Origin of the sequence: Jannaschia faecimaris (genome assembly GCF_900107415.1) — a bacterium.
In the GTDB taxonomy this organism is placed as follows: Bacteria; Pseudomonadota; Alphaproteobacteria; order Rhodobacterales; family Rhodobacteraceae; genus Jannaschia; species Jannaschia faecimaris.
Window position 1 is genome coordinate 168040 of the sequence record NZ_FNPX01000001.1, and the last position, 115343, is coordinate 283382.

Below are 115343 nucleotides of genomic sequence, written 5' to 3' on the forward strand. Positions count from 1 at the left end.
CCGCTGATCCTCCGCGCAATCAGGGCCTTGCCCGGCGTTACCTCCGTCGACATAACCCGTGACGATCCGCGGCTTGGCATGGCGCGGGTGCAGACGACCTTCGCGCACCCGATCCACTTCGGTCTGTTCTGTTCGATTGCCTTCTCTCTCGCTTTCGTAGGCCTGCACAACGTCTATGGAAATACGCGGCGCTTCATCTCCGCCGCGCTGGTCGCTCTAGCAGGATTCACCGCGCTGTCCTCAGGGGCGCTTTTGGCAATCGCGTTGCAGGTCGCGCTGATCGGCTGGGCCTTCACTTTCCGCAAGACCGAGAAGCGCTGGTGGCTGCTGATCGGCCTGTTCGTTCTGATGTGGGTGGCGATCGACATCGTGTCGAACCGCGGGCCATTCCAGGTTTTCATGTCCTACGCAACGTTCTCGGCCCACAACGCCTATTGGCGGTCGATCATCTTCGAATGGGGCATCATGAACATCTTCGGCAGCGTGGAAAACAACGTCCCCGCCAGCCCCTGGTTCGGTATTGGCCTGAATGACTGGGCCCGGCCCGATTACATGTTCTCGGGATCGATGGATAATTTCTGGTTGGTGATGGGTGTGCGTTACGGCTTTCCGGGCTTCCTTCTGATCGCGCTCGGCTTCGTAATGCAGGTGAAGTCGCTGATGCAGTTGAAACTACCCCACGGTCATCCGTCGCTGTTTATCCGGCGGGCCTGTGTGTTCACGTTCCTGGGCCTGTCGTTCACACTGGCGACGGTGCATGTCTGGGGCAACGTTTATTCCTTCGTGATGTTCTTCGTGGGCGCGACCGGATGGATGGTGCAGACTAGCGCGATGGATGACGCGGGCGGTGGGGTTCCACTGCCCGCCACATCCGAACGGAAAGGTGCGAACTACAGCCGGTTCGCCCCCAGGACCGGGCCAGCCGCACGCCCCTATGCGAGACAACCGAGATGAGCGACCTGCCCCGACTTGGTGTGGTGATCGTGACACATCGCTCGGGCGACGTGGTGGGCGACTGTCTGGACAGCCTGCTGTCGTCCAAAGGCGTCGCGCTGTCTGTGGTGGTGGTCGACAACGCGTCGCCGGATGACACCGCAGCAGTTGTAGCGACGCGCCGCGCCACCAGGCCGCATGACATGACTTGGCTTCCGACCGGACAGAACGGCGGATTCGCCGCCGGGGTGAATATCGGCCTTGATCACCTGATGCAGGATCCGCAGATCACGCGCTTCTGGGTGTTGAACCCAGACACCATTGTTCTGCCCGGTACGGCGCGCGCCTTTGCAACCCATGCCCCCGCGCAGGACTTTGCGATGATCGGCGGACGCGTGACCTATGCCGACACGCCCGATGCAATCCAGATCGACGGAGGCACAATCGACTGGCGCACCGGCCAGACACGCAATCTCAACCAAGGCAAACCGGCCGACACGCCCCCGCCCGACCCCGACGACGTGGATTTCGTAACCGGGGCCAGCATGGTGGTCAGTCGGCAGTTCCTGGCGCAGGCTGGCAAGATGCCCGAGGCGTACTTCCTGTACTACGAGGAGGTCGACTGGGCGCTGCAGGCGCGCGATCTGCCTTTGCTGTACTGCGCGCAGGCCGTGGTGCAGCATCAGGCCGGAACCGCCATCGGGTCGCCCAAGCCCGGCCAAAGTGCCTCGCCGTTTTCTGAGTGGTTCAAACACCGCGCCCGGATGAAGTTCGTTCGGCGGCACCGCCGGGTCAGCTATTACGGGGCGGTCGCTTTCACCTTCGGCAAGGCGATCCAAATGCTGCTCAAACGCGACGCCAGGGCCGCCGAAGCGATCTTGCGGGGCGGTTTGGGTATGGCCCCGCCCCGCGCCGTGGCGGACCGGTTGGCCGAGGGTGGCGTCAAACTTTGACTTCAGGTCAGCACCAGATCGACTGGCGCACAGCCCGCAATCTCGCCGTGCAGCACGTCCCCTGCAAAAACTGGCCCGACCCCGGCCGGCGTTCCCGTTAAGATCACATCGCCGGGGGCGAGGTGATAGTATTTCGACAAGTCCGCGACGACGGCCGCGCAATCGTGAATCATCTCTCCCAGGGTCGCGTCCTGCCGCGTCTCTCCGTTGACCATGAGGTGAATGCGCTGGTCCGCCACGGCACCGAACTTCGCCGCGCGGGTCAGCGGGCCCAGCACGGCAGACCCCTCGACATCCTTGCCCAGGTCCCACGGGCGGCGCTTTTCCTTGGCCTGCCCCTGCAAATCGCGGCGGGTCATGTCGAGGCCCGCACCATAGCCGAAGATGGCCGCCTGCGCGGCGTCACGGCTACCCTGGAAGATCGGTGTGGCGATGGCGACGACGAACTCCATCTCGTGGTGATAGTCCTGCGTGCCCGGCGGATAGGACAGCGTCGCCCCGGCATGGACGACGTGCAGAGGGTTCTTGGTAAAATAGAACGGCGCTTCGCGATCGACCTCGTTCCCCATCTCGGCGGCATGGGCGGCATAGTTGCGCCCGACGCAGAAGACGCGCGTGACCGGGTACAGATCGTCACCCCCGGTCACGGGCAAGCGCGGGAAATCGGGAACAGGGAAGAGATCGGGCATGGGCTGTCCTTGATGTGGAATGGTCGCAGTAGAAGGCAAAGACGAGCCGCAGGCAATTGCCCGGCACAAAAGGCTCAGGCATCGTCAACACAGGAGGATCAGTGATGGCTGCTTGCCGGCAATGCGGGGGTTTTGGCACTAGGTTAACGCGTCAGCGCTGCGGAGGCTGTCGCGGCGACGGACAGGCGGTCGGCGGCGGCGATTGCGGCGTCTGTCAAGGTGCGGGTATCCGCGAAATTCAAGGCACCTGCACGATGTGCCGGGGGCACGGGGTGACCCCGGATCCGGCGGGCAGCAGCCCGGTGGCCCAGGCTGGGCGGACGGCACCCCCGGGCCCATCCGGTGACAGGCTTTGGGACTCCTCCGCGTTCCTGATGGGATGGATGGCGCGGTTACCGCGCTGGCTGGTCTGGTCGCTGTCGGTCATCTGCGGCCTGTCCACCGCGATCTGGACGGCGCGACAGCCCGACGTTCTGAACGGTATTATCGTGCTGGCCGGGTTTGCCGGGCTGTTCTTGCCAGTGCTGGCTTACGGTGCACTGCGTTATGCTCTAGGGCTCAGCATCCGGCTCACCATTGGGGCGCTGCAACTCGCCGTGCTTCTGTTCATCGGATACGTCGCGTTGGTTGCAATGGGCGTGGTGGAGCCCTAGCCGCCGTATTCCGACCGGTACCAGTCGACGAATGCCTGCACCCCATCCTCGACCCGCGTGCGCGCAAGAGGATAGCCCAGAAGATCGGTCAGCAGCGTCGTGTCCGCCCAGGTCGCGGGGACATCGCCGGGCTGCATGTCCATCAGGTTGCGGATCGCGGGCTTGCCGGTCGCCGTTTCGATGGCATCGATGAATCGACTGAGTTCGATCGCCTCACCGTTGCCGATGTTGACGATCCGGTGGGGGGCCACCGGGGACAGGCTGTCATGGGCACTCACGGGCGTGTTGCCGGGGGGGATGTCGATCAGGTCGGCGATGCCTTGGACAAGATCGGTGACATACGTGAAATCGCGGCGCATGCGTCCGTGATTGTAGACGTCGATTGGATCGCCCTTGAGGATCGAGCGGGTGAATTTGAACAGCGCCATGTCCGGTCTGCCCCACGGACCATAGACGGTGAAGAAGCGGAACATCGTCGTCGGCAGCTGGTAGAGGTGCGCATAGCTGTGGGCCATGACCTCGTTCGCCTTTTTCGTGGCGGCGTAGAAAGACATCTGCGTGTCAGCCTTCATCGTCTCGCGGTAGGGCATCTCGGTGTTTGCCCCGTAAGTCGAGGACGTGGACGCCAGAAGCAAATGCGCCGGCGGATGCGCCCGCGCCGCCTCCAGCACCTCGAATGTGCCAAGGAGGTTTGCCTGAACATAGTCGCGCGGCGCGTCGATGGAATGGCGCACCCCGGCCTGTGCCGCGAGATGGATCACCGCATCCGGTCGATGCTCCGCCGTCAGCGATTTGATCAGATCAGGTTCCGAAACGTCACCGATAACGGCGGTGAAATCGCCCGCCTCGGATAGCATGGCGTGACGGCGGCGCTTGAGCTCGGGATCGTAGTAGTCCGACAGGCAATCCAGTCCTACGACGCGCCAGCCGCGCGACAGGAGCAGGGAAGACAGGTGATACCCGATGAACCCGGCCGAGCCGGTGACGAATGCGCATCTCATGGTGCCCCTCGTGACCGAGAGACGGGGCGTCTGTCAAACGACGATTTCAGGGTTGGATCGAAACCGGCGATGCCCTTAGAGGACCCGAATGGCCGGACCCGCATTATCGGCAACATCCGGAATGGATGCCCCGAATCCCGGCACGTGCCGCGCCATCGCATCCAGCGCGCCTTCGGGTGCCCCACTTGCCATGGCATGCCGCAGCGATCGCAGAATGTCCGCCACCTCGAACTCGCTAAGTCCGGCTTCCCGCAGGCGAAAGATTTTCTTCTCGACGGTTGGTCGCTCCGACCCGTCGAAAAACAGCTCTTCATGCAGTTTCTCACCGTCGCGCAGCCCGATGAATTCAATCGCGATATCCCCTTGCGGGCTTGCGTCGCTCTGCACGGTATATCCCGCCTGTTCGATCATCTGGGTGGCCAGATCCACGATTTTCACCGGATTTCCCATATCCAGAAGTAAGACCTCGCCCCCTTCGGCCATGGACCCCGCGCGCAGGACAAGACGGGCCGCCTCGGCGATGGTCATGAAGTAGCGGGTTACATGCGGGTGGGTGACGGTGATCGGCCCGCCGCGGCGAATTTGATCCTGAAAGACCGGAACAACCGAACCGGACGACCCGAGAACGTTGCCGAACCGGACCACCGACAGCACCGGTCCACCTTCGGAAGTACGGCTTGCAATGTCTTGGACAACCAGTTCCGCTAGGCGCTTGGACGCGCCCATCACGCCGCGCGGGCGCACCGCCTTATCTGAGGAAATAAGGATGAACCGTTCAACCCCGGCACGGACGGCGGCGTTGGCCAAGGTCTGGGTACCAAGTACGTTGTTGGCCAGACCGGCGAGTGGGTTTTGCTGCACCAGCATGACGTGCTTGTAGGCGGCGGCATGGAGAACGATCTCGACGTCATGGTCGTTTAGAACCTGCCGAACCTGCCGCGGGTCGGTGACCGAGCCCAGAACAGGCACCAACTCCACCTTCTGGTCGCGGGCGGTGTTCTGCAGTTCCTGGTGCACCGTGAAGAGCGCGATTTCAGACAACTCAAACAAAATCAGTCGTTTGGGCGAATTGTCAATCAGCTGGCGGCACAACTCCGATCCGATGGACCCGCCTGCGCCGGAAACCAATATAGTCTTGCCCCGATAACTCTCCGCACCGTCGAGCAACTGGGTGTCCACCTCGTCGCGCCCAAGGAGCATCTTTGGCTTCAGCGGTTCAAACCGGTCAAGAAGCGGCTTCCGACCAATCAATTGCGAGAACGATGGCAGGGTCTGCACCTCAAGGCCCAGCCGTTGCAGGCGTCGTGCGATACGTGCCTGCTTGGGAGGGCTCAGCGAGGGTATGGCAAGCAGGACCCGGTCGATCCGCTTGCTCTGCGCGATCTCCGAAACGCGGACCGGCGTGTAGACTGGCAGACCCGAAACGCTGAGGCCCTGAAGCACGGGATTGTCGTCGACGAATGCGATCGGCTCGATTTCGTTGTGTCCGCGCAGCGCGCGGACGAGTTGCGTCCCGGTTGCACCGGCCCCGTAGATCAGGACCCGCATCACCGCTTTGCTGCGGCGGTAAATGGCCAGCACCAGTTGCAACAACACGACACGTGAAGTCGTTATCATCAGGAACAAGCTGGTCGCAAAGACCAGCGGCACCGACATCGGCATGCTCAAGCCAAAAACCCGCGCGAGGACAGCCCCGGCAATCGCCAGGAACAGTGACAAAGCGGCAGCCTGGAGCGTCGCATGACCATCGAACTCCGACAGGTTCACCGACGGAATTCCCAAGGTAACGAGCGCCCCTCCGGACAGGATCAACAGGTATGGGGTCGCCACCGAAAGTGTCACCCCCACGGAGGGCATCAGCCCCGGTTGGGGATTGAGAGCCAACGCAACCACCAGGGCAGCCACCACAAGCATCAGATCAAGCACAAAGAAGAACACGTACTTATGACGTCGTGTCAACGACTTGAGGAAAGCGTCCAGCTTCACGCCTCTGCGAATGATCATCGGTATCCCAATCAGAGCCCAAGGTGAGCAACAAACAGGTCCGGGTTAAGATTTCGTTACCAAAATACAAACGGCACCGTCGCTTGTTTCTGCGTGCCACTTCCGCCACGGCAAAAGTTGAAAAACGGCGGATACACGCAGAATATCACGGTAGCGCTGCCAGGCTGCACGCTGATTTTACGTCGAACGATTTGACGCGGCCGGTCCATCGTCTAGTGTGCCGCCACGGGCTGTATTTTGCTCGCCGACAATGAATTTTTCGTGGATTTCAGGCCAAGAATGCTGATTTTAGTGCGCCGTTTCACGGCCGTATTTTTCTGTCTTGCCGCAATCACGGGGTGCTCGCTGCCCCGCGGCGCGGCGCTCCAATCAGAGGTTCTGAGCGCGCGGGAGGATGCAAACGCCGAGTTTGCGCTATACCCGGTGACGCGCGCCCTTCTGCCATCCATCAGCCAGTGGCCGCATGTCGGTGCGCCCGGCCTGGAATGGATCGCAGCCAGCCAAGGAGCCAATGGTCAGGTCATCCGCTCCGGCGATGCTGTGACGCTGACCATCTGGGACAGTGATCCGAACTCTCTGATCGTGCCAGTCGAAGGCCGTCAGACCGTTCTCCAGAACCTTCTGGTGTCACCGGCAGGATCGATATTCGTCCCCTACATCGGGACCGTCCGCATCGCGGGGCACTCTCCCCAGCGCGCACGTGAGATCGTACAGGACGCCATGGGTGCAGTTGCGGGTTCGGCGCAGGTGCAACTCGCCCTGGCGCAAGGTCGCGCAAACTCTGTCGAGTTGGTGGGGGGCGTGCGGAATGCCGGAGCGTTCCCGATGCCAGACCGAAACTACACCGTGCTCAGCCTGATTGCCGCCGGTGGCGGCGTGGAAGGCAGCCTCGCCAACCCCCAAATTCGCCTGCAGCGCGGGTCGCGCGTCTTTGGCACGTCGATAAGCCGGCTCTATGCCGAGCCTAACCTGGACACGTTGCTGCAAAGCGGCGACCAAGTGATCGTCAAGGAAGACGACCGATATTTTCTCTCGGTCGGGGCGGCCGGCCGCGAAGCCCTGCATCCCTTCACCAAGGACGTCCTGAGCGCGATGGACGCCGTATCGATCATCGGCGGCATTCAGGACGGCCGCGCGGACCCAAAGGGTATCCTGATCCTGCGAGACTACCCGACAGATGCCTTGGCGGCAGGAATGCGCGGGCCGCGCAAGCAGCAGGTCATCTTCGCCATCGACCTGACGTCGGCCGATGGCCTTTTCTCGGCTCGGAAGTTCCAGATGATGCCCGGAGATCTGGTCTATGTGACCGAAAGCCCGGTCACTAGTACGCAGACGATCTTCGGCCTTGTCGGATCGGCCTTTGGCCTCGCGAACAGGGTGATCAACTGACGCGGCCCTTTGGCAAAGACCGGCGGGACGTGTCGCTCAGAACCGAAGCGATTCGATGTTCAACCGGCCCACACTGTCGGTCGCCGCGACCAGACGCTCGGTGATGCCCGCTTCAGACAGGGCGTGACCGGCGAAGGGCGCGAAGTCGAGCGACGCCCCGGACCAGCCCTGAGCCAGCAGGTGCGCCGACAGCGGGGGGCAAATCATGTCGTACCGTCCCTGTACAATGTGACCACGGATATCCTTGAGCCGCGCCAGGTTCGCACGAATCCAGCCGTCCCCTTCAAGAAATCCCCTGTTCGAGAAGTAGTGGTTTTCGAGTCGCGCAAACGCCCGTGCGTATTCGCCCCCCGGCTCGCCCGAACGGCCCTGCGAGTGGACCGACGCCAGCGCGTTTTCCCAAGACGCCCAGGCGCGGGCGTATTTCACCTGCTCATGCGGTGGCGTGTCGAACAGGCGGCGGTTGTACGCTTCGATAAGGTCGCCCTGCTCGTCGTCGGGGATCATCGCGCGAAAGCGGGCCCATTGATCGGGCCAGAACGACCCTGCGCCGCCACCGTAAAACCAGTTCAACTCCCGCTGCTCCATCAGGAATACGCCGCGCAGAATCAAGTGTGCCGCGCGGCCGGGATGCGTGATCGCGTAGATTAGCGAAAGCGTCGCTCCCCAGCTCCCGCCGAAGACGGCCCAGGCGTCAACGCCCAGCGCGGTCCGAATACGCTCGATATCCGCGACGAGGTGCCAAGTCGTATTATCGGCAACGCTGGCGTGAGGCCGGGACCGGCCGCACCCACGTTGGTCGAAGAGGATGACACGCCAGATCGCAGGGTCGAAGAACCGCCGCATCATCGGGCTGCAACCACCACCCGGCCCCCCGTGCAGAACGACAACCGGCAGGCCATCCGGGTTGCCACACTGCTCTACATAGACCTTATGACCATCGCCCACGTCCAGCATCTGCTGGTCGAAGGGGTCGATCGGCGGGTAAAGCGCTGTTGCGCTGGTCTGACGCGTGTTCTGATCCATCTCTGGCTCTATATAACGCGATGAAGCGTCTCCACCACCGGTGGAATCATGAAACCAATGCACACGACAGAGAATGCCATGAACACCACGATCGACGCCGCAGAAATCGAGAAATTCCAGGCTATGGCCGCAGAATGGTGGGACCCCAATGGCAAGTTCAAACCGCTGCACATGCTCAACCCGTGCCGTCTGGACTACATAACAACCCAGATCGCGGCGGAGTTCGACCGTGATCTGCAAACCGAACGCCCGTTCGAGGGCCTCCGTATTCTGGATATCGGCTGCGGCGGTGGCCTGCTATCGGAACCTATGGCCCGCTTGGGCGCGACCGTTGTTGGTGTCGATGCCGCGGAGCGCAACATCCCTGTCGCACAAGCCCATGCCGAACAGTCCGGGCTGGAAATCGATTATCGCCACACCTCGGCAGAGGATTTGCTCAGGACCGACGAGGCACCCTTTGACGCGATCCTAAACATGGAAGTGGTCGAACACGTCTCGGACCCGCTGGCCTACCTTACCGCCTGTCGCGATCTTCTGCGTCCGGGCGGGATCATGATCTGCTCGACCATCAGCCGAAACCCGAAATCCTATGTGATGGCGATCATCGGGGCCGAGCACGTCATGCGCTGGCTGCCCAAAGGCACGCACGAATGGTCGAAGTTCATTACCCCGGACGAGTTGTTCGCCCTGCTGGAGCAATCCGGGATGCGCCCCGAGGACCGGATGGGGTTCGTGTTCAACCCGATCACCTGGAGCTGGCGTCTGTCGGATCGAGACTTATCAGTGAACTACGTCACGGCCAGTGTCAGACCAGGCTGACGACTACTGGCTGCCATAACGCGCCATGAAGGTATCGACCGCACCATCGACAATGCGGCTGATCTCCTCCTCGGTCGCTGTCTCACGAATACCGAACACCATCTGCGTAAACAATTGTGCGTGGCACAACTCGATGAACTGGTCGGTCGCCAGCTTCAGGTCGTCGATCACAAGGTCGCCCTTGGCCACCGCCTGTTCGAAATAGGCGCACATCGTGCCATGGAAGACTTCCGGCCCGGTGCGATAAAACTCGCGGCCCAATTCGGGAAATCGATCCCGTTCAGCGACGCACATGCGAAATATGGCCTGGCCGAAGGGTGACAAGACCAGCCGCATCATTCGTCGACCGGATTGACCCAGAACGGTACGGGGATGGTCGTACGCGGCAAGGATTCGGCCTGCTTCCTCGATCTGGGTCAGACACTCTGTCTTTGCGACCTCCATAAACAGAAGGCTCTTGTCTGCGAAATAGCTGTAGAGCGTCGCCTTCGACACCCCCGCCGCCCTGGCGATGGCATCGACGCTTGCCCCTTCATAGCCGTCCGCCATGAACACTTCGCGCGCGCCCTCCAGAACCTGGTCGAACTTTCGGCCCCTTTTGATCGGCGTGGCTTCGTTCATGATATTCCCGCTATTGTTGTAGCGAGATATAAAGGGTGACGGCCTGTGCACAAGCTTCACCAGATCCGCGATGTTATGCGCCGCCCGTCAATTCCCTGCTTGACGGGTCGAGGCAGTTACCGGGGAAGGCGGCGTGGGGACCGGGTCCACCGTGGCGGTGAAGGTCAACGCGGGCAGGACAAATCCCCAGCCACCGGCATGGGCTGGAAACGCCAACAGCATAATTGCGACGATTGCGGTCGATGCGAAACGGGTCATGTGTCTTATCCTTTGAAAAACCGGGCCGGGCCCTCAGGTGAAGGGCGACGCCCCGAGAGGATGGCCCCAACGGGAATTGGCGGGACGCGGGCGAAATGGTGAGAGACTGTCAATCGATTGAACACGGCGGTTATCGTTGGCCCGGTCTCCGCACTATAAATATACTGAACGGTATAGTTCATATTTTGTTTGCCAGAGAATCTTACGCCCGTCAATGCGATTATGGACTGAACCGTTTAGTTTTTAACCGGTGCGGACAGGCCCCTCGCTCGAAGCCCGTCCGCTGGGTCGCTGGTCTGTAGGGAGACCGCGAACGCCCCGGCATATTGCGGCGCCGGCTTGGGTGTCCGATCATTGTCCGCGCATGTCATGAAAAACCTAATTTCCGACCGGGCGCAATTCGCGATAAATGGCCGTCAGCCAAACCTCGCCATGTCTTGCGCGGCCTTCTGCCGAAGGTAAGATGATTCCATGCCTGCAGTCTCGCGCAAAAACTTTCGTCGACACGCGCAATGCCGCACGTACGGCGCCCCATCGTGATCCGCCGTCTGGCTCTGCGCGCGGTGGTTGCCGTTGCCCTGGGCGTGTCGCTCTGGCTTGTCGCGGACCGCGTGGTCGAGCGGACCAGAACCGACCAACCCGCGCAGGCACCCGTGTCAGACGGTTGAACTGACTGCCCGTCTCACGCCCTTGCTGGACATGTCCGAACCCGCCCGATAGCCATCATTCATGTTGGCGATCTTCCTCAAAACAATTCCGTTCTTTGCGCTGATCGCACTTGGTTATTTCGCGGGCCGTACCCGGTTCTTCACGGCCGAGGCGACCGCCTACCTTACAAAGTTCGTCTTCTGGTTCGCGCTCTCGGCGATGCTGTTCAACTTCGCTGCCAATCTGTCACTTTCGGATATTCTCGACTGGCAGTTCATCACTGCGTATCTTTGGGGCTGCATCACGGTCTATCTGATTGCCACCGCCGTCGGCATGGTGCGCGGCCTGTCGATCGCCGAATCGGCGGTCGAGGCGCAGGTCGCCATTATCGGCAACGTCGGCTTTCTTGGCATTCCCATGTTCATCCTGCTTCTGGGCCCCGAGTCGGCGGGCCCGATGCTGATGGTTCTTGCGACCGACCTGATCGTCTTCTCGTCGCTCATCGTGATCCTGATCACCGGGTCGCGCGAGGGTCGGGTATCAGTCGCAACGCTTAAGACCGTGGGGCTGGGCCTGGCGAGAAACCCGATGATCGTGTCGATCATCCTAGGCATCGCCTGGTCTTCGACGGGGCGGGAGCTGTGGCAGCCAGTGAACGAATTTCTGTCGATCCTCGGGGCCGCCGCCACGCCAGGCGCGCTGTTCGCCATCGGGGCGTCGCTGGCAGGCAAAACAGCGGAGCGGATTTCCGTCGCGGGCTGGCTGACGTTCTGCAAGCTGGTTTTACACCCCGCCGCCGTGGCTCTTGCCGCGCTCGTCATCTTCCCGGTTGCCGATCCGTTCGCCGCCACCGTCATGATCTCTGCTGCGGCTTTGCCGGTGGCCGGTAATGTCTACATGCTCGCCCAACACTACGGCGTGGCCCCCCAACGTGTAAGCGCCGCCATACTCGTATCGACTGCCGTATCGATCGTCACCGTGTCGGTCATCATCGGCTTACTGACTGGAGGAACCTGAATGAAGACCGTTTCCGAGAACCGCTGCTTCGGCGGCACCCAGGGCGTTTATACCCATGCCTCCGATGCAACTGGCACCGACATGACCTTCGCCGTTTTCAAACCGGAACACGCCACGGGCGCGGTACTCTGGTATTTGTCGGGCCTCACCTGCACCCATGAAAACGCGATGACGAAGGCCGGGTTGCAGGCCTGGGCGAGCGATGCCGGCCTCACTGTAATATTCCCCGACACCTCGCCACGTGGCGAAGGCGTGGCGGATGACGACGCCTACGACATGGGTCAGGGCGCGGGTTTCTACGTCGATGCGACCGAGGGCGACTGGGCCAGGCACTTCCGTATGGAACGCTACATCACCGCAGATCTGCCCGAGACGGTCTTCGCCGCTTTCGACCTGGACGATACCCGCCAGTCGCTCACGGGTCATTCCATGGGCGGCCACGGCGCGCTGACGCTGGCCCTCAAACGACCCGATCGGTTCAAGTCCGTCTCGGCCTTTGCTCCCATCTGCAACCCGTCGGACAGCGAGTGGGGCATTCCGCAATTGACGGCCTACACCGGCGACCCCGCGGCGCATGATGCAACAGTCCTGTTGACGGCGGGCGCGAAACTGCCGCCCACGCTGATCGACACGGGCACATCGGACCAGTTCTACGACAAACTGGGCACCGCCGCCTTTGCCGGGGCCCTGACCGAAACGAAATCCGAAGCCACGCTCAATCTGCGGCGCGGCTACGACCACAGCTATTTCTTCGTCGCGTCTTTCGCAGCCGAACACATAGCCTTCCACGCGGAGCATCTGGCATGACGATCCGGGCCGTCATTTTCGACATCGGCAACGTCCTCATCGAGTGGCAGCCAGAGCGGTTTTACGATCGCGCCATCGGACAGGACCGCCGCAAGGCCATGTTCGCGCAAGTCGACCTGCACGGCATGAACGACCGGGTCGATCTGGGTCAGGGGTTCCGCGACATCATCTACGACACGGCCGAGACCTACCCAGAATGGCGCGCCGAAATTCGCATGTGGCACGACCACTGGCTGGAACTGGCGCGTCCAGCGATCGACCAATCCGTCAGGCTGCAACGGGCGCTTCGGGCCAAGGGCACTCCTGTCCACGCACTCACGAATTTTGGGATCGAAAGCTTCGAGTTGGCCAAGGGGCATTTCGACTTCCTGGCAGAATTCGACCGCGCATTCGTTTCGGGGCACATGGGCGTGATAAAACCTGACGAAGCGATCTACGAAATGGTCGAAGCCGACCTCGGATTATCCGGCGAGGCTTTGTTGTTCGCGGACGACCGCGACGCCAATATCGAAATGGCCCGCGCGCGCGGCTGGAACGCGCACCTGTTCGAGCATCCGCAGGGCTGGGCCGACCGGTTGGTGGCCGAGGGATTGCTGACGGTAGAGGAGGCCCGATGACCCCGCTGTTCATCGGTCCCGAAGCCGAGGCGAAACTCGACTGGATGAAGCTGGGCCAGGCCTTTGAGGCGGGACACCGGTTGGCCCGCGCGGACGTGAAGGACAGCTTTCTATACCGCGGCGAAGACACCATCCTCAGCCGCGCCGCATGGATCGACGGGTTGGGCGCGCTGGTAAAGACGGCGACCATCTTTCCGGGCAACAAGGCCTTGGGCAAACCGACGATCGGGGGTGCCGTTTCCTTGCTGTCCGATGCTGATGGCACTCTGGCCGCGACGCTGGACTTCGCGCTGGTCACAAAGTGGAAGACCGCCGGCGACTCAGTCCACGCAGCGACCCGCCTGGCCCGCCCCGAGAGCAAACATATCCTGATCGTCGGCTCCGGCACGGTCGCACGGTCGCTTCATCAAGCCTATTCCGCCGCGTTTCCCGACGCGGTTTTCACGGTCTGGTCACGCACCGCCGCCACCGCTGCCACCTTTGCCAGGGCGCATGATATCGCCCATGCGACCGATCTGGCTCAAGCCGTGAGCCAGGCCGACATCGTCACCTGCGCCACGATGGCGGCCGAACCGGTGCTGCGCGGCGAATGGTTGCGCCCGGGTCAGCACATCGACCTGATCGGGGCCTACCGTCCTGACATGCGGGAGGCGGACGACGAAGCCCTGCGCCGCGCCACCCTTTTTGTCGACTCCCGCGCCACGACGCTCGATCACATCGGGGAGCTGAAGATTCCATTGGCGGACGGTGTCATCACCAGCGACGACGTGCGGGCGGACTACTATGACGGTGACGCGATGCGGCGCACCTCGGACGAGGAGATCACGCTGTTCAAGAACGGCGGCGGGGCCCATCTGGACCTGATGACCGCGCGCTACATCCTGGACGCAGTCGCCTGAAACCCGCGCGTCGGGTCAGATCAAACCTTCTGCCCGGAACGACACCTCCGCGCCCTTTCCGATCACCAGATGATCGTGCAGCATGATTCCCAGCAGGGCCGCCGCATCCCGGATGGCGATGGTCATCGCGATATCGGCCTCTGACGGGGTGGGGTCGCCTGACGGGTGATTATGTACCAGGATCAGAGCTGAAGCGTTCAATGCAAGAGCACGCTTGACCACTTCGCGCGGGTATACAGGGACGTGATCAACTGTCCCTTCGGCCAATTCCTGATCCGCGATCAGCACGTTCTTGCGGTCGAGATAGAGCACGCGGAACCGCTCTGTTCCCTGATGCGCCAGCGCGGTCTTGAGATAGTCCAGCAAGGCATCCCAGGACGACAGGATGGGGCGCTCGATCACCTTGGCGCGTGCCATGCGATGTCCAAGCGCCTCCAGAATCTTCAACTGCTCGACGACGGCCTGCCCCGCGCCCTTCACCTCGGCCAGTCGATCGGCCGGGGCGGCCATTACACTGTTGAGGTCCCCAAACGTGCACAGCAACCGTTTGGCCAACGGCTTGACGTCGCCGCGCGGCAAAGCACGGAACAGCAGCAGTTCGAGAAGTTCATAATCAGGCATCGCCGCGGCCCCACCCTGCATGAATCGCTGCCGCAGGCGGGCGCGATGCGCCAGCCGCGAGTCGAGTTCGTTGCCGGTGCCTGCGCTTGGGGGGACAGCGCGCGCAGGCACCGGAGTGACCGAACCGAACAGATCGATAGGAGAGGCTTCGCTGAAACTGCCGGCGATGCCATGGGTCGCGTCTGATGTGGGTCGGGTCATGTGCCGACATTGACCCCGAACAGGTTAAAAAGGCGTTAAACCGTTTTTAGCGCAGAATCGCGACTTCAGTTCAGGAGGGTCGGATGAAACAAGCCCGCCGGTGAGAGCGTGAATATCTCCGCCCCCGTTGCCGTCACGCCCACCGAATGCTCGAACTGCGCCGACAGCGACTTGTCGCGGGTCACGGCGGTCCAGTCGTCGGCCAGAACCTTCGTCTCAGGGCGGCCAAGGTTGATCATCGGCTCGATCGTGAAGAACATTCCTTCCTCCAGCATCGGCCCCGTTCCGGGCTTGCCATAGTGCAGCACGTTGGGCGGCGCGTGGAACACGCGGCCAAGTCCGTGCCCGCAGAAATCGCGCACGACGCCCATGCGCTGCGCTTCGGCGTAGGTCTGGATCGCGTGGCCGATATCGCCGAAGGTATTGCCGGGGCGCACGGCCTCAATCCCCTTCATCAACGCATCGTGCGTCACCTGAACCAGGCGCTCGGCCTTCCGCGACAGTTTGCCTGCGACATACATGCGCGACGTGTCGCCGAACCAGCCATCGACGATGACCGTCACGTCGATATTCAGTATGTCACCGTCCTTGAGGATCTTGTCGCCAGGAATGCCGTGGCAAACGACGTGGTTAACGCTGATGCAACTGGCATGCTGATAGCCCTTGTAGCCGATCGTGGCCGAGGTCGCACCCGCGTCCTCCACCCAATCGGTGATCAACTGGTCGATCGCGCCGGTGGTTGCACCCGGCACGACATGCTCAGCGATCCGGTCCAAAATTTCCGCCGCCAGCTTGCCAGCCTTGTGCATACCGGCGAAATCCGCGTCCTCGTGAATGCGGATGCCGTCCCGGGTCAATCTGCCGCGATGTTCGTCCAAGTGTCTGCTCCTGATCCTTTGCGCCCCATTTAAGATGGCGTGATGGAATTATCCACCACTGACCGGCAGGGGCGGCCCCGACTCGACCCCGTCCACGGTGATCCGTGACGACAGGGCAATCACCTCCACGCCTGCCGTGCGCGCCGCGTCGAAGGCGCGGGCATATCCCGGATCGATATCGTCAGCCACGGCAACCGACGTGCAATCAGTACGCTGAACAAGGAAGATCAGGACGGCCCGATGTCCCTGCCGCGCCACCTCGGCCAGTTCCTCCATGTGTTTCGCGCCGCGCAACGTCACGCAATCGGGGAACTCGGCCAGGGTGCCGCTGCGCCTCAGGTGGCAGTTCTTCACCTCGACATATGTCGTGACCCCGGAATCGCTGAGCAGGAAATCAACCCGCGAATTGGTGCCGTACTTCACCTCCGCCCGCACATCGCCGGACAGACCCGGCACCAGACCGGCGCGCAACGCCTCGCCCACCACGCGGTTGGGTACGCCTGTATCGATCCCGGCCATGTGCCCGTCCGGCAGTTCGGTCAATCGCCAACCGTACTTCAGCTTCTTCTTCGGGTTGTCGTTGGGCTCCAACCAGATGCGGGTCCCCGGCTCCGCCAGCCCGGTCATCGCACCGGGGTTCGGACAATGGGCCACGACCTCGGTCCCGTCCTCCAGCACCACATCGGACAGGAACCGTTTGTAACGGCGGATCAGCGTGGCGGGGACAAGCGGAGTGGCGAAGCGCATGGGCGCGACCTATACCCATCTGTGACACAGGAGACCACAATGCCAGATCAGACGGGACCCAACCCCACCGCTGCCATGCTTGTCATCGGGGACGAGATCCTCTCGGGACGCACCCGCGACGCCAACATGCACTATCTTGCCGGACAACTGACCGAAGCGGGAATCGACCTCAAGGAGGTTCGTATCGTCTCGGACGACCACGACGGTATCGTAGAGGCGCTGAACGGGTTGCGTGGCACCTGGGATACGGTTTTCACAAGCGGAGGCATCGGGCCGACCCACGACGATATAACGGCCGATGCCGTGGCCGCCGCCTTTGCCGTGAACGTCGACGTGCGCGACGATGCCCGCACCCTGCTGGCCGCCCATTACGCCAAGACCGGGTCGAAATTGAACGCAGCGCGGCTGCGCATGGCCCGTATCCCTGACGGGGCCACCCTGATCGACAACCCGGTGTCGGTGGCCCCCGGCTTCACTATCGGCAATGTGCACGTCATGGCCGGCGTACCCAAGGTGTTTCAAGCCATGGTCGCGACCGTACTGCCGACCTTGACAGGGGGGGCACCTCTGCTGTCGACCTCCACCCGGATCGACCGGGGCGAGGGTGACATCGCCGAACCGCTGGGCGCGCTGGCGAAGGAATATACCGACCTCTCGGTCGGGTCATACCCATTCCAGAAGGACGGCAAATTCGGCACCAACATCGTCATTCGGGGGCAGGATCGCACCCGTCTGGATATGGCGACCGCCAAGCTGGCGACCCTGTTCGAATGACCGAGCGTTCCCACTGGCAGACGATCATCGATGCCTGCTGGCCCGCTGAGCGCATTGTGACGCAGGGGCCATGGACCCTGCGGATCACCCCGGGTGCGGGGGGGCGTGTCAACGCCATGTCGGGCAACGCAGTGGACCATATCGATGCGGCCGAGGCACTGGCTCGCGACAACGGGTTATGCCCCAGTTTCATAATCCATCCGGAGCAGGCCGCGCTGGACCGTGCCCTTGCCCGGCGCGGATACGGGATCGAGGATGCGGTGACGATCTGGACGATCGATATCGCGTCCCTGACGACGACGCCGATGCCCTACGCCACGGCCTTTTCAATCTGGCCACCACTCCAGATCATGCGCGATATCTGGGCCGAGGGCGGACACGTCGGACCCGAACGTCAGGCCGTGATGGCCCGGGCGGCGAAACCCGGCGGCATCCTCGGGCGGGTCGATGACAGGGCTGCCGGTGTCGGTTTTGTCGCCGCCGATGGCGACATGGCGATGCTCTCGGCGGTCGAAGTCCTGACCCGGCATCGCCGCAAGGGCGTAGCGGGCAACATCCTGCGCGCGGCTGCCCATTGGGCCAGAGACCACGGGTGCACGCGCCTGTCACTTGTCGCGGCAAGCGACAACGCGCCCGCCAACGCGACATACGCTAGTCATGGAATGAAAGCTGCGGCAGCATACCATTATCGTCGCGCGCCTTCGGAGTAAGCACATGCAGCCCACCGCCCTGAACCTGCCCCAGATGAAACCGTTGCCCGAGGCGACGCAGCGCTATTTCGACATATGCGTGGAAAAGCTCGGGTTCGTGCCGAACGTCCTGCGGGCCTATGCCTTCGACGTGGACAAGCTCAACGCCTTCACCGCGATGTACAACGACCTGATGCTAGCCCCTTCGGGCCTGTCCAAGCTGGAGCGCGAGATGATCGCCGTCGCCGTCTCCGCCGAAAACCGGTGCTTCTATTGCCTCGTCGCTCATGGAGCGGCGGTTCGGCAGCTGTCGAACGATCCGCACCTCGGCGAGATGATAGCGATGAATTACCGGGTCGCGCTGATTGATGCGCGGGTGCGTGCCATGCTCGACTTTGCGGTCAAGATGACCAAGGCCTCGGCCACGATTGAGGAAGCCGACCGCGCCACGCTGCGCGAGCATGGCCTGACGGACCGCGATATCTTCGACCTGGCCGGTGTCGCCGGGTTCTTCAACATGACCAATCGGGTCGCCTCGGCCATCGCGATGGCCCCGAACCCTGAATATCACGGGCAATACCGTTGAAAACACTGGTGGTCTTTCTTGCCCTGGGACTCCCCGCGCAGGCGGCCAATCTGACGATGCCCTTCCCCGCGAACCAGACCTTTGCCGAGACGCGCCCCCTCTCCAGCCACCGGATCGCCACCGAACCATTCGATGGCACCTTACCCTCAATCACCGCCGAAGGGGCCGTCACGCGTCGGATCTGGCAGTTGACGGGGGCCGAAACCACACTGCAAATCCTTGCCCCCCTGCGCGCCCAACTGATTGAGCAGGGATGGGAGGAAGTGTTCGAATGCGCCACACGCGCCTGTGGCGGCTTCGATTTTCGGTTCGAAATCGACGTGACGCCAGCGCCACAGATGTTCGTGGACCTTGCCGACTACCGCTATCTTGCGGCGCAACGTGGCGCGGCTTGGACGACGCTCCTCGTCAGCCGCTCGGGGGAGTTGAGCTTCGTGCAGACCACCACGGTCGATCCGGACGCCGAGATCGCACCGCTCGACCCTGCGTCTGACCCCGTCGCCCCGTCCGACTTGCCAACCCCGCCCAACACTTCCGATGTCGTACAGACATTGCTCGAAATGGGCCGCGCGGTTCTGCCCGATCTCGACTTCCGGACCGGCTCGACCGAATTGGCGCAGGACAGCTATGCTTCCCTGGCTGACTTATCTGATTTCATGAAAGAAAACAAAACAATACGGATTGCTCTTGTCGGTCACACCGACGCCGAAGGCAGCGCCGAGGGGAATATGGCCATCTCCCGGCGGCGCGCCGAGAGCGCGCGAACCTTGCTCACGGTGAAATACGGCGTCGCTCCGGGGCGTGTAGAAATTCAAGGCGTCGGCTTCTTCGCGCCCCTGACCCGCAATGACACCGAGGCCGGTCGCCAGACGAACCGACGGGTCGAGGCCGTCATCATCTCGACCCCTTAGCCGGGCTAGAGGTTCCAAAACCACAAACGGGTCGCCCGATAGAACGATCCGTCAAAAGGTCGGAACCGTCAGGGCCGAGGTTTTACCACTCGCCGGGGCCACGATCGCGAAAGCTCTCCACCAGGAAATCGATGAAGGCGCGCACCTTGGGCTGAGTATAGCGGCCCGGCGGGTAGACGGCATAAATGCCCTGAGTTTCGGGGGCCAGGCCCTCGATCGCGGGGACCAGTTTCCCCTCCTTCATGGCGTCGGCGTAGAGGAAGTCCGGCAGGAATGCGATACCAAGGCCGCCCATCGCAGCATTCAGCAGGCTTTGCCCGTCGTTCACCGTCAGCCACCCGGCCGAGCGTACCTGGCGCTTCTCGCCAGAGGGGGCCGTCAGCTTCCACACGGAGCCATTCGATTGGTTCGAATAGTGCAGCAGCTTGTGCTCGTTCAGATCATCAATCCGCTGAGGACGACCGTACTCCTCCAGGTAGGCTGGCGAAGCGATCATCTGGCGGTGGGTCTCGGCAAGTTTGCGGGCGCGAAGCGAGCTGTCTTCAAGATCGCCGATGCGCACCGACAGGTCGAACCCTTCGGAGATCAGCTCCACGTAACGATTGTCGAGGACCATGTTGACCGTGATGTCGGGATATTCGTGCAGAAACCCGCCCAGAATAGGCGACAGGTGGTTCACACCGAAGTCAGTTGCAACCGATACGCGCAACATCCCCGATGGTGCCGATTGCATTGAAGTGACCAGCGCATCTGCTTCGCCGGCATCGTTGAGCACACGACGCGCACGGTCGTAGTAGGCCAGGCCGATTTCGGTCGGCGACACGCGGCGTGTGGTCCGATTCAGAAGCCGAGCGCCAAGGCGCGATTCCAGCGACGACACATGTTTGGACACAGCGGATTTGGATATCCCCAGCTTCTTGGCGGCATCGGTAAATCCGCCTTGGTCCACAACCGTGGCGAAGGCTTCCATTTCAGACAGACGATCCATTTGGCAGACCCTTGGCAAATAATTACGCTTGGGCCAATGAATGCCGTTCGAATACGGCAGGATCGTGCCACTGTTGGGTCAATGCCGGTATGGTTTCGGGATTAAACCGGGGCAGGAAACGTGGGGGTTTGTTCGTTAAGCATTTGTTAATGTTATCTAAAGCTAGGTCATATTTGGTTCACATGGCGACGGAACGCCTTTTTTAGGAGCGTAACTTCGTCGCGCAGGGTTGCCAGTTCGGCGCGCAGGTCCTCGGGCGCGCTCAGGCCCGTGATCACCGTGACCGAGTCCAGCGCCGTACCATCCGGCAGGCGCACGAAAACCGTCTGCGCGCCGTCCGTCAACGGGGCAAGGCCCATCTCGCCCTCGACCTGCCAGCCGCCGTCCACGGCCTCCATCGTCATCTCGCCAAGCGTCTCCCCTCCCAGCACCAGAGTGAGGGGCGGCGGGGTTTCATCCGACTCGTCTGTCGCCGTCAGAAGCCCGCGATAGGTGCCGCCAGTGACACCGGTGCGGTGCAGGATCCAGGAACTTGGCTCGGGCATCGGTCAGGCCTCTCAGATATCGGCGCGCGGACGGCGGGTCAGTGTCAGGTCCTCGATCAGGACCAGGTTCATCTCGGGCCGCTCGAAAATCAGGTCGATCCACGCCCCTTCCAGCTTGGCAGGATTGATTTCGTCGAAGCCCAGATCGAATTCGGCAGTGACCGGGCTGTCCGGGCGATCACCTGGGTGAAGCTCGCTTACCATCTGGTCGGTGTTCGGTCCTTGCTTGATGTTGAGCCGTACGAACATCTCCCCCGCGCGCTCCATCCTGAGACGCGTCGAGATACCGATAATATGCGACCGCCGCAGGCCAAACGCGGCAGCTTTCGGAAGGTCCAACGCCAGCGACAGGAACGATCCCGCGAATCCCAGCGCGTCGACCGAGAGCGTGAATGGTGCCGCGGCGTCCGCGCGCGTCGCCCGCTTCTGCCTGATCGTGATCTCCGACAGGGGGCAGTCATGAAACAGCCGGACCCCTTCCGTCAGTTGCATGCCCCCCACCGCACCGGCCACTGCGCGGGGCGTCATTTCGGCGGCCCAGGGGGCGGGCCGCCAAGCCCAGTCGCACATCGCCGGACGGTCGATCCCGTCAGACCCGGATCGCGTGTCGTACAGCACACGGTCCGCCGCCTCGGCCAATTGCCGGGCGTGGCATGCAACCTGTCGGGCACGCGGCCCCAATCGGGCAAGCGTCGCCGCATCCAGCGATCCCGCCGACTGCGCAGCCCGTTGCCAGCGCCGCACCGCAAGACGCGAGCGCAGGCTTTCCACCAGGCTGGGCAGGCGGGACGGCATCCGCGTCTAAAGATCCATGTAGATGTGGCTCTCGTCCTTGGCACCGGGGTGCGTGCAGGCCCCCAACTGCGCCGAGCCGACAAGCTGGGCATACTTCCACAGAGCGCCGGAAGAATAGATCGTCTTCTTCGGACCGGCCCAGTCGGCGCGCCGCTGCTCCATCTCCTCGTCGGTAATGTCAACGCTGATGGTGCCGTCGATCGCGTTCAGCGTGATGACGTCCCCGTTGTTGAGCAAGGCGATCGGGCCGCCATGAGCCGCCTCGGGCCCGACGTGCCCCACGCAGAACCCCCGCGTGGCACCCGAAAAGCGCCCATCGGTGATCAGCGCGACCTTCTTGCCCATGCCCTGTCCGGACAGGGCCGCGGTGGTGGCCAGCATCTCGCGCATGCCGGGGCCACCGGCGGGGCCTTCGTTGCGGATGACGATGACTTCACCTTCCTCGTACTTACGGGCCTTCACGGCTTCAAATGCCTCTTCCTCGGATTCGAAGACACGGGCCGGGCCCATGAAAATCTGATGCTGCGCCTCCATGCCCGCGACCTTCACGATGGCACCCTCGGGGGCCAGGTTCCCCATCAGACCGACAACGCCACCGGTCTTGGTGATCGGCGTTTCCACCGGGTAGACGACGCGGCCATCCGCCTCCAGCGAAACCATGTCCAGCTCCTCACCCATGCTGCGGCCGGTGCAGGTCATGCAATCTTCGTGGATCAGGCCAGCCTTGCGCAGCTCCTTCATCACCACGGGAACGCCGCCCGCTTCGTACAGGTCCTTGGCGACATAGGCCCCGCCGGGCTTCAGGTCGACGAAGTACGGCGTGTCGCGGAAAATGTCGCAGACGTCCTGCAGGTTGAAATCGATCCCCGCCTCGTGGGCGATGGCCGGCAGGTGAAGGCCCGCATTGGTGGATCCGCCGGTGCACGCCACGATGCGTGCCGCATTCTCCAGCGATTTGCGCGTGACGATATCGCGGGCACGGATGTTCTTCGCGATCAGGTTCATCACCGCCTCGCCCGAGGCGATGCAATACTGGTCACGCGATTCATACGGGGCAGGCGCGCCCGACGAATTGGGCAAGGCCAGACCAATGGCTTCAGACACGCAGGCCATCGTATTGGCGGTAAACTGACCGCCGCAGGCCCCGGCCGACGGGCAGGCGACCCGCTCCAGGATTTCAAGCTCCGCATCGGACATGTTCCCCGCCTGATGCTGACCAACGGCTTCGAATACGTCCTGAACGGTCACGTCCTTGCCATGCAGACGCCCCGGCAGGATCGATCCGCCGTAGATGAATACCGATGGCGTGTTCAGACGCACCATCGCCATCATCATCCCCGGAAGCGACTTGTCGCACCCCGCAAGCCCCACGATCGCGTCATAGCAGTGGCCGCGCATCGTCAGCTCCACCGTGTCGGCAATCGCCTCGCGCGACGCCAGAGAGGAGCGCATTCCCTCGTGCCCCATGGCGATGCCGTCCGTCACGGTGATCGTCGTAAACTCCCGCGGGGTGCCCCCTTCCTGCTTGACGCCCAACTTCACGGCCTGCGCCTGGCGGTTCAGGGCGATGTTGCAGGGTGCCGCCTCGTTCCAGCACGTCGCGACGCCAACCCAAGGCTGATGAATCGCCTCCTCATCTAGTCCCATCGCATAGAAATAGCTGCGATGCGGGGCGCGCGACGGGCCTTCCGTCACGTGGCGGCTGGGCAGGTTCGTCTTGTCGGTGGGGGCCTTCGCCATTGCGGTATTCCTTCATGTGCCTTTGCCCCAAGTGGATAGACGCGGGGACAAGGCGCGACAAGCATGATTGCCCGACCCGGCAAGCGTCTCTAAGAAGAAGAAAACAACTACAAGGGCAGGCCGAGCATGTGGACCGCCGAATTCGACCGTTTCGTCGCGCCGGCACGCGACAAGCCACAGCTGTGGCGAACCTTTGTAGGAATGGCCCTGATCGCACTGGGTTATGTGCTGGGGTTCGTCCTCGTGATCATCGCGCTCTTTCTCACTCTCGGCCCAGGGGAGTCGCAGGCCTACCTCGCCACCTTCGCGACGGGCGGCACGCCGACACTAGTGGTACTGTTCCTGTCGATGTTCACACTGCCTTTCATCTCGGCAATGGTGGCGGTCAGGCTATTGCACAAACGGGCATCGCGCAGCCTGTTCGGCCCGCACCTGATACGGGACTTCATCACGGCCATCGCCATCGCCGCCTCCATTTACGCCGTGCTCAGCCTGATTCTACCGCTGCCGTTCACGCCGGTGCCGAACGCACCGCTTAGCCTTTTTCTCAGCTTCCTGCCCATCGCATTGGTTGCCATCCTCATCCAGACCGGGGCCGAAGAGCTGGCCTTCCGGGGCTACCTTCAACAGCAACTTGCCGCGCGCTTCCAGTCCCCGCTCGTCTGGATGCTGATCCCGTCGCTGGCATTCGGCGCATTGCACCTTGATCCGACAGCCGGCGTGGACAAGGCCTGGATCATCTTGCCCCCCACGTTGTTCGGCTTGATCGCCGCCGACCTGACCCGCGTCACCGGGTCGATTGGCCTGGCCTGGGGTCTTCATTTCCTCAACAACTGCTCGGCCATCCTGCTGATGTCTTTGAAGGGCAACCTGTCGGGCCTTGCACTTTACACGACGCCCTTTGGCGCGGAGGATCTGTCGCTCTGGGATCCTCTTGTCTGGCAGGAAATGGCCATCACCGTCATCGTTTGGGCCTGCGTGCGCCTGTGGGTGGTACGACGGACCAAACGAGCTGCCTGACGCAAACGGCAAGTCAGGGAACGATGCGCAGGCATTTGCAATCCCCCTCACCCGTGGCTATCCCGGCGTCAGCATTGGCGAGGAACCTACATGAACTGGATCTCGAACTACGTCCGGCCTAAAATCAACTCGCTGTTCTCGCGCCGCGAAGTGCCAGAGAACCTTTGGACCAAGTGCGACGAATGCGGCACGATGCTTTTCCATCGAGAACTGGCCGATAACCTGCGGGTCTGCACCAATTGCGGTCACCACATGCACATCACCCCGCGCGACCGGTTCGCCGCGCTGTTCGATGGGGGCATCTTCACCGAGGTTTCGGTCCCCAAGCCAATCGACGACCCCCTCAAGTTTCGGGATCAGAAGAAATACCCCGACCGTCTGAAAGCCGCCCAGAAAGCCGCGAACGAAGCCGAGGCGATGCTGGTCGCCGAAGGGGAAATCCACCGCACCCCTGTGGTGGCCGCCTGCCAGGATTTCGGCTTCATGGCCGGATCTATGGGCATGTATGTCGGCAATGCGATCATCGCCGCGGCTGAACGCGCTGTCGCCCTGAAGCGCCCGCTGATCCTGTTTTCCGCCGCCGGGGGCGCGCGTATGCAGGAAGGCATCCTGTCGCTGATGCAGATGCCGCGCACCACGGTCGCCGTGGAAATGCTCAAGGATGCGGGCCTGCCTTACGTCGTGGTGCTGACGCATCCGACGACCGGCGGCGTTACGGCATCCTATGCGATGCTGGGCGATGTCCACATCGCCGAACCCAACGCCCTGATCTGTTTCGCCGGCCCCCGCGTCATCGAACAGACCATCCGCGAAACCCTGCCGGAGGGTTTCCAGCGGGCCGAATACCTGCTGGACCACGGCATGCTCGATCGCGTCACGCCACGCGGTGAGCAGAGGGACGAACTGGCCACGATCCTGCGGATGCTCACGGGCGAAGGCCCCATCGTTCACGGGGACCTTCCCGCCCCCGAAGCCGCCGAGGCCGAGGCCCTGTCCGAAGCGATCCAGGCCATCAGCGACGAAGCCGAAGGCACCTCGCCGACAGAAGACGACGAGAAGAAGAAGCCCTCCGAGTGAACGACGGGTCCGATGTCGTCCTCGGGCGGTTGATGGCCCTGCACCCCAAGGTCATCGACCTTGTGCTGGACCGTGTGCATCACCTTCTGGACGCCCTTGACCATCCAGAACGGCGCATCCCGCCGGTCATCCATATCGCCGGCACGAACGGCAAGGGCTCGACCCAGGCGATGATCCGCGCCGGGCTGGATAGCGGCGGCGAGACTGTCCATGCCTACACCTCCCCGCATCTCGCGCGGTTCCACGAACGCATCCGCGTGGCGGGCGACCTGATTGCCGAAGACGACCTCGCCAAGCTTCTGGCCGAATGCGAGGCATTGAACGGCGGCGCGCCGATCACCTTCTTTGAGATCACGACCTGCGCCGCCTTTCTGGCCTTTGCGCGCGCACCCGCCGACTGGACCCTTCTGGAAGTGGGCCTTGGCGGACGGCTGGACGCGACCAACGTAATCGACCCCGTCCTCACGATCATCACGCCCGTTTCGATGGATCACGAGGCATTTCTGGGCAACACCCTCGCCGCCATCGCGGGCGAGAAGGCCGGGATCATCAAACGCGGCGTGCCCTGCATCGTCGGCCCGCAGGACGAAGCTGCACTGGAGGTCATCGAAGCCCGCGCCGCGCGTCTGGGTGCCCCGCTACAGGTCTTCGGCCAGCATTGGCACGTGACCGAGGAAGCCGGTCGCCTGATCTTTCAGGACGAGAATGGGTTGATGGACCTGCCCCTGCCCCGCCTGATCGGCGCGCACCAGGTGCAGAACGCGGGCATGGCCATTGCCGCCTTGCGCGCGCTGGACCGGGCCGCCGGGGCCGAGGCCGCGATGACAGGGGCCACATGGCCCGCCCGGATGCAGCGACTGAAGTCAGGCCCCTTGGTCGAGGCCGCCAGATCTGCTGAACTCTGGCTCGACGGGGGGCACAATCCCGCCGCCGGGATCGCCCTGGCCGAGGCGTTGGGCCGTTTGCCACCCCGCCCTCTCCACCTGATCTGCGGGATGCTGAACACCAAGGACGCGACGGGCTACATGAGGCCACTGGCGGACGCGACGCAGCACCTCCACGCCATCTCCATCCCGGACGAAGTGAACACGCTCTCCGCCGCCGAAACCTGCGCCGCCGCGACGCGCGCCGGGATCGCCGCGTCCGAAGCGGACAGCGTCGCAACGGCCATCACCGGAATCACCGCGCAGACACCGAATGCCCGCGTCCTGATCTGCGGATCGCTTTACCTTGCAGGCCATATCTTGCGGGAGAACGCATGATCCGGATCGCGCTCCTTCTCGCCCTCGCCAGCCCAGTTCAGGCCGCGACCCATGCCTTCTGCTGGGAGGGGGCGAACGGATACCGCGTGGAAGGCTTCATCACCTATCCCGACAGCGAGGCGGGCACCATCGTGACCGAAGACACGGTCACCGGCTTCGGGATCACCGGATGGCGCGGAAGCGATTATCTGGGCAAGTGGTCATTGGTGGAGCTTGCGCCCGAAACCTCCTTCACCCTGCAGTTCGACACCCGCACGCTGTCCTTTCCCATGGGTGGCTACCCGGAAAATGGTACCTATCAGGAATGGAATGCCGACGGCACGGCGACCGATTGCGGGAACCCCGGTTTCGGCTTCAACGGCGGCAACCGGGCGCAGGATATCTGTGTAAACGGGCAGTTTATCGATGAGTCCGGCATAGCACCGGACACCCCGCTCGCCATTTCACCGGACGTGGGCAATCCCTGCGGCCCCTTGCCGATGTCATCTCTGGCGATTCCGCGTCGCCGCGCATGACGCCTTGGTCGCGCACGCTTGCAACCGCCTCACCTGGTTGACCGCGATCAGGGATGTCGTCGCTGCGCCGATCATCGCGGAGGATGCGCGGGGCAGACTTAGCCCGGCGCGTCCACGTCCGCGCCCCAATCCGCCGCCTGCATTTCGCGCAGGCGCGACGCGGTGCGGTCGAATTCGAACCGGCCTTCGCCAGCCTCATAAAGCTCTTCGGGTTCGGCCGCCGCCGAGATAATCAACTGCACCTTTGCCTCGTAGAGTGCATCGATCAGCGTTACGAAACGCTTGGCCTCGTTGTTCTGCGCCCGGCTCAGGCGTGGCACGTCGGTCAGGATCAGAGCACGCACCGCCCGCGCCAAGGCAAGGTAATCGCCCGCGCCCAGCGGGCGGCCGCACAGCTGATCGAAGGACGCGCGCGCCACGCCGGATACATAGTCGTCCAGCCGCACATCGCGGCCCTTCACCTTCAGCGTAAGACCGTCATTGCGCCCGTTGGACAGCCGCCGCCAGATGTCGTCCAACGGCCCGCCACCGACGAAATAGACCTGCTCGTCGCCTAACCGGTCCTGTCGGTAATCGCGCGCTGCGGCCAGTTCGTGAACGATCATGCGTTCCTTGATCAGGTCGATGAACGGCAAGAACAGCGCCCGGTTCAAACCGTCCTTGTAAAGGTCGTCTGGCACTCGGTTCGATGTGGTCACGACGCGCACGCCAGCGGCAAACAGCTTTTCGAACAGGCGTCCCACGATCATCGCGTCGGTGATGTCGGTGACCTGCATCTCGTCGAAGCAGAGTACACGAACCTCGGCAATGATAGCGTCGGCCACGGGGGTCAACGCGTCATCGACGCCGCGTTTGCGGGCGGCGTGCATCCCCTCGTGCACCTCCTGCATGAACGCGTGGAAATGGACACGGCGTGACGGCACGGGCGAGGCTTCGTGGAACAGGTCCATAAGCATCGACTTGCCGCGCCCCACGCCTCCCCAGAGGTAGCAACCCATTGGCCCCCCCGGTTCCTTCTTCCGCGAAAAGAAGCCGCGCTTTGGCGGGGTTGCGGTCAGCGCCTGCCGGACTTTTTCCAGCGGTTCCAGCGCCGCCCTCTGCGCGGCATCACCGCTGAGGGAGCCGTCGGCCACGTGCGTTTCGTAAAGTTCGTACAAATCCATGGGCCGCAGGTAGCCCGGTGTGCGGGGACACATCAACGTATGTAATGAAAAATGCACGATTTCTGTTTTTACGCCGAAACCTCCGCACGGCAAATGCTTCGGCCTGAACCGGAGTGCCAAGATGAAAACTGACCGACTGCTGACACCCGTCCTGATATCGGGCTGTATCGTCTTGATGATCGGCTTTGCCATCCGCGCCAGTTTCGGGGTGTTCCAATTGCCCATCGCGACGGAATTTGGCTGGGCGCGCGCCGAATTTTCGCTGGCTATTGCGATCCAGAATCTGGCCTAGGGTATCGGACAGCCGATCTTCGGGGCCATCGCGGACCGGTTCGGCGACCGCAAGGCAATCATACTGGGCGTGATATGCTATGCTGCCGGCCTGGTGTTGTCGTCGTTCGCGACCACCCCCGGCGAGCATCAGTTGCTGGAAATCCTGGTCGGCTTCGGAGTCGCGGGCATGGGATTTGGCGTAATCCTTGCCGTGGTCGGTCGCGCCGCCTCGGATGAGAACCGGTGGATGACACTTGGTATCGCCAACGCAGCCGGACCGCTGGGGCAGGTTTTCGGCGTACCGGCGGCGGAGTTCCTGCTGGCCTTCTATTCCTGGCAGGAGGTGTTCATCATCTTCGCAGCCGTGGTTGGGCTTTCGTTGCTGGCATTGCCGATGATGCGCGCGCCCGTCGTCTCCAAGGCCGACCTCGAGGAGACATTCTCGGAAATCCTGGGCAAGGCCTTTCGTGATCCCTCCTATGCGCTGATCTTCATCGGGTTCTTTTCCTGCGGCTATCAGCTGGCGTTCATCACGGCGCATTTCCCGGCGCTGGTGACCGAGATGTGCGGCCCGATCGACCCGAATGGCACCCTCTATTCGATGGGCATCACCTCGACGTCGGTGCTTGGCGCGGTCTCGATCTCGCTCATCGGGCTCGCCAATATCGCGGGCACGCTCTACGCGGGTTATCTGGGAAAACGGTATTCGCGCAAATACCTGCTGGCGGGCATCTACGTTGGGCGGACCGTTGTGGCCGCTGCCTTCATCGCGTTCCCAATCACGCCGCTGAGTGTGATCCTGTTCTCGGTTGCGATGGGGTCGCTGTGGCTGGCGACGGTTCCGCTCACCAGTGGTCTGGTCGCGCATATTTACGGCATGCGGTACATGGGCACGCTTTATGGGCTGGTGTTCTTTTCCCATCAGTTGGGAAGTTTTCTCGGCGTCTGGCTGGGTGGCACACTCTACGATTCCACCGGGAGTTATGTTGCCGTCTGGTGGGTTGGCGTCGGCGTGGGTCTGCTGTCGGCAATTGTACATTTGCCGGTGAAGGAAGTGCCTCTGCGCCTGCGCACCACCTGAGGGCTTGCCCAAGATCCATTTCCCGTCATCCTGTTCGCGATATCAATCGGGAGAGACATGATGCGTATTCAACTTGGTCAGAGCCTGATCCTTTCGCTGCTGCTGGCGTCGCCCGCCTTGGCACAGCAGGCCGCAGATGCAGTCGCACCAGAAGCAGGCAGTAGCCTCGCCGTCGAGACCAACGCGCCGGTCACGGCGAACGACTGGATGGTGGCCGCCGCGAACCCACTGGCCGCCGCCGCGGGTGCCAACATCCTGCGCCAGGGCGGTAGTGCCGCCGACGCGATGGTCGCGGTACAGGCCGTGCTGGGGCTGGTAGAGCCGCAATCCTCCGGCTTGGGCGGAGGGGCATTTCTTGTTTACTACGACGCGACCACAGGCGCGGTGACGACGCTGGACGGGCGCGAAACCGCGCCCATGGCCGCAACACCGACCCTGTTTCAGAAAGACGGAGAGCCCATGGGGTTTTTCGATGCCGTCGTCGGCGGCCTTTCGGTCGGCACGCCGGGCACCCCCATGCTTATGGAAGAAGCGCACCGCCGCTGGGGCAACATGAACTGGCGCAGCCTGTTCACCGAGGCCATCGGCCACGCCGAGGGCGGCTTCACGGTCTCGCCCCGGCTGGCCATGCTGGTTGCAAGCGATGCCGAGCGGCTGTCCACGTCGGAAGCCACGGCAGCGTATTTCCTCCCCGGTGGGACGCCGATCACCGAGGGGACGACGCTGACCAACCCAGCCTACGGCACGACATTGCGGACAATCGCGGCCGAGGGAGCCGATGCCTTCTATGACGGCGAAATCGCCGAAGGTATCGTTGCCACCGTCCGCGGCGCGGCACAGCCGGGTGTTCTGTCGATGGACGACCTTCAGGCTTATGACGTGGTACAGCGCGATGCCGTCTGCGCGCCCTATCGCGGGGCGGAGATCTGCGGCATGGGGCCGCCATCATCCGGTGCGCTGACCGTGGGGCAAATCCTGGGCCTGCTGGAGCCGTTCGACCTGGCCGCCATGGGGCCCGACTCGGCTGATGCCTGGCGGCTGATCGGCGATGCCTCGCGCCTCGCCTTCGCCGACCGGGGCCGCTACATGGCAGACAGCGACTTCGTCCCGGTCCCGACGGCGGGCCTTGTCGATCCGGTCTACCTGGCCGAACGCGCGGAGTTGCTGCGCGGCGATGACGCCCTGCCCGAAGTCGCCCCCGGCACGCCGCCCTTCGATCATGCGGCCCTGACCTGGGCCGACGATGCCAGCATCGAATTGCCCTCCACGTCCCACATCTCGATCGTGGATGCGGACGGCAACGCGCTTTCGATGACCACCACAATCGAGAACGGCTTCGGATCGCGGCTCATGGCACCGGGCGGGTTCCTGTTGAACAACGAACTGACCGACTTCAGCTTCCGCACCCACGTCGATGGCGTGCCCATCGCCAACCGGGTTGAGCCGGGCAAGCGTCCCCGTTCGTCCATGGCACCAACCATCGTGATGCAGGACGGCGACCCGGTTCTGGTCGTGGGATCGCCGGGCGGCAGCCGGATCATCGGCTACGTCGCCAAGACGATCATCGCGCACATGGACTGGGGCATGGACGTACAGGAGGCCGTCGCCCTGCCGCACCTGGTTAACCGCTTCGGCACCTATGACGTGGAGGCCGGAACAAGCGCCGAGGGGCTGAGCGCTGCGCTGACCGAAATGGGCTTCGAGGTAAACGCCCGTGACCTGACGTCCGGCCTGCACGTGATCGCCGTAGGCGAGACGTTGCAGGGGGGTGCCGATCCCCGCCGCGAAGGCGTGGCCATCGGGGAATAACGGGAGGTCCGTCGCGCGGGCAGAAACGCCCGGCGTAGCTGTTCTCAGTAAGGACGGGCTTCAAAGGCGGGCTTCCATCAAATGTGTCGCCGATTGCGCCCTACGCGGGCGCAGTCGGCAGCACTGCTGGGGGCGGCAACATGCCGTGTCTATCGCAGCCCCATTTCATTTTCGTGAGGGGCAGGCGGTCACATTTGAGCGATGACAACATGTACCGCGTCTGGATACCGGATCCGTCCGGCAACGACATAGGGCTGCAGCATGGTTGATATCTGATCGATCAACATTCGCTTTCTCTTCTCCGAAAGAGCCGCGAAAGCACCGGCGATCGGCATGGAACCCAAGTGCAGTGGAACAAATTCCTCCGCCAAAGGTACGTCGATCAACTGCTCCTGCCTCAGGAGAGTGACTCTCGAAAAACCCGCGGCGCGCACCTGTCTCTCCAGATCTTCGGCAGTCGGTGTTTCCCTCTGGGAGCGTTGCTGGCTCGCAATCTGGGGTGAGACGTGCTGCTCCAGCGCTTTGCAAATCGCCTCGGTGTACGGACAGTGCCCATCCCAGATCGAGAATGCCAGGCGACCACCGGGTGCGAGAAGCCGACCCATTTCGATCAGCGCTGCGGGTTTGTCGGGGAAATAATGATAGCCGTGCTGCGAAATGACCGCGTCGAAGCTTCCATCAGGGAAGCCGCTTTCGACCACGTCGCTCTCGACCCAGCCGATATCGCGCCCCGCAGCCAACTTCATCGCTTTTGCAAGCATCGCGGCATTTACATCGAGCCCTTTCACGAGGCCTTGATGGCCAACCCTGTCCTTCGCCAATCGTGTGGTGACGCCCGTCCCGCAAGCGACGTCCAGCACGCGGTCGCCGGGTTCAAGCGAAATGGAGTCGAGAAGTGATTTGGCCCACTTGCCGAACCACAGCGGAACCATCACCCGCTCATAGATTTCCGGGCCGCTGCCAGCCAACTGAAATGTCATGATCCCGTCCTTCCCACACTCGCGAACCTACAGAAAATACGCGAACTGGACGAGGCTAGCCGATTGCCGACTGGCTGCATACGTTCTTGCTTGCGACCTTACCGGCGCACTCACGGGTTGAACGTCCATCACGTAAGGATGCGCCCGGCGTTGGCCTTGGGGCGGCGGAGGTGCCGCGGGGCGTGCCTGACGATGCAATGTGCCCCGCAAGGGCTCCACCGGTATGGCGAAGCCCCGGCCCTTTATTGGCTTGCGGGCTCGCAGGGGCCGCCCGCAAGGCAGGTCTCGGCTTGGGCCAAGAATTCCGGCGTCGCCGTCAGCATGAAAACAGGGCAGGGACTGGACACCAAAACGTTCTCGCTCTCGCGTCGTTCAATGAAAGCCAACACCCGACCAATCGGCACGCCCCCGCACCAGGGACCGGAGCAGTCCACCTGAACCGTGACCGGGAAGACAGCGTCCTGCGTGAAACCGTCCTCGGCGGCCAAACGCCCGCTGAACTGCGCCTCGACGGAGTAGCCAGGCCTGTTGTTCGGATCGGCAGGTTCAGGGAGGGTCTGCCCCGGCAGAACCTGCACACGACCCACGGCCAGCACGTATTCCTCCTCGGCGGCGCTTGCTGCCTGGAAACTGGCCGCGACCGACGCGGGTGTGCAAGACAGGGCGGCGGCCTGTCCTGCGATGCAGGTCGACAGGAAGCTGGCGAGAATGGCTCTCTTCATTTGACTCTCCGCTGGATGAGTTTGTGGGCACGATTGGGGCCGTAATTGGCCCCCTGGCAATACCATGGAAAAAATCGTCGCCATCCGGCGGGATGTTGCCCGTTAAAGCAGGCCGAATTTCGTCAGAACCGTCTGGTAAATGTCGCGCTTGAACGGAACGATGGAGGCCAGAACCGCATCGGCGGGCATCCAGGCCCACCGGGCAAATTCGCGTTCGTGGTAGTCCAGATCCACCGCATCATCCGGCCCATCATAGGCAAAGCGGAACCAATGTTGTTTCTGACCCCGGTACTTCCCCTTCCAGAGCTTTGCGACCAGATCCTCCGGCAGATCATATGGCAACGGATCGCCCAGGACATCTACCATCTGAACGGCGGCGGGGGAAATTCCCGTCTCCTCCTGCAACTCACGCAGGGCGGCGGCGCGCGGAGCCTCACCTTTGTCGATCCCACCTTGAGGCATTTGCCATGCACCGGGAAAATTCAGTCTTTCTCCAACCCAGATCAGGCCCTCCGGGTTGGTCAGACATACGCCCGCACAGGGGCGATAGGGCAACTTGGCGATGTCGTCGGGCATCAGGGCGGCCTTTCACACAGAAGGGGCGACCGACCGGCCGCCCCCGAATTGAGACATCTTGCGGATCAGCGCTCGATTGCTGTCAGGCCCTTCAGAATATCGATGGCATAGGCCATCTGGTAATCTTCCTCGCGCAGCTTGGCGGCCTCCTCGGCGGCCTCCTGCTCCTGGCGGATCTGCTCCTGCTGATCTTCGGACAGGCTGTCGTTCGAGAGCGAGCCGCGCAGACCGGCCTCGGACCGACGGGGACGGGTCTGCGTCTCCTCATCCTCGGAGGCGGCGGGATCGCGCCGCGGCTGCACCACGACGATATCGGGCGAGATGCCCAACGCCTGGATCGACCGGCCCGACGGCGTGTAATACCGCGCCGTCGTCAGACGGATGGCTCCATCCCCGCGCACAGGCATGATCGTCTGGACCGACCCCTTGCCAAAGGACTTGGTGCCCACGACCACAGCACGGCGGTGGTCCTGCAGCGCGCCGGCGACGATTTCAGATGCCGAAGCAGAGCCGCCGTTGATCAGAACGACCATCGGCAGCCCCTCGATCAGGTCGCCGTCCCTGGCATTGAAGCGGTCGCCGCCTTCGCTTTCGCGCGACCGGGTAGAGACGATTTCCCCTTGGTTCAGGAAGGCATCGGCCAGGTCCACGCCCGCCGTCAAAAGGCCACCGGGGTTATTGCGCAGATCCAGGACAACGCCATTCACGCCCTCCAGCCCACCCATCTCCGCGACCACTTCGTCGAAGCCGTCACGTACATTCGGCAGGGTTTGGTCGTTGAAGGTAGAGGCCCGGATGACGATGCTGTCGCCCTCACGACGGACGCGGGCCGCAGTCAGTTTGATCGTATCGCGGGTGATCGTGATGTCGATCGGTTCTTCCAGCCCATCACGTACGATGGTGACAACGATGTCGCTGCCGACCGGACCGCGCATCAACTCCACCGCTTCTTCCAACGTGAACCCGAGGATGTTCTCTCCGTCGACGGCCGTGATGAAGTCGCCGGCCTCGACGCCCGCTTCGAACGCGGGCGTGCCGTCCATGGGAGTGATGACCTTGACGTAACCCTCTTCCTGCGTGACCTCGATGCCAAGGCCGCCAAATTCGCCGCGCGTGTCGGTCTGCATATCCTCGAAGTCGCGGGGTGGCAGGTAGGACGAATGCGGATCGAGCGAAGTCAGCATGCCGTTGATCGCCGCCTCGATGAGGTCGCCCTCGTCGACTTCTTCGACGTATTGGTTGCGGATACGTTCGAACACGATGCCGAACAGGTCCAATTGTTCGTATACCGTGGCTTCCTCAGCTTCCTGCGCGAACAGCGGGCCGGCGACCTGAGTCGTCGTCAGAATGCCAGCAAGGATGCCGCAAGTTGCAGCCATCGCCATCTTTTTCATCTTCATCCCCTACTCGGTGGCGAACCAGTTCGCCGGATCCTCGGGCGTGCCGCCCTGTCTGACTTCAATATAAAGCGTCTCGGGGCGCAAAGCGCCACCGCCCATGACGGATTCACGCAGGTTTTCCGTCCCATCCGGCAAACGCCCGCCCATCAAACCCAGTGGCGCGCCCAGTCGCAGAATTTCCGTCTGGCGAGCGTACACTTCCGACAGGCCGGCGAACACCAGAAGGGTGTCCGGACGTGGCTCCAGGATGATCACATTGCCGTAATCGAGAAGCGGGCCGGAATACCGGACGGTGCCGGCGACCGGTGCCGTCACGACGGCCGCGGCGGACGTGGCAAGCACCAGACCCGGACGCCTGATTTCCGCCGCATCAGGTTCGTTAAACCGCCGCAGGACGCGCCCCGCCACCGGCAAGGGCAACGGCAAGTCCATCTCGTTCGATTCTTTCGGTGGCAGTGCCCCAAGACCCAGCGCGAAGGCCTCCAGCGTATCGACGCGGCCCAGCAGGGCCGCGATGCGTGCGCTGTCTTCCGACAGGCGGGGTGGCAAGTCCGTCCGTTCCGCGATTGCCTCGGACAGGGCGACACGAGCCTCCTGCACCCCGGTCAAACCAAGCGCCAGGCTATCGGCGGCGGATTGCTCCAGCACGCGCAGGTCGCGCAGAGCGGCCAGATCGTCGCGCAACACTTTCGCGCGCGCGTTCAACGCTGGGGCCACATCGCTCAGCATCATTGACGACCGTGCAGTTCCCAGCGGCCCTGAAGGGTGCATCAGAAGCAGCGGTACCGGCGCGCGCTCCATGGCTTGCAGCGCGGCCACCAGGCGACCGGTATCGGCCTCGCGCGCGGTCAGATCGGCCGTCAGCGCCCGCTCGCGGATCGCCAGTTGCCGAAGTCCGTCGCGCAGCGCCGACAGGCCGCCTTCGTAGGCTTGCACGATTTCGGTCAACGCATCCACGCGGTCGCCTGCCCCCTGTGCCTGCTCCAGCTGCCGGGCCGCGCGCGACAATTGCTCCGCCGCGGCCTGCGCCGTCTCGGCGGCGCTCTGCGCCTGCGCCGGCATGGCCAGCATCAACAGAAGAGCAGCAAGGCGGATCATCCCAGTAGGGACTTTCCGGTCATTTCTTCCGGCTTTTCCAAACCCATCAACTGCAGCAGGGTTGGAGCAAGATCGCCCAACTTCCCGTCGCGCAGGGTAGCCCCCTCGGGTCCCCCCCACATGATCACGGGCACAGGATTCAGCGTATGCGCGGTGTGGGCCTTGCCGGTAACCGGATCGACCATGGTTTCGCAATTGCCGTGGTCGGCGCAGACAATCATCGCGCCGTCAGTCCCCTCCAGCGCATCAAGTACCCGGCCAAGCGCGCGATCCACCGCCTCGCAGGCCGCCACAGCGGCCTTCAGATCCCCGGTATGCCCCACCATATCCGGGTTGGCATAGTTCACCACGATCAGGTCATAGCCCTTCTCGATGGCCGTCACGAAGTGATCCGTAACTTCCACGGATGACATCTCGGGTTGCAGGTCATAGGTCGCCACGTCGGGCGACTTGGGCATGAAGCGATCCTCCCCCTCCTCCGGCGTCTCGACACCGCCATTCAGGAAAAACGTCACGTGGGGGTATTTCTCGGTCTCGGCCAGGTGGAACTGCGTCAGGCCTTTGGTCGCCACCCAGTGCCCCAGCGTGTTGGGCACGGTCTGCTTGGGGAAAACCGTAGTCATGAAAGCGTCATGGGCCTCGGAGTAGTCGACCATGCCCAACATGTGCAGCCCCGGACGGCTTTGCGTCTCGAACTTGTCGAAATCGGGGGCCGCCAGCGCCGACAGGATTTCCCGCGCCCGGTCGGCCCGGAAGTTCAGGCAAAAGACGCCGTCACCGTCCTTCATGCCCTCGTAATCCCCCAGGATAGTGGGCTGGATAAACTCATCGCTTTCATCCCGGTCGCGGGCGGCCTTCACGGCGGCGCGGGCATCGTCCACGCGTTCCCCCTCGCCCCAGACCATCGCGGCCCAGGCGCGTTGCACCCGGTCCCAGCGGTCGTCGCGGTCCATCCCGAAATAGCGTCCGATCAAGGTGCCCACCTTGGCACCCTCCGGCAGGTTGTCGAGCAGCGTATCGATGAACCCCTCGGCCGAACGGGGCGGCACATCGCGCCCGTCGGTTATCGCATGGATCATAACCTTGACGCCCGCGTCCGTGACGGCCCGGGCCGCCGCAAGCAGGTGGTCAAGATGCCCATGCACACCCCCGTCCGAGACGACGCCCATCAGGTGCGCAGTGCCACCCGTCTCCTTAAGTTTCGCGATCCAGTCCGTCAGCGCGGGTTCCTCGGCAAAGGCACCGTCGCTGATCGACTTGTTGATCAGGCCCAGGTCCATCCATACGACGCGGCCCGCCCCGATGTTCATATGACCGACTTCGGAATTGCCCATCTGTCCCTCGGGCAGGCCGACTGCCGGGCCGAACGTGGTCAGCGTCGCATGCGGGCAGGTCGCCATCAGCCGGTCGAAATTCGGGGTGTCGGCACAATCGGGGGCCGATTGTTCGGGCCGGTCGGAAATTCCCCAACCGTCCAGGATGCACAAGATGACCGGTTTGCGTCGCATGATGTCACTCCGAAAATGATGCCTGCGTTAGACCCGATGATAGGGGCTGCCCGCAAGGATGGAGGCTGCCCGGTACAGCTGTTCGGCGACCATTACCCGGACGAGCATGTGCGGCCAGACCATCGCGCCGAGACTGATGGCCAGATCGGCACGATCACGGACGCAGGGGGAAAGTCCGTCGGCACCGCCGATAACCAGTGCGACATCTCGCGCTTCGTCGCGCCAAGAGCCCAGATCTGCGGCAAACTCCGGTGAAGTCGGATGCCGTCCACGTTCGTCAAATACCACAAGCGCGGCACCGGAGGGGATCGCCTTGGCAATCAGCTCCCTTTCCGCTTCCATTCCGCCTCCGCGCGCGTCGAGCTCGTTGACCATAACCGGCGGCAGGCCCAGACCCCGCCCCGCCTTGGCGAAACGGTCCAGGTAGTCCTCCACCATCACCTTTTCGGGGCCCTTGCGCAGGCGCCCGACGCAGATGAGGTGGATCTTCACGTCAGGTGCTGCGCGCCGGTTCGGCAGCCGGGTCCAACCACATCTTTTCTAGCTGGTAGAATTCGCGCACTTCCGGACGGAAGATGTGGACGATCGCGTCGCCCGCATCCAGCAGGACCCAGTCGCCCTGGCCCTTGCCTTCGGTCCGCGCATTGCGGCCGAGACTGGCCTTCAACCGCTCCGAGAGTTTCTCGGCAAGCGCGCCGACCTGACGGGTGGAACGCCCCGAACATACGACCATATGGTCCGCGATCGAGGATTTTCCGGCAAGGTCAATCGTAACGATATCCTCCGCCTTTTCCTCTTCGAGAGTTTTAAGGATAAGTGCCAGGATCTCGTCGCTGGCGGCTTTGTCCGCGCCGGGGCGGCTCTGGGTGTCGGAAGGCAGGGTCCGATCCTCCGGGTATGGGTGCGCCATGTGGACGCCAAGTATGGGGAATAAGTTAGCACCGGGACCATCGTCCGGCAACGCTGACCGCCTATGCACTGCCCGCAGGCAGAGTTCAATCCATCGGACACAAGGCGGCAAAAACGGGCGCGGCGTCGGTTTTGCCGATGCGAGGCTTGGGGAACGGATCGATCGAGCGCCGCAACCCCGGGCGATTCGCGGCAGGCAGACGCGCCACACCATGAAGGGTCAGCCGAAGGGCATATTCAAGATACCCGGAGGCCGTTGCTCCGTCCAAGGCTGAGCCCTGTGCATCTGCCGTGCAAGGTGGATCAGATCGCTGTCGCGGCCCCGTTTGCCGATTAATTGCACGCCCATCGGCAACCCACCGTGGAACCCAACGGGCACCGAAATCGCCGGCACACCGATCAGCGATGCGGGAATCACCGCTTCCATCCAGCGATGGTAGGTGTCCATGGATCGCCCCGCGATGGACTTCGGCCAATCGAGCCTCGCGTCGAAGGGGAAGCACTGCGCCGCCGGCAGGGCGATGACGTCCACCGGCACCGACTCCATCCGCCGGGCCCATCTGGCACGAATCGCGCTGGCTTGCGTCACGTCGTCGAGGGTCAGGGTGCGGCCCCGCTCCACTTCCCAATGCATCTCGGGTTTGGATCCGGCGGCAAAGGCGTCGGTCCAAAGCGGCTTGATTTTCTGCCAGATCGAGAAGCTGCGCAGCGTGGTCCAACTGTGCCAGATGTCCGGCGCACGCATCGGCGGGGCCAGCGGACCGGCCAGACCGTCGAGCGCGGTTTCACACAAGGCCAGCACACCGTCTTCCATCGGATAAGCCCCGCCCCAGTCACCGACCCATCCGACCTTCAATGGGCGAGCGTCTTGCTTGCGGTAGCCGGGTGCGAGCACCCCGAGAAGCAGTTCCAGGTCGTCCGGTGTGCGCGCCATCGGGCCATCGGTCGACAGCGGATGCAGGATCGGATCGCCCGCTGGTGCGGCAGGGACCATGCCGTGCGTGGGGCGCATGCCGAAGACGTTGTTCCAAGCCGAAGGATTGCGCAGGCTGCCCATCATGTCGGACCCGTCCGCCAGCGCCAGAAGACGCGCGGCCAGCGCCGCCCCGGCCCCGCCAGATGATCCACCCGCGCTGCGACTGCGGTCCCAGGGGTTCAGCGTCGTTCCATAGACGGCATTATAGGTGTGGCTGCCGAGGCCGAACTCCGGCGCGTTGGTCTTGCCGATCAGGATCGCTCCCGCGCCACGCAAAGCCGCAGCCGTGGGTCCATCGACGGTCGGCACGTTGTCGGCAAAGGCCGCGTGGCCATAAGTCGTGCGGATGCCTGCCGTCTCGGACAGGTCCTTCACCGCCATGGGCAGCCCCGACAAGCGGCCCGGCCGCGGGGCCGCAGCCTCGGCCAAGAGCGTTTCGCGGTCCCGTAGCGCGACCACGGCGTTCAGATCACTTGCCGCGACCCGGTCCAGCGTCTCGGCCGTCACGTCGCGTGGATCGGTACGGCCACTTCGCATTCCGACAATCAGGCTGCTGGCGTCAGTCATGGCCCAGCTTTGCAGCATCGTCCGGCCCTTCAAGGGACATCTCGGGGCGATCGTCGTCCAGCATTCGAACCTCCCGCTGGGGGAAGGGAATAGAGATGCCGTGTTCCTTGAACGCATCCCAAAGTGCCAGGTACACATTGCCCCGAATATTGGTCAGGCCGTCCGTCGGGTCATGGATCCAGAACCGCAGGATGTAATCGACCGAGGAATCGCCGAAGCCCACGATGTGGCAAACCGGGGCCTTGGACGTGAGCACGCGCTTGGTGCTCGAAGCCGCCTCGATCGCAACCTTCCGCACCAGATGCGGGTCATCGCCGTAGGCCGTGCCGAAATAGATGTCGAGCCGGACAAGATGGTTCGAATGGGACCAGTTCACCACAAGACCAGTGATCAGGTCCTCGTTCGGGACGAGGTATTCCTTGCCATCGCGCGTGGTGATCGACACGTAGCGCGCGGTCAACGAATTGATCCAACCGAAGGTATCACCGATGGTGATGACGTCGCCGGGCTTGATCGACTTGTCGAGCAGGATGATAACGCCTGACACCAGGTTCGACACGACCTTCTGCAAACCGAAGCCCAAGCCGACACCGATTGCACCCGACAGAACCGCAAGGCCCGTCAAATCAAAGCCAATCGCCTTCAAGCCCAAGAAGAACGCCCCGGCATAGAGGACGATCTGCATCAGCTTGACCACCAGCACCCGCATGGATGGGCTGATGTCCTCGTTCTTGGAGATCCGGCTGGACGTGGTGTGCGCCAGGAACCGCGCGGCAGTGAAAAGGATGCCGATCACGACCAGTGCGGTGATCGCCCCCAGAAGCGACAACCTGAAATCTCCGAAGCTGATCGCGAGGCTGTCGAGAAGTTGCTTCGTTTCGTCCAGAACGCCAAGGTAGAATAGCGTCACATAGGCCCACAGGCCCCAGTTCACGATCTTGCGCAGGAACGGGTTGCGCACCAGGCGCGCCACGAAACTGACGATCATCCACGCGAGGCCAATGGTCGCCGCCAGCCCCACGAGGTAGCTGCGCGAGGGCCAGCGGAAGAGCTCCAGCATCACGAAATAGACGGACCAGGCCAGCAACGCGAAGGCGATCAGGCCCAGCCGATTGCGCACGATCACGAGCCAGCGCAATTGCCATTTGGGACGTCCAGTCTGGCTACGCATCCAGGTGGTCATCCGCTCGACCGCCCATTTGCGGAAGAGCCATGCCAGCACCATCATGGCCAGGATGATCAGAAGCTGCCAAAGCTTCCACCCCGGCTCCAGCAGATCGGACAAGAAGGTCAGCCCCGTATTCCAGAGCCGGTCCAGTTCGTCCCTGAGCGGGATCGTTTCGAGGATATCTTCTTCCATGGGTCACTATGGGGCGATGCCCCCGTGAGATACAATAATTGATCGCCGGGTCGGTCGAGGCTGCTCTTGCGCGGTCAGGAGGACGTGCTTGCCGGGACTGTCTTGACCCGAGATGCCGATCCGAAGGTCATACATTGGCACGGATTCAACCACCTTGCCGGATCGTCTTGTGGCGTTGGCGTCGAAGGGGTATCTGCACGGCCATGAAACGCGTGCACGACCTTTGCGACCACGACTTCCTGCCCTGGCGGTTCTTTGGGCGTGCCCACGGGGTTCAGGCGGGCGGCTGATCCGCCATGACACCCCGAACACCCTATTCCGAATTTCTATCCGCGGGAGACTCCGCAATGACCGGCCAAACCACCAAAGCAAGAACACTTTACGACAAGATCTGGGACGCGCACCTGGCGCATGAAGCCGATGACGGCACATCCCTGCTGTATATCGACCGTCACCTCGTACACGAAGTGACCAGCCCCCAGGCATTCGAAGGCCTGCGCATGGCCGGCCGCACCGTGCACGCACCCGACAAGACCATCGCCGTACCAGACCATAACGTCCCCACGACGCTGGACCGCGCGAATGCCGCGACGATGACGGAAGACAGCCGCATCCAGGTCGAGGCGCTGGACAAGAACGCCAAGGACTTCGGTATCCATTACTACCCCGTGTCCGACGTCCGTCAGGGCATCGTGCATATCGTCGGGCCAGAGCAAGGCTGGACCTTGCCCGGCATGACCGTGGTCTGCGGCGACAGCCACACGGCCACGCATGGGGCATTTGGCGCGCTTGCACACGGCATCGGCACTTCGGAGGTGGAGCACGTTCTGGCCACTCAGACCCTGATCCAGAAGAAGTCCAAGAACATGAAAGTCGAGATCACCGGCAAGCTGCGCCCCGGCGTCACGGCCAAGGACATCACCCTGTCGGTCATCGGCAAGACCGGTACCGCCGGCGGCACCGGCTATGTCATCGAGTACTGCGGTGAAGCGATCCGCGACCTGTCGATGGAAGGCCGCATGACCGTCTGCAACATGGCGATTGAGGGTGGCGCGCGCGCCGGTCTGATTGCACCCGATGAGAAGACTTTCGAGTACTGCAAGGGCCGCCCTCACGCACCCAAAGGCGCGCAGTGGGAGGCCGCGCTGGCCTGGTGGAAGACGCTCAAATCCGACGATGACGCGCATTGGGACATGGTCGTCACGCTCGCTGGCGAAGATATCGCTCCGGTCGTGACCTGGGGCACCTCACCCGAGGATGTCCTGCCAATCACCGCGACGGTCCCAGCGGCCAGCGACTTCACCGGCGGCAAGGTCGATGCGGCGCAACGATCGCTGGATTATATGGGTCTGACTCCCGGAATGCCCCTCAGCGAGGTTGAGATCGACACGGTCTTCATCGGCTCCTGCACCAACGGCCGGATCGAGGATCTGCGCGCCGCAGCAGCCATCCTGAAGGGCAAGAAGATCAAGGACGGCATGCGCGCCATGGTCGTTCCCGGTTCGGGCCTGGTCCGTGCGCAGGCCGAGGAAGAGGGCTTGGCCGACATCTTCAAGGAGGCCGGATTCGAATGGCGCCTGGCCGGCTGCTCTATGTGCCTTGCCATGAACCCGGACCAACTGTCCCCTGGCGAGCGTTGCGCCGCCACGTCGAACCGCAATTTCGAGGGCCGTCAGGGCCGCGGCGGGCGCACCCACCTGATGTCGCCGGCGATGGCTGCGGCTGCGGCGGTGACAGGCAAGCTGACCGACGTGCGCGAAATGATGTAACCCCGTCAGCGGGCTGATGTAACCGGGGCCTTGCAAATGGCCCCGGGTTCCGAAGTGGCCGGGCGGGACGGAGTCCCCGATTTCAAGGAAGTCGCCCCGGTGCCTGCCAGTCAGTTCGAGGCGAGATTGATCGACGGCGTGAAGGCCATCAGGTTGCCCAGCATCACGTAGTCGCCCTCTGCTTCGCATGTCGGCAGGGTCAGCATCAGATCCTGCGTCCGGGTCGTATCATCGGCGGGAATGAAGATCGTTCCCGCGACAACCTTCTGACCGCAGTTCTCGGCCAGAATCGGGGCTTCGATGCTGACGGTGGCGGCCTGAGCGGCAGGCGCGGTGTAGACCAGCGCGACATTAGCCTGCGCTAGGTCGGCATCGCCCAGAATCGTCATATATCCGCCGTTACCTGTGAGCGCGCGCGCGGCGTCCCTCGGCTTCAATTGGGAGACATGCGCTTCACTTCCATAGATTGCGGCGGCGTCTTCGAATGCGTGCATTTCAAGACCCAAATTGCCCTGCCAATAAAGAACGGCGCGGTTGTAATCACCCATGTCGCGCACTTCCGTCAGGAGGCTGACCGGCGGATGGTCTTCCACGACAACAGCGACGGTTGCGGCCGCTGAAAGGGCTGGCAACTCCAGATCGATCCCACCGTCAGAGTCGAGCGTGAAGGCGGTTTGAAGGTCACCCTGAAAGATGTCGACGCGGGAACCGGCGTCGCAAGGGGCCAGAATTTTCAGCGCGATGATGGCGCCGGCGCGGGCCGTGGCCGTTGCCGCCACATCACAATCCACGCTCACCACAGGGGCCTGCGCCTCGATCTCGGCATCAGATATGGTCAGTTCCGCGGGCGCGACGGGCGTCGGTGGTGGCGTGGGGTCGGCAACTGCCTGCGTCTGCTGGAGAGCCTGTACCCCGCTGATCCGTGTCGGAGGCAGTTGCGCCACCGCCGGTGGTTCCTGCGGGAGCTTGGGGAGGGCACCGGGACCAGACTTCAATTGCGCCGGACCCTGCAGGATCGCCGATACCTGGACCGGATCGGCACCAAGAAACGTCACTCCACCGAAAATTCCCGTCGCGACAACGGAAAGGCCGACAGCAGCGAGCCGGACCGGGCCCTGCGCCTTGATCGCAGACAAAGGCTGGTACTTTGATCCGGTAGACGAAGCGGCCTGAACGGCACTAGGCTGATTATTGTCAAGCGCGTCGAATTCTTCCTGGGTCATCGGTTCAGTCCTCGGAAACATGGCGTTACCGAGGGGGTGTCAGGAAAATCAGGCGATTCTTGGGAATCTGCCGCACTATTCAGCGACGGCGCTGTACGGGATGTCTCGTTGTCGCCCCGGATAAAACCGGGACGACAGGCGTTTGAAGAGGCTCAGTAGGCCCCGTGGCAGTGTTTGAACTTCTTGCCCGATCCGCACGGACACAAGTCGTTGCGTCCCGGGTTGCCCCATGTCTTTGGATCGCCTTCGTCAAAGTCGGAGGCGGCCTCAAGGACATCGGCCTGCAGCGGGGTGGCGACCGGAGCTGCGGCCTCTGCCCCACCGTTTTCGGCAGGTGGGGCAGGTGTCGCGGATACGGCGGGTTGGCCCTGCGCGGCGCGCTGCTGGGCGACCAATTGCTCCATCATCTGCTTGCGCTCGTCCTCCGAGAGCGGACGCACCTTCGACAGCTTCTTGGTAACCTCGACCCGGAGACTGTCGAGCATCGTCTCGAACAATTGGAAGCCCTCGGTCTTGTACTCGTTCAGCGGGTCACGCTGCGCGTAGCCCCGGAAGCCCACGACCGACCGCAAATGCTCCAGCGTCAAGAGATGGTCACGCCATTTGCCGTCGATCGTCTGCAACAGGAACTGCTTCTCGATCTGGCGCATCTGCTCCTCGCCGAAGGCGTCAAGTTTCTCGGCCATCAGTTTGTCGGCCTCCTCATAGAGGCGTTCGCGCACGACCTCCTGATCGACACCGTCCTCCTCGGCCCAGGCCATGACCGGAGCATCGACATTCAGCGTCTCGATTACAGCGGCATAGAGGCCCTTGGCATCCCATTGATCGGCATATGACTTCGGCGGCAAGTAGGTATCGACCAAGTCGTCGATCACCTGTTGGCGCATGTCCTCCGCGATTTCACCGATGTCTTCGGCGTCCATGATTTCCAGGCGTTGCTCGAACACGGCCTTACGCTGGTCGTTCATCACGTCATCGAACTTCAACAGCTGCTTGCGCATGTCGAAATTACGCCCCTCGACCTTGGCCTGTGCGCGCTCCAACGACTTGTTCACCCACGGGTGCACAATCGCCTCGCCTTCTTTCATGCCAAGGGTGTTGAGCACCTTTTCCAGACGCTCCGACCCGAAAATCCGCATCAGGTCATCGTCCAGCGACAGGAAGAACACGGACCGCCCCGGGTCGCCCTGACGGCCGGACCGGCCGCGCAACTGGTTGTCGATGCGGCGGCTTTCATGGCGTTCGGTCGCCAGAACGAACAGGCCGCCCGCATCCAGAACCTTCTGCTTGTCGGCGGCATGTTCGGCTTCGATTCGTGTGCGGACCTCGTCGGGGTGGGCATCTGGGTCGGCTGCCAGTGCCTCAAGGACCTTCATCTCGACGTTTCCGCCCAACTGGATGTCGGTCCCGCGTCCGGCCATGTTCGTGGCGATGGTGATAGCACCCGGCTTGCCTGCGTCTGCGATGATCTGCGCTTCCTGCTCGTGCTGGCGAGCATTCAGAACATTATGCGTCAGGCCATCGGTCGTCAGCAGCTGGGACAGCATCTCGGACTTTTCGATGGATGTTGTTCCGACCAGCACGGGCTGGCCTTTTTCGTGGGCCTTCTTGATCTCGATCACGACCGCTTCGTACTTCTCGCGCGCAGTTCGATACACTTGGTCGTGCTCGTCTTCGCGGGCGATGGGCCGGTTCGTCGGCACTTCGACCACGCCCAGACCATAGATCGACATGAACTCCTCGGCCTCGGTCGCCGCGGTGCCAGTCATTCCGGAAAGCTTGTCATACAGACGGAAGTAATTCTGGAACGTCACCGATGCCAAGGTCACGTTTTCGGGCTGGATGGCGACGCCTTCCTTTGCCTCGATCGCTTGGTGCAGGCCGTCCGACAGGCGGCGACCGGCCATCATGCGGCCGGTGAATTCGTCGATCAGGACGACCTCGTCGTTGCGCACGATGTAGTTCTGATCCTTCTGGAACAACTTGTGCGCGCGAAGGCCCTGGTTGACGTGGTGCACGATAGTCGTCGACTCGGGGTCATAGAGCGACTGATCCTCGGGCAGGATCCCGGCGGTGACCAAACGTTGTTCCAGCCATTCGTTGCCCTCGTCGGTGAACTGGACTGACCGCTGTTTTTCGTCCTTGGTGAAATGCTCGTCCTTGATTTCGGGGATCAGACGGTCGACGCGGGTATAAAGGTCGCTGCGGTCTTCGGACGGGCCCGAAATGATCAGCGGAGTGCGCGCCTCGTCGATCAGGATGGAGTCCACCTCGTCCACGATCGCGAAATTGTGCCCGCGCTGCGCCATGTCAGCCTTGGTGGCCCGCATGTTGTCGCGCAGGTAATCGAAGCCCAGTTCGTTGTTGGTGGCATAGGTGATATCGGCCTTGTAAGCCGCGCGCTTCTCGTCATCGGGCTGCTGCGGGACGACCACGCCGGTGGTCATGCCAAGCGCGGAATATACCTTGGCCATCCACTCCGCGTCGCGCCGCGCAAGGTAGTCGTTAACGGTGACGACGTGAACGCCCTTGCCCGACAGCGCGTTCAGATACGCCGGGAAGGTCGCGACGAGGGTCTTGCCCTCCCCGGTCTTCATCTCGGAGATGTTACCCTGATGCAGGAAGATCCCGCCCAGCAACTGCGTGTCGAAAGCGCGCAGACCAAGAGCCCGCCGCGCGGCTTCCCGGCAGTTGGCAAAGGCCTCGGGCAGCAGCGCGTCCAGGCTCTCGCCCTTGTGCGCACGGGCGGAAAGCGCCTCTGTCCGCTCCTTGATCTGGTCGTCCGAAAGCTTTTCGAACTCCGGCTCCAGCGCGTTGATCTGATCGACGATCTTCAGGGTCGCCTTGACCTTACGGTCGTTGGGTGTTCCGAGCACCTTCTTCGCGATTGCACCAAGTCCAAGCATCTGTCGTCCTGCCTCTCGCGCCCTTGCCGACCGCGCGAACGCCCCATATCAGAAGGGGGAAATCACGGACGGGCGCGGTGAAAATAAGTCCTCACCGCACTTAAGACCGGCCCCCACGGGTGTCAACGAACGCCCCCCGCGGGACGCATCGAAACAATGGCCAACCTGGCCTGAAAGGATCGAAATGAAACATCTTCTGATCGGCGTAGCCGCGCTGGCACTGACAACGCCGGTTTTTGCCGACGGTCATTCCGAAGTCACAGCCGACACCGTTCTCGCCACTGTCAACGGCACCGAGATCACGCTGGGCCATGTCATCGCCCTGCGCGAGCGCCTGCCGGCACAGTATCAGCAACTGCCCGATGACGTGCTGTACCAAGGCATGTTGGACCAGATCATTCAGCAGCAGATCTTAGCCGACGCCGCCGAAACGACCAAGGTCACGGAAGTTGGGCTTGCCAACGAAATGCGTGCCTACATCGCTAGTCAGGAGCTGGACCGTCTGGCAGCGCAACCGGTCGAAGAAGAGGCTGTACAGGCCGCCTACGACGCCGAATACGGAGACGCCGAAGCGGCCCCTGAATTCAACGCCAGCCACATCCTGGTGGAAACCGAGGAGGAGGCGATCGCCCTTATTACCTCGCTAGACGACGGGGCCGACTTCGGGGAACTTGCGCGCGAGAAGTCGACGGGACCGTCGGGTCCAAACGGCGGTCAACTGGGCTGGTTCGGACCGGGCATGATGGTTCCCAGCTTTGAGCAGGCCGTGGTCGACATGGAGCCCGGCACCGTCTCCGCCCCGGTGCAGACGCAATTCGGCTGGCACGTCATCAAGCTGAACGAAACCCGGCAGCAGGAGATCCCAGCCCTCGAACAGGTCCGCTCCGAGTTGGAAGAACTGGTCCGCAGTGCCATGGTTGAAGCCGCGCTGGCCGAGCTAACACAGGCCGCTGACGTGACCCGGGAAGACGTTGAAGTCGACCCGACCATGATCCGCAACCAAGACCTTCTGTCGGAGTGATATGATGGGCAAAACCGGGAAGAAGACGGCCAAGGGCGACGCCAAGAAAACGAAGCCTCCCAAGAAGAAGCACCTTCTTGCGCGCATTGCGGAGCTGGAGGCGCAGCTGAAAGGCCCGAAGGGGCCGCTGGTCTCGCCGCTGGCCCCCGACTTCCCGGAGTTGCCCGTCATCGACGGCGTACGTTTCGCGACGGCGCAGGCGGGCGTCAAATCCGGCTTCAAGGAGGGCGGCCGCCCCGATGTCATGATGGCGGAAATCGCGGCCGGGTCAGCTATGGCGGGCGTTTTCACTACTTCGGCCACACGGTCGGCGGCCGTGCGCGACTGCCAGGCCAAACTCAAGAAGCGCGCAGCCTCGGGCGGTTGGGCCATCCTTGTGAACTCCGGCAATTCCAACGCGTTTACCGGTGCGGTCGGCGACACGGCGGTCGACGCGATCTGCACAGGCGTCAGTCATGCCCTCGGCCTGCCGGCCAGCCGCGTCCTGACATCCTCCACCGGGGTGATCGGCGAGCCGCTGCCCCACGAGCGTATCACCGCCGTTCTGGACGGGCTGGCCACCCAACTGGAGGCTGGTGGCATGGGCACGGCCGCCAGGGCCATCATGACGACCGACACGTTCCCCAAGGGCGCAACCCGCACCGTGGAGCTGGACGGAAAGACCGTCACCATCGCGGGCATCGCCAAAGGGTCGGGCATGATCGCGCCGGATATGGCCACGATGCTGGCCTATGTCTTCACCGACGCCAGGATCGGCGACCGCGCATTGCAGACGATGGTTTCGGACCTGACGAAATCGACATTCAACGCGGTGACCGTGGACAGCGACACCTCTACCTCCGACACGATGATAGTCGCGGCAACGGGCAAGGCCGGAAATGCGGAAATCACCTCCGCCCGCACAAAGGCAGGCAAGGACTTCAAGGAAGCCCTGCACGCGATTCTGCGCGACTTGGCCTTGCAACTGGTGATGGATGGCGAAGGAGCCACCAAACTGGTTGAAGTTCAGGTGACAGGGGCCGCGAATGCGCTGGACGCCCGCCGCGTGGCCTCCGCCATCGCCAACAGCCCGCTGGTCAAGACGGCCATCGCCGGCGAAGACCCGAACTGGGGCCGCGTCGTCATGGCCGTCGGCAAATCAGGTGCCCGCGCCGACCGTGACAGGTTGACCATCCGGTTCGGCGATATCGTCGTGGCACAAGAAGGCCAGCGCAGCCCTGACTACACCGAGGAAGCCGGGGCCAGCTACATGAAGCGGGACCGCATCCTTCTGTCCGTCGACCTGGGTCTGGGCACCGCCAGCGACACGATGTGGACCTGCGACCTGACCTATCGGTATATCGAAATCAACGCAGATTACCGGTCTTGACGGGTCTTCCCCGATGAAGTCGGTCCTTGTCTCGGCAGTGGCCCTCGTCGATCCGGACGGCCGCGTTTTGTTGGCGCAGCGCCCACCGGGCAAGGCGATGGCTGGCCTGTGGGAATTTCCGGGAGGCAAGGTCGAAGCAGGCGAAACCCCCGAAGCCGCCCTGATCCGCGAATTGCAGGAGGAGCTGGGGATCGATACCTGGGCCAGTTGCCTTGCCCCATTGACGTTCGCGTCGCATTCCTATGACGACTTTCACCTGCTGATGCCCCTGTTCATTTGCCGCAAGTGGCAAGGTCAACCCGTGGCGCGCGAGGGGCAGGTCCTGAAATGGGCCCGCCCCAAGGATCTGCGAGATTATCCCATGCCGGCGGCGGATATTCCCTTGATCCCGATCTTGCGCGATTGGCTTTGAGACCCGAACCGCGGATCAAAAAGTTATTATTTCGATTATTTTTTACTTCCTTTGAGCGAGAGTTGCCTTAAAAAGGGGTATAATAACGCACGCCAAAGGAGGACGTGGCATGCTCAAAACGATCGTGATCGGTAATCACCTGTCGATCCAGGGTACGCTTGTAGAGATGTTGACGGACGGCCTTTGCCGCGTCCGCGTCGGGACTCAGATCTTTACCGGACGTCTGATCAGCGCCTGATCGGACGCCAGATTCCAAGTAAAAGGCCCCGGAGATTGCTCTCTCCGGGGCCTTTTACGCGTCGGTTCGCGAAGCCCGTTCGTCAGACCCAGCCCTTCAGGTTATCGTCGATGATCGAGCACAGCGCATCGATGTGATCATCGTCATCGTTTAGACACGGGATGTAGTGGAAATGCTCGCCCCCGGCCTCTTCGAAGCTTTCCTTGATCTCTTCGTTGATCTCTTCCAGCGTCTCGATGCAATCAGCCGAGAAAGCGGGCGCGCAGACGGCGATGTTCTTCATACCGTCCTCCTCGGCAAGACGGGCAACTTCTTCCACGGTGTAGGGCTTAAGCCACTCCTCGGGTCCGAACTTCGACTGGAATGTCGTCTTTATCTTGTGTTCGGGCCAGCCCAGCTTTTCGCGCAGAAGGCGCGTCGTTTTCTGGCATTGGCAGTGGTACGGATCACCCTGCATCAGGTACCGCTTGGGCACACCGTGGTAGGAACACACCAGAATATCCGGCTCCACGTCCATGTTGTCATACGCCCGCTTCACCGACCCGGCGAGCGCGGCGATATAGCGGTCGTCGTTGTAATATGGGGCCACAGTGCGGGCATTCGGCTGCCACGTCAGCTTCATCAGCGCGCGATAGAACTGGTCGATGGCCGTGGCCGATGTCGCACCCGCGTAATGCGGATACAGCGGGAAGAAGACGATCCGGTCACAGCCTGCGGCCTGCATCTCCTCGACCTTGGAAATGGTCGATGGATTGCCATAGCGCATGCAGTAATCGACCATGACATCCGCGCCGTAAGTCTTCTTCATACGCTCCTTGATCGCGGCGGTCTGCGCCTTGGTGATCGTGGCGAGCGGGCTTTCTCCCGCGTCGTGGTTCCAGATCGACTTGTAGGCAGCACCCGATCGGAACGGCCGTGACGTCAGGATCACGCCCTGCAGGAGCGGTTGCCAAAGGAAAGGCGAGTAGTCGATGACCCGGCGGTCGGACAAGAACTCCGACAGGTAGCGGCGCATCGACCAATAATCGTAACCGTCGGGCGTCCCGAGATTCGCCAGTAGCACGCCCACCTTGCCCATACGAACCTTGGGGTGATCGGCGGGCGCGTGCGGCAGCGGATGGAAGCCCATGTCATTCATCTGTTCTATCCTTTGTCAGCGCCCGATTCGGGCCCCAGTTCGGTTACGCCCAGCACGTCCGCCAAACGGGCCTGCGCCGATCCGGGGCGCAGTGGTTTCTGTTGCGTGTCCGACGGGGCCCACCCAGTCAGGAACACGATCTCGAAAGTGGCACGAATGCCGTCCCCATCAGGAAAGGCGTCACGATACATACGGTCGGCGCGCGCGAACAGTTCACGCGGCGGGGTGCGACGATGCCGCGCGGCCAAAGCATTCGTCTCGCCCATGGCCCGCAGGTCGCGGGCAAGATGCGCAATGTCGCGATAGCGAACGGCGATCGGTTGGCGGTCTGCCACCGGCAGCGCCAGCCCGGCCCGCCCCAGAAGTGCGCCAAGGTCACGGATTTCACCCATCGGGACCACGCGGGGCGAGAGGCCGCCCATCACCTCGGCTTCCGCCTGCGCAAGTGCCGCGCGCAACTCCACCAGTGTCTCCCCACCCAGCGTCGCAACCAGAAGCAGGCCATCTTCGCGCAGCGCGCGGCGGCACTGGATCAACTGACCAACTGGGTCATCCGCCCAGTGCAGACACATGGCGTGGACGACCAGGTCATGCGCCCCAGGCTCCAAGGCCAAGGTCTCGGCCGCAGGGACCACCTTCGCGCCGGGAACGGCACAGTCCCAGACATACGGGTGGGCCGTCACGATCGCGGGGGACGTAAACGTCCTGTTAACGTCTTTGAGTCTTTCCTGAACCTCGTCGATTGCGGCTTCGTGCAGGAACCATGCGGAGCCGTCCGCGCGAGCGCGGTGCTGGGCCAGAGCCTTGGGGTCGGTCAGTTTCAGTTGCACCATGCAGGGGGAGTTAGGTCATGCAGGTTGCGTTGCAAAGGGTTGGCGGGCGCGCAATGGGCGCAATTCGTGACGCGCTTTACCCCGTGACCTGCATGATGTGCGACAGTCGCGTTGAGGAGGACGGCGCGCTATGCCCCACCTGCTGGTCCGACACGCCGTTTTTGTCGGGGGCCTGCTGTGACCTTTGCGGCACCAAGTTACCGGGCGATGAGGCAGGCGTGTCGCATTGTGACGGATGCCTCGCGTCGGGCCGACCATGGGAGGAAGGCCGGGCGGCGCTGGTCTACGGCGCGACCGGACGGCGGATAGTCCTCGCGCTCAAGCATGGCGACCGGACCGAACTGGCTTCGGGCGCGGCGCGGTGGATGCACAGACGGTCGCGGGATATCCTGACACCAGAAACTCTCCTTGTGCCTGTTCCAGTCCACCGCTGGCGTCTGCTCCGGCGACGCTACAACCAGGCGGCGCTGCTGGCGCAATCGCTCGCCAGATTGACGGGCGGACCGTGCGATCCGATGGCACTGACCCGGCATCGCCAGACTCTCAGTCAGGATCACCGCTCTGTCGCGGATCGATTCGCCAATCTTGTCGATGCGATTTCGGTCACGCCGAGCGCGGATGTCTGGGGTCGTCATATCGCCCTGGTCGATGACGTGATGACCTCGGGGGCGACCCTGGCGTGCTGTGCCGATGTCCTGCGGCGGGCTGGGGCTACACGTATAAGTGTGCTGGTCCTGGCGCGCGTTGCGAAGGATGGGTGACAGCTTATATGCAGGGCTGACAGCCATCTTAGGAGCCATCCCTGTGAAATCCGTCGAAGTCTACACCCAGCCGCGCTGCGGCTTCTGCACCGCCGCAATCCGCCTTCTGGCCAAGAAGGGTGTGCCCGTTAACGAAATCGACGTCAGCCGGGGACCGAATCGCCGGGCCGAGATGATGCAGCGCGCCAAGGGTCGCCACACCACGCCCCAGATCTTCATCGGCGATACCCATGTGGGCGGCTGCGATGATCTTTTCGCCCTTCAGGGCACGGGCAAGCTCGACGCGATGCTACGGGACTGATGCGCCTCGGGCTTCTGCAGACGTCGGCCTCCGACGAACCCGGTGCGAACCTGACGGCGACGCTTGACCTGTTGTCGGACGCAGTCGCACAGGGTGCGGAGTTCGTCCTCACGCCCGAGGTGACGAATTGTGTCTCGACCGACCGCGCGCACCAGAAGTCGGTCCTGATGCCCGAGCCGCGGGATCCCACCCTGGCCGGCCTGCGCAAGGCCGCCGCGGACCACGGCATCTGGCTGCTAATCGGGTCGCTTGCACTGCGCACGGCCGACCCGCAGGGCCGCTTTGCAAATCGATCGGTCCTGATCGACCCGACGGGCAAGATTGCGGCGCGCTATGACAAGATCCACATGTTCGACGTGACCGTCTCGGAGACGGAAACCTACCGCGAATCCGCTGGATACCGCCCCGGGACCCGCGCGACGCTGGCGGCCACGCCTTGGGGCAAACTGGGAATGACGATCTGTTACGATGTGCGCTTTCCAGAGCTTTACCGGCGACTTGCGCAGGCAGGAGCGTCTTTTCTGACGGTTCCGTCGGCGTTTTCACCGGTTACCGGAGCGGCACATTGGGAAACCCTTTTGCGGGCCCGCGCAATCGAGACGGGTTGCTTCGTTCTGGCCCCCGCGCAGACGGGCGATCATGCCGCATCGGCAGGCAAGCCACGAAGAACCTATGGTCATTCCATGATTGTCGACCCTTGGGGAAAAGTCCTGCTTGACGCGGGCTCCGACACCGGGGCCTACGTAACCGAGATAGATCCCTCCGCCGTAGACGCGGCGCGCGCGCGCGTGCCGTCGATCGCCGCGGACCAACCGTGGGATGGCCCATGACTGACGAGTCGGACAAGCTGGCAGTCGCGCTCTTCAGCGAAATGCTGATCGCCGAACAGCTTGTCCGCGCCCGCCTGTCGCGTGCCCTGCCAAAGGGGATGGAATTGTCGCATTTCACCGTGCTGAACTATCTGGCGCAAACCCCGGTGGAGCGAAGCCCGGCCGACCTGGCCCGCGTTTTCCACCTGACGCGGGGGGCCATGACCAACACCTTGGCGAAACTGGAATGGGCAGGCCACGTGCACGTCCGCCCCGATTGGGACGACGCCAGGCGCAAGCGCGTCTCCATCAGCCCCGCCGGAATCGCGGCGCGTCAGGCGGCTTTGGCCGCGATCCTGCCGATCATGTCGCAGGCCGTCGGTGACATCGGGCCGCAACGCACCCGTGCAGCCATCCCCGTGTTGCGCGAAATCCGACAGAAATTCGGCTTGCCTGAAGACCTGTGACGCCGCGCGTCAGTCGCGCCGGCGGACCATAAGCTGATTGCCTTCCTTGCGCGTCTCCAGCCGTTTGATATCGGCGATCAACTCGCTCAGCTTTCGCTTGCCATAGGTCCGCGTGTCGAAGTCCGGCACCGCCGCCACGATCGTGGACCCCAGCGCGCCCAAGGCAACCCAGTCGTCTTCCTGCTCCATCTGCTCCATTGCGCGGATGATGAGAGGCAGGGCGTCTTGTGGTTTTTGCTTGGACGACGACACCGCCGCGGCGGCCGGACCGCCAGCTGAGCCGGCCGCCTCATCCTGAAGGTTTTCAATCAGGATGAATCGGTTGCAAACGTTGCGCAGGGAAACCGGGGCCTTGCCCTCTCCGATGCCGAACACGTCCAGACCTTCCTCGCGGATACGCGAGGCGAGACGGGTAAAATCGCTGTCCGACGAAACCAGCACGAAACCGTCGAAGCGGCCCGCGTGCAGAATGTCCATCGCGTCGATCACGAGGCCAATATCGCTGGCGTTCTTGCCTTTGGTATTGGCGGTTTCCTGATGCGCCGTCAGGCCAAGTTCCAGAACCTTGTCGCCCCAGTTGCGCAATGCGCCCGACGACCAGTCACCATAGACGCGGCGCAACGCCGGCTCGCCCAGGGTGGTGATCTCCTTCAGGATCGCCTCGGCGAACTTGGCGGGGATGTTGTCGGCGTCGATCAGGACGGCAAGCAGGGGACGGTCACGCTGGGCCATGGCAAAGCTCCTTTTCGGGGACGCCTATCGAAGCGATTGCGGAGCGTCCACCGACGCATCAAAATCCGACGCGGTCGCCGCCCTTGAGGTCCAGCATCGCACGCGCCTCGGTGGGGGTTGCTACATCGAGGCCCAATGCCTCGATCATCTTGCGCGCCTTGGAAACCTGCTGTGCGTTCGTCTCGGCCAGTTTCCCCGGCCCCAGCCACAGGCTATCCTCCAGCCCGACGCGCACGTGTCCGCCCAGCGTCACGGATTGCAGCGCGATAGCCAATTGGTTCTTGCCAGCCCCCAGAACTGACCATTCGAAATCATTCCCGAATAGACGATCGGCCGTCCGCTTCATGTGCAGTACGTCCTCGGGGTGCCCGCCGATGCCGCCCAGCAGGCCAAAGACGGATTGCACGAAGAACGGCGGCTTCACCAACCCGCGATCCACGAAATGCGCCAGCGTATACAGATGCCCGATGTCGTAGCATTCGATCTCGAACCGCGTGCCGTTTTCGGCGCAAGTGGTCAGGATGTATTCGATATCGGCGAAGGTGTTGCGGAAGATCCGGTCCTTGGAACCTTCGAGGTAGGGCCGCTCCCACGCGTGCTGAAACTCTGGATATCGGTCAAGCATCGGATAAAGTCCGAAATTCATCGACCCCATGTTGAGCGATGCGACTTCGGGCGCGTAGTGCGCCGCCGGTTTCACCCGCTCGTCCACCAGCATCGTTGGCGCGCCGCCTGTCGTGATGTTGATGACCGCGTCACATCCCTGCTTGATGACGCCAAGGATCGGGGCGAAGGCCTCGGGCGACTGGTCCGGCTGGCCCGTCTCCGGGTCGCGTGCATGGACGTGAACCAACGCGGCCCCCGCCTGCGCCGCGCCGATGGCGGCCTCTGCGATCTCGGACGGGGTGATCGGCAGATGCGGCGACATCGTGGGTGTGTGGATCGCGCCGGTGACGGCGCAGGTGATCATGACCTTGCGGGGCATCGCATCCTCCTGTTTCGTAACACCGTGGGAGGGGCATCATGGACATGCAACTGAAAGATGCGCGGGTCATCGTGACCGCCGGCGCTTCGGGCATCGGGCGCGAGATCGTGCAGGCCTTCGCGGAGGAGGGAGCGCGGGTCGCCACCTGCGACGTGGATGCGGACGCACTGGCCGACCTGCGGCGGGACTTGCCCGATGTTCATGGCGCGATCTGCGACGTATCGGACGTGGCGGCGGCGGCGGCGTTCATGGCCAAGGCCATCGCCCATCTGGGCGGATTGGATGCGCTGGTGAACAACGCGGGCATCGCCGGCCCGACGGCGGCGGTCGAGGACGTCGACCCCGGCGATTGGGCGCGCACGCTGGACGTCTGCCTGACGGGGCAGTTCAACTGCACCCGCGTCGCCATTCCTGCCCTGCGGGCCAGCGCAAATGCCTCGATCACGAACATGTCGTCGGCGGCGGGGCGGCTGGGGTTCGCCCGCCGGGCACCCTATGCGGCGGCCAAATGGGGGGTGATCGGGTTCACCAAATCGCTGGCACTGGAACTGGGCACCGACGGCATCCGTGCAAACGCGATCCTGCCGGGGCTGGTCGCTGGCGACCGGCAAAGGCGGGTGATGGAAGCGCGGGCGCAGGCTCAGGGCAAGTCGATGGCCGAGATCGAAGCGGCAGCCTTCGCGCACGCCTCGCTCAAGGACTATGTCACCGCGCAGCAGTTGGCAGATCAGGTTCTGTTTCTGGCATCACCGCGTGGCCGAACGATATCGGGTCAGGCCATCGCGGTGGACGGTGACCTGGGAATGCTGGGATGACGGCGGGCAAAATCGACCGCGCCATCAATAGAGAACCACGCTGCGAATCGATTCGCCTGCGTGCATCAGGTCGAACCCCTTGTTGATGTCCGACAGTGGCATCGTGTGGGTGATCATCGGGTCGATCTCGATCTTGCCGTCCATGTACCAGTCGACGATCTTGGGAACATCCGTCCGGCCACGCGCACCGCCGAAGGCCGTGCCGCGCCAGACGCGTCCGGTGACCAGCTGGAAGGGCCGCGTTGAAATCTCGGCACCCGCGGGGGCGACGCCGATGATAACGCTCTCGCCCCAGCCCTTGTGCGCCGATTCCAGTGCGGTGCGCATGACGCCGACATTGCCGGTGGCGTCGAACGTGTAATCCGCCCCGCCCTTGGTCAGCGCGACGAGGTACGCGACCAGATCGCCATCAACGTCCGATGGGTTAACGAAATCGGTCATGCCGAAGCGCGTCGCCATCTCTACCTTTGACGGGTTCAGGTCCACGCCCACGATCTGATCCGCGCCCGCCAGCCTCAGCCCCTGGATAACGTTCAATCCAATGCCGCCCAGACCGAAGACGATGGCGGTCGATCCGATCTCGACTTTCGCGGTGTTTATGACCGCACCGATGCCGGTCGTGACGCCGCAGCCGATGTAGCAGATCTTGTCGAAGGGGGCATCCTCGCGGACCTTGGCCAAGGCGATCTCGGGGACGACCGAGTGGTTCGCAAAGGTGGAGCAGCCCATGTAATGAAGGATAGGATCCCCATCCAGCGTCGTGAACCGCGACGTGCCGTCCGGCATCAGCCCCTTACCCTGGGTCGAGCGAATCGACTGGCAAAGGTTCGTCTTGGGGTTCAGGCAATATTCGCATTCACGGCATTCGGGCGTGTAGAGCGGGATAACATGGTCGCCGGGCTTGAGCGTGGTAACGCCTTCACCAACCTCCACGACGACGCCAGCACCCTCATGACCCAGGATGGCAGGGAAGAGGCCCTCGGGATCGGCACCGGACAGGGTGAATTCGTCGGTGTGACAGATGCCTGTCGCCTTCATCTCTACCAGAACCTCGCCCGCGCGCGGGCCATCCAGGTTGACGTCCATGATTTCGAGGGGTTTGCCAGCTTCAATGGCAACGGCGGCTTTGGTACGCATATGATCCTCCTGTTTTGCTATAGGGTGGATCAGTCGGCCTTGCGGGGCAAGACGCAGCGGACCGCCGTGTGCTGAACGCGATCCGCCACGCGAAACGTCGTCCGATCGACGGGTGATGCGCAGGTGATCCGCGTCGGACGTTCGCGGGCCCCGGTCACGCAGACCGCACCGTTATTGAAGACACGGGCCGGGGGTGGACGCGAGGTCTGGATCGGGGGCCGCCGCTGTCATTCGGGCATGGCCGCCACGACGCTTGCAAGTTCCACCGCCCTTCCCTATGTACCCCCTCAACAGCGGCGGCCTTCGGGTCCCACCGGATAAGACAACGGGCCGCGCGCCCGTTTTTTTGTGCCTCACCGCAACGCCAAGGAATCAATGTCCGATCTGATCGCCAAGACCGCGCTGGACAAGCGCATCGCCGAGATTGTCGGCCCCGTCATCGAAGACATGGGGTTTGAGTTGGTGCGCCTGCGCCTGATGTCCGGCAAGAACGCGATCCTACAGATCATGGCGGACCGTCCCGAAGGCGGGATCGAGGTGGACGAACTGGCCACGATCAGCACCGCGCTGTCGGCCACGTTGGATGTCGAGGACCCGATCGCCGAGGAATACACGCTGGAAGTCAGCAGCCCCGGCATCGATCGCCCGCTGACGCGCCTTAAGGATTTCGACGTCTGGGCCGATTACGAAGCCCGAATCGAGACGGAAGAGCTGATCGACGGTCAGCGCCGGTTCAAGGGCTGGCTGCGCGGCACCGAAGACGACGAGATCCTGATCGAGATCGAGCAGGGGGCTGAAACGCCGACCATCGGTCTGAAATTCGAGTGGCTGTCGGATGCCAAGCTGATCCTGACGGATGAGCTGATCCGGGAAGTTCTGAAAAATCGCAAGGACAAGGGTCAGATCGACGAGACCCAGTTCGACGAAGTTGAAACGCTCATGGACGGTGAGGAAGAGTAAATGGCCATCACATCCGCCAACCAGCTGGAACTGCTCCAGATCGCCGACGCGGTTGCCCGCGAGAAGATGATCGACCCCGGCCTCGTGATCGAGGCCATGGAAGAATCGCTCGCCCGCGCCGCGAAGTCGCGCTACGGCAGCGAAATGGACATCCGGGTCAGCATCGACCGCAAGTCGGGCCGCGCCACCTTCACCCGTGTGCGCACCGTGGTCGAAGACGAGCTTCTTGAGAACGAGAAGGCCGAATTCACTGTCGAGACCGCCAAGCAATACCTCGAAGATCCGAAGGTCGGCGACACCTTCGTTGAGGAAGTGCCGCCCGTCGACATGGGCCGCATCGCCGCGCAATCGGCCAAGCAGGTCATCATCCAGAAGGTCCGCGAGGCCGAGCGCGAGCGTCAGTACGAAGAGTTCAAGGACCGCGCCGGCACGATTATCAACGGCGTCGTCAAGCGCGAGGAATACGGCAACGTCATCGTCGATATCGGTGCCGGCGAAGCCTCCCTGCGTCGCAACGACAAGATCGGGCGCGAAAGCTACCGCCCCGGCGACCGCATCCGCGTCTACATCAAGGACGTGCGCCGCGAGGAGCGGGGGCCGCAGATCTTCCTGTCGCGCACCGCGCCCGAGTTCATGGTCGAGTTGTTCCGCATGGAAGTGCCCGAAATCTATGACGGCGTCATCGAGATCAAGGGCTGTGCCCGCGACCCCGGAAGCCGCGCCAAGATCGCCGTCATCTCCTACGACAGCAGCATCGACCCCGTCGGTGCCTGCGTCGGTATGCGCGGCAGTCGCGTTCAGGCCGTCGTCAACGAGTTGCAGGGCGAGAAAATCGACATCATCCCGTGGACCGACGATGCGGCCACATTCCTGGTTAACGCGCTGCAACCCGCCGAGGTAACCAAGGTCGTCATCGACGAGGAAGCCGAGCGGATCGAGGTCGTCGTCCCCGAAGAGCAGCTTTCGCTGGCCATCGGACGTCGCGGCCAAAACGTGCGTCTGGCATCCCAGCTGACCGGTCTGGATATCGACATCCTGACCGAGGAAGAGGAATCGAAGCGTCGTCAGGCCGAGTTCGAGGAGCGTACCAAGCTGTTCATGGACACGCTTGATCTGGACGAATTCTTTGCCCAGCTGCTGGTGTCGGAAGGGTTCACGAACCTGGAAGAAGTTGCCTACGTCGAAGTGGACGAGCTTCTGGTCATCGATGGGGTGGACGAAGGTACCGCGTCGGAATTGCAGGCCCGAGCCCGCGATTACCTGGAAGCACAGAACGCCAAGGCCATGGAAGCCGCCCGCGAGGCCGGCTTGCAGGATGATCTGGCCAACTTCGAAGGCCTGACCCCGCAGATGCTGGAGGCGCTGACGGCCGACGGTGTGAAGACGCTGGAAGAATTCGCCACCTGCGCAGACTGGGAACTGGCCGGCGGCTGGACCATCGTCAATGGCGAGCGTTCCAAGGACGACGGCGTACTGGAGCCATTCGATGTCACGCTTGAGGAAGCGCAGGACATGATCATGACCGCCCGCGTGATGCTGGGCTGGGTCAGCCCCGAAGACGTCGTCGGATCCTCCGAAGAGGAAACCGAGGACGCCAGCGCCGAGGAGGCCGGGGCGTGATCGCCCCGGATCGTTCCCCTGACGCGCGGCGGCAGAGACAAAAATCGCGACGAGCCTGATCGTCGCTGCATCGTAACCGGAGAGGTCGGGCCCAAGGTCGGGCTGATCCGCTTTGTCGTCGGTCCCGACGACACGATCTATCCGGATGTGGCAGGGAAGCTGCCCGGCCGGGGAATCTACGTGTCCGCAGAGCGGTCAACGCTTGAAAAAGCCGTGACAAAGCGCATGTTCTCTAAGGGCGCGAAAAAACAGGTCAAGATTCCGGACGGATTGACGGACCTGGTTGAAGCCACCCTTCTGAAGCGTCTTCAGGACGCGATCGGCATGGCGCGCAAGGCGGGCAAGGCCATTGCGGGTTATGAGAAGGTCAAGATCATGCTCGACCGGGGGGAGGCGCGCGTATTGCTGCAGGCCTCCGATGGGTCGGAACGCGGCAAGGGCAAGCTATCGACGCCGGAAGGCGGAAAATGGATCGGCTTCCTGACCGCGGATGAATTGGGTTTGGCGTTCGGACGGGACCGCGTGATACACGCAGCGGTCGCATCTGGAACCTTGGCCCGTCGTATTGTAGAGGAAGCCGCAAGGCTTCAGGGCATCAGACAAGTGAGCGGCAGCACTCCGGCTGCCGAGAAGGATATCGGGAACGCATGAGCGATCAGGACGGCAAGAAACCCCTCGGACTTTCAGGTGGCGCGCGCGCCGGGACCGTGAAGCAAAGCTTCGCCCGCGGACGCACCAACAACGTCGTGGTGGAAACCAAGCGCAAGCGCGTTTCGGTACCCAAACCGGGTGCCCAATCGGCCGCTGCGGTCAACGCCCAAGGCGGCAAACAGGCCAGCACGACTGATGCAGAAATGGATCGTCGCCTGAAGGCATTGCAGGCCGCCAAGGCCCGCGAAGCCGAGGACACGGAACGCCGCGCCCGCGAAGAGCAGGAGCGCGACGAGGAGCGCAAGCGTCGTCGCGAGGAAATCGAGGCGAAGGAACGCGAAGAAAAAGAACGCGAAGAGCTGCTCAAGCAGAAGGCCGAGGACGACAAGCGTCGCCAGGAAGAGGCCCGCGAAGCGCGCAACCGCCCCGCCGCCGATGCCGTCACGCCGGAAACCGCCCCGACAGCCGACAAGCCGGACCGGACGCGGAACCTGGGCCCGGATGCGCGCCCGGCGCGTAACGATGCGCCCCGCAAGCGTGAAGACGATTCGGGTAAGCCCAAGGGCGGCGGTGAACGTCGCGGTGGCAAGCTGACGGTGAACCAGGCCCTGCGCGGTGGCGAAGGTGGACGGCAGCGGTCGCTGGCCTCCATGCGCCGCAAGCAGGAGCGTCAACGTCGCGGAGGCCCGAGCACCCCGCAAGAGAAGGTGATGCGCACGGTGCAGCTGCCCGAGACGATCGTTGTGTCCGAGCTGGCCAACCGCATGTCGGAGCGTGTCGCGGCCGTCGTGAAATCGCTGATGCAAAGCGGTCTGATGGTTACCCAGAACGAGGTATTGGACGCCGACACCGCCGAACTCATCATCGAAGAGTTTGGCCACAAGGTGCAGCGCGTTTCCGAGGCGGACGTTGAGCAAGTCATCGATACGATTGAGGACAAGGACGAGGATCTGGTGGAGCGTGCCCCGGTCATCACGATCATGGGCCACGTCGACCACGGCAAGACGTCGCTGTTGGACGCCATTCGCAAGACCAAGGTCGTCTCGGGCGAAGCCGGAGGTATCACGCAGCACATCGGTGCTTATCAGGTGGACGTGAATGGCAAGACGCTGTCGTTCCTGGACACGCCGGGCCACGCGGCCTTCACGTCGATGCGGGCCCGTGGCGCGCAGGTGACGGACATCGTGGTTTTGGTGGTTGCCGCAGACGATCAGGTCATGCCGCAGACGGTCGAGGCGATCAATCACGCCAAGGCCGCCAAGGTTCCGATGATCATCGCGATCAACAAGATGGACCGGCCCGGTGCCGACCCGCAGAAAGTCCGCACGGACCTGTTGCAGCACGAAGTCATCGTAGAAGCGATGTCCGGTGAAGTTCAGGACGTTGAAGTCTCGGCCGTGACCGGCGAAGGCCTTGATAAGCTGCTGGAAGCCATCGCGCTTCAGGCGGAAATTCTGGAACTGAAGGCGAACCCGAACCGGGCCGCCGAGGCCGCCGTCATCGAAGCACAGTTGGACGTGGGCCGCGGCCCCGTCGCGACCGTGCTGGTTCAGAACGGCACCCTGCGTCGCGGCGATATCTTCGTCGTGGGCGAACAGTGGGGTAAAGTGCGCGCCCTGATCGACGATCAGGGTCAGCGCGTCGAGGAGGCCGGCCCGTCCGTTCCCGTCGAAGTCCTCGGCCTGAGCGGCACACCCGGCGCGGGCGACGTGTTGAACGTGGTTGAAACCGAGGCGCAGGCGCGGGAGATCTCCGAGTATCGTCAGCAGGCCGCCAAGGACAAGCGCGCCGCCGCCGGTGCTGCCACGACGCTGGATCAGATGATGGCAAAGGTGAAGGAGGACCAGAATGTCTCCGAGCTGCCGATCCTGGTGAAGGCCGACGTGCAGGGCTCCGCTGAGGCGATCCTTCAGGCGATGGAAAAGATCGGCAACGACGAGGTACGCGTTCGCGTGCTGCATTCGGGTGTCGGTGCCATCACCGAGAGCGACATCACCCTGGCGGAAGCCTCGGGTGCGCCAGTCATCGGCTTCAACGTCCGAGCCAATGCGCCCGCCCGTGCCGCCGCGAACCAGAAGGGTGTCGAAATCCGCTACTACAGCGTGATTTACGACATGGTGGACGACATTCGGGATGCAGCGTCCGGTTTGCTTTCGGCCGAGATCAAGGAGACTTTCATCGGCTATGCCGAGATCCGGGAGGTCTTCAAGGTCACGGGCGTCGGCAACGTAGCGGGTTGTCTGGTCACCGAAGGTGTCGCCCAGCGGAACGCCGGTGTTCGCCTGCTGCGCGACGATGTAGTCATCCACGAGGGCACGCTGAAGACGCTGAAGCGCTTCAAGGACGAAGTGAAGGAAGTGCAGTCCGGTCAGGAGTGCGGCATGGCGTTCGAGCGGTATGAAGACATCCGCAAGGGCGACGTCATCGAGATTTTCACCCGCCAGGAAGTCGAGCGGACGCTGGAAGCTGACTGATCCCAAGCCGTGGATATCGAATTGGAAACGGGGCCCCGCAAGGGCCCCGTTTTCGTTTGCGCAGCAGGCTAGGCGCCAAGTTTCAACGCGGCGGTTTCGCGCTGAAAATCGGATGCGGCTTGGGGGAGTCCGTTGTCTTGCGGCTCACTGCCGGCCTTGGCATGGCTTTCAGCATCGGTTCGGGTCGGGATGGGGACTTTACGGGAGCAACCGCGCCCGCCGAAGCCGCAGGCACCGGGGCATCCATGCGGGGGCGAAGATCCGCGGGTATTGGTGGAGAATCGTCCACCCCCTCAGGTGTCCTGATGATAGGCTTGCCTGTGATAGAGTTGGAAGGCTGAGCCGCAGGTGCCGCCGCAGTGGCAACGGGGGACCCTCTGCGCGCGGCGGCCAGCATTGCGCGCGTCATGTCGGCCGTATCGAGCGCGGCGCGGGTTTGCACCGCCATTAGGACGGAAAACAGCCCGAAGAGTGCGATGCCGATGCCCGGGCCAGCCCCACCCAAGCGGTTGGTTATCGTGACCGGATCGGACGCGCCCCCACTGCCCGGAACCGCGCCCAGCATGGCACCAGCGACTGCCAAGAGCAGACCGACCGCGGCGATGCCCCAGCCCACAGTCGCAAAAAACATGGCGATTCCGCGCCCTGCCCGATTGGTCTTCTTGAAATCGTCCATGTCAGCCCCCGATATCCTCTTTCTGAGTCTGACGAAAACAAACCGATCTGCCCATTGAAAAAGGCCGGCCCCAATGGGCCGGCCTGATTTCTGCCGACGCGGTCGATGCCGCGATCAGTCTTCCTTCTTGCCTTTGACCGGTGCCCAGATGCGCTTGTTGGTCAGGTAGAGCAGAACCGAAAGGACGGCGAGCATGATGACCGCCGTGAGGCCCATCTGCTTGCGAGCGGCCAGTTTGGGCTCGGCCGTCCACATCAGGAATGCGGCGACATCCTGCGATGCGCTCTCCATATCCGTGGGCGAACCATCGTCGAATTCAACCCAGCCATCGCCCAGAGGCGGTGCCATCGAAATCCACCCACCTGGAAAAGCGGTGTTCTCGTAGAGGATGGTCCCCGCCTGCTCTTTCTCCTCGCCGGTGTAACCCATGAGGAGGGAGGCAATATACTCGGGGCCGCCCATGCCCTTGACCAACTGGTTAATGCCCAGATTGGCAGGGCCGTGGAAGCCGGCGCGCGCCTTGGCCATCAGGGACAGGTCGGGCGCACCAACCGAGATGTTCTCGGGGAAGTGGTCCGTCGGCGTCGCAGTAAAGTAGTCGTACTCTCCGGTGTCTTCGTCCAGCTTGTAGACTTCGATCAGGTCGGCATAAGCCTTGACCTGATCTTCGGAGAAGGCAGGACCGCCTTCATCGCCGAGCGTTCGGATCGGCACGAACTTCAGTCCGTGACAGGCCGCGCAGACTTCGGTGTAGACCTTCAGGCCGCGCTGCAGCTGGTTCTGGTCGTAGGTGCCGAATGGTCCTTCGAACGGGAAGGCATAGTCGGTGATTTCCGTCTCGCCTCCGGCGGCCAAAGCCGCCGAAGTGGAGAGCGCGAGGACCGTAAGGCCCTTGGTGAGGGTCGAAAGCATCTTTTGCCTCTCCTTATTCGGCCGGTGTGGTCTGGGGCGTAGCGGCTGCGCCACCCGTTTTGCCGTGATCGGCGGCGTATGCTTCTTCGATGGTCGCGGGGCGGGCCAGCGGCTTCTCGATCACACCCAGCAGCGGCAGGATCACCAGGAAATAGGCAAACCAGTAAGCCGACGCGACGAGCGAGAGCGAGGCCCAAGGCTCTTCGGCGGGCATGGCACCAAGCCACATCAGCGCAAAGAAATCGACCACCAACAGCCAGAACCACCACTTGAACATCGGGCGATACCGTCCGGACCGGACCGACGAGGTATCGAGCCACGGGGCCAGAGCCATTGCGACAATCGCACCGAACATTGCGATGACACCGAAGAACTTCGCATCGACGATGCCGCCGGTGATCCAGTTCGCGATGATCACGACCCAGACGTCCGCCGTGAAGGCCCGCAGGATCGCGTAGAACGGCAGGAAGTACCATTCAGGCACGATGTGCGCCGGCGTCGCCAGAGCATTGGCTTCGATGTAGTTGTCAGGGTGCCCGAGGTAGTTGGGCATGAAGCCGACGACCGCGAAGAACACCAGCAGGATAACCGCGAGGGCGAACGCGTCCTTGATCACGAAGTAAGGCCAGAAGGGCAACGTGTCGCGGCTAGCTTCTTCCTTGGACGTGCGGCGCACCTCTACACCGGTCGGGTTGTTGTTGCCGGTCGAGTGGAACGACCAGATGTGCACGATCGTCAGGCCCAGGATCAGGAAGGGCATCAGGTAGTGCAACGAGAAGAATCGCGTCAGCGTCGCATTGTCGACCGCCGGTCCGCCGAGCAGCCAGGCCTGAATCGCCTCGCCCACGAAGGGCACGGCACCGAACAGGCCGGTGATCACGGTCGCGCCCCAAAAGGACATCTGGCCCCAGGGAAGGACATAGCCCATGAATGCAGTGCCCATCATCAGCAGGTAGATAACGATGCCGATAACCCACGTGATTTCACGCGGGGCCTTGTACGACCCGTAGTAGAGATTGCGGAAGATGTGGGCGTATACGGCGATGAAGAACAGCGATGCACCGTTGGCATGAATGTACCGCAGTGCCCAGCCACCGTTCACATTGCGCATGATATGCTCGACCGACCCGAAGGCCAGATCGACGTTGGGTGTGTAGTGCATCACCAGTACGATGCCGGTCACGATCTGCAAAACCAGCGTGAACGTCAGAACGATACCCCAGATCCACATCCAGTTCAGGTTCTTGGGCGTGGGGATCATCAAGGTGTCATAGAGAAGACCCAGGATCGGAATGCGACGGTGGACCCACTTTTCGGCCCCCGTCGTCGGTTCGTAATGGTCGTGGGGAATTCCAGCCATGGTGGTACCTCCTCAGCCCAGTTTGATTGTGGTGGGGGACGTGAATTGCGCGACGGGAACGGGCAGGTTCCGGGGCGCAGGGCCACGCCGAATGCGGCCAGCCGTGTCATAGTGCGAGCCGTGGCAGGGGCAGAACCATCCACCGAAATCGCCGGCATCGCCAAGCGGCACACAGCCAAGGTGTGTGCAGACGCCAATCATGACCAGCCATTCGTCCGCGGCATATTCGCTGCCCTCAAACGGAGCCAGGGCCCGGTTGGCGTCGCTGGCGTCCGATCCATCGGCGATGTTCGCGTTCTCGGCGTTCGGGTCGGGCAACTCGGACATCTCGACGCCCTTGGCGGCCTCAATCTCTTCGGGCGTGCGACGACGGATGAACACCGGCTTGCCCAGCCATTTCACAGTCAGCTGCGTTCCCGGCTCAACCGCGGCAACATCGACGTCGATGGAGGCCAGGGCCTGCACATCCGCCGAAGGGTTCATCTGGTTGACCAGCGGCCAGACGGCCGCCCCGGTCACGACAACACCGGCCGCCCCAGTTGCATAGTAGAGGAAGTCGCGGCGGGTGCCCGCGTGATCTTCTGCGTGTGACACGAAGCCATCTCCCGTAGTGATGTCCGACCCTGCGCGTGGGCCCGTCTTAAACAATGCGCGATGTCGTCGAAGGTTACCCTTCGACCGCTATCCGGCCTCCTTTAGCGCAAGGTCGGGGGCGGATACCAGCGGACAAACGCGCGCAGGGGACCGGTTTTTACAGGGATCGGTCCATATCGCGGTGTTCTATGCCCGCGTCCAGGTAAGTAGGACCATGGACTTCGAAGCCCAGCCGTTCATAGAAGCCGAGCGCCGAAAGCTGTGCGCCGAGCGTCGCACGGGTGAATCCCATTTCGGCAAGCTCCCCCATGACGTGCTGCATCAGCATCGTCCCCAGGCCCGTCCCGCGCGCGCGATCAAGAACCGCAACACGCTGAATTTTAGCCAAGTTTTCAGATTTCGGCAGAACACGAAGGGTCGCGGCCGGGCCCAATTCGTCACTGACCACCCAGTGCAGGCACTCGGGGTCTTGGCCGTCCACCTCCTCGTTGGCCGGGACGCCCTGCCCCTCGATGAACACCTCGGACCGAATGGCGAGCGCATCGGCCACATTGGTGACCTGGGCGATGCGAATCGGCTTGGTCACGGCTTGGTCGCCACCATGGCCGGGCGTTCGGAAAATGCGGCTTCCCACTTGGCCAGAATGTCACGCCCGTCGCGCCAGTTTCGGTCATCGTGGCGCAGATCGAGGTAGCCGAGCGCACAGCCTACGCCGATCTGGCCCATGTTCACCGGCCCCTCCAGCAGCGGCATCGAACGTGATTCGAGCGCGTCTAGGGAACGGGCGATCTTGGTCCATTGCGCATCGAACCACTCGGGCCACCACAGGTTCTCGGGGCGCAGGCGCTTTTCATAGGTAATCCCGAGGGCCGCCTCCATGATCGCGTCGCCGTTTGCCTCCAGGGCCAGCACCTCCCAAAGGCGCGACTGCGGATAGAGGTTCGACCCGGCGCGGTCGTCCAGAAAACGGGTGATGACCCGGCTGTCGTAGAGTGCGGGCCCCTCGTCGCGCAGCAGGGCCGGGATCTTGCCCGACGGATTCGCCGCATTCAGTTCCGCATCCCCGCCCAAGGGGTTTGCCGTCACGTCGCGGACCTCGACGTCGTCCTGTCCGGTCTCGATCAGGACGACACGGCATTTGCGCGCGAATGGCGAAGCGGAAGCGCTGAAAAGCTGCATGGCGGTCTCCTACGGGTTAGATCTGGCGGCAAATAATCAGAAGTCATGTGAAGGCACCAGTGGCGAGGCATTGGCGCATCACGCGACAGCGCACGGATTGCCGAAGCCGCTCCCCCGCATGACCTATGCTCAAGTCGTGCGGCGGCGCGGCGCTTCAGGCGGGCGGCTTTCGCATCAGCGCGGCCAATTGTGCCGCATCCGGGCGCAGACCGGCCTGTTCGAGTTCATCCGCGGCGCGAAGGCGGACGTCTTCGGGCTTGTTCTGGCTGACCTTCCACGTGGAGTCGATGGTGGTAATGGTCAGCCGGCAGGGGACGATCTGGCGCATCATCCTGTCGAGCAGGTCGGGAGTCATCTTGTCGGTTTTCCACGCGGGCTTGGGGGCCAGATGCCCCTCCGCATCCGCCGATTGCCGGTCCAGCATGTCGCGCATGTCGTCAGACGCAAGTATCTCCAACCGCCCGCGCAGATGTACGGCGACGTAGTTCCAGGTCGGGACCTGATCGTCCACGCCATACCAGTCGGGAGAGACATAGCCGTCCGGCCCCATGACCGAGATCACGACATCGGCCGGCAGACATCGCAGGATCGGGTTCGACCGCACGAGGTGCAGATCTGCGCTGCCCGCGTCATCCGACAAAAGGATCGGCACGTGTGCCAGTAACGGCCCGTCCGCGCCATTCACGGCCAGCGTCCCGAAAGCGCGTGTCCGCACGAAAGCGAGGCTCTGGTCGTCGGGCGTCGTTCGGAATGTCGGGTTCGGATGCATGGGCGGGTTTCCATGGAAGTGGTGTGCGCTGGCCTTGCTGTAAGGGCGGCGCGCGCGCAATGTCCACGAAATGATTGTATCGACACCCCCGCGACCGGACAGGATGGGATCGGCCATCGCCCTGCGTCTGGCGGCGGCTGTTTTTGCGACATTGCTGGGCTTCTGCGTCCACGGCGCGTCAGAGACGGCGGGCACTGCGCAAGTCGTCTTTCTGCGCGCCTTGCTGTCGATACCCCCTCTGCTGATCTGGGCCTTGCTGACGGGGCCGGTGTCGGATCTGCGGCCCAAGGCTCCGCGCAAGCACCTGCTGCGCGGGACACTGGGCGGGGTGACGATGGCACTGAACTTCTACGCGCTGGCGCAGTTGCCTGTAACGTCGGCACAGACGCTGTCCTACCTGACCCCGGTTCTGTCGATCCCGGCGGCGGTCATCTTGCTGGGGGAGCGGCTCTCGGTGCGCACGGTGATCGCCGTCGCACTCGGCTTCGCGGGGATGATGGCGATGCTCTACACCGCTTCGGCGAATCCGGACTGGGGCTGGCCGGAGTTGTCGGGAATGATCGCGGGGATCGCATCAGCCTTCCTGATGGCGCTGATCCGGGTGCAGATCCGGGCAATGACGGCGACGGAAACAGTCATGTCCATCGCCTTGAGCTTCGCGGTAATCGTGACTGCGATGGGGTTTGTCGCGGTCCTGCTGACCGGCTGGACACCGATGACGGGCTCGCTGTGGCTGTGGCTGGGCGCGGCGGGCCTGTTGGGGGCGGCAACGCATATCGCGGCAACCGAATCGGCTGCAAGGGCCCCGATTTCGACGCTCGCTACGTATGACTACGCCGGTCTGGTCTTTGCGGTAATGCTGGATTTCGCGCTGTTCTCGCACCTGCCCAGCGCGTGGGGCTGGCTCGGCATCGTTCTGATCGCCACGGCGGGGCTGATGACCGCATTGTCCGGGCGCGCCGTGGGAAGCGGATTGCGGGCGCGCTGACCCCGGCACACCGGGGCCAGCATCGATCGCATCAGGGCAGAAGAACACTGCCGATGACGTGAATCGTGCCATTGGAGGCGAAGACGTCAGCGGTCTCGACCGGCACGCCTTCGACGGAAACGCCATCGCGACCGTCGATGTGCAGCGGCTTGCCATTGACGGTGGGGATACGTCCGTTGGTGCCAACCAGGCTGGACGCGGGATAGTTGTTCGGCGCGACATGGTAGGTCAGGATCGAGATCAGCTTGTCCTTGTTCTCGGGCAGCAGCAGGCTCTCCACCGTGCCATCGGGCAGCGCGGCAAAGGCATCGTCGGTCGGCGCGAACACGGTGAACGGGCCGGGGCCTTTCAGCGTCTCAACCAGACCGGCCGCCTGAACCGCGGCCACGAGCGTGGTGAACGAACCGGCGGCCACCGCGGTGTCCACGATGTCAGGGGTGCTGGTGGTGGCGCTGACGCAGCCGCCAAGCGCGGTCAGGCCGACGCCGGCCCCGGTCAGTTGCAGCATGCGGCGGCGGTTGATGTTAAAATCCATGTCATATCTCCCGTTTGGTAAGCAGCATTTTGGCTTCAGCCCTCGCTTTACGTAGGGTAACGGCAGATGGATCAAAATTGCCGAACGTTTTTTACGCGCGCGTAACCTGAGCCGTCCCGGCAAGCTGCACGCCCGAAACGCCGGTGATTCGGGTCGGCACGATCTGACCCTCGGGTTGGTCGACGTCGAACGTGACTTCGGCGAACTGCACGGTGCGACCCATGCGGGGGCTTTCCATCAGGACGGCATGGTCGCGTCCGACCTGCGCCGCCAGGTGGCGCGACACGGCGGCGGTTCCGGCGGCGCGCAGGCGCGCGGCGCGGGCCTTGATGATCTTGCCATCCACGGCGGGCATCTTGGCCGCCGGAGTTCCCTGGCGCGGCGAATAGGGGAAGACATGCAACCAGGTCAGGTCGCAGTCCTCGACCAGACGCAGCGACTCCTCGAAATGGGCCTCTGTCTCGGTCGGAAATCCGGCAATAATATCGGCCCCGAAGGTCATGTCCGGGCGTAGGCGGCGCGCTTCCTTTGCGAAGGCGATGGCGTCACCACGCAAATGACGGCGCTTCATCCGCTTGAGGATCAGATCGGCACCGTGCTGAAGCGACAGGTGGAGATGCGGCATCAAGCGTGGTTCCTCGGCGATGCAGCGCATCAGCGCCTCGTCCACCTCGATGCTGTCGATGGAGGAGATGCGCAGCCGCGGCACATCGGTCAGCTTCAGAACACGCGCGACCAGATCACCCAGCGGCGGCTGCCCCGGCAAATCCGCGCCCCAACTGGTCAGATCAACGCCGGTCAGGACGATCTCGTTAAAGCCGCGCGCGACAAGGCGATTGATCTGATCGACCACGACCCCGGCCGGCACCGACCGCGAATTGCCTCGTCCGTAAGGGATGATGCAGAAAGTACAGCGATGATCGCAGCCGTTCTGCACCTGCACATAGGCGCGGCTGCGGGTGCCGAACCCGTCGATCAGGTGCCCGGCGGTCTCGGTCACTGACATGATGTCGTCGACCTGCACAGGCTCCGATCCACCAGTGGCCAACCCGGCCCAGGTGCCGGGCTGCATTTTCTCGGTGTTGCCGATGACGTGATCGACTTCTGCCATGGCGGCGAAACTTGCGGGGTCGGTCTGCGCAGCGCAGCCCGTCACGATCAGGCGCGCGCCGGGGTTCTCGCGGCGCAGCTTGCGAATGTCCTGCCGCCCCTTGCGCACGGCCTCGGCGGTCACGGCGCAGGTGTTGACGATGATCGCGTCGCCCAGACCGGCCTGCGTGGCCAGATCGCGCATCGCTTCGGCCTCATAGGCATTCAGCCGGCAGCCATGATTGGACAGAATTGGGGCTCTCACCGCAAGACCCCGTCGAAGACATGTGCGGTCGGCCCGGTCATCCAGACGCCGTCATCGCGCCAGTCGATGTGAATCGTACCGCCATCGAGGTCGATGCGAACCCGGCGTCCCGTCAGGCCCCGGCGCGCAGCCGCCACCGCCGCAGCGCAGGAGGAGGAACCGGAGGCGAGCGTCAGGCCAGCCCCCCGCTCCCAGACGCGCATACGCAAATGATCCGGGCCGACCACGTGGGCGACCTGCACGTTGGTGCGTTCCGGAAACAACGGATGATGTTCGTAGGTCGGGCCGAAGGTGTTCAGATCGACCTCATCCGCATCTGCGACGAAGAACGTACAATGCGGATTGCCCATGCCAGTGGCCACCGGATCGCCGTCGATCGGCAGATGCAGCGTGTCGAGCGCCTGCTCCAGAGGCACATCGGCCCAGTCCAGCAGGGGCGCGCCCATGTTGACCGATGTCAGACCACCGCCGGCATCCCGCGCCTGCAGCACGCCGCGTTCGGTCCGCAAGGTCAACGTATTGACCCCGCGCCGCGCCATCTCCCAAGCGGCGATGCAGCGGGTGGCGTTGCCGCAGGCCCCTGCAGCGCTGCCGTCGCTGTTCCAGAACAAAAGCTCGACATCCGCGACGTCGTGGCCACGGATAACAGCCAACTGGTCAAAGCCCACCCCACGATGCCGGTCACCGACGGCTTTCGCAATATCAGCCGTAATGCGCGGGCCAGTCGCCCGCGCGTCCACGACCACGAAGTCGTTGCCCAGCCCGTGCATCTTCATGAACGGCAGGCCTTCTGTGCCAAGAGTCGTCATTCAGCCCCGATATAGGCACAGGCCGCGCTAATCCAGAGGGACACGCAGCAGATCGTGGGCGCACGCAAAACCGGGAAAATCTGTGACATGCCGTCGAAGCCGGTCTTGACCCCCCCGGAAAGCAGCGATACGTGCACCCCCGGAGAGCCGATAGCTCAGCTGGTAGAGCAACTGACTTTTAATCAGTAGGTCCAGGGTTCGAACCCCTGTCGGCTCACCACTTTTCCCGCTTCAGTCTGATTGGACCAATGTCGCACAGATCACTGTCGCGCGGCGAAATGCAGTGACACATCCCCCCAGAACGACGACCCAGAGCGCGAGTTGCAGGACGGGTGCGATGTTGGTCCAATTGACCAAAGCCGCCCCGGCGACGGCCGCGACCGTCACGATCGCCATACGATGCTGCTTGGCCATGGGGCCGCGGTAGTCCGCGTCCTGGCCCATCGCGCCACCGAAGGCCCGCAAGTAGGCCACCAGGACGGCCACCGCCGCCGCCGCCCATCCCAGCCAGGCAAGCCCCGACCCGATGCCGACGCCGACCAGGATCAGGATATCGGCCGCGCGGTCGGGCACTTCGTTCCAGAAGGGGCCCGTCGGACCGCCCTGCCCGGCCTCCACCGCGACCATCCCGTCGAAGAGGTTGCACAGCAGACGCATTTGCACGAAGAGCCCGCCTCCGATCAGCGCCGCTATGCGCGCCCCCCCCTCGGTCCAGGCGACGGCGGCGAAGCATATCCCGGCGAAAGCCGCAAAGCCGACGCTGGCGGCCGAGATCTGGTTCGGCGCGATGCCGGATGCGGCCAGTCTGCGCGTGATCGCCCGCGCCCAACCGGTGTCGCGGCTGGTCAGGGGGCGGCGATTCTTGGTGTCAGCCATGAGGGCCTCGCTGTCTGAGAAAGCAGTAAAGAAAAACATAGCTGCCCGATACGAGCAGCGGCACGACAACAGTCGCCCCGAGTTCGGGCGTGCCCGCCATCAGGTGTACCTTGACCAGCATCGTCCCCGAAATCAGGAGGGCGATCCCCGCGGCCAGCGTCCAATGCGGCAATATCCTGAGAAGATGATCGGCCACGATCTTCAGGACAGCCGTCAGAAGACCCGACATCAGCCCCTGGACCACTGCCGCTTGCACCATTTCCGACGTTGGGTGCCCACGGTTGGCAAAAGCCGCCCACCCGCCCATCAGCGCCGCCCCGGCCGCGACATGCAGCCAGGTCTGTCGCGCGAGGGTGCGGATCACGTCCACCAGTAGCGGGTCAGATGGAAGAAGATCGGTGCCGAGAAGACCACCGAATCAAGCCGGTCGATGAAGCCGCCATGGCCCTCAATCGTATGGCCCCAGTCCTTGACGCCCCGGTCGCGCTTGATCGCCGACATGACCAGCCCGCCGAAGAACCCCATCAATGCGATGACCAACGCCATGACGCCCGCCTGCACCGGCGTGAACGGCGTGATCCAGTAAAGCGCCGCCCCGATCAGCGTGGCCGAGGCGACGCCGCCAATGAACCCCTCGACCGTCTTGCTCGGTGACAGGCGGGGCGCGATCTTGTGTTTGCCCAGAAGCTTGCCCCAGACGTATTGCAGAACGTCAGAAAGCTGCACCACGACGATCAGGAAGGCGATCAACAGAACGCCGCGCCCCTCGTATCCGGCGATATCCAGCGTGATGAGAGCAGGCACGTGGCTGGCGCAGAACACGCAAATCATCAGCGCCCATTGCACCTCCGCCACCCGGACGAGGAAATTCTCGGTCTCGCCGCGCAGCGCCGAGATGATCGGTGCCAGCAGGAAGCAGTAGACAGGAATATAGATCGAGTAGATCCCGTATTCGCCCGCCCAGATCAGCCAGTATTGGAGCGGAATGACCACAAAGAAGGAGAGAACCATCGTCCAGTGGTCCGACCGGCGTACGTTCGTCAACGTCATGAACTCGCGCAGGGCGGCGAAACTGCACAGCGCGAACAGGATGACGACACCGGTGCGCCCAGCCAGAAAGGCCAACCCGATCAGAATCGCCATGCCCCACCAGGCGCGAATACGGGCGGTCAGGTTCTCGATCCCGTCGTTTTCGCCGTTCGGGGAGTACTTTTTCTGAAGAACGCCACCGATAAAGCTTGCCACGATCAGCAGGCCGACAATCCATGACAGCAGTACGATCAGGTCGGGAATCATGCCTTGCCCTCGGACAGGTGAAGCAGCGCGTCGCGGGTGCGCGCTAGAAAGGCGTCCTTGCCGTCACCCTCAAGCCGTAGCGGCGCGCCAAAAGTCACCTTGCACAGAAGTGGGACTGGCACGATTTCACCCTTGGGCATGACGCGGTTCAGGTTTTCAATCCAGACAGGCACGAAATCGGTGTCGGGGCGAACGCTGGCCAGATGAAACAGGCCGGTCTTGAACGGAAGCAGACGCTCATCGGTCAGGTTGCGCGTGCCTTCGGGAAATATGATGAGCGATGACCCCTCGTCCAGCGCCTCGGCCATCTGCTCTACAGGGGCTTCCCTCGGACCATCTCCGGTCCGATCGATCAGAACGGCGTTGAAGACCTGACGACCAATGAAACTCTTCAACTTGCTGGCCAGCCAATAGTCCGCCCCGGCCACAGGCCGCACCCGCTCCCTCAGGCGTTTGGGCAGAACCGTCCAGATAAGGACGAAGTCGCCGTTGCTCGCATGGTTGGCGTAGTAAACGCGCCGTCCGGGCACCGGCTCCACCCCCCGCCAATCGGCGCGCACGGCGGTGATCAAACGGGCAAAAAGCTCAATGGCACCGGCGGCGACTGCGGCTGCGATGCGGGTTATGAAAGAAGTATCGGTCGTCATGGCGGCGACCTTAGTCGGGCGATTCCGTCAGGAACAGACCTCAGCGCCACGTCCGCCAAAAAATCCCGTCGCGCGTCGACATTCGGGGGCCTCCGCCTCCTGCGTCAGCACGCGGCCGGCTTCATCGATCGGGGGCATCTGTGCGCCGCCCGCGTCATAGCGTTGCCAGAGATCGCCGCGCAGGCCGGTTTCCCGCAACAGACCGCGACGCTTGGCTTCAAAGTAATAGCCCTTCGCGTACCACATCATCGCCTCGTACTCGTCCCCGTCGCTGACCATCCACGCCCCCCGCAGGTAGCGGATGGAGTATTTGAGACCGGTATCCGCTTCCAGTAGTTGGCGCGGCTCCCCGGACATGCCCATGTTGCGCGCCGTTGCCGGAAGTATCTGCATCATTCCCCAATACGGGCCGTTCCGGGCGCGGGCGCGGTAGTCGCTTTCACGTTGAATGACGCGGTGCACAAGGCTGCGGGGGACCTCGTAGTAATCGGCCCATTTGTTGACCAAAGACCGAACTTCCGGCGTTTCACCGGGAAAGAGCGCGACTGCGGGTTGGGTCGTTGTCTGCGGCTCGGGGGTGGAAACACAGGCGGAAAGCACCAAGACAAGCGGCAAGAGAATACGAAGCATATCGGAACGCGATCGGTTGTTTTTTGTCGCGTATCGCAGAATTCGACATCCGGGGAGTCCGGAGTTCGGCGTCGGCAAACCTCCGCCAGTGTTCGTCCACCTTGAACAAAGTCCCGTCATGCGTCACGCCGGGGCGGTGAAACAACTATCCTACTGGATACAGGGCCTGACCCTGCGCGGGCTTCTGGCGCTGGTCGCGATGTTCCCGCTGCCCCATCGGCGGCGCATCGTCGGCTGGGTCACGGAAAAGGTCGTGCGCCATTCGCCCCTGCGGCACCGGATCACGGACAACCTGCATCACGTATGGCCGGACATCTCCGAAGACCGGTGCGACGCCATCGTTACCGAAGTCGGCCGCAACGTCGGGCGGTCCCTGACCGGGATCTGGTTCAACGCGGAGTTCGCCGACGAGGTCGCCAACCTTCGGCCCGACGGACCGGGATGGGAGGCCTTGCGCGCCGCCAAGGCGCACGGCAGGGGCGCAATCGTCGTGTCGGGTCACTTTGGCCAGTGGGAAGCGATTCGGCACGTTCTCAAGGCTGCCGGAATGGAAGCGGGCGCGATCTATCGCCCCAACAACAACCCTTACTACGAGCCGATCTTCCGCTCAGGCATCGATCTGGGTGGTCAACCGATCATTCCCAAAGGCCGCGCCGGATACCGGACGATGATCGGCCATCTGCGGTCGGGAGGGTTCATGGCGTTGCTGCCCGATCAGCATATTGGGGACGGCTCCGCGATGCCCTTCCTCGGACAGGATGCGAAAACCTCGCTTGCCGCGGCGGAACTGGCGCTGCGCTACGACATTCCGCTTGTTCCGGCGTTCGCACCGGACGACGGGGAGCTGCGTGTCGTATTCGAAGAACCTATCCCCCCGACCGATGCCAAAACCATGATGCGGGCCTTCAATGACCGCCTGTCGTCGTGGGTCACGCGTTATCCGTCGCAATGGCACTGGCTGCATCAGCGCTGGAAGATTAGCCGTGTGAAGACGCCCAAACCCTGAGGCCCCCATGTTCCTGAGCATCTTCGACATCTTCAAGCCGGGCATCGGCCCCTCGTCATCACACACGATGGGGCCGATGGTTGCCGCCGCCCGATTTCTGGCCGCCCTGCGCGGCGGGGCCGAGCCCGAACCGGGGGCCGGTCCGCCCGCGAAATTAACAGCGACGCTGCACGGATCGCTCGCCTGGACGGGCAAGGGCCACGCGACCGACCGCGCCGTGACACTGGGTCTGTTGGGGTTTGAGCCTGCGACGGTCGACATGGATGCCGCAGAGACCGCATTGTCGCAGCTGAAGGCGAGCAAGACGGTAACGCCGGACGACTTGCCCCAGATGGCCTTCGACCCCGAGGCAAATATCATATTCGACTGGGGGCCGCCCCTGCCCGGCCATGCCAACGGCCTTGTCCTGCGGGCCTTCGATGCCGGCGACCGGCTTCGGATGGAAGAGACCTACTACTCCGTCGGGGGCGGGTTCGTCGTGACCGAGCGCGAGCTTTCGGACCCGCCCGACCTGCATGCCGCCAAGGCAGAAGCCGGGTTTCCCCATCCGTTCGGCAGCGCAGCCGAAATGTTGGAGATGGGTTCCACTTCAGGCCTCAGCATCGCGCAGATGAAATGGCGCAACGAATGCGTCCTGACACCCGAAACGCGCCTGAAAGAGCGTGTGGACGGCGTTTGGCGGGCAATGAACGCTTGTATTGATCGCGGTCTGGCACAGGACGGCATCTTGCCCGGCGGCCTGGCGGTGAAGCGCCGGGCCAAGGCCATCCACGCGCAATTACGGGATGAAGCGGGCAAGAACCTGGCTCAACCGCATGTCGTGAACGACTGGCTGTCGGTCTATGCGATGGCCGTCAACGAGGAGAACGCGGCGGGCGGTGCGGTCGTCACGTCGCCCACGAACGGCGCGGCGGGGGTGGTCCCCGCGACGATCCGGTACTACCGCGACCACTGCGTCGGCGCGACGGAGGAGGGAATCCGGACGTTTCTTCTGACGGCGGCGGCGATCGGCGGTTTGATCAAGCACAACGCGTCGATCTCGGGGGCCGAGGTCGGGTGCCAGGGGGAAGTCGGATCCGCCTCGGCCATGGCGGCGGCGGGGCTTTGCGCCGCACTGGGCGGGACGAACGCACAGATCGAGAACGCCGCCGAAATCGCGCTGGAGCATCACCTTGGCATGACCTGCGACCCGGCCGCCGGACTGGTGCAGGTTCCCTGCATCGAACGCAACGGGCTGGGTGCGATCAAGGCCGTGTCGGCGGCCTCCCTTTCGCTGCGCGGCGACGGGACGCACTTCATGCCGCTCGACAATTGCATCGAGGCGATGCGCCAGACCGGCCGCGACATGTCCGAGAAATACAAGGAAACCAGTCAAGGCGGCCTGGCGGTCAACCTGCCGGAATGCTGAAGCCGCCGAGGCTCTGCCCCGGACCCCGGGATATTTCCGGCAAAAGGAAGACGGGTCAGGCTGCGTCGTCTTGGGCGTTGCCCGGCTTTTCGTGCCCGGCCTGCGCCTCGCGGGCTTTCAGCTCGTCCCAGAGTGCCTGGTACCTTGGCTGCTTCATGAGTTCCTGAAACTGGTCGCGGTGCCATTGAACGCCCTGCTTATGCAGTTGCCTGATCTTGCGGTCGGCGCGCAGCGTGGCGAGTATTTCGGCAAAACCGGGCGCGCCGTCCTTGAGCGACTTGTCGCGGCCGCCCGACATGTTCCACTTGTCCCAGTAGTCGATGCCGAGATCCTCGTTGATGTGGTTTGCACGACCGCGGTTCTTTTTCAGGATATAGCTTTCGAGCGAGCGGAGCGGATAGTGATGCTGATACGCCGCGTCTTGGCATCCGTCCCACGGCATCGTCCACGTCTTGCCCTTGTTCATCCGGCTGGAGATGTCGGCCCCCGTGGGCGACTTCCAGACGATGCGATCCTGCCAATCCTCGCGAACACGGGGGCGGTGCAGTCCGAAGTGGTACATCGCTTCGGGTTTGCGGAACATGGTCTTCACGTCGCGCTTCGTGCGCCCGCCCCGCTTGGGCACCTTTTCGCAAATGTGAAACTGCGCGGTCAGCGGCTTGTCCTTGAACGCCTGCACACCGCCATTCCCGAAGATCTTCCAGGGAAAGCTCACGACGTCCGTTTCAGGGCCTAAATGGCGCATCAGAGCCTGAATCGTGCGGTCTTCAAGCTTCACATTGATGAATTCGTCGACGTCAGCGATCAGGATCCAAGTGGCCTTGTGCAGTAACACGTGGTCCCGCGCCCATTTCAAAGCCGATTTGTGCGGTCCGCGTTGCAGGACAGTGTTCACCTGGTGCGTCAGCACGCCACCGGCGGGCGAAACCTCCTCCAACCGGTCCAGCAGGGGGTCGGTCGTGTCGTCGCAATCGTTCGTGAAGACGAGAAAATCGGTGAAGCCGATGGCGCGGTGATGCGCGATCCATTCCAGGATGTAGGGGGATTCGTTTTTCATCGTGGATATGATGAGAAACCGTTCGTCGGTTGGGCGGCCCTGTAAGACAACCGTTTCAGGCAGGCTCAGCGTCCAGAACTGACCCTCGTTCCGCCAGATCGCGCCGTCCAGCCGGGCGGCGATATCCATTACCGCCTCGCGCACCGGGCGACCCATTTCCTTGCCCCAATGGAAGCCGCCCCCGCCGATGATGCCGCCGGGGCGCACCACGCGGACGGCCTGTTCCAGGTCGGCAAGCACCACGTCGTAGTGCTTGTTCCCATCCAGCCAGAGCCAGTCGAGCGAGGCATCCCGCAAACCATTCAGCGCCGCAGTGGACGGCAGCCGCACGATGCTGGCCTGCGGGAAGGCGTCCGTTACGGCAGCGAATTGCGCGTCGCGGGTCGCTTGGTCGGCCGTGTAAGCAAAAGGCCGGGCGTCCTGTTCCGCGTCTTCGGCCCAGGGGTCGATCAGGATCAGGGTCTCGGGAGCGGCGATGTCGATCAGGGCGCGCGTGGCACGACCTTCGTGGGTGCCGACCTCGGCACCGCGCGCCCCTTTCGGAAACGACTCGATCATCTTCTGACCGTTCTTGCGCAGGGCGCCAGGCATCCGACTACTTCTTCAGCAGTGTTTCGAGACGATCCAACTGCGCCCGGATCGCAGCCTCGGCCTCGGGGTGACGGGCGACCTTGCGCTTGCCCATGATCCGTTTGAGCGCGTTCAGATTGTCATCCCGCACCGCGGCCTCCAACCGGTCGGAGATCAGGCCGGCACAAGACAGTGCCGCAATCCAATGCTTGAGCATCTCCTCGTCCGTAGGTTGCTTCTCGCACCAGACCTGTTCGAAGAGCATCATGATGAAGTCGAGCACGGCCTTGGGCAGGTGCCTTCGGTCCTGCTTGAAGGGCGAATGGAAGACGTCGGTAATGATTTCGTAGCTGGGCCAGTAGTGCAGGTATCCCTCATCCCCCAGCTCCCGCATCAGCTCGTCCAGCGCGACGCGCAGAACAGATTTTGATACGGAATTGGCGCTGATGCAGGACACGGGCCGGAAGGTCGCGATCAGGGGCACCGGCGACAGCGTGGTGATGATCTTGGCGTCCGGGCGGTGTTTGCGGATCAGCGCGTAGATCGCGCGGATGTTGTCCTTGTTTTCCTCGACGGTGGTCACGCGGAACTTGTGGCGCGACGGGTCATAGACCTCTGCCGGGATGGAGCGCCAGAATACGCCGCCTGTGACCTCGTCATACCAGACTTCCGACAGGCCGAAGGTCAGTATGAACAGATCCGTCTTGGAGAAGATATCCAGCGTTTGCTTGCGGATATCCTCGTCGTAGCCGTAGCTTTCGGCGGAGTAGCCGTGCCAGAGATCCTCTTCGAATCTCGTGCCCTCGAAGGCCCACTCGAACTGCTGTCGGATGACGAAGCTGTTCACCATCCCCTCGCCGCACTTCACGACATAGGCGTTCGAGCCCTGGTCCCTGGTAAGGATGCTGTAGTTCCGTCCGGCCAGCCAATTCGAGATGTTCGCCGCGAAACACGATCCGAATGCGGTGATCTTGGTGTCCGGCGTTACCATACGCCGGGCCGGCTCCCACCCCTGCGTGACCCATTTCAGCGCAGCGTCGGTCTCGGCCATCTTCTCGAAGTCGGGGTTGAAGTTCGTATGCTCCCCCCGAAACCAGGTCCGGAATACGCCTTCCTGACGGGTATGCTGAAAGTTGAACGTATTGGCTTCGGCTTTCTTGTTCATCGCTCGGGCATCCTTGGGAAGCAGGTCGAAACTTGGGCTGTCATCACAGATGAAAGGAACGCCCGCCCAATGGCCCCTGCTCCGGGCGCGGTTCTAGACCGAGACCCCTTTGAGGACGGATCCGCGCCCCGGAGATAGCGGGAGGTCATCTTGTCAGGCATTGGCATGCGTCAAGTCCTGCCGTGAAAGGCACATCAGTTCGGGTCAGGGCTCAGGTGGCAGAAAAATACGGCACAATGTTGGCATGGTGGATGATTGTAGCGAAATCGCGATCAATCGGTCAGGCGATTCCGCAGCGTATTGCCAGCGATGAACGTCGGCGTGAGTTCCACCCGGCGGTCGTCGCCATCGAATGTATAGTCCCCCGCGACGATCCGCGCTGCGATCTGCCCTGCTTCCCGGCGGCGGCTGTCCACGGTGGCCAGATTGCGCGGCAAACCGTCCAGCAACTCGAAGGCATTGAACCCCGCAAGACCCAGGCCTCCACCAACATCCAGCCCCTGCTCCAGCGCATAGAGCAGGCCGCCTGCGCCCGTCAGGTCGTTGGTATAGAAGAGAAAATCCACATCTGGCGTGCGTTCCAGCATGGCTTTGGTCATTTCGCGACCCTTGGCAAAGCCGGACCAACCCGAATAGGCCATATGGTCGGCGACCGGGATATTGTTTTCGGACAGTGCCTGTTCCAACCCCTCGATCCGCTTGCGGGCGCGATGATCGCCATCGACCTTGGTGCCCAGCAGCCCGACACGTTTGTACCCGCGCGCCGCGATCTCGGTCCCGACCTGGTAGCCCGCGCGCCGGTGACTGATGCCCACCGCAGCGTCGATCGGGTCGCCGTCCACATCCATCACCTCGACGACCGGCACACCGCAGTTGGCCAGCATCGCGCGGCTTGCCTCAGTATGCTCCAGCCCCGCGATAATCACACCCGAGGGCCGCCATGACAGCATCTCGAAAAGGGTCTTTTCTTCCTTTTCAGGGTCGTAATTCGTGGCCCCGATCACAGGTTGCAGGGGCGTGTCGGCCAGGACCTCATCGATCCCGGCGATCACCTCGGGGAAGACGAGGTTGGACAGACTGGGCACGATCACGGCCACCAGGTTGACCCGGTTGGATGCCAAGGCACCCGCGATCTTGTTGGGGACATAGCCCAGGCGTTTGGCCGCCTCGACCACCTTGGCGCGGGTCTTGTCGCTCACGTCGCCGCGATTGCGCAGAACCCGACTGACGGTCATTTCGCTGACGCCCGACGCCTCGGAGACGTCGCGAAGGGTCAGATGCTGATGGCGGGTGTTGCGGCGCGTCAAATGATCCTCCGGGGCGCGATTGTTCCGCACGTTAACGCGCGGGACCACCTGTGGACAAGGCGCACCGGACAGGGCTATCTGGAGCCGGGGTCCCGTGGCTCAACTGGATAGAGCAGCCCCCTCCTAAGGGGCAGGTTGCAGGTTCGAGTCCTGCCGGGATCACCATGCGTCGCCAACCCGTCGCGGCGAGAGGTTTATCCGCCGTCCTTCCCATGCGACGATCACTCCTCGGGCACAACTTGCCCCTAACGGGAAGGACCGCCGCCATGACCTTATCTCGCCTTGTCCTGATCGGGTTCAGCGGCAACATGCTTGAGGCATTCGAAGCGGCGCAGGCGCAGTACGAGATCGCCGCGATCCTCTCCGACGATCCGGCCCACGGCCCCGCGTTCGAAGGCGTGCCGGTTCATCCGCTGTCTGCGGTGCCGGAGTTCGGAGACGCGCAGTTTCTCTGCCTGATCGGATCGGAAAAATCGTTTCGCGGTCGCGGAGCGCTCATAGCGCGGCTGGGCGTTCCGGCGACACGCTTCGCACGACTGATCGACGGGCACGCGGTCGTATCGCGTTTCGCGCAGGTCGGGGCGGGAAGCGTGCTGTTTTCAGGGGCGACACTGACGTCGAATGCGGTTTTGGGCGAACATGTGATGGTCTTGCCGCAGGCCGTCATCCACCACGACGTTACGATCGGAGATCACAGCATCATTGGTACGCACGTGACGATCGCGGGTGGCGTGCGGATCGGGGAAAGCTGTTATGTCGGCAGTGGGGCCACGATCATGAGCGGGGTACAGATCGGGGCGGGCGCATTGGTCGGAATGGCGGCGAATGTCATCCGGGACGTGGCCCCGGGTGACATTGTCGCGGGCAACCCCGCGCGCGTGCTGCGCGGGGCCGGTGGCTAGGCCTCCATTGCCTGGAGAAACTTGACGGTCGACCGGGCTTCCGGCACCGCCTCTCTCAGGGCGTCCACAACGGTTTGCACCATGGCATCGGTCATCAGCGGGTGGACCGGCAGCAGAACCGAATGATCCCGCGCGTACGTGGAACGGCGCAGATCGTGGCGCATGGGCAAATCGGCCTGCGACTCCTCAAGGTGCATGCACATGATGCCGCGCCGGGTGGCGACGCCGCGATCCAGCATGGCCTGCATCAGCCGTTTCTGGTCGATGTCCGGATCAAGGGTAACGCAATAGCTTTGCCAGTTGCTCCGCGCCCAGGGCGGCTCGACCGGGGGCTTCGCACCGTGGATATCCGCCAGGCTCTCCGTAAGCTGCGCCGCGATCTCGCGACGTCTTCGAACGATTTCGGGCAGGCGCTTCAACTGAACGCGTCCCACCGCCGCCTGGATATCAGTCATGCGATAGTTGTAGCCAAGCTCCGGATAGTCCTCGAAGACGATTTCCCGCGCCGCATGCCGGGCCGTGTCGGAGACCGACATGCTGTGCTGTCGCCACAGGCGAAACCGCGCATCTAGTGCCGCATCACGGGTCGTAAGCATCCCGCCTTCGCCCGTCGTAATAACCTTGCGCGGGTGGAAAGAGAAACAGGCGACGTCCCCATGGGGTCGGCCGATCGCCTGCCATGTGTCATCTATCAGAATCTCCGATCCGATCGCGCAGGCCGCATCTTCGATCAACGGCAGGTTGTGTGCCTGCGCGATGGCAAGAAGCCCCGGCAGATCGCAGGGCATCCCGATCTGATGGACGCACAGAATCGCGCGTGTCTTCGACGTGATCGCCGCAGCCGTCGCATCAAGGTCGATGTTGAACCCGCCCGGCTCGATATCGACGAAAATCGGGATCGCACCACATTGCCGGATCGCGTTCGCGCCGGCGATAAACGAATGGCTCACGGTAATGACCTCGTCCCCGGGCCCGATTCCCAGTCCGAGGCAAGCCAGGTGCAGCGCGGTCGTGCAATTCGATACGGCACAGGCGTGGGGGGCCCCCACGTCCTCGGCGAATTCCGCCTCGAAGGCGGCAACCTGCGGCCCTTGGGACACCCATCCAGACAGAACGGCATCGTGGGCGGCTTGCGCCTCTTCCTCCCCGAGGAACGGCTTTGCGATGGGGATCATGCCGACACCTCCAGTGGGGGTTCAGTCGCCAGTTCGCTGCGCCACCAGTCGATCAGATCGGCGATGCCGCGGTCCACCGGGATCTCCGCTTCAAAACCAAGTTGTTCGGACGCGGCCACGGTCGAGGCCAGCCGCCGCGGCACGGGATTAACGCTGCGCTCCTCGGCGTGAACGGGGATCAGCTCGGGGCGGCCCATGCCCGCAGACAGCAGGTGCGCGAGGTCCAGCAGGGACGTCTCGGTGCCGCTGCCGACGTTGAACACGGCATCGGTTGCCGGCATGTTCGCCGCCAGGATATTGGCCCGCGCAACGTCGCGCACGTCGATCATGTCCATGGTCTGCAACCCGTCGCCGAAGACGATGGGCGGCTGACCAGCCGCGATCCGCTCCATCCAACGGACCATCACCTCGGTATAGCGACCGTGCAGATCCATCCGGGGCCCGTAGACGTTGAAATACCGCAAGGCGACGTAGTCGAGGCCGTACATGTCGTTGAACGACCGCAACAGACCCTCGCCCATACTTTTCGCCGCACCGTAGAGTGTACGATTGCCATAGGGCGGGTCGGTCTCGGGCGTCGGGAAGCTGGGTGCCATTCCGTAGATCGATGCGGAAGACGCCATCACCACCTTGCGCACCCCGGCCTCCTTGCATGTCTGCAAAAGGTCATAGGTCGCCTGTACCATCACCGCCATCGCCGCATCGGGTTCAGCGGCGCAGTGCGTGATCCGCAGTGCCGCCTGATGGAACACGGTATCCGTTCCGATGACAAGCCGCTGCATCAGGGCGCGGTCGCAGATGTCGCCTTCGATCAGGTTCAACCGGTCATCTTCGAGTGCGACGGCAAGGTTTTCCCGCCGCCCGCGCACCATGTTGTCGACTACGACGATCTCGCTGCATCCTTCCTGAAGAAGCAGATCGACGATATGCGAGCCGACAAAGCCGCTGCCGCCGGTCACCAGGACGCGTTTTCCGTAGAGGGGGCCACGTTTCATTGGGTCATCCTTTCATGCTTCGACCGGGATGGTCTCTCCAGCGTATCGGTTCACCGAAGTCAGGATCTGCCGCAGGTCGGAGTCGTTAAGTTCGGGATAGATCGGCAACGACAGGGTCGTGTCGGCCAGTGCCTCGGCCACGGGGAAATCACCACGGGCGTATCCCAGTCGCGCATAGGCGGGTTGCAAATGAACCGGCACGGGATAGTGAATGGCCGTCGGAATATTGACCGCCGCCAGTTGGGCGCGCACGGTGTCGCGGTCGGCCACCCGGATCGCATAGACGTGGCACGCGTGATCGTCGCCAATGGGCCCCGCCGGCCGTTCGATTTCGGGCGAAAGCTCCTCATGGTAGCGGTTCGCCACGCGCCGTCGGCCGGTGGTCCAGTCCTCCAGGTGCGGAAGCTTCACGTCCAGGATCGCTGCCTGCACCGTGTCCATGCGGGCGTTGAACCCCTCCAGGACGTGGTTGCCCTTACCCTTTTGACCCCAGTCGCTCAGGCACCGAACGCTATCGGCCAGCGCGGACGATCCGGTCACGATCGCCCCTCCTTCCCCATAAGCGCCAAGGTTCTTGCCGGGATAGAAGCTGAAGCAGCCGATGTCACCGAAGGTGCCCGCACGATAGCCGTCGCGCGTCGCGCCGTGGGCCTGCGCCGCGTCTTCAATCACGATCAGGTCGTTCTGACGCGCGATGGCGCAGATCGCCTCCATGTCCGCCAGCCGTCCATGCAAATGAACCGGCAAGATGGCTTTCGTTTTCGGCGTGATGGCGGCAGCGATGCCCGCCGGGTCCATCGTCCAGGTCACCGGATCGATGTCGACCAGGACGGGCGTTGCGCCAGCATAGAGAATGGCCGCCACCGTCGCCACAAAGGTCGAGGGCACCGTTATCACTTCGTCACCGGGTCCCACGCCCGCGGCCAGGAGTGCCATGTGCAGCGCCGAGGTGCCGCTGTTGACGGCGACGCAGTGCCGGGCCCCGCAAAAAGCGGCGAAGTTCTCTTCGAAGCGGTCGACAGGCTCGCCAAGGATGTAATTGCCGCTGCGCATCGTCTGGAGGACGGCGGCTTCGACGTCCTCCGCGATGGAGCGGTACTGACTGCGGAGATCTAGAAACGGAATCACGATGCGACCCTCTCTTGCTGAAGCTCAACTGGAAAGCCACGTTGCCGGGTGGACCGCGTCGCCGCGTCCAGCAACTCGACCACGCGCAGCCCGCTGTGGCCGTCGGTGATGGGCACGCCGCCGGTTTCGATGCACCGCACGAACTCCTGCACCTCGCTCAGCAAGGCTTCCTTGCTGGACAACGCCGGGGCATGCATGTCGCCCAGCCGGTAGGACATCCTCGGCTCATAGGGGTTATCGCTGGGTGCGGCCCCGCGGTCATAGACTTTGACCTTCTCGCTGCTCTGCATGTCGTCGTAGATGATCATGCGGCGGCTTCCGCCGATCAGCGTCTGCCGGATCTTGACCGGGGCAAGCCAGTTCACGTTCAGATGGGCCATCGCGCCGTCGTCGTAATAGATCGACATATGCGCCATGTTGGCCGGGCTGCCCTTGATGCAGGCGGCGGAACTGGCGGACACAGCCACCGGCTTCGCGTCGAAGATGTGGTCCAGGATGGCCAGATCGTGCACAGCCAGGTCCCAAATGACGTTCACATCCTGCTGGAACAGCCCAAGGTTCACGCGGGTCGAGTCATAATAATAGACCTGACCCAAATCGCCCTTCTTGATGAGCCGTGTGATTTCCTGAACCGCGCCGGTGTAGATAAAGGTATGGTCGACCATCAGGACCAGACCCTTCTTGTCCGCCAGTTCGACCAACTCGGCGGCGCGCGCCGGGGTCTCGGCCATCGGCTTCTCGACGAGGACGTGCTTGCCGGCGCGGAGCGCCGCGCGGGCCAACTCAAAGTGGGTGGCGACCGGCGTGGCGATCATGATCGCATCGACCGCGGGATCGACGATCATCGCCTGGATGTCTGCCGTCAGCCGTGCATCCGGGTGGCGCAGCGCCGCACGGGCACAGGCGGCATCGGACTGGTCGGCAATCATCTCGACTCGCGCACATCCCGATTCGGACACTGCACGTGCGAGGTTCGGACCCCAATACCCATAGCCTGCGATACCCATTCTAATCATGATTGCGTCTCCAGATTCTGGCTGTGTTCATTTTTAAATGCTTCTTGAGTGCCGATCCGGCGCGCCGGAACGCCTGCCATGATCGCGCCGTCAGGCACGTCACGGGTCACGACCGCGCCGGCCCCGATCAGGGCTCCGGTCCCGATCCTCAGTCCACACAGGATTGTTGCGTTCGACCCGATGGCAGCCCCACGCCCCACGTGCGTCGGCTCGCAGGTCCAGTCGTCACTGCCCTTGAGGGTGCCGTCGGCGTTGGTTGCGGCAGGATAGACGTCGTTGGTGAACATCACGCCGTGCCCGACGAAGACGCCGTCCTCAAGCGTGACGCCCTCGCAAATGAAGCTGTGGGAGGAAACCTTGCAGTCCGCACCGACGACGCTTCCGGCCTGGATCTCCACGAACGGGCCGATGCGGCTACCCGCCCCGACCTCGCAGCCATAAAGGTTAACCAGATCGGGATGCGTGACCGTGACATTCGGACCGAGAGTGCAATTGGTAATGGGCAAGTCGGTTGTCCTGTCTTCGGTTGGCCAAAATGGTTCGGCACTACGGATCAAGCCCTGAGGCTCGCAAACAGGCGGTGTTTGTTGAACTAGGCATTTGGGCGGATCGGCGCATGAATTGAGCGGCTCTACTCCGGCATCAAGACCGCCCGGAGGAGCCATTCAGCGGAAGGCGGTGCACAGGTTGTCAGACCCCGCCGACCCAAAGACCACCAAAGAGCCCTCTAGGATGTCCGATAGGATGAGACCTTGCGCCCTTTGGAGGAGTGCGAGTCGGCTGGCGATTGGGTCCGGACCCAACTCCGAAGCCAGATTTAGCGGTGGTTACTTGCCGACAGGCGGCAAACCCCCGCCGAAGCGTGCCCCCCCGGGCGAGCCGGTGCGCAACTTCAAATAATGGAAGCGGCTTTTCGCCGAAAAGGACGGTCGCCGGAAAATCCGTGACAACTCTTTGTAGAAACACGGCAATCATCCGCCTTAGGCATTAAATGTCCCCCATGCCGGAGCCGTAGTCGGGTTCGGGCAAACGGGAACTCGCTCACCCAAAGGGCGAGGTCTGGCGAACGAAAAGGAGGCTGATACTTAATCCAGACGATACGAAACGCTGCTTCACCACCTGCTCGACCGCGGGATCAGCACAATCGCTCTTCTCGGGCCGAACGCCCAAAATAAAAAAAAGGACTCATTGAATGGCAGTCTACTATGTCGACGTAAATGGAAACGATGGGGCGGACGGAAGTGCCGGCTCACCTTTCCGCAGTATTTCCCGTGCGCTTGATTCAAATCTGGCCCCCGGGGACGAAATCGTGGTCCGCGCGGGAACTTATGACGAGTCGCTCAACATCAATCGCGGTGGATCCGCGGCGGGCGACGTCACCCTGCGGGCCGAAGTGCCCGGAACCGTCCTGATCGAGCCGAGCTCCGGCTGGAACGCGATCAGCGTCAACGCGAACTACGTCACGATCGAGGGTTTCGAGATCGCGAACGCCGCAGGCGACGGGATCGAGGCCGATAACGTTCACCACATCACCGTGCGCGATAACGTCCTGCACGGGAATGGCGAGTCGGGGATTCAATTCAACTACTCCGACTTCATCACCGTCGAAGGCAACGAGACCTACGGGAACGCGGCCTCGGGGTGGTATTCCGGCATCTCGATCTACCAGAACCGGAACATCACGGGCGACACCAGCACGGACGGCTTCCGAACGATCGTCCGCAACAACGTCAGCTATGACAACGTGACCTATGGCGGTGCCCATACCGACGGGAACGGCATCATCATCGATGACTTCCAGAGCACGCAGGCATCAGGCTTTCCAAACTACACCTTCGCCACCCTGGTCGAGGGGAACGTCGCCTACGGCAACGGCGGTAAGGGCATCCAGGTCGTCTGGAGCGATAACGTCACCGTGCGTGGCAACACCGCCTATCACAACAACGTCGACCAAGCGAACGACGGCACGTGGCGGGGCGAGATCTCGAACTCGCAGTCCAGCGACAACACCTTCGTCAACAACATCATGGTCGCCGATCCGGGCATCAACAGTGACAACCGAGCCGTCGACAACACCTCCTACGGTGGTTACTCTAACGACAACGTCGTCTGGCAGAACAACTTGATGTTCAACGGCTCGATCGGCCAGGTTTCGGCACGTACCGACGGCGGAAACCCTGCCCCCAGCACTGCGGACGGCAACCTGTATGGCGTCGACCCCGAGTTCGTCGATCCGGCAAACGGGAACTTCAACCTTGCCGCAGGATCCCCGGCGATCGACTCGGGTACCGGGGCCTTTGGCCTGTTCAGTACGGATGTGGACGGCGACGGACGCACCAACGGTACGGTCGATATCGGTGCGCAGGAAGCTGGAAGCACTGCCGCGGCAGCACCAGCGCCATCGCAACCCGCGCCAGCTCCGACGCCCGAGCCTGCACCTGCGCCTGAACCGGTATTCGAGCCGGCTCCGGCTCCGGCTCCGGCGGACAATACCGCTCCGGAAGCGAAAACCGACATCGGATTCGAGACATCCCCCGATTCGCCGCTGATCCTGCGGCAGGCGGATCTCGTCGCCAATGACACAGATGCCGACGGAGACACGATCACGATCTCATCGATCGTCAGTACGAAGAACGGTGAAGCAAGCATAACGGAGGACGGTGACATCCTGTTCACTTCCGACGGCGGAGCGCGCGCAACCGTTGTCTACCGTGTCACCGACGGAAACGGCGGATTCGATACCGCACGGGCAAGGATCAAGGTCGACGAAGATGCGACTCCCGCCCCCGTGACCGAAAGCGCCGCGATCGAGGCCCCGGCACCAGTTTTGCTTGGTTTGCCAGCAAGTACGACAGAGTCCGGGGAGGTCACAGCACCGCTGATACCAACGACCTATCAGAGCATTCTGACCGACATGGGTCAGCCGTTCGATGTTGCACTTAACGACACATCGGCGGTTGAGCTCGGCATGCGCTTCTGCGTTGAAACCGCGGGCGAAATCGACGGCTTCCGCGTCTGGCGCGGCGAGGCGAACGACGCTGAAATGCCGGCGACGCTCTGGGATGGGAATGGTAACGCCATCGCAACGGCCACCTTCGTCGATACGGTCGATGGCGGCTGGCAGGAGGTCATGCTCGACACTCCCATCGCCGTGGAGGCAGGACAGAGTTACACCGTGTCCTACCAGGCCCCCCAGGGGACCTACGCCTACAGCCAGGGGTTCTTCGACCAGACGATCTCGTCGGGTGCGCTCCACGTGGAAGCCGACGCCGGGGTCTTCGACTATGGCCTGACCAACGCCGCGCCGACGGAGAGCTACAACCAGAGCAACTACTGGATCGATGTTCTGTTCGATGCAGCTCCGGACGTGGACAGCTTCACCTTCCAGACCGAAGTGGCGTTGGATACCTTTTCCAGCGGTGCGCTCCTGATCCCCGAACCTGGGGTGCCGATGGACTGGTTTGCCTGAGGCACGCAAGGCTTTTAGGAAAGATTACTAGAAGCGATTGCGACCTACCTCCTCTGATAACAGCCCTCCGCCCGATGACTCCATAGCTCATCGGGCGGAGGACACTTTGCACCGCAAGAAGCCCCGAATTTGACCGTCAGGTGAATTTCCCAAATTCGCGCCACGGTGCACACTCGCCCTTTGTCCGGCAATCCGGCCGACACGGAGGGATATCGAATGGCGCTGAACCCCATCATCGCGGAAAACCTGAAACCCGGCACGGCTCGCGAAATCTGGGATGCTCCGGCGAGCAATCAGATCGAAGGCTTCGCCACAGACTTCAGCGTCGATCAGGGCGAGGGGGTCACCTTCAAGATCAACGTCAATGCCGCCGAGGGGGTCGAGGTCCCCTACACCATCGAGATCTACCGGCTGGGATACTACGGCGGCGACGGTGCGACGCTGGTGACGACGCTGGACGGGCTGACCGGAACGGCGCAACCCGATCCGATCACCGATGAGCGCGGGCTGGTGGACGCTGGCAACTGGGCGGCTTCTGCCCAATGGTTGACGCCCGAAGACGCAGTCTCCGGCGTCTATCTGGCCAAGCTTGTGCGCGCCGACAATGGCGAGACGAACCAGATACCCTTCATTGTGCGCGAAGACGCCCTCCGCTCCGACGGAACGCGCAGCGATATCGTCCTTCAGACGTCGGACACGACGTGGCAGGCCTACAACGGCTGGGCCGGCAACAATTCGCAGGTCGGCGGGAACTTCTACGGCGGTTTCCCCTCCGAAGATCCCGGACTCCCGGATCCGAGCCCGCTGGGCGTGGATCGCGCCTATGCCGTATCCTACAACCGGCCCATGATCACGCGCGACGGCGGCGGCTTTGCCGCGGGGGCGCAGGATTACCTGTTCGGTGCCGATTACGCCGCGATCTACTGGCTGGAAAAGCAGGGCTATGACGTCAGCTACATCTCGGGCGTGGATACGGATCGGCTGGGGGTCGACGCGCTTTTGGGGCACAAATCGTTCCTGTCGGTCGGGCACGACGAATACTGGTCCGGAGATCAGCGAGACAATGTCGAGGCCGCGCGCGACGCTGGGGTAAACCTCCAGTTCTGGGGCGGCAACGACATGTACTGGAAGACTCGCTGGGAGACGAGCATCGATGGCAACGGTACCGAGTACCGCACCCTCGTGAGCTACAAGGAAACATGGGCGAATTACTCGTTGGGCGCGCAGCCCGAGGATTACGCCAACCTGGATCCCGCGAACGAATGGACGGGCACCTGGCGCGATCTGCGGTTCGTTGAGTCGGTCGATGCACAAGGCAACCTGATCGCCAGCGGGGCCGAGCCGGAACACGCCCTGATCGGTACAGCGTTCAAGGGCGATGGTGCCACTGTTGATGACGTCGGAGTGGACGTTCCAGCCGAACTTGCGGGCCTGCGCTTCTGGCGCGACACGACCGTCGCGGATGGTGGCGTGACGAACCTCGCCCCCGGAATCATCGGCTACGAATGGAACAACGTGCCGGATGACGAATTCCGTCCGGCGGGCCTGATCGAATTGTCGAACACATTGGTGGATTGGCCAGAGCTTCTGATAGACCAGGGCAGCCGCACCGTCCCCGGTACGGACACGCATGCGCTGACGCTCTACCGGGCCCCGTCCGGCGCGCTGGTGTTCTCCGCAGGTACCGTATTCTGGACCTGGGGCCTGAGCGATGAGCACGACTCCTCGCCCTATGGCGTATTGGTCGAGAACCTCGCACTCAAACAGTTTACCATCAATATGTTTGCAGACATGGGCATTCAGCCCGGCGTTTCCGACGCGATCCTGGCGTCTCGCGGCCTGGTCCGGGCCGAAGCGTCGACCGACACGGTCGCAGCTAGCATCACACTCGACAACATCCCCGACGAGGTTCTCGCGTTTCAAACCTACGTCATCAGCGGGACGGCGACCGATGACGACGGCGATCCGTTGACCGACGATGGACAAGTCGCGATGGTCGAGGTGTCATTTGACGACGGCGCGACGTGGCGGCCCGCCGAAGGGCGTGCCAACTGGACCTATTCCTGGACTCCGGTCGTTGCAGACACCTACACGATCCGCGCGCGCGCCATCGACGACAGCCTCAATCTGCCGGTCAACACCGGCCTTCCTTCGGACATCGTGACGGTCACGACTCCGCCGCTGCCCGACAGTTTCTCGCTGTTCGACGGTACTCCGGTAGCCGAAGCACCGATCAGTGACGCGGCTGCCCTCGAACTGGGGGTCAGGTTTGAAGTGGCACAGACCGGTGTCGTGACCGAGTTGAGCTACTGGCGTGCGGCAGGGGATGCTGACGATACGGATGTTCGTAGCGGGCACCTTTGGGGCCCGGCGGGCAACCTTTTGGCGACAGTCACCTTCAACTCTGCACCCGGCGCAGTCGGATGGCAGACCGTCGCCCTCAGCACGCCCGTGACGGTTACGGCCGGCCAGACCTACACCGCCTCCTACAAAACCCTGGACAACTACGTCGCAAGCGCCGGATTCTTCGCGTTCGACTACTCCGAACCCTTTAACCAGTTGTCCGTTCCAGCCACCATCGGCGGAGTGTACCGCTACGGAGCCGACCTGGCCGTGCCGACGCAAAGCTTCCAGGAAAGCAACTACTGGGTCGACCTGACCTATGAGATTGGTGCGCCCGGCAACACGGCCCCTGTCATCACCAGCGGGACCGCGTTTTCCACGGTCGAGAACGGCTTCACCGCCGCCACGATTGTGGCGCAGGACGGTCAGAATGACGTGCTGACCTACTCGATCGCCGGCGGGGTCGACGCGGCACGGTTCAACATCGACGCAACCAGCGGCGTCCTCAGCTTCGTCGACCGTCCCGATTTCGAGCTGCCCGCCGATACCGGGGGCGACAATATCTATGACGTCACGGTCGCAGTGTCCGACGGGATCGCCCCTGCGGTGACGCAGGATATCCAGATCACCGTGACGGATCAGGATCCTGAGAGCCCGCCCAACCCACTCGACTCGCTGTTCAATGAAACGCCGGTGAGTGCGCCTCTCCTGAACGACGGACAGGCTCTGGAACTGGGCGTGGAGTTCGAGGCGACCCAGGCTGGCGTCATCACCGAGGTACGCTACTACCGCGCGGCCGGGGATGCGGGTGATACCGACGTGCGCGCCGCACACCTGTGGAACGCCGCCGGAACCCTTCTGGCGACCGGGCAATTCATCTCCGCACCGGGCGAGACAGGCTGGCAGACGGCAACGTTTGCATCGCCGGTCCTGATCCAGGCAGGCCAGACCTATACCGCCTCCTACCGTACCGACGACAATTACCTTGGCTCGAGCGGGTTCTTCGGGACCAACTATACCAACGCCTCCGGCGTGCTCAGCGCGGATGCCATTACAAACGGCGTCTATCGCTACGGTGCCGACCTCGCCGCCCCGACCTCGAGCTTCAATGCGACGAACTACTGGGTCGACCTGGGCTTCGAGCCCGGCGTGGTACCCAGCAACGAGGCCCCCGTCCTGACGTCGGCCAACGCGTTCTCGGCCCTTGAGAACCAGACCCTCGCGGGCACGATCACGGCGACCGATGCGGACAACAACCTGTTGACCTACTCGATCGCCGGCGGGGTCGACGCGGCACGGTTCAACATCGACGCAACCAGCGGCGTCCTCAGCTTCGTCGACCGTCCCGATTTCGAGCTGCCCGCCGATACCGGGGGCGACAATATCTATGACGTCACGGTCGCAGTGTCCGACGGGATCGCCCCTGCGGTGACGCAGGATATCCAGATCACCGTGACGGATGAAGACCCGGAGGCCCCGCCGCTTTCCTTCGCCACCTTGTTCGCGGAGACCGACACACCGGCAACCACGATCACCACCGACCCGACGGTTTACGAGCTCGGCGTGCAGTTCTCGGCGACAACCGAAGGGGAAGTTTCTGACCTGCGCTATTTCCGCAGCACTCCGGACGCGAGCGATACGGATGTGCGCGTTCTGAACCTGTGGGATTCGAATGGGAACCGGCTGGCCACGACAACGGTTCAGTCGGATCCGGGCGACACCGGCTGGCAGATCGGTGCACTGTCAGCACCCGTGACGCTGACGCCCGGCTCGGATTACGTTGTGTCTTATGGCACTACGGAGAACTACGTCGCCACGTCGTTCTTCTTCCAATCCGATTACACGGGCCCCGACGGTTTGTTGGAGGCCGGTGGCGGGAACAACGGGCTCTTTGCGGCCGGCCTCACAGATGTCTTCCCGACCCAGAGTTACCAATCAACGAATTACTGGGTTGATGTGGGCTTCGACGTCACGCCGCTCGCCGCCTTGTCGGCGCTGCTGCAAAACGCACCGCTTGTCGATGAACTGGTATTCTGAGGGGCTACGTGCATTGCGGCTCCGGCCCGGCTCGCGCGTCTATCGCAAGATAGCGCGCGGGGCCGGCATCAGGTAGCCGGGGTCGAAACCACAAAGCTCCGACAGGCGCGGCGCGTTCAGGATCACGACGCGGCCGTTGCGATGGATAAGAAGCTCCCGCTCCCGAAGGTCCCGCAGGGTTCGGTTGACGTGGATCGCGCTGAGCCCGAGCATATCCGCCAACAGGTATTGCGTCAGCGGCAGCGGGAAATCGTGGGGGTCGGACTGGCCCGCCTGTCCCATGCGGACGCCCAGTTCCAGAAAGAAATGAGATACCCGCTCCAACGCGCCGCGACGGCCGTTGTTGATCAGATGTTCGACTAAGATCGCGTGGTCGCGCGCCAGAAACCAAGACAGCGCATGGGAAAGGCCGTTGCCTTCGTTCATCGCCGACATTAGGTCGACGATCGAAAATTCCGCGACCTCCACCTCGGTCAGCGGTTCGATGAACCTGTCTGAAATCTGAATCTGGGTGCAGTGAAAGCCGAGAATGTCCCCCGGAACGTGGCAATCCAGCAGCTGGCGCGAGCCATCGTGGAGAATCTTGTAGGTGATCGTCCACCCCTTAAGCAGGACAAAAGCCCGCCGATCCCGCGCCGGACGATCCACTAGGTTGTCGGTGGGGCGCAGTGTCAGCCTGCGCCGCTCCAAATCGGATATCGTAAGGCGGTTTTCTTCAGACAAGCTAAAATACCGACTAAGGACGCGGTAAAAAGGGTCGGATGCGGGGGTTATCGGCTTGTCTGATTGATCGAATATCACGGTTGGCACCCACTCAAGTAAACAAGGGTGCACCGGCGCGCGCGGAAAGGGGAGGAACTGGCGTTTGACACGATGCTGACCTCCCTGCCGTTAACCTTCGTTAACACTCTATACGACAGGTTAACCCATTCAAGAAACATAAGTTCCCGACCATCTAGGAAATTGCCCCGATAGATTTGTTAACTAGGATCCGGCCTAGGTCCTTGGCACAGTGCACCCTGATCTTGATTGGCGCGCCCTGGCGGCGGCGTCCCGGTCATGGGTTTCGCGACCATCCTGGCAGACGCAGGGCAAACATTGGGGACGCCGCATGGGACATCCGCGTGCGAGGCGGAGCTGTGCAGCCCCGCCCCGGAAACGGCGAGTCCCTAGACCAGGGTCGCTACGCGGTCAGCTCGTTCCTGCATCCGGGAGATCCAGTCGTAGGTTTCAGCCATACCCGTGCGGAGCGGTTTGGACGGAGCCCATCCGAGCCGCTGACGGATTAGTGTGTTGTCGGAATTCCGTCCACGAACGCCCTGCTGACCCGCGATATTGCGGACGCTGATGTTCTTACCTGAAATCCCGATGATCATCTCGGCCAGCGCGTTGATCGAGATCATCTCCGTCGATCCGATATTGACGGGCCCGGCGAAATCCGACCGCAGCAGGCGCAGAGTTCCTTCGACACATTCATCGACGTGCAGGAACGACCGCGTCTGCAGACCGTCGCCCCAAACCTCGATCGTGCCGCCGTTCGGCGTCTCGGCAACCTTGCGGCACAGGGCGGCCGGGGCCTTTTCCTTGCCACCGGTCCACGTGCCCTCGGGGCCAAAGATATTGTGGTAGCGCGCAACCCGGCACGTCATTCCGTAGTTGCGTGCATAGGCGAGGAAGAGACGCTCCGAAAACAGCTTCTCCCATCCGTATTCGCTGTCGGGGTTGGCGGGATAGGCGCTATCTTCGGCGCAGTTCGGATTGTCCGGGTCCAGCTGGTTGTGCTCCGGATACATGCACGCCGACGAGGAGTAGAAAATTCGCCCAACGCCGTGCTCCCGGCAGGCATCGAGGACGTTCAGATTGATCATCGCCGAATTGTGCATGATGTCGGCGTCGTTCTCCCCGGTGAAGATGTACCCTGCCCCGCCCATGTCGGCCGCCAACTGATACACTTCATCGAAGCGACGATCGATCACGGAGCGCACGAGAGACTGCTCCCTCAGATCGCCGAGAACGAACCGGTCGGCCGGGCTCTTGGAAAATTCGCAGCGCTTCAGGTCGACGGCGGTAACAGTCATCCCCTCACGCTTTAGACGCTTGACGATGTGGCTGCCGATGAAGCCACCGGCGCCGAGAACGAGTGCTGTCTTGGTCATGTCGTATTCCTCTGTTCAGGTTTCGATTGTGCTGTAGGATCGATCCGCGTCACCAGTTTTCACCGGGAACCTTCGCCGAGAAGGTCGCTGAATCGCGGAACGAGTAGAGTTTCTGCCGGCCCGGATTGACGTTGGTCAGAACGGCCAGGACCGCGACGTTGCGCGCCGTGCGCAGCCGCTCCACCGCAAGGCGAACCAGCGCGCCGCGCGTACTGCCCCAGGTCACCACCAGCAGGACGCTCTCCACGGCGGCGGCGATCTGGATGACCGACGCATTGCTGAGAACCGGCGGACACAGAAAGATCGGTGTCAGCCCACGTGCGGCGGCATAGTCGATCAGGGGTGCGATCCGGCTGTCATCGTGCAGCGTCGGCAGACGTCCAGCACCCCGCGGCAACAGCAGTACACCCTCGTGCGATGTCTGAATGACGAGGCTGTCCAACAGGGCCGTCGTGGCTGGCTCGCTTCGCTGCGGACCACGCAGATAGCGAACAAGCCCGGAGTCGGGTCGAACCGTCGCCGTCTTGCCACGGTTGCGGGCGGGCCGGGTGTCAATCAGAAGAACGCCATGCCCCTCGGCGGATATATCGGCAGCCAGCAGACCGGCGAAGCGGTCCATCGAGTCCGCATTCTCGGTTGCGATGATCGCAAGACTGTCGGGGATTAATCCGTCGTTCGCCGCCTTGATCGACACGACAGACCCTCGCAACGCGTCCATCAGCCCCGGGTCAGCCTGAGGTCGATTGTGCAGTCGTGCGCGGAGCTTCGGGCGCGGCAAGGAACCGACGGGGGTCAGGCCCGGAACGTCTGACAATTGCTCAAGACTCCGGACGGTGGGGTCCATGACTTCCAGGATGCCTGCCAACGTCAGCGCCACGATCAGCGCGGCAACAGCCGCGATGGCCAAAGTGACCTTGCGGCTGCGTCCTTCCTGCCAGATCGGTTCGGTTGCAGGGGCCAGAATTTCCACGTCGACCGGCGGTTGCAGCAGGCGCGCTGCAAGCAAGCGGTGCCGGTCCTCCAGACTGTCGAGGACGGCGCGCTGTTCGTCGGCGCGCCGCAGAAGATCGACCAGCGTCAATTCGGCCATCGACGTTCGGGCCAAGGCGTCCTCGCTGTCGCTGAGAGTCTTCAGGAGGGTCGCTTCCCGATCACTCAGCTGTTGGAGCTGGATCGTCATCGTTTCGATCCACGTTGTCAGTTCATCACGGATCGCCGTCTCCAACTCCTCGATCCTGGCCTGCTCCACGCGAACACCCCCGAAGGCTTCGCCGTAGCTGGCCTGCATCCGCGTCAACTCCCGCTTGCGGGCCTGGAGAAGCTGGCGCATCTCGGTCAGTGCTTCGCTTTCGTCTGTGACGGCTGTGCCACCGGCGCTCAACGCCATCTCCGCGGCGGCCGCGCGCCCCGACAGTTCAAGTTGAGCGGCCCGAATTTCGCTAATCTGTTCGCTCAGCCGAGAAACATTCGCCGACAGCAGTTCAGCACCCCGCCCGACGGACACAACGCCGCTCTGCCCCTGGAATCGTTCAAGCGTGGCAACACGGCGCTCGACAACTTCCCGTTGCGCCTCGATCTGTTGGTTAAGACTGGCCAGAACGTCGGCAATGCGCTGTTTGTGCCCGGCTTCCCGGTCGGTACGGTAAATCTCGACTATGGAATTCGGCACCGCCGCAGCCAATTTCGGATCGGGCGCCGTGAACAGCACCTCTACCATTTGGCTCTCCACACGCCGCCAAACCGACAAGCGACCATTGAAGCTGGCCAAGACACGGGCCGCGGTTTCCTCGCTGTCTGGCTCCTCCGGGGGGGCGTCATCTGCCACGAACGGCAAGGAATCAATAATTGCCCGGATTGGTCCCTTTTCATCGGCAGCAGGGTTGAACCCTGGATGATCCTGCAAGTTGAATCGGGCGATGACTTGGTCCGCGATCGCGCGGGAACGCAGACGCTCGACCTCGTTGTTGATGTCCAGCACAGGTTCGTCCGCCCGCGGGTCGGCCACCATCACCTGTTGCAGTATGAATTGCGCCCGCGCCTGATATTTCGGGGCACTCGCAAGGACAAAGGGCAATGCAAGGATCGTCAGAACCAGGGTGACGGCGGATATGAACCAGATTCTGCGACGGATCAGCCGGAAAATCCCAGTCATGTCGATATCGGCCTCGCGAATGCGAGGAGCTTCGGGGGCCTCGAGCGAGAGGCGGGCCCGACTATCCTGAACAATGCGGTTCATGCGCTTCGACCCCGTCCTTCCGGAACAGCCAGGCGTCCGGGCCGGACTGACGCGAGGACGGCGTCAAGGCGAGACATGTAGGCCTCCATGCTAAGCGCGCGCAGGTAATACGCGCGCCCCGAGCCGGCCAGGCGGTTACGACGCTCCGGCTGGGTCACCAGGTCGGCCAGGGCATGCGCAAGCGCGACTGGATCACCGACCGGCACGAAGGCGCAGTTCACGTCGTCCGTCAGAATTTCCTCGTGTGCACCGACCGGGGTCGTAACCACCGCCAGCCCTTGTGCCAGACCTTCAAGCACAGCCATCGCCATGCCTTCGCCGTGGGACGGCAGAACCAGGATGTCGGAGTCGCGGCAAAGGTCGCGGGCGTCATCGGCCGAAAGCCAGCCCGGCATGGTGACACGATTTGTCAGGCCAAGTTCGGCGGCCTTGGCCCGGTACAGGTCGACTGGCCCGTCGCCAGCCAGAACCGCGCGCCAGCGAAGGGCTTCCATGCTGGGATGTGCCAGCGCCTTTAGAAGCTCCGGCACGCCCTTTCGTTCGCCAAGCTGGCCGAGGAAGACAATTCCCACGTCCTTACCGGTATCGGGAAACGCCTTGATGGCACCCCGGATCGGGTCTGGGACGGCATTGTGCAGAATATCCACGCGCGCCTGCGGAACCCCAAGCAGATCCACGACCGTACCGGCGTCGCGGCGACCCAGCGTGATCACCCGATCCGCCTTCTGGAACAGGTCGCGGATAAGACGTTGGTGCGACGGGGGGCGACGGCGGAAATCCTGCGCGTAGTCGAAATCGTGCAGGTGCAGGACATGCGCGCACCCCAACCGTCGGGCAAGCCACCCGAGGATCAGCTTACGCGCCGTGCTGCCCCGCCCGGCGATATGCAGATGATGGATGCGTTGCGGCGCGACAACCCGATCAACGATCATCAGTGCGGCCGCAGCCCCAAGACGAAACGGCGATGTCAGCGGCGACCAGCGCGGGCCACGTGTATCGGTAACGCGATGATCGCGCCCGTCACAAGCGCCGAGGATGTAACCGATAAGTCGGCCGATTCCGCCGCCATGCTCCGCTCCGCCCGCAACGTAATGACGTACGCTCGGCTGACCGGCTGCTGTCGGTTGTCTGGATTTATTCGTCAACAAGACGGGCCCCGTCGTTTCAAATGCTTGGACTGAGTGTCTTGGCAGGACGGGATCGGGGCAATTCGCCTTCACGATATCGCGGTGGTCCGTTCGAATGGGGGGCTAGGCCGTTTGAACGATTCGGGCGTAGAGCCGCCGGGCCTCCGCGCCCACAATCGGCGGTGCGACGACCCTTTCGGCCCACTCCTGCGCCGCCTCACCACATCGGGCCCGCAGCGCGTCATCCCGTGCCATCCGCACGATGGCCGCCGCCAGCGCCCCCGGATCGTCGGGTGGAACGACCAGACCCATGTCGTTCGGCTCCACCGTGGCGCGCAGCTCGCCCACGTCCGTTACGACCACGGGTTTGCCGAATGTCGCGGCAACGGGCAGGACGCCGCTCTGCGACGCCTCACGGTACGGCAGGACCACCATGTCAGCGTCGAGGAACAGTTGCGCAACCTCGGCGTCCGGTATGAACCGGTGGCGGATGTCATACCGTGCGGACTGACCCATCATCTGCGACAGATCATGCGGGTCATCTCCGCGCCCGGCGATCACGATGGACAGGTCAGGCACATCGTCCCCGATTAACGCCTCCGCCTGCATCAGAAGGTCCAGCCCCTTGTAGGCGAAGATTCGTCCGAACATCAGCACGTTGAACTTCCCCCGAGGCCGTGGCCGCAGGCCCCGCGCGCGCGCCAACTCCGCATAACGGGGCATCGCCGGATGCGGCAGCACATGCAGGCGGTCCGGAGGCAGAGAGAACGCCTCCAGTGCCTGCTGGCGCAGCCCTTCGCCATGAACCACGATATCGTCCGACTGCCGCACGATCAGGCGCGGGCTCCAAGCGGGCAAAGTGGCGGTGTCCCGGTCGCCGGGGTGCAAACGCGCATCATGCACCGTCGTGAGCAGCGGAACGGGTCGCCAGAACGGCAGGGCCGCATTCAGCCAGAGCGCCGTATTACTGAGCAGGTGAATGATGTCCGGTTCCTCGCGGCGGATGAGCCGGGTCAGCCGCCACAGGAAGGCCGGGTTGGTCAAGCTGCGGTGACGGGGCCAATCCATCAGGTGAAGGTCGATCTTTGGATCAAGGCTGTCACGCAAATCAGCGAACCGGGCGCGCGGCAGAACAAGTGTCAGGGGCCCATGCGCCGCGACACCGTTGGCAAAGGCGATGGCGTAGTCGGCGGGCTCGGACCCGATCATCAGGACCTTCATTGTGGCCTGACAGCGGTCTGCCCGAACGCGCGAAACGCATCGCGCGCACGCCTTGCGAAGTTGGGTTCAGCCCGGTCGCGCAGCCCAGCCCCCAAAAGCCGCAGACGGTCGCCACGCGATGCACCGTCATGCTTGGCCTGCGCCACCCGGTGGGCGTGATGGTCCGCAAGGTCAAGCCGCCAGGGCAGGCCGTCCCGGCACAGAAAATCGTTGGTCAGCTCGATCGTCAAACGCCAATGCGACATCCGCTTGCGCAACATGGCTGCGTCATCCTGTGCCCGGTACCACGTGTTGTCGTGAATGCGGTAGCAGCCCAGAATCTCCGGCAAGGCGACGACTTCGGCAAGGAACGGGTAAACCCCTACCAGCCAGGCATCCGCCGAGATCCGCAGGACTGGCGGGATGTCCCCCGCGCGCTGCCAGAGTGATCGGCGCACGGACACGGCCGACGTCATCGGAAATGGCCAGACCCCTCCCGTTCGCGCCATCATAGGGGCCAAGTCCCCATCACAGAGACTGCGCGGGATCGGGCGAAAGGCGGCGCTTCCATCCGAAAGCGTGGGCTGCAACCGATGATACACCAGACCCGCGGCGGGGTTGGCGGCAAACGCCGCGCCCACCGCCGACAGCTTGCCCGGCGCGAACCAGTCGTCCGCATCCAGAAAGCACAAAAGCTCCCCGGTACTGGCCTTCACGCCCGCGTTGATCGCAGCGGCCTGGCCAGCATTGCGCTGAAACACCGGTTTGATCCGGTCGCCGAAACTCTCGATCAAGTCGCGCGACGCGTCCGTGGATCCATCGTCGACCACCACGACCTGGGCCGCAACGTCGGCCTGATCCAACGCGGATTCGATGGCGCGGCTCAGGTAGGGCGCGTAATTGTAGTTATTGATGATGACGCTGATCGAGGGGGCGGTCATGACGAGAAACCTTGTTTCGTTTGAACGTCCGTCATCCACGCGGCAGCACGAAGGACCGCAGCTCGACGATATCGCCGGGTGCAAGCTCGGTATCGGGGGACGCACTCAGTTCCTCGGTCGTGTCGCCGGTTCGGCGATAGATGACGATCTGTCCTTCGGGCACTTCGCTGGTGTCGGTGCTGGACCGTACCTCGCTCAGGTGACCTGTCAGGATTTCAAGCTCCGCCCGAAGGGCTTCCCGTCGGCCCAGCGCTGAACGGTAGGCCTCCCGGTCGGCAACACGGGCGGCAGCAAGCGACGACTCGGTGCGATAGAGGATATCGGCAGTCGTCTGCGCCGCGCGGGCGGAGTAGGCATGGTTGTCCAGGATATCGCGCGACAGGCGGGAACTTTCGCGTTGCAAGTCGGAAAGCTGCGGGGCCGGGACAAGACCGCGGGCGACAAGGTCGCGCATCCGCTCGACCTCGGCTTGCTGCACGTCCTGTTCGGATAACTGGAGTTCGGCTTGCTGACGCAGCACCTCCCGTTCGGTCTCAACCAGGTCGAGTGCCGTCTCGGCATGGGCCACTTCTGCGTCGCGCGTGCGCTCCAGATCATCCAGCAGGGCACGATCGACTGGTGTCAGGTCCGCTTCCGGTGGTTTTTCGGCAGGATCCTCTGCCAGCAGCGCCTGAAGACGCGCGATTTCGCTGTCGACCTGGTCCAGAGAGTAGATGGTAGCGCGCCTGCGAGACACCAGTTCGATGACCCTGCCCGGATTGACCGCGCCACTCTCGGCAGACCGGATCCGTCCCCCGGCGGAAATAAGGGCGTGCCGCACGGTAAGGCCGGGCTCAAAGGAGACTGCGCCACTGCGGGCGACGGCACCGCCGACATAGATCGGACGGTAGACGGCCACCTCCACTAGGACAGACGGATTAAGCAGGATTTTGTTGCTGATAAGGGTCTGTTTGATGCTTTCACGAATATCGCCGAGCTGAGTTCCCGCCACATCCACTGTTCCGATAAACGGAAGGCTGATTCGACCGTCCGCATCGACACGGGCATTCCGCTCGACCTCTGGCAGGCCCACGACACTAACGAACAGGACGTCGCCCCGCTCCACCGTCGTCTCGGCCTGCGCCGCACCGGTAATGGCGAACAACAGCGCAACAACACCGAGCGCGCGGATCCATATCGACTGACCGACAGTCCGTTTCATGGTTGAGTCGCCTCCTGTCCGGCAGGCCGAACGGCCCGTCACCATCAACGTAACGGCTCACGAGCCCGTAGCGAACGTCTCCAATGGGAGGCAGTGACGCATATGCCTACGCCTTTCGTCGTCGGCGCACCTGCAAGCGGAGGAGAAGTCCGGCCCGTCATCCTGCGGAGGTGGGGCTTCGTTCAGGCCCCCGCACAAGGCAGGGTAAAGGTCAGACCGCCCGTCGGCGGACACCACCCCCGAACCCGAAGGATCTCGTTTGTCGGACATTGCCCATCCCTCCGTGTCCCGTCACGTTCCCGGCCTGTGGGTCAATTGGCGCACGATTGAATGGGTCGGGGCGGCGGGGTCGATCTTCCTTCTGTCGGGTGCCGTCTTTCCACTGTTATTGATGTCGATCTCAGGGACTTTGGGCGGGGGTGAGCGTGCGCTTCTCCGGATGCTTCAGGTGCCCGTCATCCTGTTCACATTTGGGATTCTGGCGCGACATCCGGGGCCACTCCTGTTGGCGATGCGGCGAACCTATCCCATGGTCATTCTGATCATGATGGCATTTGCCTCGGTGGTCTGGTCCATCGCGCCGTCGATTTCCATGCGGCGCGCGGTGGCGCTCGTGGCGTCGATCGTGCTGGCCTATTTCCTGGCCGTCCGATTTACGCCTCGGCAACTCCTGGTGCTGTTTGCAAGCGTGATCGGAGTTTGTCTCGGGCTGAGCCTGGTTGCGGCGCTCCTTGTTCCGCAGTTTGCCCTGATGCCCGACGGTACCGGACTGCGGGGCGTCTACTCGCACAAGAACGTTCTGGGCTGGGCGTCATCCCTTGGATTCATCCTGTCGTTGGGATTGATCGGGGACGGTGCCCGCAACCTGCGCCGGGCGGGCATCGTGCTCCTGGGCATGAGCGTTGTCTGCCTGGCCCTGTCCACATCCTCCACCGGGGTGTTCGCCTCGACGGTAAGCCTGATCCTGACCGGGTTCTATGCCCTCCTGCGGCGCGCATCGGGCTTGCGGCGGGCGGTACTGATCCTTGTCGCGCTTCAACTTGCGGCCGTGGCTTTGCTGCTTCTCGGGACGGTACTGGTTCCCCTGCTCGAACACATGGGCAAAGATGCGACGCTCACGGGCCGTGTCCCCCTGTGGGAGCTGGTCGATGTCTACATCGCGGAGCGTTTCTGGACCGGCTATGGATACCAGGCCTTCTGGGTGCCGTGGAATCCGGATGCGCAAAGCATCATCCAAACTCTGCGATGGACACCACCGCACGCCCACAATGGGTTCCGCGATGTATTGCTCAGTTTTGGTGCGGGGGGCTTGTTCCTCTTGGCCTGGACGATCCTGACGGCGGTCCGGCGCGCGGCATGGCTGCATTGCAACCAGCCCGATGGGGGGTGGGGTTGGATGAATGTGACGATCGGGGCGATGCTCGTGTTGAACCTGTCCGAAAGCAGCTTCCTGGCGCAGAACGATATCCAGTGGCTTCTGATGATGACTGTGATCGCCTCCGTCGCCCTGTACGGCGGGGGGATTCGCCGAGGGGTGGCACCGGAAACAGTTTGACCGGACCGTCTCCTTTTCGGCACCGGCCATGACGCGCATTCGGTCGGATGGTGCCCTCCTTGATCGGCGAACACCACCCCACGGCCTTTTCAACACCGCCTTTCGGTGGGTCCGCTCCACCGGAGTGCATGCGGGGGGCTGACCTTCCGACGCGGGTATCTCCATCGGACAGGCCGCTATTTCATCGTTCTTCCAAGTTCCAAGAGAGGCACCGCCTTCGCTAACTTAATATTGTAACGCAAGGGATTAACGATGTCATTGATTGCCGCTCCGACCTCCGACCCCGAGGCGATCCAACTCGCGTCGGCCAAATCGGCCCCGCGCGAAACCGGATCAACGAATGTCCTCGGCGTCTCCGTGTCGGCACTATCGCTTCCGGCTGCTGTTGAGATGATCGGCAATGCAGTCGCAACTGACCGGCGGGGCTATGTCTGCGTTTGCGGTGTGCACGGCGTCATCGAGTGCAAGCGCGATCCCGCCCTCCGCAAGATCCACAATGACGCAATGGCCGTGACCCCGGACGGGATGCCGCTTGTCTGGGCTCTTCATGCCGATGGCCACGATACTGCAGGTCGGGTGTACGGCCCTGACCTGATGCATGCGGTCTTTGCCGACGGTTGCGCGACCGGAATGCGGCATTTCCTGTACGGTACGACACCGGAGGCGCTGACCCGGCTTCAGCAAAGCCTCAAGCGCCTGTATCCCGATGCCTTGATCGCAGGCAGCTATGCGCCCCCCTTTCGCCAGCTTACCCCCGATGAGGAGGCGCACGTCGCCCAGATCATCAATGACGCCTGCGTGGATGTCGTCTGGGTCGGGCTGAGCACGCCCAAGCAGGAGCGATGGATGGCCACGATGCGCGATCGGCTTGATCCGGCCGTTCTGATCGGTGTGGGCGCGGCCTTCGACTTCATCGGTGGGAACAAGCGCGCCGCTCCGGCGGTCCTGCAAGGCATGGGCCTAGAATGGGCGTTTCGACTGCTGACCGAGCCGCGCAGGCTCTGGCGGCGCTATGCCCGCATTGTGCCGTCATACCTGTTTTTACGCTTTCTTCAGAAAACCGGACTGCGCCGCTTTCCGATCCAATCGCAGGAGGGAAAGCCATGATGCGAGCCGACCATCCAACTCCGACCGACCGTCGGATGACACCGGAACCAGCTGCCCGTCGACGCTCCGAACCTCTTGGTTATCTCATCACGAAGCGGCTGTTCGACCTGTCTATCGCGGTACCCGCATTGGTGGTGGCGACCCCGGTGATCTTGCTGGCATCCGCAGCCATCTGGTGCGCCGATCCAGGGCCGGTCTTCTATCGCCAGACCCGCGAGGGGCAGGGCGGACGCAAGCTACGGATGCTCAAGCTTCGTACGATGTACTGCGACGCCGAGGCGCGGCTTGAAACACTCCTCAAGAACGACCCCGCCGCCCGCGCGGAATGGGAAAGCCGCTTCAAGCTGCGCCACGATCCGCGGATTCTGCCCTTCGTCGGCCGGGTCCTGCGCTCATCCAGCGTGGACGAACTGCCCCAGCTCATCCATGTGCTGACGGGCGAGATGAGCATCGTCGGGCCGCGGCCTTTTCCCGAGTACCACCTGGCCGCGATGCCGCCCTCGTTCCGCGCCCGACGGCGCAAGGTTCCCCCCGGCATTACCGGTCTGTGGCAGGTCACCGCGCGCAGCGATTGCGACATCGCCGAGCAGCAGGCCCTGGACGAACGCTATATCGATACCCGGTCCCTGGGCGTCGACCTGAAGATCGTGCTTCGCACGTTCCGGGCCCTTTTTCGGGGCCGGGGTGCCTACTGACCGCAGTTACAATTTTCCAAGATTCCTTTTTTGAGTACAAGGAGACGACCATGTGTGCCGATAAGACGATACTGGTGACGGGGGGAGCCGGATTTTTAGGCTCATATCTTTGCGAGAGCCTTCTGAAAGCGGGCAACGACGTGCTGTGCCTCGACAATTTCCACACGGGCAGCCGCAAGAACATCGCACATCTGCTGGATGACCGCCGGTTTGAACTTTTGCGCCACGACGTGACCGTCCCCTTGGTCGCAGAGGTCGACGAGATCTATAACCTCGCCTGCCCGGCCTCTCCCATCCACTACCAGCTGGACCCGGTTCAGACCGTCCGGACCAACGTGCAGGGCGCGCTCAACCTTCTCGATCTGGCGGTGCGCGGGAACGCAAAGATTTTCCAGGCCTCCACCAGCGAAGTCTACGGTGACCCCCATGTGCACCCGCAGGTCGAGGGATACTTCGGCAACGTCAACCCGGTCGGCCCCCGCGCCTGCTACGACGAGGGCAAACGTTGCGCCGAGACATTGTTCTTCGACTATCACCGGCAGTACGGCCTCGACATCCGCGTGGTGCGGATCTTCAACACCTACGGACCACGGATGCGCGCCGACGATGGACGCGTGGTGTCGAACTTCATCGTTCAGGCCCTCCGCGGAGAGCCGATCACGATCTATGGCGACGGATCGCAGACGCGGTCGTTCTGCTATGTCGATGACCTGATCCGTGGGTTCATCTCGTTGATGGACGCGCCCAGCACGGTGCCGAACCCGTGCAACATCGGCAATCCGACCGAATTCACCATGCGGGAGCTGGCGACGCTTGTTCTGGAGTTGACGGGATCCAAGTCCCAACTGGTCGAACGCCCACTGCCACAGGACGACCCGACCCAACGTCGGCCCGACATCTCCCGTGCCAAGAAATACCTGGACTGGGAACCGGCAGTGGAACTGCGCGAGGGGTTGGCGAAAACCATCGCGTATTTCGAGGCCGATCTCACTTCCGGCGAGGACGCACCGAAGGCGCGACCCCTTCCTGCCCCCGTCCGCGCCCGCGCCCGTTCTGCGGCGCTGAACAAGGAGACTGTGTGAAGCTGATCGTCTTCGCCCACCGACTGGAGCTGGGCGAGACTCAGATCGATGCCATCGAAATGGCCGCTGCCTTGTGCGACAGGCACGGGTTCGACGTGGTTCTCCACGCCGCGCCCGGCCCCGCGCTGGAACAGGCGAATGCGCGCGGCTTGCGCTATGCGCCGGCCCCCGATGTACGATTGAGTCCGACAATTGCCCGTATGCGGGCCCTGCGCGACCTTGTGCGACGGGAGGAGCCGGATCTGATCCACGCCTGGGATTGGTGGCAAGGTTTGGAAGCCTATATCGGCACGCACCTGACGATGGGCGTGCCGCTCGTCATTTCTGACATGATGATGAGTCTGACCGGGGCTTTGCCACGCGATGTGCCGACGACCTTCGGCTTTCCCGCGCAACAGGAACTGGCGCAGGCACGTGGGTGGCGCAGAACCGACCTGTTGCCATCGCCGGTGAACCTTGTCGCGAACGCCCCGAACGCGGTTGATGCGGCGCAGTTTCGTCGACTTCACGACATCGCGTTGAATGACATCCTGCTCGTCTCCGTATCGCGTCCTTCGGCCGAGATGGGGTCAGACGCCTTGATCCGTGCGATCCGAGCTGTGCGACACATGGGAACCGCGCTGCCGTTGCGCCTGCTGCTCATCGGGGATGGCCCGGCCCGCACGCAATTGCGGGCCCTCGCAGACGAGGCGAACGAACATCTCGGCCGTCTGGCGGTCATCCTGACCGGTCCGATGGCCGACCCGCGTCCGGCCTACGCGGCCAGCGACGTCGTGCTGGGCATGGGGGCATCCGCCCTGCGCGGCCTGGCCTTCGCGAAACCCGTCATTGTCGTCGGCGGACAGGGGTTTGCACGGATCTTCGATTCTGAAAGTGCACCGATATTTCTCCGGTCCGGTCTGTTCGGAAAGCGTGCCAGCGGAACTGACAATCACCCGATGGCCGACGCGATCGGCAAGCTTGCCTGGGATCCGGAGTTGCGACGCCACCTGGCTGACACCGGGCTGGATTTCGTGACACGACACCATGGGCTGGACATGGTCACCGATCGGTTCGCCCAGTTCTGTCACGAGGCGGTGACCCATCGAAACGGACGCTCCGGGACTTTCTGGCCATTGTGCCGCACGGCATTCTTCTATCTGCGTGAACGCAGATTCCGCGTGGCCGCGCGTGATACATTAGGGAAGGTCTGAAAAATCGTTCGTCGATCATTTGCACTCGCGTTTGCGGACAAATCCATCGTTGTCGGTGTGGCGATCCTGTCGATGGCGGTCCTGTCGCGCATCCTCACGCCTGCGGAGATCGGTCTGTTCATCGTCTCAAGCACGTTCGTCGTCCTGGTGGAGGCGCTGCGTGACTTCGGCATCGGCGCATTTCTCATCAGCGAAACCGGCCTGACGCAACGACTGACAAGAACGGCCGTCACGCTTATCGCGTCATTCTCGCTCTTGCTGGGGGGCGCGCTTTTCGTCGGTGCACCGACGGTCGCCGGGTTCTACGGTGACCCGGCGATGACCGATATGATACGCGTGGCAACGGTCGGCTTTCTTCTGGCCCCGATCAGCGCACCGCTCCTGGCGCTTTTGCGGCGTGACATGCAGTTCGGCAAGGTCGCCAGCATCAACATCTGCGCGGGGCTAGGCAACGGCGCGGCGACCATCGCGTTGGCCCTGGCAGGAGTTGGCCCACTCAGCCTCGTGATAGGAAGCGTAACATCGGCGGGAATTACTGCAGTCGGAGCGGCGTTCTTCCGGCCCGATATCGCAATCTTCCGGCCTGGCTTACACGGTTGGCGGAGGGTTCTGGCCTTCGGGTCTTGGTCCAGCGTCGTGACGATGCTTGGATTGATCCTCGATGCCTTCCCCCGGCTGATTCTCGGCCGGATCCTGGGGTTGGGGGCTGTCGGTCTGTTCGCGCGCACGGTTTCGATTGCGCAATTGCCCGACCGCCTGATCTTCAGCGCGGTGCAGCCGGTTCTTCTACCCGCCTTGGCAGATCACGCGCGCGCGAACGGGACGCTGAGCGCCCCTTTCCTGCGCGGTTTGTCATATATTTCGGGGCTTCAATGGCCAGCGCTGGCGATGATCACGCTGTTTGCCGATCCGATCGTACGCCTGCTTCTTGGTGATCAATGGCTGGACGTGGTGCCTCTTGTCCGGATTGTGGCCCCTGCCCTGTTCTGCGTATTTCCGATCTACATGTGCTATCCGACATTAGTGGCCTGCGGTCGGTTGCCACAGATGGCGACGGCAATGGCGATCCTGCTGATCCCCAGTTGTGCCATCATGCTCGCCGCATCCACGATCAGCCTTCAGGCAATGGCGGCGAGCCTGTTTGTGACTGGACCCCTGCAGGTCGCGATCTTGCTTACCACAGTCCGTCGGTACGTACCGTTCGAATGGGGGGACCTTGCAGCACGGATGATGCACAGCGCTGGCATCACGATCACGACTATCGCGATGCCCGCAGCGGTTCTGTTGTCGGAAGAATCATGGTCGAACCTCGGCGCAGGTTCTCTGTTGGTCGCCGGGATCGGCGCAGGCATCGGTTGGGCCTGCGCCGTTCATTTTCTAGATCATCCGCTCAAATCCGAGCTGACTGCCCTGTCGTCCGTGATGCAGTCATCCCGGCATGGCAGGCGTGAGCCTTTGATGCGGTCCTGACGTCAGCCGAAGAAGACTTTTCCGGCCAGCCCGTCATCTGGTTGAGGAGAACAGCCGCCTCGGTCCGATTGGTCGCCTTCAGCTTCTGGAAGATGTTCCGGACATGGACCTTGACCGTGCTTTCGCGCAGCGACAGCTCGTATGCGATGGTTTTGTTCGCCGATCCGCACCGCAGGGCATCCGCCACTGCGACCTGCCGATCAGTGAATTCTTCAAGCGCATTGGCCCGACCGGCGACTGTGTCGGTGGTCACCTTGCGCATCGCAAGAAGGCTGGTGCGCGGCAAGAAAACACCACCTGATACGGCCAGCCAGATCGCCTCGACGATATCCTCGAACTCTATGCAGGGGGGGATGTATCCGGACGCGCCGCAATCGAGCGCAGCAATACACGCCTCTATATCCTGGGCCGCACCAAGCGCCACGACAGGAACGCCGTTTGTCTGTGCCACAATGCTCCGCAATTCGCTTTGCACATCATCATTCGACAATTCACTGGATCCGAGATTGGCCAGAATAACCTGCCGAACGTCTGCGGAACCGAACTCCTCTTGCCACTCCTCGACCGTACCGTAGCCGCGCACGACGGATCCCTTGCACTGATTGGTGAGACACTGGACGAAACACGCACGCTCCATCGTGCGGCGATCAATTACGATGTAGACGTCGAAGGCGGGCTTCAGGTCACGGGTCGGAGTAACCACTTCCCGGATATCAGATCGGGACGCAATCGGCGTCACGGACGAACGATCAAACCGATCCGGCGCATTCTCCAGCGCCAACTTCATCGAACTGCTGTTTTCCTTTGTCATCTCTTTGTACCTTCCACTTGTCGGAACTAATACGATCCGCACTATAAAAAAATACCCATCAGGAACGTCCTGAGACGGGCTTACTCAAAAAGATGCTCGATCAACCTCACCATCCGTCACGCCTGTGCCTGCGCGATTCGTTTGGTTAACAGTCTCATAATTATGGCGGAAGTTTGCTCAGAAGACGCTAATGCAGGTTAGCCTCTCTCGAAATGACTGGATATCTATTTCATTTAATTGAATTTTTCCGAAATATTCATTCTGCCGGAAAACTAGACGATAGGCGGAAAAATGCTGATAAATCAGAACGCCTGCCCGGTGGTGCGGCGGAAAGGGTTAACCCACTGATCGTTACGAAAACCATAAGCGGTACATCTGGAGACCTTCGCGCGCGCCCGTTCGCGTGCACTCGGGTGCGGGTGGCACCTTTACGCTATTCCAAGATCAGTCCTCCATGATCAAGATAGCCCATATCGCAGTTCGCCGTCTCCATGGCCCGATCAATGTTCCCGAATTTAACGACACCGCCTCGGAAGGTGACGCCCGTGTCTTCTCGTAGTTGCCTCAGAACGCGATTCACATGCACCGCGCTCAGCCCGAGCGCATCGGCCAGATGATATTGCGTCAACGGGCAGGGAAAAGACTGCTGCCTGCCCATGCCGACCAGCCGGAGTCTGGCCCTCATCTCAAGCAGGAAATGCGCCACACGTTCAAGGGCATGCCGCCGACCCACGCTGACCAGGCGCTCCACCACGATGGCTTCATCCGCCGACAGGGCCCACATCATAGCGGCTGCGACCCTTGGTTGACTACTGAACAGCTCCATGACCTCATCGAGATGAATGCTGGCGGCCACGATATCCGTGATCGGTTCGACATTGTGGTCTACCGTGCGCAAAAGAACGCTGCGCATACCGATGAAATCACCGGCAATCTGGAAATCAACGATTTGACGCGATCCGTCCCGCAGGATCTTGAAAGAACTGACCCACCCTTCCAAAAGGACGAAGGCGCGATGCTCAGTGTCGCCTTCGTGAATTATCTCCTTTCCCGACGCAAATCTGCGTCGGGTCCGGGTCAAATCCGTTAGGACAGTACGCTCCTCACCCGAAAGCCGTATACTAGCCCCCAGCTTTCGGATCAGCGGATTTGTCTCTTTGGTCAATGGCGCATCATCCTCAAATCAGGCGGCGTAGGCAGTCATTCTGGATTGATTGAAATCGTAACCAAGGCACGTCTCCAAATGCTGACACATGTTAGTTCTATTGCGGTATCTACCCGGATTCCTACTCGAACGAATGAGCCGGCCCACAACGCGGATACCCGATCGACGGAGGCGTGGTACGCGTATGTACTTTGTGTGTACCTCTTTCGGAAAAATTTCATGCTTTAGGGCAAGATGGTGTAATTCTAATGCCCTAACACTCGAGCAGCCGATTCATCAGGCCTTCAAATCATCCCCAATCGACCGGAAGGACGGCCACTAGATTGTTCACCGAACTCGCTGATGCCATCATCATTGTGCAATCCGACTGCAGTTCACCGCGGGTCTGGACACCTTGCGGCGGTCTGGAATTTCTCCTTTCACAGGAATACACCCATGTCGAAGGCCCTTGATACCAAGTGTGGCCCCGATCGGT

At 62.8% G+C, this 115343-nt stretch carries 108 protein-coding genes, 2 tRNA genes and 1 pseudogene (1 of these 111 running past the window's edge); 48 read left to right on the top strand and 63 right to left on the bottom strand.

Going from position 1 to position 115343, the window contains the following annotated elements:
• Both BLV27_RS00805 and BLV27_RS00810 read left to right on the top strand, forming a co-directional pair.
• Positions 1–954 carry the 3' portion of an O-antigen ligase family protein gene (locus BLV27_RS00805; protein WP_092640840.1) on the top strand. 477 nt of this gene lie to the left of the window's left edge, so 954 of the gene's 1431 nt are visible here — the last part of the coding sequence; its start codon lies beyond the left edge, outside the window; the stop codon is at positions 952–954.
• On the top strand, positions 951–1886 hold the full coding sequence (locus BLV27_RS00810; protein ID WP_092640843.1) for a glycosyltransferase family 2 protein: 936 nt from the start codon (positions 951–953) through the stop codon (positions 1884–1886). The genes BLV27_RS00805 and BLV27_RS00810 overlap by 4 nt, the downstream gene beginning before the upstream one ends.
• A gap of 2 nt (positions 1887–1888) precedes the next feature.
• Here BLV27_RS00810 and BLV27_RS00815 read toward each other — a convergent pair whose 3' ends face one another.
• A complete protein-coding gene (locus tag BLV27_RS00815) occupies positions 1889–2575 on the bottom strand; it encodes a fumarylacetoacetate hydrolase family protein (RefSeq protein WP_092640846.1) in 687 nt (228 codons plus the stop codon).
• A 272-nt stretch (positions 2576–2847) separates the two neighbouring features.
• On the opposite strand from BLV27_RS00815, the gene BLV27_RS00820 reads away from it, so the two are divergent.
• Positions 2848–3228: a hypothetical protein gene (locus BLV27_RS00820; RefSeq protein WP_139176524.1), complete on the top strand. Its 381-nt coding sequence runs from the start codon at positions 2848–2850 to the stop codon at positions 3226–3228.
• Here the strand turns inward: BLV27_RS00820 and BLV27_RS00825 are convergent.
• Both BLV27_RS00825 and BLV27_RS00830 read right to left on the bottom strand, forming a co-directional pair.
• Complete coding sequence (locus BLV27_RS00825; protein ID WP_092640852.1) at positions 3225–4229, bottom strand: NAD-dependent epimerase/dehydratase family protein; 1005 nt, start codon at positions 4227–4229, stop codon at positions 3225–3227. The genes BLV27_RS00820 and BLV27_RS00825 overlap by 4 nt on opposite strands.
• 75 nt (positions 4230–4304) lie before the next feature.
• Positions 4305–6233, bottom strand: a complete 1929-nt coding sequence (locus BLV27_RS00830; protein ID WP_244504493.1) for a nucleoside-diphosphate sugar epimerase/dehydratase — start codon at positions 6231–6233, stop codon at positions 4305–4307.
• Between the two features lie 279 nt (positions 6234–6512).
• Between BLV27_RS00830 and BLV27_RS00835 the strand changes: the two genes are divergently transcribed.
• Positions 6513–7622: a polysaccharide biosynthesis/export family protein gene (locus BLV27_RS00835; RefSeq protein WP_092640855.1), complete on the top strand. Its 1110-nt coding sequence runs from the start codon at positions 6513–6515 to the stop codon at positions 7620–7622.
• 36 nt (positions 7623–7658) lie between these two features.
• Here the strand turns inward: BLV27_RS00835 and pip are convergent, their stop codons facing one another.
• Complete coding sequence (gene pip / locus BLV27_RS00840; RefSeq protein ID WP_092640858.1) at positions 7659–8648, bottom strand: prolyl aminopeptidase; 990 nt, start codon at positions 8646–8648, stop codon at positions 7659–7661.
• Between the two features lie 78 nt (positions 8649–8726).
• Here pip and ubiG point away from each other — a divergent pair, with 78 nt between their 5' ends.
• Positions 8727–9467, top strand: a complete 741-nt coding sequence (gene ubiG / locus BLV27_RS00845) for a bifunctional 2-polyprenyl-6-hydroxyphenol methylase/3-demethylubiquinol 3-O-methyltransferase UbiG (RefSeq protein WP_092641994.1) — start codon at positions 8727–8729, stop codon at positions 9465–9467.
• Between the two features lie 3 nt (positions 9468–9470).
• Here ubiG and BLV27_RS00850 read toward each other — a convergent pair whose 3' ends face one another.
• Both BLV27_RS00850 and BLV27_RS19255 read right to left on the bottom strand, forming a co-directional pair.
• Positions 9471–10091: a TetR/AcrR family transcriptional regulator gene (locus BLV27_RS00850; protein ID WP_425283628.1), complete on the bottom strand. Its 621-nt coding sequence runs from the start codon at positions 10089–10091 to the stop codon at positions 9471–9473.
• Positions 10092–10175: 84 nt separating this feature from the next.
• On the bottom strand, positions 10176–10346 hold the full coding sequence (locus tag BLV27_RS19255; RefSeq protein ID WP_170831311.1) for a hypothetical protein: 171 nt from the start codon (positions 10344–10346) through the stop codon (positions 10176–10178).
• A 536-nt stretch (positions 10347–10882) separates the two neighbouring features.
• Here BLV27_RS19255 and BLV27_RS19970 point away from each other — a divergent pair.
• The 5 genes from BLV27_RS19970 to BLV27_RS00870 all read left to right on the top strand — a co-directional run bounded on the left by BLV27_RS19970 (position 10883) and on the right by BLV27_RS00870 (position 14334).
• Entirely contained in the window at positions 10883–11014 is a 132-nt protein-coding gene (locus tag BLV27_RS19970; protein ID WP_280140277.1) for a hypothetical protein, read from the top strand.
• Positions 11015–11075: 61 nt separating this feature from the next.
• Positions 11076–12011: an AEC family transporter gene (locus BLV27_RS00855; RefSeq protein ID WP_092640864.1), complete on the top strand. Its 936-nt coding sequence runs from the start codon at positions 11076–11078 to the stop codon at positions 12009–12011.
• A complete protein-coding gene (fghA, locus tag BLV27_RS00860) occupies positions 12012–12818 on the top strand; it encodes an S-formylglutathione hydrolase (RefSeq protein WP_092640867.1) in 807 nt (268 codons plus the stop codon).
• Positions 12815–13435 carry an HAD family hydrolase gene (locus BLV27_RS00865; protein WP_092640871.1) on the top strand — a complete coding sequence of 207 codons (621 nt, stop codon included), beginning with the start codon at positions 12815–12817 and terminating at the stop codon, positions 13433–13435. The genes fghA and BLV27_RS00865 overlap by 4 nt, the downstream gene beginning before the upstream one ends.
• Entirely contained in the window at positions 13432–14334 is a 903-nt protein-coding gene (locus tag BLV27_RS00870) for an ornithine cyclodeaminase family protein (protein WP_092640874.1), read from the top strand. The genes BLV27_RS00865 and BLV27_RS00870 overlap by 4 nt, the downstream gene beginning before the upstream one ends.
• A 15-nt stretch (positions 14335–14349) precedes the next feature.
• On the opposite strand, the gene radC is transcribed toward BLV27_RS00870, so the two are convergent.
• The 3 genes from radC to sfsA all read right to left on the bottom strand — a co-directional run bounded on the left by radC (position 14350) and on the right by sfsA (position 16781).
• Entirely contained in the window at positions 14350–15156 is an 807-nt protein-coding gene (radC, locus tag BLV27_RS00875; protein ID WP_092640877.1) for a RadC family protein, read from the bottom strand.
• A gap of 65 nt (positions 15157–15221) precedes the next feature.
• Complete coding sequence (map, locus tag BLV27_RS00880; RefSeq protein ID WP_092640880.1) at positions 15222–16034, bottom strand: type I methionyl aminopeptidase; 813 nt, start codon at positions 16032–16034, stop codon at positions 15222–15224.
• Positions 16035–16082: 48 nt separating this feature from the next.
• Positions 16083–16781, bottom strand: coding sequence for a DNA/RNA nuclease SfsA (gene sfsA / locus BLV27_RS00885; protein ID WP_092640883.1), 699 nt, complete (start codon positions 16779–16781; stop codon positions 16083–16085).
• 39 nt (positions 16782–16820) lie between these two features.
• Here sfsA and BLV27_RS00890 point away from each other — a divergent pair, with 39 nt between their 5' ends.
• Genes BLV27_RS00890 through BLV27_RS00905 form a run of 4 tightly spaced genes read left to right on the top strand, consistent with a single transcriptional unit; the run spans position 16821 to position 19741 of the window.
• A complete protein-coding gene (locus BLV27_RS00890) occupies positions 16821–17555 on the top strand; it encodes a competence/damage-inducible protein A (protein ID WP_092640886.1) in 735 nt (244 codons plus the stop codon).
• Positions 17552–18265, top strand: a complete 714-nt coding sequence (locus BLV27_RS00895) for a GNAT family N-acetyltransferase (RefSeq protein WP_092640889.1) — start codon at positions 17552–17554, stop codon at positions 18263–18265. Before BLV27_RS00890 ends, BLV27_RS00895 begins: the two co-directional genes overlap by 4 nt.
• Positions 18266–18269: 4 nt before the next feature.
• Positions 18270–18830 (top strand): peroxidase-related enzyme, encoded by a 561-nt coding sequence (locus BLV27_RS00900; RefSeq protein WP_092640893.1) that lies wholly within the window; start codon positions 18270–18272, stop codon positions 18828–18830.
• The gene (locus tag BLV27_RS00905; protein ID WP_092640896.1) at positions 18827–19741 is read left to right on the top strand and encodes an OmpA family protein; all 915 of its coding nucleotides are present in this window, start codon (positions 18827–18829) and stop codon (positions 19739–19741) included. Before BLV27_RS00900 ends, BLV27_RS00905 begins: the two co-directional genes overlap by 4 nt.
• An 82-nt stretch (positions 19742–19823) precedes the next feature.
• Here the strand turns inward: BLV27_RS00905 and BLV27_RS00910 are convergent, their stop codons facing one another.
• The 4 genes from BLV27_RS00910 to ilvD form a co-directional block, all read right to left on the bottom strand.
• The gene (locus BLV27_RS00910) at positions 19824–20729 is read right to left on the bottom strand and encodes a LysR family transcriptional regulator (RefSeq protein ID WP_092640899.1); all 906 of its coding nucleotides are present in this window, start codon (positions 20727–20729) and stop codon (positions 19824–19826) included.
• A gap of 167 nt (positions 20730–20896) precedes the next feature.
• On the bottom strand, positions 20897–21274 hold the full coding sequence (locus tag BLV27_RS00915) for a hypothetical protein (RefSeq protein ID WP_092640902.1): 378 nt from the start codon (positions 21272–21274) through the stop codon (positions 20897–20899).
• 12 nt (positions 21275–21286) lie between these two features.
• Entirely contained in the window at positions 21287–22069 is a 783-nt protein-coding gene (locus tag BLV27_RS00920; protein ID WP_092640905.1) for a DUF6478 family protein, read from the bottom strand.
• 6 nt (positions 22070–22075) lie between these two features.
• The gene (gene ilvD / locus BLV27_RS00925; protein ID WP_092640909.1) at positions 22076–23809 is read right to left on the bottom strand and encodes a dihydroxy-acid dehydratase; all 1734 of its coding nucleotides are present in this window, start codon (positions 23807–23809) and stop codon (positions 22076–22078) included.
• 126 nt (positions 23810–23935) lie between these two features.
• Here ilvD and BLV27_RS00930 point away from each other — a divergent pair, with 126 nt between their 5' ends.
• The 4 genes from BLV27_RS00930 (at position 23936) to BLV27_RS00945 (ending at position 27683) form a co-directional block, all read left to right on the top strand.
• Positions 23936–24829, top strand: coding sequence for a CPBP family intramembrane glutamic endopeptidase (locus BLV27_RS00930; RefSeq protein ID WP_092640912.1), 894 nt, complete (start codon positions 23936–23938; stop codon positions 24827–24829).
• Between the two features lie 90 nt (positions 24830–24919).
• Positions 24920–25906, top strand: a complete 987-nt coding sequence (accD, locus tag BLV27_RS00935) for an acetyl-CoA carboxylase, carboxyltransferase subunit beta (protein ID WP_092640915.1) — start codon at positions 24920–24922, stop codon at positions 25904–25906.
• Positions 25907–25938: 32 nt separating this feature from the next.
• Entirely contained in the window at positions 25939–27168 is a 1230-nt protein-coding gene (locus BLV27_RS00940; protein ID WP_425283629.1) for a bifunctional folylpolyglutamate synthase/dihydrofolate synthase, read from the top strand.
• Positions 27165–27683, top strand: coding sequence for a hypothetical protein (locus tag BLV27_RS00945; protein WP_211605468.1), 519 nt, complete (start codon positions 27165–27167; stop codon positions 27681–27683). Before BLV27_RS00940 ends, BLV27_RS00945 begins: the two co-directional genes overlap by 4 nt.
• A gap of 98 nt (positions 27684–27781) precedes the next feature.
• On the opposite strand, the gene zapE is transcribed toward BLV27_RS00945, so the two are convergent.
• The gene (gene zapE, locus BLV27_RS00950; protein WP_092641997.1) at positions 27782–28846 is read right to left on the bottom strand and encodes a cell division protein ZapE; all 1065 of its coding nucleotides are present in this window, start codon (positions 28844–28846) and stop codon (positions 27782–27784) included.
• Positions 28847–28967: 121 nt separating this feature from the next.
• On the opposite strand from zapE, the pseudogene BLV27_RS00955 reads away from it, so the two are divergent.
• Together BLV27_RS00955 and ggt are read left to right on the top strand one after the other, a co-directional pair.
• Positions 28968–30200 (top strand): annotated as a pseudogene (locus tag BLV27_RS00955) (MFS transporter).
• A gap of 57 nt (positions 30201–30257) precedes the next feature.
• The gene (gene ggt / locus BLV27_RS00960; RefSeq protein WP_092640922.1) at positions 30258–32009 is read left to right on the top strand and encodes a gamma-glutamyltransferase; all 1752 of its coding nucleotides are present in this window, start codon (positions 30258–30260) and stop codon (positions 32007–32009) included.
• Positions 32010–32197: 188 nt separating this feature from the next.
• On the opposite strand, the gene BLV27_RS00965 is transcribed toward ggt, so the two are convergent.
• The 10 genes from BLV27_RS00965 to BLV27_RS01010 all read right to left on the bottom strand — a co-directional run bounded on the left by BLV27_RS00965 (position 32198) and on the right by BLV27_RS01010 (position 42105).
• Positions 32198–32989 (bottom strand): class I SAM-dependent methyltransferase, encoded by a 792-nt coding sequence (locus BLV27_RS00965; protein ID WP_092640925.1) that lies wholly within the window; start codon positions 32987–32989, stop codon positions 32198–32200.
• Between the two features lie 242 nt (positions 32990–33231).
• On the bottom strand, positions 33232–33711 hold the full coding sequence (locus tag BLV27_RS00970) for a hypothetical protein (RefSeq protein ID WP_092640928.1): 480 nt from the start codon (positions 33709–33711) through the stop codon (positions 33232–33234).
• 102 nt (positions 33712–33813) lie between these two features.
• A complete protein-coding gene (locus BLV27_RS00975; protein ID WP_342023222.1) occupies positions 33814–34287 on the bottom strand; it encodes an RNA pyrophosphohydrolase in 474 nt (157 codons plus the stop codon).
• 65 nt (positions 34288–34352) lie between these two features.
• Positions 34353–35681 carry a S41 family peptidase gene (locus BLV27_RS00980; protein WP_092641999.1) on the bottom strand — a complete coding sequence of 443 codons (1329 nt, stop codon included), beginning with the start codon at positions 35679–35681 and terminating at the stop codon, positions 34353–34355.
• A gap of 9 nt (positions 35682–35690) precedes the next feature.
• Complete coding sequence (locus BLV27_RS00985) at positions 35691–36785, bottom strand: murein hydrolase activator EnvC family protein (protein ID WP_092640934.1); 1095 nt, start codon at positions 36783–36785, stop codon at positions 35691–35693.
• Entirely contained in the window at positions 36782–38293 is a 1512-nt protein-coding gene (gpmI, locus tag BLV27_RS00990; RefSeq protein ID WP_425283626.1) for a 2,3-bisphosphoglycerate-independent phosphoglycerate mutase, read from the bottom strand. The genes BLV27_RS00985 and gpmI overlap by 4 nt, the downstream gene beginning before the upstream one ends.
• A 27-nt stretch (positions 38294–38320) precedes the next feature.
• A complete protein-coding gene (gene rlmH, locus BLV27_RS00995; protein ID WP_092640940.1) occupies positions 38321–38785 on the bottom strand; it encodes a 23S rRNA (pseudouridine(1915)-N(3))-methyltransferase RlmH in 465 nt (154 codons plus the stop codon).
• A 1-nt stretch (position 38786) separates the two neighbouring features.
• Positions 38787–39203 carry a ribosome silencing factor gene (rsfS, locus tag BLV27_RS01000; protein ID WP_092640944.1) on the bottom strand — a complete coding sequence of 139 codons (417 nt, stop codon included), beginning with the start codon at positions 39201–39203 and terminating at the stop codon, positions 38787–38789.
• Positions 39204–39422: 219 nt separating this feature from the next.
• Complete coding sequence (locus tag BLV27_RS01005; protein ID WP_092642002.1) at positions 39423–40745, bottom strand: amidase; 1323 nt, start codon at positions 40743–40745, stop codon at positions 39423–39425.
• On the bottom strand, positions 40738–42105 hold the full coding sequence (locus BLV27_RS01010; RefSeq protein ID WP_092640947.1) for a mechanosensitive ion channel family protein: 1368 nt from the start codon (positions 42103–42105) through the stop codon (positions 40738–40740). Before BLV27_RS01010 ends, BLV27_RS01005 begins: the two co-directional genes overlap by 8 nt.
• A gap of 347 nt (positions 42106–42452) precedes the next feature.
• On the opposite strand from BLV27_RS01010, the gene leuC reads away from it, so the two are divergent.
• The gene (leuC, locus tag BLV27_RS01015; RefSeq protein ID WP_092640950.1) at positions 42453–43874 is read left to right on the top strand and encodes a 3-isopropylmalate dehydratase large subunit; all 1422 of its coding nucleotides are present in this window, start codon (positions 42453–42455) and stop codon (positions 43872–43874) included.
• Between the two features lie 110 nt (positions 43875–43984).
• Here leuC and BLV27_RS01020 read toward each other — a convergent pair whose 3' ends face one another.
• Together BLV27_RS01020 and secA are read right to left on the bottom strand one after the other, a co-directional pair.
• Positions 43985–45097, bottom strand: coding sequence for a hypothetical protein (locus BLV27_RS01020; RefSeq protein ID WP_092640953.1), 1113 nt, complete (start codon positions 45095–45097; stop codon positions 43985–43987).
• Between the two features lie 152 nt (positions 45098–45249).
• Positions 45250–48003 carry a preprotein translocase subunit SecA gene (secA, locus tag BLV27_RS01025; RefSeq protein WP_092640957.1) on the bottom strand — a complete coding sequence of 918 codons (2754 nt, stop codon included), beginning with the start codon at positions 48001–48003 and terminating at the stop codon, positions 45250–45252.
• Positions 48004–48187: 184 nt separating this feature from the next.
• On the opposite strand from secA, the gene BLV27_RS01030 reads away from it, so the two are divergent.
• The 4 genes from BLV27_RS01030 to BLV27_RS19975 all read left to right on the top strand — a co-directional run bounded on the left by BLV27_RS01030 (position 48188) and on the right by BLV27_RS19975 (position 51043).
• The gene (locus BLV27_RS01030; protein ID WP_092640961.1) at positions 48188–49024 is read left to right on the top strand and encodes a peptidylprolyl isomerase; all 837 of its coding nucleotides are present in this window, start codon (positions 48188–48190) and stop codon (positions 49022–49024) included.
• Positions 49025–49028: 4 nt separating this feature from the next.
• Positions 49029–50393, top strand: a complete 1365-nt coding sequence (gene argJ, locus BLV27_RS01035) for a bifunctional glutamate N-acetyltransferase/amino-acid acetyltransferase ArgJ (protein WP_092642005.1) — start codon at positions 49029–49031, stop codon at positions 50391–50393.
• A 13-nt stretch (positions 50394–50406) separates the two neighbouring features.
• Positions 50407–50805, top strand: a complete 399-nt coding sequence (gene mutT / locus BLV27_RS01040; RefSeq protein ID WP_092640964.1) for an 8-oxo-dGTP diphosphatase MutT — start codon at positions 50407–50409, stop codon at positions 50803–50805.
• Between the two features lie 109 nt (positions 50806–50914).
• Positions 50915–51043 (top strand): hypothetical protein, encoded by a 129-nt coding sequence (locus BLV27_RS19975; RefSeq protein ID WP_092640967.1) that lies wholly within the window; start codon positions 50915–50917, stop codon positions 51041–51043.
• Between the two features lie 82 nt (positions 51044–51125).
• Here BLV27_RS19975 and hemH read toward each other — a convergent pair whose 3' ends face one another.
• Positions 51126–52181: a ferrochelatase gene (gene hemH / locus BLV27_RS01050; protein ID WP_092640971.1), complete on the bottom strand. Its 1056-nt coding sequence runs from the start codon at positions 52179–52181 to the stop codon at positions 51126–51128.
• A 5-nt stretch (positions 52182–52186) separates the two neighbouring features.
• Complete coding sequence (locus BLV27_RS01055; protein ID WP_092640974.1) at positions 52187–53014, bottom strand: methyltransferase domain-containing protein; 828 nt, start codon at positions 53012–53014, stop codon at positions 52187–52189.
• Positions 53015–53031: 17 nt separating this feature from the next.
• On the opposite strand from BLV27_RS01055, the gene BLV27_RS01060 reads away from it, so the two are divergent.
• From BLV27_RS01060 to BLV27_RS01075, 4 genes are read left to right on the top strand one after another with little or no spacing between them, the layout of a single operon-like run.
• Positions 53032–53775, top strand: a complete 744-nt coding sequence (locus BLV27_RS01060; protein ID WP_244504494.1) for a ComF family protein — start codon at positions 53032–53034, stop codon at positions 53773–53775.
• A 43-nt stretch (positions 53776–53818) separates the two neighbouring features.
• Positions 53819–54076: a glutaredoxin 3 gene (gene grxC, locus BLV27_RS01065; protein ID WP_092640977.1), complete on the top strand. Its 258-nt coding sequence runs from the start codon at positions 53819–53821 to the stop codon at positions 54074–54076.
• Positions 54076–54906, top strand: a complete 831-nt coding sequence (locus tag BLV27_RS01070) for a carbon-nitrogen hydrolase family protein (protein WP_092640980.1) — start codon at positions 54076–54078, stop codon at positions 54904–54906. The genes grxC and BLV27_RS01070 overlap by 1 nt, the downstream gene beginning before the upstream one ends.
• A complete protein-coding gene (locus BLV27_RS01075) occupies positions 54903–55352 on the top strand; it encodes a MarR family winged helix-turn-helix transcriptional regulator (RefSeq protein WP_092640983.1) in 450 nt (149 codons plus the stop codon). The genes BLV27_RS01070 and BLV27_RS01075 overlap by 4 nt, the downstream gene beginning before the upstream one ends.
• A 9-nt stretch (positions 55353–55361) precedes the next feature.
• Here the strand turns inward: BLV27_RS01075 and BLV27_RS01080 are convergent, their stop codons facing one another.
• On the bottom strand, positions 55362–56084 hold the full coding sequence (locus tag BLV27_RS01080; RefSeq protein WP_092640986.1) for an NYN domain-containing protein: 723 nt from the start codon (positions 56082–56084) through the stop codon (positions 55362–55364).
• Positions 56085–56142: 58 nt separating this feature from the next.
• On the bottom strand, positions 56143–57069 hold the full coding sequence (kce, locus tag BLV27_RS01085) for a 3,5-dioxohexanoate:acetyl-CoA acetone transferase (RefSeq protein ID WP_092640989.1): 927 nt from the start codon (positions 57067–57069) through the stop codon (positions 56143–56145).
• 38 nt (positions 57070–57107) lie between these two features.
• On the opposite strand from kce, the gene BLV27_RS01090 reads away from it, so the two are divergent.
• Positions 57108–57884 (top strand): SDR family oxidoreductase, encoded by a 777-nt coding sequence (locus BLV27_RS01090; protein WP_092640993.1) that lies wholly within the window; start codon positions 57108–57110, stop codon positions 57882–57884.
• Between the two features lie 24 nt (positions 57885–57908).
• Here BLV27_RS01090 and BLV27_RS01095 read toward each other — a convergent pair whose 3' ends face one another.
• Positions 57909–59021, bottom strand: a complete 1113-nt coding sequence (locus BLV27_RS01095; protein ID WP_092640996.1) for an S-(hydroxymethyl)glutathione dehydrogenase/class III alcohol dehydrogenase — start codon at positions 59019–59021, stop codon at positions 57909–57911.
• A gap of 375 nt (positions 59022–59396) precedes the next feature.
• Here BLV27_RS01095 and rimP point away from each other — a divergent pair, with 375 nt between their 5' ends.
• Genes rimP through infB form a run of 4 tightly spaced genes read left to right on the top strand, consistent with a single transcriptional unit; the run spans position 59397 to position 64726 of the window.
• Positions 59397–59981: a ribosome maturation factor RimP gene (gene rimP, locus BLV27_RS01100; RefSeq protein WP_092640999.1), complete on the top strand. Its 585-nt coding sequence runs from the start codon at positions 59397–59399 to the stop codon at positions 59979–59981.
• Positions 59982–61601, top strand: a complete 1620-nt coding sequence (nusA, locus tag BLV27_RS01105; protein WP_092641002.1) for a transcription termination factor NusA — start codon at positions 59982–59984, stop codon at positions 61599–61601.
• Between the two features lie 18 nt (positions 61602–61619).
• Entirely contained in the window at positions 61620–62252 is a 633-nt protein-coding gene (locus BLV27_RS01110) for an RNA-binding protein (protein ID WP_092641005.1), read from the top strand.
• Positions 62249–64726 carry a translation initiation factor IF-2 gene (gene infB, locus BLV27_RS01115; protein ID WP_092641008.1) on the top strand — a complete coding sequence of 826 codons (2478 nt, stop codon included), beginning with the start codon at positions 62249–62251 and terminating at the stop codon, positions 64724–64726. The genes BLV27_RS01110 and infB overlap by 4 nt, the downstream gene beginning before the upstream one ends.
• 82 nt (positions 64727–64808) lie before the next feature.
• Here infB and BLV27_RS01120 read toward each other — a convergent pair whose 3' ends face one another.
• From BLV27_RS01120 to BLV27_RS01150, 7 genes are all read right to left on the bottom strand, one after another.
• On the bottom strand, positions 64809–65402 hold the full coding sequence (locus BLV27_RS01120; RefSeq protein ID WP_092641011.1) for a hypothetical protein: 594 nt from the start codon (positions 65400–65402) through the stop codon (positions 64809–64811).
• Positions 65403–65516: 114 nt separating this feature from the next.
• A complete protein-coding gene (locus BLV27_RS01125; protein ID WP_092641014.1) occupies positions 65517–66314 on the bottom strand; it encodes a cytochrome c1 in 798 nt (265 codons plus the stop codon).
• A 13-nt stretch (positions 66315–66327) separates the two neighbouring features.
• Positions 66328–67674, bottom strand: coding sequence for a cytochrome b (locus BLV27_RS01130; RefSeq protein WP_092641017.1), 1347 nt, complete (start codon positions 67672–67674; stop codon positions 66328–66330).
• 12 nt (positions 67675–67686) lie between these two features.
• The gene (gene petA, locus BLV27_RS01135) at positions 67687–68268 is read right to left on the bottom strand and encodes a ubiquinol-cytochrome c reductase iron-sulfur subunit (RefSeq protein WP_092641020.1); all 582 of its coding nucleotides are present in this window, start codon (positions 68266–68268) and stop codon (positions 67687–67689) included.
• Positions 68269–68425: 157 nt separating this feature from the next.
• Positions 68426–68854, bottom strand: coding sequence for a GNAT family N-acetyltransferase (locus tag BLV27_RS01140; RefSeq protein ID WP_092641023.1), 429 nt, complete (start codon positions 68852–68854; stop codon positions 68426–68428).
• Positions 68851–69447, bottom strand: a complete 597-nt coding sequence (locus tag BLV27_RS01145; RefSeq protein ID WP_092641026.1) for a glutathione S-transferase — start codon at positions 69445–69447, stop codon at positions 68851–68853. Before BLV27_RS01145 ends, BLV27_RS01140 begins: the two co-directional genes overlap by 4 nt.
• Before the next feature lie 154 nt (positions 69448–69601).
• Entirely contained in the window at positions 69602–70216 is a 615-nt protein-coding gene (locus BLV27_RS01150) for an FMN-binding negative transcriptional regulator (RefSeq protein WP_092641029.1), read from the bottom strand.
• Between the two features lie 103 nt (positions 70217–70319).
• On the opposite strand from BLV27_RS01150, the gene BLV27_RS01155 reads away from it, so the two are divergent.
• The gene (locus tag BLV27_RS01155; protein ID WP_170831312.1) at positions 70320–71204 is read left to right on the top strand and encodes a DMT family transporter; all 885 of its coding nucleotides are present in this window, start codon (positions 70320–70322) and stop codon (positions 71202–71204) included.
• A gap of 31 nt (positions 71205–71235) precedes the next feature.
• Here BLV27_RS01155 and BLV27_RS01160 read toward each other — a convergent pair whose 3' ends face one another.
• The 3 genes from BLV27_RS01160 to dapF form a co-directional block, all read right to left on the bottom strand.
• Positions 71236–71739 (bottom strand): fasciclin domain-containing protein, encoded by a 504-nt coding sequence (locus BLV27_RS01160; RefSeq protein WP_092641035.1) that lies wholly within the window; start codon positions 71737–71739, stop codon positions 71236–71238.
• Between the two features lie 91 nt (positions 71740–71830).
• The gene (gene mtaB / locus BLV27_RS01165) at positions 71831–73093 is read right to left on the bottom strand and encodes a tRNA (N(6)-L-threonylcarbamoyladenosine(37)-C(2))-methylthiotransferase MtaB (RefSeq protein WP_092641038.1); all 1263 of its coding nucleotides are present in this window, start codon (positions 73091–73093) and stop codon (positions 71831–71833) included.
• Positions 73090–73902, bottom strand: coding sequence for a diaminopimelate epimerase (gene dapF / locus BLV27_RS01170; protein ID WP_244504495.1), 813 nt, complete (start codon positions 73900–73902; stop codon positions 73090–73092). The genes mtaB and dapF overlap by 4 nt, the downstream gene beginning before the upstream one ends.
• 144 nt (positions 73903–74046) lie before the next feature.
• On the opposite strand from dapF, the gene BLV27_RS01175 reads away from it, so the two are divergent.
• Positions 74047–74122: transfer RNA gene (locus BLV27_RS01175), tRNA-Lys, on the top strand.
• A gap of 11 nt (positions 74123–74133) precedes the next feature.
• Here the strand turns inward: BLV27_RS01175 and BLV27_RS01180 are convergent.
• Genes BLV27_RS01180 through BLV27_RS01200 form a run of 5 tightly spaced genes read right to left on the bottom strand, consistent with a single transcriptional unit; the run spans position 74134 to position 77351 of the window.
• The gene (locus BLV27_RS01180) at positions 74134–74778 is read right to left on the bottom strand and encodes a CDP-alcohol phosphatidyltransferase family protein (protein ID WP_092641041.1); all 645 of its coding nucleotides are present in this window, start codon (positions 74776–74778) and stop codon (positions 74134–74136) included.
• On the bottom strand, positions 74771–75142 hold the full coding sequence (locus BLV27_RS01185; protein WP_139176525.1) for a hypothetical protein: 372 nt from the start codon (positions 75140–75142) through the stop codon (positions 74771–74773). Before BLV27_RS01185 ends, BLV27_RS01180 begins: the two co-directional genes overlap by 8 nt.
• Positions 75139–76074 (bottom strand): phosphatidate cytidylyltransferase, encoded by a 936-nt coding sequence (locus BLV27_RS01190; protein WP_092641047.1) that lies wholly within the window; start codon positions 76072–76074, stop codon positions 75139–75141. Before BLV27_RS01190 ends, BLV27_RS01185 begins: the two co-directional genes overlap by 4 nt.
• The gene (locus BLV27_RS01195) at positions 76071–76721 is read right to left on the bottom strand and encodes a lysophospholipid acyltransferase family protein (RefSeq protein ID WP_092641050.1); all 651 of its coding nucleotides are present in this window, start codon (positions 76719–76721) and stop codon (positions 76071–76073) included. Before BLV27_RS01195 ends, BLV27_RS01190 begins: the two co-directional genes overlap by 4 nt.
• 27 nt (positions 76722–76748) lie before the next feature.
• Positions 76749–77351 carry a lytic transglycosylase domain-containing protein gene (locus BLV27_RS01200; RefSeq protein ID WP_092641054.1) on the bottom strand — a complete coding sequence of 201 codons (603 nt, stop codon included), beginning with the start codon at positions 77349–77351 and terminating at the stop codon, positions 76749–76751.
• 136 nt (positions 77352–77487) lie between these two features.
• Here BLV27_RS01200 and BLV27_RS01205 point away from each other — a divergent pair, with 136 nt between their 5' ends.
• Together BLV27_RS01205 and BLV27_RS01210 are read left to right on the top strand one after the other, a co-directional pair.
• A complete protein-coding gene (locus BLV27_RS01205; RefSeq protein ID WP_170831313.1) occupies positions 77488–78357 on the top strand; it encodes a lysophospholipid acyltransferase family protein in 870 nt (289 codons plus the stop codon).
• 7 nt (positions 78358–78364) lie between these two features.
• The gene (locus BLV27_RS01210) at positions 78365–79765 is read left to right on the top strand and encodes an L-serine ammonia-lyase (RefSeq protein ID WP_092641060.1); all 1401 of its coding nucleotides are present in this window, start codon (positions 78365–78367) and stop codon (positions 79763–79765) included.
• Positions 79766–79820: 55 nt separating this feature from the next.
• Here BLV27_RS01210 and BLV27_RS01215 read toward each other — a convergent pair whose 3' ends face one another.
• The 3 genes from BLV27_RS01215 to BLV27_RS01225 all read right to left on the bottom strand — a co-directional run bounded on the left by BLV27_RS01215 (position 79821) and on the right by BLV27_RS01225 (position 83864).
• On the bottom strand, positions 79821–81413 hold the full coding sequence (locus tag BLV27_RS01215) for a glycosyltransferase family 2 protein (protein WP_092641064.1): 1593 nt from the start codon (positions 81411–81413) through the stop codon (positions 79821–79823).
• A gap of 4 nt (positions 81414–81417) precedes the next feature.
• Complete coding sequence (locus BLV27_RS01220) at positions 81418–82557, bottom strand: GSCFA domain-containing protein (RefSeq protein ID WP_092641067.1); 1140 nt, start codon at positions 82555–82557, stop codon at positions 81418–81420.
• Between the two features lie 272 nt (positions 82558–82829).
• Positions 82830–83864, bottom strand: coding sequence for a LacI family DNA-binding transcriptional regulator (locus BLV27_RS01225; RefSeq protein ID WP_244504496.1), 1035 nt, complete (start codon positions 83862–83864; stop codon positions 82830–82832).
• 88 nt (positions 83865–83952) lie between these two features.
• Here BLV27_RS01225 and BLV27_RS01230 point away from each other — a divergent pair.
• Both BLV27_RS01230 and BLV27_RS01235 read left to right on the top strand, forming a co-directional pair.
• A tRNA-Arg gene (locus tag BLV27_RS01230) sits at positions 83953–84029 on the top strand.
• A gap of 101 nt (positions 84030–84130) precedes the next feature.
• Positions 84131–84766: an acetyltransferase gene (locus BLV27_RS01235; RefSeq protein ID WP_092641070.1), complete on the top strand. Its 636-nt coding sequence runs from the start codon at positions 84131–84133 to the stop codon at positions 84764–84766.
• Here BLV27_RS01235 and BLV27_RS01240 read toward each other — a convergent pair.
• Genes BLV27_RS01240 through BLV27_RS01260 form a run of 5 tightly spaced genes read right to left on the bottom strand, consistent with a single transcriptional unit; the run spans position 84763 to position 89586 of the window.
• Positions 84763–85941 carry a DegT/DnrJ/EryC1/StrS family aminotransferase gene (locus BLV27_RS01240; protein WP_092641073.1) on the bottom strand — a complete coding sequence of 393 codons (1179 nt, stop codon included), beginning with the start codon at positions 85939–85941 and terminating at the stop codon, positions 84763–84765. The two genes, BLV27_RS01235 and BLV27_RS01240, sit on opposite strands and share 4 nt — an antisense overlap.
• Positions 85938–86936: an NAD-dependent epimerase/dehydratase family protein gene (locus BLV27_RS01245; RefSeq protein ID WP_092641076.1), complete on the bottom strand. Its 999-nt coding sequence runs from the start codon at positions 86934–86936 to the stop codon at positions 85938–85940. The genes BLV27_RS01240 and BLV27_RS01245 overlap by 4 nt, the downstream gene beginning before the upstream one ends.
• Positions 86937–86948: 12 nt before the next feature.
• Positions 86949–88064: a DegT/DnrJ/EryC1/StrS family aminotransferase gene (locus BLV27_RS01250; RefSeq protein ID WP_092641079.1), complete on the bottom strand. Its 1116-nt coding sequence runs from the start codon at positions 88062–88064 to the stop codon at positions 86949–86951.
• The gene (locus BLV27_RS01255; RefSeq protein WP_092641082.1) at positions 88061–89080 is read right to left on the bottom strand and encodes a Gfo/Idh/MocA family protein; all 1020 of its coding nucleotides are present in this window, start codon (positions 89078–89080) and stop codon (positions 88061–88063) included. Before BLV27_RS01255 ends, BLV27_RS01250 begins: the two co-directional genes overlap by 4 nt.
• Positions 89077–89586, bottom strand: coding sequence for an acyltransferase (locus BLV27_RS01260; RefSeq protein WP_092641085.1), 510 nt, complete (start codon positions 89584–89586; stop codon positions 89077–89079). The genes BLV27_RS01255 and BLV27_RS01260 overlap by 4 nt, the downstream gene beginning before the upstream one ends.
• A gap of 686 nt (positions 89587–90272) precedes the next feature.
• Here BLV27_RS01260 and BLV27_RS01265 point away from each other — a divergent pair.
• Both BLV27_RS01265 and BLV27_RS01270 read left to right on the top strand, forming a co-directional pair.
• A complete protein-coding gene (locus BLV27_RS01265) occupies positions 90273–92549 on the top strand; it encodes a DUF4082 domain-containing protein (RefSeq protein WP_092641088.1) in 2277 nt (758 codons plus the stop codon).
• Between the two features lie 216 nt (positions 92550–92765).
• A complete protein-coding gene (locus BLV27_RS01270) occupies positions 92766–96929 on the top strand; it encodes a DUF4082 domain-containing protein (protein ID WP_092641091.1) in 4164 nt (1387 codons plus the stop codon).
• 39 nt (positions 96930–96968) lie between these two features.
• Here the strand turns inward: BLV27_RS01270 and BLV27_RS01275 are convergent, their stop codons facing one another.
• The 7 genes from BLV27_RS01275 to BLV27_RS01305 all read right to left on the bottom strand — a co-directional run bounded on the left by BLV27_RS01275 (position 96969) and on the right by BLV27_RS01305 (position 105790).
• A complete protein-coding gene (locus BLV27_RS01275; RefSeq protein ID WP_092641095.1) occupies positions 96969–97652 on the bottom strand; it encodes a Crp/Fnr family transcriptional regulator in 684 nt (227 codons plus the stop codon).
• A 446-nt stretch (positions 97653–98098) separates the two neighbouring features.
• Complete coding sequence (locus BLV27_RS01280; protein ID WP_092641098.1) at positions 98099–99085, bottom strand: NAD-dependent epimerase/dehydratase family protein; 987 nt, start codon at positions 99083–99085, stop codon at positions 98099–98101.
• A gap of 49 nt (positions 99086–99134) precedes the next feature.
• Complete coding sequence (locus tag BLV27_RS01285; protein WP_092641101.1) at positions 99135–101321, bottom strand: GumC family protein; 2187 nt, start codon at positions 101319–101321, stop codon at positions 99135–99137.
• The gene (locus tag BLV27_RS01290) at positions 101318–102466 is read right to left on the bottom strand and encodes a glycosyltransferase family 4 protein (RefSeq protein ID WP_211605469.1); all 1149 of its coding nucleotides are present in this window, start codon (positions 102464–102466) and stop codon (positions 101318–101320) included. Before BLV27_RS01290 ends, BLV27_RS01285 begins: the two co-directional genes overlap by 4 nt.
• Before the next feature lie 105 nt (positions 102467–102571).
• Entirely contained in the window at positions 102572–103669 is a 1098-nt protein-coding gene (locus BLV27_RS01295) for a glycosyltransferase family 4 protein (RefSeq protein WP_092641108.1), read from the bottom strand.
• The gene (locus tag BLV27_RS01300) at positions 103666–104589 is read right to left on the bottom strand and encodes a glycosyltransferase (RefSeq protein WP_092641111.1); all 924 of its coding nucleotides are present in this window, start codon (positions 104587–104589) and stop codon (positions 103666–103668) included. Before BLV27_RS01300 ends, BLV27_RS01295 begins: the two co-directional genes overlap by 4 nt.
• 31 nt (positions 104590–104620) lie before the next feature.
• Positions 104621–105790, bottom strand: coding sequence for a polysaccharide biosynthesis/export family protein (locus BLV27_RS01305; RefSeq protein WP_170831314.1), 1170 nt, complete (start codon positions 105788–105790; stop codon positions 104621–104623).
• Positions 105791–106073: 283 nt separating this feature from the next.
• On the opposite strand from BLV27_RS01305, the gene BLV27_RS01310 reads away from it, so the two are divergent.
• The 6 genes from BLV27_RS01310 (at position 106074) to BLV27_RS01335 (ending at position 112892) form a co-directional block, all read left to right on the top strand.
• Entirely contained in the window at positions 106074–107345 is a 1272-nt protein-coding gene (locus BLV27_RS01310; RefSeq protein WP_139176528.1) for an O-antigen ligase family protein, read from the top strand.
• Between the two features lie 252 nt (positions 107346–107597).
• Complete coding sequence (locus BLV27_RS01315; RefSeq protein WP_092641120.1) at positions 107598–108452, top strand: WecB/TagA/CpsF family glycosyltransferase; 855 nt, start codon at positions 107598–107600, stop codon at positions 108450–108452.
• Positions 108449–109147 carry a sugar transferase gene (locus BLV27_RS01320; RefSeq protein ID WP_092641123.1) on the top strand — a complete coding sequence of 233 codons (699 nt, stop codon included), beginning with the start codon at positions 108449–108451 and terminating at the stop codon, positions 109145–109147. The genes BLV27_RS01315 and BLV27_RS01320 overlap by 4 nt, the downstream gene beginning before the upstream one ends.
• A 50-nt stretch (positions 109148–109197) precedes the next feature.
• Entirely contained in the window at positions 109198–110229 is a 1032-nt protein-coding gene (locus BLV27_RS01325; protein WP_092641125.1) for a UDP-glucuronic acid decarboxylase family protein, read from the top strand.
• Positions 110226–111422 (top strand): glycosyltransferase family 4 protein, encoded by a 1197-nt coding sequence (locus tag BLV27_RS01330; RefSeq protein WP_092641128.1) that lies wholly within the window; start codon positions 110226–110228, stop codon positions 111420–111422. The genes BLV27_RS01325 and BLV27_RS01330 overlap by 4 nt, the downstream gene beginning before the upstream one ends.
• A 45-nt stretch (positions 111423–111467) precedes the next feature.
• Entirely contained in the window at positions 111468–112892 is a 1425-nt protein-coding gene (locus BLV27_RS01335; protein ID WP_280140281.1) for an oligosaccharide flippase family protein, read from the top strand.
• Here BLV27_RS01335 and BLV27_RS01340 read toward each other — a convergent pair.
• Both BLV27_RS01340 and BLV27_RS01345 read right to left on the bottom strand, forming a co-directional pair.
• The gene (locus tag BLV27_RS01340) at positions 112813–113703 is read right to left on the bottom strand and encodes a LuxR C-terminal-related transcriptional regulator (RefSeq protein WP_092641134.1); all 891 of its coding nucleotides are present in this window, start codon (positions 113701–113703) and stop codon (positions 112813–112815) included. The genes BLV27_RS01335 and BLV27_RS01340 overlap by 80 nt on opposite strands.
• Before the next feature lie 433 nt (positions 113704–114136).
• On the bottom strand, positions 114137–114868 hold the full coding sequence (locus BLV27_RS01345; protein ID WP_092641137.1) for a Crp/Fnr family transcriptional regulator: 732 nt from the start codon (positions 114866–114868) through the stop codon (positions 114137–114139).
• Between the last annotated feature and the right edge of the window lie 475 nt (positions 114869–115343).

Bases quoted from the DNA above. Each gene is read 5' to 3' on its own strand.
- rimP (WP_092640999.1), top strand. From the start codon at position 59,397: ATGTCCGATCTGATCGCCAAGACCGCGCTGGACAAGCGCATCGCCGAG.
- BLV27_RS01315 (WP_092641120.1), top strand. From the start codon at position 107,598: ATGTCATTGATTGCCGCTCCGACCTCCGACCCCGAGGCGATCCAACTC.
- BLV27_RS01340 (WP_092641134.1), bottom strand. From the start codon at position 113,703: ATGACAAAGGAAAACAGCAGTTCGATGAAGTTGGCGCTGGAGAATGCG.
- argJ (WP_092642005.1), top strand. From the start codon at position 49,029: ATGGGCAAAACCGGGAAGAAGACGGCCAAGGGCGACGCCAAGAAAACG.
- BLV27_RS01320 (WP_092641123.1), top strand. From the start codon at position 108,449: ATGATGCGAGCCGACCATCCAACTCCGACCGACCGTCGGATGACACCG.
- BLV27_RS01200 (WP_092641054.1), bottom strand. From the start codon at position 77,351: ATGCTTCGTATTCTCTTGCCGCTTGTCTTGGTGCTTTCCGCCTGTGTT.
- BLV27_RS01155 (WP_170831312.1), top strand. From the start codon at position 70,320: ATGGGATCGGCCATCGCCCTGCGTCTGGCGGCGGCTGTTTTTGCGACA.
- BLV27_RS00890 (WP_092640886.1), top strand. From the start codon at position 16,821: ATGCCAGATCAGACGGGACCCAACCCCACCGCTGCCATGCTTGTCATC.
- BLV27_RS01125 (WP_092641014.1), bottom strand. From the start codon at position 66,314: ATGCTTTCGACCCTCACCAAGGGCCTTACGGTCCTCGCGCTCTCCACT.
- BLV27_RS00915 (WP_092640902.1), bottom strand. From the start codon at position 21,274: ATGCCCGAGCCAAGTTCCTGGATCCTGCACCGCACCGGTGTCACTGGC.
- gpmI (WP_425283626.1), bottom strand. From the start codon at position 38,293: ATGCGACGCAAACCGGTCATCTTGTGCATCCTGGACGGTTGGGGAATT.
- BLV27_RS01020 (WP_092640953.1), bottom strand. From the start codon at position 45,097: ATGACCCAGGAAGAATTCGACGCGCTTGACAATAATCAGCCTAGTGCC.
- BLV27_RS00930 (WP_092640912.1), top strand. From the start codon at position 23,936: ATGTGGACCGCCGAATTCGACCGTTTCGTCGCGCCGGCACGCGACAAG.
- BLV27_RS01160 (WP_092641035.1), bottom strand. From the start codon at position 71,739: ATGGATTTTAACATCAACCGCCGCCGCATGCTGCAACTGACCGGGGCC.
- fghA (WP_092640867.1), top strand. From the start codon at position 12,012: ATGAAGACCGTTTCCGAGAACCGCTGCTTCGGCGGCACCCAGGGCGTT.
- BLV27_RS01010 (WP_092640947.1), bottom strand. From the start codon at position 42,105: ATGGAAGAAGATATCCTCGAAACGATCCCGCTCAGGGACGAACTGGAC.
- accD (WP_092640915.1), top strand. From the start codon at position 24,920: ATGAACTGGATCTCGAACTACGTCCGGCCTAAAATCAACTCGCTGTTC.
- BLV27_RS01220 (WP_092641067.1), bottom strand. From the start codon at position 82,557: ATGAACAAGAAAGCCGAAGCCAATACGTTCAACTTTCAGCATACCCGT.
- BLV27_RS00940 (WP_425283629.1), top strand. From the start codon at position 25,939: ATGGCCCTGCACCCCAAGGTCATCGACCTTGTGCTGGACCGTGTGCAT.
- BLV27_RS00980 (WP_092641999.1), bottom strand. From the start codon at position 35,681: ATGAAAAAGATGGCGATGGCTGCAACTTGCGGCATCCTTGCTGGCATT.
- BLV27_RS00870 (WP_092640874.1), top strand. From the start codon at position 13,432: ATGACCCCGCTGTTCATCGGTCCCGAAGCCGAGGCGAAACTCGACTGG.
- ubiG (WP_092641994.1), top strand. From the start codon at position 8,727: ATGAACACCACGATCGACGCCGCAGAAATCGAGAAATTCCAGGCTATG.
- BLV27_RS01280 (WP_092641098.1), bottom strand. From the start codon at position 99,085: ATGACCAAGACAGCACTCGTTCTCGGCGCCGGTGGCTTCATCGGCAGC.
- BLV27_RS01075 (WP_092640983.1), top strand. From the start codon at position 54,903: ATGACTGACGAGTCGGACAAGCTGGCAGTCGCGCTCTTCAGCGAAATG.
- BLV27_RS00810 (WP_092640843.1), top strand. From the start codon at position 951: ATGAGCGACCTGCCCCGACTTGGTGTGGTGATCGTGACACATCGCTCG.
- BLV27_RS19255 (WP_170831311.1), bottom strand. From the start codon at position 10,346: ATGACCCGTTTCGCATCGACCGCAATCGTCGCAATTATGCTGTTGGCG.
- BLV27_RS01060 (WP_244504494.1), top strand. From the start codon at position 53,032: ATGCAGGTTGCGTTGCAAAGGGTTGGCGGGCGCGCAATGGGCGCAATT.
- nusA (WP_092641002.1), top strand. From the start codon at position 59,982: ATGGCCATCACATCCGCCAACCAGCTGGAACTGCTCCAGATCGCCGAC.
- BLV27_RS01240 (WP_092641073.1), bottom strand. From the start codon at position 85,941: ATGATCCCCATCGCAAAGCCGTTCCTCGGGGAGGAAGAGGCGCAAGCC.
- BLV27_RS01255 (WP_092641082.1), bottom strand. From the start codon at position 89,080: ATGATTAGAATGGGTATCGCAGGCTATGGGTATTGGGGTCCGAACCTC.
- BLV27_RS01215 (WP_092641064.1), bottom strand. From the start codon at position 81,413: ATGCCTGGCGCCCTGCGCAAGAACGGTCAGAAGATGATCGAGTCGTTT.
- BLV27_RS00910 (WP_092640899.1), bottom strand. From the start codon at position 20,729: ATGGATCGTCTGTCTGAAATGGAAGCCTTCGCCACGGTTGTGGACCAA.
- pip (WP_092640858.1), bottom strand. From the start codon at position 8,648: ATGGATCAGAACACGCGTCAGACCAGCGCAACAGCGCTTTACCCGCCG.
- zapE (WP_092641997.1), bottom strand. From the start codon at position 28,846: ATGGATTTGTACGAACTTTACGAAACGCACGTGGCCGACGGCTCCCTC.
- rsfS (WP_092640944.1), bottom strand. From the start codon at position 39,203: ATGGCGCACCCATACCCGGAGGATCGGACCCTGCCTTCCGACACCCAG.
- BLV27_RS00965 (WP_092640925.1), bottom strand. From the start codon at position 32,989: ATGACATTTCAGTTGGCTGGCAGCGGCCCGGAAATCTATGAGCGGGTG.
- BLV27_RS01150 (WP_092641029.1), bottom strand. From the start codon at position 70,216: ATGCATCCGAACCCGACATTCCGAACGACGCCCGACGACCAGAGCCTC.
- ggt (WP_092640922.1), top strand. From the start codon at position 30,258: ATGATGCGTATTCAACTTGGTCAGAGCCTGATCCTTTCGCTGCTGCTG.
- BLV27_RS01080 (WP_092640986.1), bottom strand. From the start codon at position 56,084: ATGGCCCAGCGTGACCGTCCCCTGCTTGCCGTCCTGATCGACGCCGAC.
- BLV27_RS00825 (WP_092640852.1), bottom strand. From the start codon at position 4,229: ATGAGATGCGCATTCGTCACCGGCTCGGCCGGGTTCATCGGGTATCAC.
- BLV27_RS01095 (WP_092640996.1), bottom strand. From the start codon at position 59,021: ATGCGTACCAAAGCCGCCGTTGCCATTGAAGCTGGCAAACCCCTCGAA.
- BLV27_RS01005 (WP_092642002.1), bottom strand. From the start codon at position 40,745: ATGACTGACGCCAGCAGCCTGATTGTCGGAATGCGAAGTGGCCGTACC.
- mutT (WP_092640964.1), top strand. From the start codon at position 50,407: ATGAAGTCGGTCCTTGTCTCGGCAGTGGCCCTCGTCGATCCGGACGGC.
- BLV27_RS00895 (WP_092640889.1), top strand. From the start codon at position 17,552: ATGACCGAGCGTTCCCACTGGCAGACGATCATCGATGCCTGCTGGCCC.
- BLV27_RS01245 (WP_092641076.1), bottom strand. From the start codon at position 86,936: ATGAAACGTGGCCCCCTCTACGGAAAACGCGTCCTGGTGACCGGCGGC.
- dapF (WP_244504495.1), bottom strand. From the start codon at position 73,902: ATGACGACTCTTGGCACAGAAGGCCTGCCGTTCATGAAGATGCACGGG.
- leuC (WP_092640950.1), top strand. From the start codon at position 42,453: ATGACCGGCCAAACCACCAAAGCAAGAACACTTTACGACAAGATCTGG.
- BLV27_RS00975 (WP_342023222.1), bottom strand. From the start codon at position 34,287: ATGCCCGACGACATCGCCAAGTTGCCCTATCGCCCCTGTGCGGGCGTA.
- BLV27_RS00920 (WP_092640905.1), bottom strand. From the start codon at position 22,069: ATGCCGTCCCGCCTGCCCAGCCTGGTGGAAAGCCTGCGCTCGCGTCTT.
- BLV27_RS01030 (WP_092640961.1), top strand. From the start codon at position 48,188: ATGAAACATCTTCTGATCGGCGTAGCCGCGCTGGCACTGACAACGCCG.
- BLV27_RS01325 (WP_092641125.1), top strand. From the start codon at position 109,198: ATGTGTGCCGATAAGACGATACTGGTGACGGGGGGAGCCGGATTTTTA.
- BLV27_RS01145 (WP_092641026.1), bottom strand. From the start codon at position 69,447: ATGCAGCTTTTCAGCGCTTCCGCTTCGCCATTCGCGCGCAAATGCCGT.
- BLV27_RS00835 (WP_092640855.1), top strand. From the start codon at position 6,513: ATGCTGATTTTAGTGCGCCGTTTCACGGCCGTATTTTTCTGTCTTGCC.
- kce (WP_092640989.1), bottom strand. From the start codon at position 57,069: ATGCCCCGCAAGGTCATGATCACCTGCGCCGTCACCGGCGCGATCCAC.
- BLV27_RS00900 (WP_092640893.1), top strand. From the start codon at position 18,270: ATGCAGCCCACCGCCCTGAACCTGCCCCAGATGAAACCGTTGCCCGAG.
- BLV27_RS01090 (WP_092640993.1), top strand. From the start codon at position 57,108: ATGGACATGCAACTGAAAGATGCGCGGGTCATCGTGACCGCCGGCGCT.
- BLV27_RS01265 (WP_092641088.1), top strand. From the start codon at position 90,273: ATGGCAGTCTACTATGTCGACGTAAATGGAAACGATGGGGCGGACGGA.
- BLV27_RS01070 (WP_092640980.1), top strand. From the start codon at position 54,076: ATGCGCCTCGGGCTTCTGCAGACGTCGGCCTCCGACGAACCCGGTGCG.
- BLV27_RS01055 (WP_092640974.1), bottom strand. From the start codon at position 53,014: ATGGTGCAACTGAAACTGACCGACCCCAAGGCTCTGGCCCAGCACCGC.
- BLV27_RS01285 (WP_092641101.1), bottom strand. From the start codon at position 101,321: ATGAACCGCATTGTTCAGGATAGTCGGGCCCGCCTCTCGCTCGAGGCC.
- BLV27_RS19975 (WP_092640967.1), top strand. From the start codon at position 50,915: ATGCTCAAAACGATCGTGATCGGTAATCACCTGTCGATCCAGGGTACG.
- BLV27_RS00985 (WP_092640934.1), bottom strand. From the start codon at position 36,785: ATGATCCGCCTTGCTGCTCTTCTGTTGATGCTGGCCATGCCGGCGCAG.
- BLV27_RS01190 (WP_092641047.1), bottom strand. From the start codon at position 76,074: ATGATTCCCGACCTGATCGTACTGCTGTCATGGATTGTCGGCCTGCTG.
- radC (WP_092640877.1), bottom strand. From the start codon at position 15,156: ATGACCCGACCCACATCAGACGCGACCCATGGCATCGCCGGCAGTTTC.
- BLV27_RS01295 (WP_092641108.1), bottom strand. From the start codon at position 103,669: ATGAAGGTCCTGATGATCGGGTCCGAGCCCGCCGACTACGCCATCGCC.
- BLV27_RS01235 (WP_092641070.1), top strand. From the start codon at position 84,131: ATGACCTTATCTCGCCTTGTCCTGATCGGGTTCAGCGGCAACATGCTT.
- BLV27_RS00855 (WP_092640864.1), top strand. From the start codon at position 11,076: ATGTTGGCGATCTTCCTCAAAACAATTCCGTTCTTTGCGCTGATCGCA.
- ilvD (WP_092640909.1), bottom strand. From the start codon at position 23,809: ATGGCGAAGGCCCCCACCGACAAGACGAACCTGCCCAGCCGCCACGTG.
- BLV27_RS01300 (WP_092641111.1), bottom strand. From the start codon at position 104,589: ATGACCGCCCCCTCGATCAGCGTCATCATCAATAACTACAATTACGCG.
- BLV27_RS01210 (WP_092641060.1), top strand. From the start codon at position 78,365: ATGTTCCTGAGCATCTTCGACATCTTCAAGCCGGGCATCGGCCCCTCG.
- BLV27_RS01195 (WP_092641050.1), bottom strand. From the start codon at position 76,721: ATGACGACCGATACTTCTTTCATAACCCGCATCGCAGCCGCAGTCGCC.
- BLV27_RS00815 (WP_092640846.1), bottom strand. From the start codon at position 2,575: ATGCCCGATCTCTTCCCTGTTCCCGATTTCCCGCGCTTGCCCGTGACC.
- secA (WP_092640957.1), bottom strand. From the start codon at position 48,003: ATGCTTGGACTTGGTGCAATCGCGAAGAAGGTGCTCGGAACACCCAAC.
- BLV27_RS01130 (WP_092641017.1), bottom strand. From the start codon at position 67,674: ATGGCTGGAATTCCCCACGACCATTACGAACCGACGACGGGGGCCGAA.
- BLV27_RS00830 (WP_244504493.1), bottom strand. From the start codon at position 6,233: ATGATCATTCGCAGAGGCGTGAAGCTGGACGCTTTCCTCAAGTCGTTG.
- BLV27_RS01180 (WP_092641041.1), bottom strand. From the start codon at position 74,778: ATGGCTGACACCAAGAATCGCCGCCCCCTGACCAGCCGCGACACCGGT.
- BLV27_RS00970 (WP_092640928.1), bottom strand. From the start codon at position 33,711: ATGAAGAGAGCCATTCTCGCCAGCTTCCTGTCGACCTGCATCGCAGGA.
- sfsA (WP_092640883.1), bottom strand. From the start codon at position 16,781: ATGCGCTTCGCCACTCCGCTTGTCCCCGCCACGCTGATCCGCCGTTAC.
- BLV27_RS01270 (WP_092641091.1), top strand. From the start codon at position 92,766: ATGGCGCTGAACCCCATCATCGCGGAAAACCTGAAACCCGGCACGGCT.
- BLV27_RS01305 (WP_170831314.1), bottom strand. From the start codon at position 105,790: ATGAAACGGACTGTCGGTCAGTCGATATGGATCCGCGCGCTCGGTGTT.
- BLV27_RS00945 (WP_211605468.1), top strand. From the start codon at position 27,165: ATGATCCGGATCGCGCTCCTTCTCGCCCTCGCCAGCCCAGTTCAGGCC.
- infB (WP_092641008.1), top strand. From the start codon at position 62,249: ATGAGCGATCAGGACGGCAAGAAACCCCTCGGACTTTCAGGTGGCGCG.
- hemH (WP_092640971.1), bottom strand. From the start codon at position 52,181: ATGAATGACATGGGCTTCCATCCGCTGCCGCACGCGCCCGCCGATCAC.
- BLV27_RS00865 (WP_092640871.1), top strand. From the start codon at position 12,815: ATGACGATCCGGGCCGTCATTTTCGACATCGGCAACGTCCTCATCGAG.
- BLV27_RS01120 (WP_092641011.1), bottom strand. From the start codon at position 65,402: ATGGACGATTTCAAGAAGACCAATCGGGCAGGGCGCGGAATCGCCATG.